At 69.1% G+C, this 113,582-nt stretch carries 100 protein-coding genes, 4 tRNA genes and 1 riboswitch (1 of these 105 cut by a window edge); of the genes, 56 read left to right on the top strand and 48 right to left on the bottom strand.

Annotation, left to right across the window (positions count from 1 at the left end; translation table 11 throughout):
- Positions 1-111: 111 nt before the first annotated feature.
- From ACGFU7_RS09685 to ACGFU7_RS09695, 3 genes are all read right to left on the bottom strand, one after another.
- On the bottom strand, positions 112-1,380 hold the full coding sequence (locus ACGFU7_RS09685) for an MFS transporter (protein ID WP_393693997.1): 1,269 nt from the start codon (positions 1,378-1,380) through the stop codon (positions 112-114).
- A gap of 124 nt (positions 1,381-1,504) precedes the next feature.
- The gene (locus ACGFU7_RS09690; protein ID WP_393693999.1) at positions 1,505-2,587 is read right to left on the bottom strand and encodes an inositol-3-phosphate synthase; all 1,083 of its coding nucleotides are present in this window, start codon (positions 2,585-2,587) and stop codon (positions 1,505-1,507) included.
- A 61-nt stretch (positions 2,588-2,648) separates the two neighbouring features.
- Positions 2,649-3,356, bottom strand: coding sequence for a helix-turn-helix transcriptional regulator (locus tag ACGFU7_RS09695; protein WP_393694001.1), 708 nt, complete (start codon positions 3,354-3,356; stop codon positions 2,649-2,651).
- A 389-nt stretch (positions 3,357-3,745) separates the two neighbouring features.
- On the opposite strand from ACGFU7_RS09695, the gene ACGFU7_RS09700 reads away from it, so the two are divergent.
- Both ACGFU7_RS09700 and ACGFU7_RS09705 read left to right on the top strand, forming a co-directional pair.
- Positions 3,746-6,424, top strand: a complete 2,679-nt coding sequence (locus ACGFU7_RS09700) for a transglycosylase domain-containing protein (protein ID WP_393694003.1) — start codon at positions 3,746-3,748, stop codon at positions 6,422-6,424.
- 120 nt (positions 6,425-6,544) lie between these two features.
- The gene (locus tag ACGFU7_RS09705; RefSeq protein ID WP_393694005.1) at positions 6,545-8,038 is read left to right on the top strand and encodes a glycosyltransferase family 87 protein; all 1,494 of its coding nucleotides are present in this window, start codon (positions 6,545-6,547) and stop codon (positions 8,036-8,038) included.
- A gap of 50 nt (positions 8,039-8,088) precedes the next feature.
- On the opposite strand, the gene ACGFU7_RS09710 is transcribed toward ACGFU7_RS09705, so the two are convergent.
- The 3 genes from ACGFU7_RS09710 to ACGFU7_RS09720 all read right to left on the bottom strand — a co-directional run bounded on the left by ACGFU7_RS09710 (position 8,089) and on the right by ACGFU7_RS09720 (position 10,955).
- Positions 8,089-9,120 (bottom strand): alanine racemase, encoded by a 1,032-nt coding sequence (locus tag ACGFU7_RS09710; protein ID WP_393694007.1) that lies wholly within the window; start codon positions 9,118-9,120, stop codon positions 8,089-8,091.
- Between the two features lie 162 nt (positions 9,121-9,282).
- The gene (locus ACGFU7_RS09715; RefSeq protein WP_393694008.1) at positions 9,283-10,401 is read right to left on the bottom strand and encodes a lipid II:glycine glycyltransferase FemX; all 1,119 of its coding nucleotides are present in this window, start codon (positions 10,399-10,401) and stop codon (positions 9,283-9,285) included.
- Positions 10,402-10,640: 239 nt separating this feature from the next.
- Positions 10,641-10,955, bottom strand: a complete 315-nt coding sequence (locus ACGFU7_RS09720) for a hypothetical protein (RefSeq protein WP_393694010.1) — start codon at positions 10,953-10,955, stop codon at positions 10,641-10,643.
- A gap of 279 nt (positions 10,956-11,234) precedes the next feature.
- Between ACGFU7_RS09720 and rpsF the strand changes: the two genes are divergently transcribed.
- The 4 genes from rpsF to rplI all read left to right on the top strand — a co-directional run bounded on the left by rpsF (position 11,235) and on the right by rplI (position 12,968).
- Entirely contained in the window at positions 11,235-11,525 is a 291-nt protein-coding gene (gene rpsF, locus ACGFU7_RS09725; protein WP_030930552.1) for a 30S ribosomal protein S6, read from the top strand.
- A gap of 74 nt (positions 11,526-11,599) precedes the next feature.
- Positions 11,600-12,223: a single-stranded DNA-binding protein gene (locus tag ACGFU7_RS09730; protein ID WP_352264000.1), complete on the top strand. Its 624-nt coding sequence runs from the start codon at positions 11,600-11,602 to the stop codon at positions 12,221-12,223.
- 43 nt (positions 12,224-12,266) lie between these two features.
- The gene (gene rpsR, locus ACGFU7_RS09735; protein WP_003967857.1) at positions 12,267-12,503 is read left to right on the top strand and encodes a 30S ribosomal protein S18; all 237 of its coding nucleotides are present in this window, start codon (positions 12,267-12,269) and stop codon (positions 12,501-12,503) included.
- An 18-nt stretch (positions 12,504-12,521) separates the two neighbouring features.
- Positions 12,522-12,968, top strand: coding sequence for a 50S ribosomal protein L9 (rplI, locus tag ACGFU7_RS09740; protein WP_093895069.1), 447 nt, complete (start codon positions 12,522-12,524; stop codon positions 12,966-12,968).
- Between the two features lie 105 nt (positions 12,969-13,073).
- Here rplI and ACGFU7_RS09745 read toward each other — a convergent pair whose 3' ends face one another.
- Positions 13,074-14,411 carry an MATE family efflux transporter gene (locus ACGFU7_RS09745; protein WP_393694013.1) on the bottom strand — a complete coding sequence of 446 codons (1,338 nt, stop codon included), beginning with the start codon at positions 14,409-14,411 and terminating at the stop codon, positions 13,074-13,076.
- 459 nt (positions 14,412-14,870) lie between these two features.
- On the opposite strand from ACGFU7_RS09745, the gene dnaB reads away from it, so the two are divergent.
- The 5 genes from dnaB (at position 14,871) to ACGFU7_RS09770 (ending at position 19,535) form a co-directional block, all read left to right on the top strand.
- Positions 14,871-16,349, top strand: coding sequence for a replicative DNA helicase (dnaB, locus tag ACGFU7_RS09750; protein ID WP_114245536.1), 1,479 nt, complete (start codon positions 14,871-14,873; stop codon positions 16,347-16,349).
- 523 nt (positions 16,350-16,872) lie between these two features.
- The gene (locus tag ACGFU7_RS09755) at positions 16,873-17,283 is read left to right on the top strand and encodes a VOC family protein (RefSeq protein WP_393694015.1); all 411 of its coding nucleotides are present in this window, start codon (positions 16,873-16,875) and stop codon (positions 17,281-17,283) included.
- Positions 17,284-17,633: 350 nt separating this feature from the next.
- Entirely contained in the window at positions 17,634-18,098 is a 465-nt protein-coding gene (locus ACGFU7_RS09760) for a helix-turn-helix transcriptional regulator (protein ID WP_393694265.1), read from the top strand.
- A 5-nt stretch (positions 18,099-18,103) separates the two neighbouring features.
- Entirely contained in the window at positions 18,104-18,730 is a 627-nt protein-coding gene (locus tag ACGFU7_RS09765) for a glyoxalase (protein ID WP_393694017.1), read from the top strand.
- A 565-nt stretch (positions 18,731-19,295) separates the two neighbouring features.
- Positions 19,296-19,535: a hypothetical protein gene (locus ACGFU7_RS09770; protein WP_393694019.1), complete on the top strand. Its 240-nt coding sequence runs from the start codon at positions 19,296-19,298 to the stop codon at positions 19,533-19,535.
- Between the two features lie 241 nt (positions 19,536-19,776).
- Here ACGFU7_RS09770 and ACGFU7_RS09775 read toward each other — a convergent pair whose 3' ends face one another.
- Complete coding sequence (locus tag ACGFU7_RS09775) at positions 19,777-20,376, bottom strand: TetR/AcrR family transcriptional regulator (RefSeq protein WP_393694021.1); 600 nt, start codon at positions 20,374-20,376, stop codon at positions 19,777-19,779.
- A 125-nt stretch (positions 20,377-20,501) separates the two neighbouring features.
- Between ACGFU7_RS09775 and ACGFU7_RS09780 the strand changes: the two genes are divergently transcribed.
- Together ACGFU7_RS09780 and ACGFU7_RS09785 are read left to right on the top strand one after the other, a co-directional pair.
- The gene (locus tag ACGFU7_RS09780) at positions 20,502-21,086 is read left to right on the top strand and encodes a dihydrofolate reductase family protein (protein WP_393694023.1); all 585 of its coding nucleotides are present in this window, start codon (positions 20,502-20,504) and stop codon (positions 21,084-21,086) included.
- Between the two features lie 88 nt (positions 21,087-21,174).
- Entirely contained in the window at positions 21,175-22,557 is a 1,383-nt protein-coding gene (locus tag ACGFU7_RS09785) for a serine hydrolase domain-containing protein (RefSeq protein ID WP_393694025.1), read from the top strand.
- A 38-nt stretch (positions 22,558-22,595) separates the two neighbouring features.
- Here the strand turns inward: ACGFU7_RS09785 and ACGFU7_RS09790 are convergent, their stop codons facing one another.
- From ACGFU7_RS09790 to ACGFU7_RS09800, 3 genes are all read right to left on the bottom strand, one after another.
- Positions 22,596-23,759: a winged helix DNA-binding domain-containing protein gene (locus tag ACGFU7_RS09790; protein ID WP_393694027.1), complete on the bottom strand. Its 1,164-nt coding sequence runs from the start codon at positions 23,757-23,759 to the stop codon at positions 22,596-22,598.
- A gap of 28 nt (positions 23,760-23,787) precedes the next feature.
- The gene (locus tag ACGFU7_RS09795; protein ID WP_393694028.1) at positions 23,788-24,240 is read right to left on the bottom strand and encodes a GNAT family N-acetyltransferase; all 453 of its coding nucleotides are present in this window, start codon (positions 24,238-24,240) and stop codon (positions 23,788-23,790) included.
- Positions 24,241-24,324: 84 nt separating this feature from the next.
- Positions 24,325-24,792 (bottom strand): MarR family winged helix-turn-helix transcriptional regulator, encoded by a 468-nt coding sequence (locus tag ACGFU7_RS09800; RefSeq protein WP_393694030.1) that lies wholly within the window; start codon positions 24,790-24,792, stop codon positions 24,325-24,327.
- Positions 24,793-24,933: 141 nt separating this feature from the next.
- On the opposite strand from ACGFU7_RS09800, the gene ACGFU7_RS09805 reads away from it, so the two are divergent.
- Both ACGFU7_RS09805 and ACGFU7_RS09810 read left to right on the top strand, forming a co-directional pair.
- Entirely contained in the window at positions 24,934-26,145 is a 1,212-nt protein-coding gene (locus tag ACGFU7_RS09805) for an MFS transporter (protein WP_393694032.1), read from the top strand.
- 58 nt (positions 26,146-26,203) lie between these two features.
- On the top strand, positions 26,204-26,629 hold the full coding sequence (locus ACGFU7_RS09810; protein ID WP_393694033.1) for a heme-binding protein: 426 nt from the start codon (positions 26,204-26,206) through the stop codon (positions 26,627-26,629).
- A gap of 43 nt (positions 26,630-26,672) precedes the next feature.
- On the opposite strand, the gene ACGFU7_RS09815 is transcribed toward ACGFU7_RS09810, so the two are convergent.
- Both ACGFU7_RS09815 and ACGFU7_RS09820 read right to left on the bottom strand, forming a co-directional pair.
- Complete coding sequence (locus ACGFU7_RS09815; RefSeq protein WP_393694035.1) at positions 26,673-27,542, bottom strand: GNAT family N-acetyltransferase; 870 nt, start codon at positions 27,540-27,542, stop codon at positions 26,673-26,675.
- Positions 27,543-27,547: 5 nt separating this feature from the next.
- A complete protein-coding gene (locus ACGFU7_RS09820; RefSeq protein ID WP_393694267.1) occupies positions 27,548-28,075 on the bottom strand; it encodes a DUF2269 domain-containing protein in 528 nt (175 codons plus the stop codon).
- A gap of 376 nt (positions 28,076-28,451) precedes the next feature.
- Between ACGFU7_RS09820 and ACGFU7_RS09825 the strand changes: the two genes are divergently transcribed.
- Complete coding sequence (locus tag ACGFU7_RS09825) at positions 28,452-29,630, top strand: globin domain-containing protein (protein ID WP_393694037.1); 1,179 nt, start codon at positions 28,452-28,454, stop codon at positions 29,628-29,630.
- Positions 29,631-29,676: 46 nt separating this feature from the next.
- On the opposite strand, the gene ACGFU7_RS09830 is transcribed toward ACGFU7_RS09825, so the two are convergent.
- The 4 genes from ACGFU7_RS09830 to ACGFU7_RS09845 form a co-directional block, all read right to left on the bottom strand.
- Positions 29,677-30,156 (bottom strand): NUDIX domain-containing protein, encoded by a 480-nt coding sequence (locus ACGFU7_RS09830; RefSeq protein WP_393694039.1) that lies wholly within the window; start codon positions 30,154-30,156, stop codon positions 29,677-29,679.
- Between the two features lie 63 nt (positions 30,157-30,219).
- A complete protein-coding gene (locus ACGFU7_RS09835) occupies positions 30,220-31,116 on the bottom strand; it encodes a LysR family transcriptional regulator (RefSeq protein ID WP_393694041.1) in 897 nt (298 codons plus the stop codon).
- 193 nt (positions 31,117-31,309) lie between these two features.
- The gene (locus tag ACGFU7_RS09840) at positions 31,310-32,440 is read right to left on the bottom strand and encodes a cystathionine gamma-lyase (protein ID WP_393694043.1); all 1,131 of its coding nucleotides are present in this window, start codon (positions 32,438-32,440) and stop codon (positions 31,310-31,312) included.
- A 67-nt stretch (positions 32,441-32,507) separates the two neighbouring features.
- On the bottom strand, positions 32,508-32,885 hold the full coding sequence (locus tag ACGFU7_RS09845; protein WP_393694045.1) for a phage holin family protein: 378 nt from the start codon (positions 32,883-32,885) through the stop codon (positions 32,508-32,510).
- A 68-nt stretch (positions 32,886-32,953) separates the two neighbouring features.
- On the opposite strand from ACGFU7_RS09845, the gene ACGFU7_RS09850 reads away from it, so the two are divergent.
- From ACGFU7_RS09850 to ACGFU7_RS09865, 4 genes are all read left to right on the top strand, one after another.
- On the top strand, positions 32,954-33,271 hold the full coding sequence (locus ACGFU7_RS09850; RefSeq protein WP_114245560.1) for a cupin domain-containing protein: 318 nt from the start codon (positions 32,954-32,956) through the stop codon (positions 33,269-33,271).
- A 164-nt stretch (positions 33,272-33,435) separates the two neighbouring features.
- Positions 33,436-33,648 carry a DUF5326 family protein gene (locus ACGFU7_RS09855; protein WP_093895169.1) on the top strand — a complete coding sequence of 71 codons (213 nt, stop codon included), beginning with the start codon at positions 33,436-33,438 and terminating at the stop codon, positions 33,646-33,648.
- 243 nt (positions 33,649-33,891) lie between these two features.
- The gene (locus tag ACGFU7_RS09860; protein WP_393694047.1) at positions 33,892-34,662 is read left to right on the top strand and encodes an IclR family transcriptional regulator; all 771 of its coding nucleotides are present in this window, start codon (positions 33,892-33,894) and stop codon (positions 34,660-34,662) included.
- 101 nt (positions 34,663-34,763) lie between these two features.
- Positions 34,764-35,201, top strand: coding sequence for an SsgA family sporulation/cell division regulator (locus tag ACGFU7_RS09865; protein WP_093895105.1), 438 nt, complete (start codon positions 34,764-34,766; stop codon positions 35,199-35,201).
- Between the two features lie 80 nt (positions 35,202-35,281).
- Here ACGFU7_RS09865 and ACGFU7_RS09870 read toward each other — a convergent pair whose 3' ends face one another.
- Positions 35,282-36,631: a YibE/F family protein gene (locus ACGFU7_RS09870; RefSeq protein ID WP_393694049.1), complete on the bottom strand. Its 1,350-nt coding sequence runs from the start codon at positions 36,629-36,631 to the stop codon at positions 35,282-35,284.
- 31 nt (positions 36,632-36,662) lie between these two features.
- Positions 36,663-36,796, top strand: a riboswitch (TPP riboswitch).
- On the opposite strand from ACGFU7_RS09870, the gene thiC reads away from it, so the two are divergent.
- The 3 genes from thiC to ACGFU7_RS09885 all read left to right on the top strand — a co-directional run bounded on the left by thiC (position 36,789) and on the right by ACGFU7_RS09885 (position 40,733).
- The gene (thiC, locus tag ACGFU7_RS09875) at positions 36,789-38,588 is read left to right on the top strand and encodes a phosphomethylpyrimidine synthase ThiC (RefSeq protein ID WP_393694051.1); all 1,800 of its coding nucleotides are present in this window, start codon (positions 36,789-36,791) and stop codon (positions 38,586-38,588) included. Its footprint overlaps the riboswitch before it by 8 nt.
- A 279-nt stretch (positions 38,589-38,867) precedes the next feature.
- Complete coding sequence (locus ACGFU7_RS09880; RefSeq protein WP_393694053.1) at positions 38,868-40,559, top strand: DUF885 domain-containing protein; 1,692 nt, start codon at positions 38,868-38,870, stop codon at positions 40,557-40,559.
- A gap of 18 nt (positions 40,560-40,577) precedes the next feature.
- Entirely contained in the window at positions 40,578-40,733 is a 156-nt protein-coding gene (locus ACGFU7_RS09885; protein WP_393694286.1) for a hypothetical protein, read from the top strand.
- A 93-nt stretch (positions 40,734-40,826) separates the two neighbouring features.
- Here ACGFU7_RS09885 and ACGFU7_RS09890 read toward each other — a convergent pair whose 3' ends face one another.
- The 3 genes from ACGFU7_RS09890 to ACGFU7_RS09900 all read right to left on the bottom strand — a co-directional run bounded on the left by ACGFU7_RS09890 (position 40,827) and on the right by ACGFU7_RS09900 (position 44,184).
- On the bottom strand, positions 40,827-41,657 hold the full coding sequence (locus ACGFU7_RS09890) for a hypothetical protein (RefSeq protein WP_393694055.1): 831 nt from the start codon (positions 41,655-41,657) through the stop codon (positions 40,827-40,829).
- Positions 41,658-41,839: 182 nt separating this feature from the next.
- Positions 41,840-42,913, bottom strand: coding sequence for a metallophosphoesterase (locus ACGFU7_RS09895; protein ID WP_393694269.1), 1,074 nt, complete (start codon positions 42,911-42,913; stop codon positions 41,840-41,842).
- A 158-nt stretch (positions 42,914-43,071) separates the two neighbouring features.
- Positions 43,072-44,184 carry a LacI family DNA-binding transcriptional regulator gene (locus ACGFU7_RS09900; RefSeq protein ID WP_351076280.1) on the bottom strand — a complete coding sequence of 371 codons (1,113 nt, stop codon included), beginning with the start codon at positions 44,182-44,184 and terminating at the stop codon, positions 43,072-43,074.
- Positions 44,185-44,554: 370 nt separating this feature from the next.
- On the opposite strand from ACGFU7_RS09900, the gene hisC reads away from it, so the two are divergent.
- The 5 genes from hisC (at position 44,555) to ACGFU7_RS09925 (ending at position 53,861) form a co-directional block, all read left to right on the top strand.
- On the top strand, positions 44,555-45,634 hold the full coding sequence (gene hisC / locus ACGFU7_RS09905; protein WP_393694057.1) for a histidinol-phosphate transaminase: 1,080 nt from the start codon (positions 44,555-44,557) through the stop codon (positions 45,632-45,634).
- Positions 45,635-45,966: 332 nt separating this feature from the next.
- Positions 45,967-47,478, top strand: coding sequence for a cytochrome ubiquinol oxidase subunit I (locus ACGFU7_RS09910; protein WP_393694059.1), 1,512 nt, complete (start codon positions 45,967-45,969; stop codon positions 47,476-47,478).
- 18 nt (positions 47,479-47,496) lie between these two features.
- The gene (cydB, locus tag ACGFU7_RS09915; RefSeq protein WP_393694060.1) at positions 47,497-48,498 is read left to right on the top strand and encodes a cytochrome d ubiquinol oxidase subunit II; all 1,002 of its coding nucleotides are present in this window, start codon (positions 47,497-47,499) and stop codon (positions 48,496-48,498) included.
- A gap of 79 nt (positions 48,499-48,577) precedes the next feature.
- Positions 48,578-52,096 (top strand): thiol reductant ABC exporter subunit CydD, encoded by a 3,519-nt coding sequence (gene cydD / locus ACGFU7_RS09920; protein ID WP_393694062.1) that lies wholly within the window; start codon positions 48,578-48,580, stop codon positions 52,094-52,096.
- A 58-nt stretch (positions 52,097-52,154) separates the two neighbouring features.
- Positions 52,155-53,861, top strand: a complete 1,707-nt coding sequence (locus ACGFU7_RS09925) for a GAF domain-containing sensor histidine kinase (RefSeq protein ID WP_393694063.1) — start codon at positions 52,155-52,157, stop codon at positions 53,859-53,861.
- Positions 53,862-53,918: 57 nt separating this feature from the next.
- Here ACGFU7_RS09925 and ACGFU7_RS09930 read toward each other — a convergent pair whose 3' ends face one another.
- The 6 genes from ACGFU7_RS09930 to ACGFU7_RS09955 form a co-directional block, all read right to left on the bottom strand.
- Positions 53,919-54,785: a Cof-type HAD-IIB family hydrolase gene (locus ACGFU7_RS09930; protein WP_393694065.1), complete on the bottom strand. Its 867-nt coding sequence runs from the start codon at positions 54,783-54,785 to the stop codon at positions 53,919-53,921.
- Positions 54,786-54,950: 165 nt separating this feature from the next.
- Positions 54,951-55,862 (bottom strand): LLM class flavin-dependent oxidoreductase, encoded by a 912-nt coding sequence (locus tag ACGFU7_RS09935; RefSeq protein ID WP_393694066.1) that lies wholly within the window; start codon positions 55,860-55,862, stop codon positions 54,951-54,953.
- A gap of 80 nt (positions 55,863-55,942) precedes the next feature.
- Positions 55,943-56,485 (bottom strand): RNA 2'-phosphotransferase, encoded by a 543-nt coding sequence (locus ACGFU7_RS09940; protein ID WP_393694068.1) that lies wholly within the window; start codon positions 56,483-56,485, stop codon positions 55,943-55,945.
- A 165-nt stretch (positions 56,486-56,650) separates the two neighbouring features.
- The gene (locus ACGFU7_RS09945) at positions 56,651-57,628 is read right to left on the bottom strand and encodes a MerR family transcriptional regulator (RefSeq protein ID WP_393694069.1); all 978 of its coding nucleotides are present in this window, start codon (positions 57,626-57,628) and stop codon (positions 56,651-56,653) included.
- A complete protein-coding gene (locus tag ACGFU7_RS09950) occupies positions 57,625-59,406 on the bottom strand; it encodes an SDR family oxidoreductase (protein WP_393694070.1) in 1,782 nt (593 codons plus the stop codon). Before ACGFU7_RS09950 ends, ACGFU7_RS09945 begins: the two co-directional genes overlap by 4 nt.
- Positions 59,403-60,254, bottom strand: a complete 852-nt coding sequence (locus tag ACGFU7_RS09955) for a M24 family metallopeptidase (protein WP_393694072.1) — start codon at positions 60,252-60,254, stop codon at positions 59,403-59,405. Before ACGFU7_RS09955 ends, ACGFU7_RS09950 begins: the two co-directional genes overlap by 4 nt.
- 290 nt (positions 60,255-60,544) lie before the next feature.
- On the opposite strand from ACGFU7_RS09955, the gene ACGFU7_RS09960 reads away from it, so the two are divergent.
- The 6 genes from ACGFU7_RS09960 to ACGFU7_RS09985 all read left to right on the top strand — a co-directional run bounded on the left by ACGFU7_RS09960 (position 60,545) and on the right by ACGFU7_RS09985 (position 65,505).
- The gene (locus tag ACGFU7_RS09960) at positions 60,545-61,534 is read left to right on the top strand and encodes an ABC transporter ATP-binding protein (RefSeq protein WP_393694271.1); all 990 of its coding nucleotides are present in this window, start codon (positions 60,545-60,547) and stop codon (positions 61,532-61,534) included.
- Positions 61,524-62,432: an ABC transporter permease gene (locus ACGFU7_RS09965; RefSeq protein WP_393694074.1), complete on the top strand. Its 909-nt coding sequence runs from the start codon at positions 61,524-61,526 to the stop codon at positions 62,430-62,432. Before ACGFU7_RS09960 ends, ACGFU7_RS09965 begins: the two co-directional genes overlap by 11 nt.
- Entirely contained in the window at positions 62,429-63,340 is a 912-nt protein-coding gene (locus ACGFU7_RS09970) for an ABC transporter ATP-binding protein (RefSeq protein WP_393694076.1), read from the top strand. Before ACGFU7_RS09965 ends, ACGFU7_RS09970 begins: the two co-directional genes overlap by 4 nt.
- A gap of 30 nt (positions 63,341-63,370) precedes the next feature.
- Positions 63,371-64,090: an ABC transporter permease gene (locus ACGFU7_RS09975; protein WP_393694078.1), complete on the top strand. Its 720-nt coding sequence runs from the start codon at positions 63,371-63,373 to the stop codon at positions 64,088-64,090.
- A gap of 322 nt (positions 64,091-64,412) precedes the next feature.
- On the top strand, positions 64,413-65,108 hold the full coding sequence (locus ACGFU7_RS09980; protein WP_393694079.1) for a hypothetical protein: 696 nt from the start codon (positions 64,413-64,415) through the stop codon (positions 65,106-65,108).
- Between the two features lie 309 nt (positions 65,109-65,417).
- A tRNA-Ser gene (locus tag ACGFU7_RS09985) sits at positions 65,418-65,505 on the top strand.
- Positions 65,506-65,587: 82 nt separating this feature from the next.
- Here ACGFU7_RS09985 and ACGFU7_RS09990 read toward each other — a convergent pair.
- The 9 genes from ACGFU7_RS09990 to ACGFU7_RS10030 form a co-directional block, all read right to left on the bottom strand.
- The gene (locus ACGFU7_RS09990) at positions 65,588-66,385 is read right to left on the bottom strand and encodes an HAD family hydrolase (RefSeq protein WP_393694081.1); all 798 of its coding nucleotides are present in this window, start codon (positions 66,383-66,385) and stop codon (positions 65,588-65,590) included.
- Complete coding sequence (gene serS, locus ACGFU7_RS09995; RefSeq protein WP_393694083.1) at positions 66,382-67,659, bottom strand: serine--tRNA ligase; 1,278 nt, start codon at positions 67,657-67,659, stop codon at positions 66,382-66,384. Before serS ends, ACGFU7_RS09990 begins: the two co-directional genes overlap by 4 nt.
- Positions 67,660-68,341: 682 nt before the next feature.
- The gene (gene pheA, locus ACGFU7_RS10000) at positions 68,342-69,277 is read right to left on the bottom strand and encodes a prephenate dehydratase (RefSeq protein WP_393694085.1); all 936 of its coding nucleotides are present in this window, start codon (positions 69,275-69,277) and stop codon (positions 68,342-68,344) included.
- Between the two features lie 27 nt (positions 69,278-69,304).
- Positions 69,305-70,618: an iron uptake transporter deferrochelatase/peroxidase subunit gene (gene efeB, locus ACGFU7_RS10005; protein ID WP_393694087.1), complete on the bottom strand. Its 1,314-nt coding sequence runs from the start codon at positions 70,616-70,618 to the stop codon at positions 69,305-69,307.
- Between the two features lie 8 nt (positions 70,619-70,626).
- Positions 70,627-72,570: a copper resistance CopC/CopD family protein gene (locus ACGFU7_RS10010; protein WP_393694089.1), complete on the bottom strand. Its 1,944-nt coding sequence runs from the start codon at positions 72,568-72,570 to the stop codon at positions 70,627-70,629.
- A gap of 14 nt (positions 72,571-72,584) precedes the next feature.
- The gene (locus ACGFU7_RS10015) at positions 72,585-73,034 is read right to left on the bottom strand and encodes a copper chaperone PCu(A)C (RefSeq protein WP_393694091.1); all 450 of its coding nucleotides are present in this window, start codon (positions 73,032-73,034) and stop codon (positions 72,585-72,587) included.
- Complete coding sequence (locus ACGFU7_RS10020; protein WP_393694093.1) at positions 73,031-73,684, bottom strand: SCO family protein; 654 nt, start codon at positions 73,682-73,684, stop codon at positions 73,031-73,033. Before ACGFU7_RS10020 ends, ACGFU7_RS10015 begins: the two co-directional genes overlap by 4 nt.
- Before the next feature lie 46 nt (positions 73,685-73,730).
- On the bottom strand, positions 73,731-74,477 hold the full coding sequence (locus ACGFU7_RS10025; protein ID WP_393694095.1) for a YcnI family protein: 747 nt from the start codon (positions 74,475-74,477) through the stop codon (positions 73,731-73,733).
- Positions 74,478-74,625: 148 nt separating this feature from the next.
- On the bottom strand, positions 74,626-75,429 hold the full coding sequence (locus ACGFU7_RS10030; RefSeq protein ID WP_393694097.1) for a hypothetical protein: 804 nt from the start codon (positions 75,427-75,429) through the stop codon (positions 74,626-74,628).
- Between the two features lie 260 nt (positions 75,430-75,689).
- On the opposite strand from ACGFU7_RS10030, the gene ACGFU7_RS10035 reads away from it, so the two are divergent.
- A complete protein-coding gene (locus tag ACGFU7_RS10035; protein ID WP_393694098.1) occupies positions 75,690-76,217 on the top strand; it encodes an ATP-binding protein in 528 nt (175 codons plus the stop codon).
- Positions 76,218-76,273: 56 nt separating this feature from the next.
- On the opposite strand, the gene ACGFU7_RS10040 is transcribed toward ACGFU7_RS10035, so the two are convergent.
- Together ACGFU7_RS10040 and ACGFU7_RS10045 are read right to left on the bottom strand one after the other, a co-directional pair.
- Positions 76,274-77,737 (bottom strand): aminopeptidase P family protein, encoded by a 1,464-nt coding sequence (locus tag ACGFU7_RS10040; protein WP_393694100.1) that lies wholly within the window; start codon positions 77,735-77,737, stop codon positions 76,274-76,276.
- 135 nt (positions 77,738-77,872) lie between these two features.
- Complete coding sequence (locus ACGFU7_RS10045; protein ID WP_393694102.1) at positions 77,873-79,201, bottom strand: PP2C family protein-serine/threonine phosphatase; 1,329 nt, start codon at positions 79,199-79,201, stop codon at positions 77,873-77,875.
- A gap of 664 nt (positions 79,202-79,865) precedes the next feature.
- Between ACGFU7_RS10045 and ACGFU7_RS10050 the strand changes: the two genes are divergently transcribed.
- Positions 79,866-80,588, top strand: coding sequence for a bifunctional DNA primase/polymerase (locus tag ACGFU7_RS10050; RefSeq protein WP_393694104.1), 723 nt, complete (start codon positions 79,866-79,868; stop codon positions 80,586-80,588).
- 834 nt (positions 80,589-81,422) lie between these two features.
- On the opposite strand, the gene ACGFU7_RS10055 is transcribed toward ACGFU7_RS10050, so the two are convergent.
- From ACGFU7_RS10055 to ACGFU7_RS10065, 3 genes are all read right to left on the bottom strand, one after another.
- Positions 81,423-82,388, bottom strand: coding sequence for a DUF5926 family protein (locus ACGFU7_RS10055; protein WP_393694106.1), 966 nt, complete (start codon positions 82,386-82,388; stop codon positions 81,423-81,425).
- Positions 82,389-82,584: 196 nt separating this feature from the next.
- Positions 82,585-83,199, bottom strand: a complete 615-nt coding sequence (locus ACGFU7_RS10060) for an ATP-binding protein (protein WP_393694108.1) — start codon at positions 83,197-83,199, stop codon at positions 82,585-82,587.
- A 53-nt stretch (positions 83,200-83,252) separates the two neighbouring features.
- Positions 83,253-84,062, bottom strand: coding sequence for a glycerophosphodiester phosphodiesterase (locus tag ACGFU7_RS10065; RefSeq protein ID WP_393694110.1), 810 nt, complete (start codon positions 84,060-84,062; stop codon positions 83,253-83,255).
- A 287-nt stretch (positions 84,063-84,349) separates the two neighbouring features.
- Here ACGFU7_RS10065 and ACGFU7_RS10070 point away from each other — a divergent pair, with 287 nt between their 5' ends.
- Positions 84,350-85,858: a S1C family serine protease gene (locus ACGFU7_RS10070; protein ID WP_393694112.1), complete on the top strand. Its 1,509-nt coding sequence runs from the start codon at positions 84,350-84,352 to the stop codon at positions 85,856-85,858.
- A gap of 50 nt (positions 85,859-85,908) precedes the next feature.
- A tRNA-Ser gene (locus tag ACGFU7_RS10075) sits at positions 85,909-85,995 on the top strand.
- Positions 85,996-86,106: 111 nt separating this feature from the next.
- Here ACGFU7_RS10075 and ACGFU7_RS10080 read toward each other — a convergent pair.
- A complete protein-coding gene (locus tag ACGFU7_RS10080) occupies positions 86,107-86,967 on the bottom strand; it encodes a bifunctional DNA primase/polymerase (RefSeq protein ID WP_393694114.1) in 861 nt (286 codons plus the stop codon).
- A gap of 327 nt (positions 86,968-87,294) precedes the next feature.
- Between ACGFU7_RS10080 and ACGFU7_RS10085 the strand changes: the two genes are divergently transcribed.
- The 8 genes from ACGFU7_RS10085 (at position 87,295) to ACGFU7_RS10120 (ending at position 95,159) form a co-directional block, all read left to right on the top strand.
- Positions 87,295-87,606 (top strand): hypothetical protein, encoded by a 312-nt coding sequence (locus tag ACGFU7_RS10085; RefSeq protein ID WP_393694117.1) that lies wholly within the window; start codon positions 87,295-87,297, stop codon positions 87,604-87,606.
- A gap of 204 nt (positions 87,607-87,810) precedes the next feature.
- A complete protein-coding gene (locus tag ACGFU7_RS10090; protein ID WP_393694119.1) occupies positions 87,811-88,986 on the top strand; it encodes an acyl-CoA dehydrogenase family protein in 1,176 nt (391 codons plus the stop codon).
- A complete protein-coding gene (locus tag ACGFU7_RS10095; protein WP_393694121.1) occupies positions 88,983-89,933 on the top strand; it encodes a bifunctional MaoC family dehydratase N-terminal/OB-fold nucleic acid binding domain-containing protein in 951 nt (316 codons plus the stop codon). The genes ACGFU7_RS10090 and ACGFU7_RS10095 overlap by 4 nt, the downstream gene beginning before the upstream one ends.
- A 1-nt stretch (position 89,934) precedes the next feature.
- A complete protein-coding gene (locus ACGFU7_RS10100) occupies positions 89,935-90,999 on the top strand; it encodes an acyl-CoA dehydrogenase family protein (RefSeq protein ID WP_393694123.1) in 1,065 nt (354 codons plus the stop codon).
- Positions 90,996-91,391 carry a MaoC family dehydratase gene (locus tag ACGFU7_RS10105; RefSeq protein WP_393694125.1) on the top strand — a complete coding sequence of 132 codons (396 nt, stop codon included), beginning with the start codon at positions 90,996-90,998 and terminating at the stop codon, positions 91,389-91,391. The genes ACGFU7_RS10100 and ACGFU7_RS10105 overlap by 4 nt, the downstream gene beginning before the upstream one ends.
- Positions 91,388-92,554 carry a lipid-transfer protein gene (locus tag ACGFU7_RS10110; protein ID WP_393694127.1) on the top strand — a complete coding sequence of 389 codons (1,167 nt, stop codon included), beginning with the start codon at positions 91,388-91,390 and terminating at the stop codon, positions 92,552-92,554. The genes ACGFU7_RS10105 and ACGFU7_RS10110 overlap by 4 nt, the downstream gene beginning before the upstream one ends.
- Before the next feature lie 187 nt (positions 92,555-92,741).
- Positions 92,742-93,365, top strand: coding sequence for a SigE family RNA polymerase sigma factor (locus ACGFU7_RS10115; RefSeq protein WP_393694129.1), 624 nt, complete (start codon positions 92,742-92,744; stop codon positions 93,363-93,365).
- Between the two features lie 144 nt (positions 93,366-93,509).
- Entirely contained in the window at positions 93,510-95,159 is a 1,650-nt protein-coding gene (locus tag ACGFU7_RS10120) for a long-chain fatty acid--CoA ligase (RefSeq protein ID WP_393694131.1), read from the top strand.
- Positions 95,160-95,244: 85 nt separating this feature from the next.
- On the opposite strand, the gene ACGFU7_RS10125 is transcribed toward ACGFU7_RS10120, so the two are convergent.
- Both ACGFU7_RS10125 and ACGFU7_RS10130 read right to left on the bottom strand, forming a co-directional pair.
- Positions 95,245-99,303 (bottom strand): PAS domain-containing protein, encoded by a 4,059-nt coding sequence (locus tag ACGFU7_RS10125; protein WP_393694133.1) that lies wholly within the window; start codon positions 99,301-99,303, stop codon positions 95,245-95,247.
- Between the two features lie 227 nt (positions 99,304-99,530).
- Positions 99,531-99,983 carry an SSI family serine proteinase inhibitor gene (locus ACGFU7_RS10130; RefSeq protein ID WP_393694135.1) on the bottom strand — a complete coding sequence of 151 codons (453 nt, stop codon included), beginning with the start codon at positions 99,981-99,983 and terminating at the stop codon, positions 99,531-99,533.
- Between the two features lie 218 nt (positions 99,984-100,201).
- Between ACGFU7_RS10130 and ACGFU7_RS10135 the strand changes: the two genes are divergently transcribed.
- The 8 genes from ACGFU7_RS10135 to ACGFU7_RS10170 all read left to right on the top strand — a co-directional run bounded on the left by ACGFU7_RS10135 (position 100,202) and on the right by ACGFU7_RS10170 (position 108,409).
- Positions 100,202-100,292 (top strand) — tRNA-Ser (locus ACGFU7_RS10135).
- A 226-nt stretch (positions 100,293-100,518) separates the two neighbouring features.
- Positions 100,519-100,591, top strand: a tRNA-Arg gene (locus tag ACGFU7_RS10140).
- 79 nt (positions 100,592-100,670) lie between these two features.
- Complete coding sequence (locus tag ACGFU7_RS10145) at positions 100,671-101,552, top strand: DUF2797 domain-containing protein (RefSeq protein ID WP_393694137.1); 882 nt, start codon at positions 100,671-100,673, stop codon at positions 101,550-101,552.
- A 34-nt stretch (positions 101,553-101,586) separates the two neighbouring features.
- On the top strand, positions 101,587-102,474 hold the full coding sequence (locus tag ACGFU7_RS10150; RefSeq protein WP_393694139.1) for an amidohydrolase family protein: 888 nt from the start codon (positions 101,587-101,589) through the stop codon (positions 102,472-102,474).
- 110 nt (positions 102,475-102,584) lie between these two features.
- Positions 102,585-103,322, top strand: a complete 738-nt coding sequence (locus ACGFU7_RS10155) for a response regulator transcription factor (RefSeq protein WP_393694141.1) — start codon at positions 102,585-102,587, stop codon at positions 103,320-103,322.
- A gap of 16 nt (positions 103,323-103,338) precedes the next feature.
- Complete coding sequence (locus ACGFU7_RS10160; RefSeq protein ID WP_393694143.1) at positions 103,339-104,886, top strand: ATP-binding protein; 1,548 nt, start codon at positions 103,339-103,341, stop codon at positions 104,884-104,886.
- 26 nt (positions 104,887-104,912) lie between these two features.
- Complete coding sequence (locus tag ACGFU7_RS10165; protein WP_393694145.1) at positions 104,913-106,226, top strand: glycosyltransferase; 1,314 nt, start codon at positions 104,913-104,915, stop codon at positions 106,224-106,226.
- A complete protein-coding gene (locus ACGFU7_RS10170) occupies positions 106,223-108,409 on the top strand; it encodes an ArnT family glycosyltransferase (protein ID WP_393694147.1) in 2,187 nt (728 codons plus the stop codon). The genes ACGFU7_RS10165 and ACGFU7_RS10170 overlap by 4 nt, the downstream gene beginning before the upstream one ends.
- Positions 108,410-108,413: 4 nt before the next feature.
- On the opposite strand, the gene ACGFU7_RS10175 is transcribed toward ACGFU7_RS10170, so the two are convergent.
- Positions 108,414-109,268 (bottom strand): endonuclease/exonuclease/phosphatase family protein, encoded by an 855-nt coding sequence (locus ACGFU7_RS10175; RefSeq protein WP_393694149.1) that lies wholly within the window; start codon positions 109,266-109,268, stop codon positions 108,414-108,416.
- A gap of 128 nt (positions 109,269-109,396) precedes the next feature.
- Between ACGFU7_RS10175 and ACGFU7_RS10180 the strand changes: the two genes are divergently transcribed.
- On the top strand, positions 109,397-110,926 hold the full coding sequence (locus ACGFU7_RS10180; RefSeq protein ID WP_393694151.1) for an MFS transporter: 1,530 nt from the start codon (positions 109,397-109,399) through the stop codon (positions 110,924-110,926).
- 94 nt (positions 110,927-111,020) lie between these two features.
- Complete coding sequence (locus tag ACGFU7_RS10185) at positions 111,021-111,779, top strand: TetR/AcrR family transcriptional regulator (protein WP_393694153.1); 759 nt, start codon at positions 111,021-111,023, stop codon at positions 111,777-111,779.
- A 24-nt stretch (positions 111,780-111,803) separates the two neighbouring features.
- Here the strand turns inward: ACGFU7_RS10185 and ACGFU7_RS10190 are convergent, their stop codons facing one another.
- The 3 genes in view from ACGFU7_RS10190 to ACGFU7_RS10200 are tightly spaced (at most 9 nt apart) and all read right to left on the bottom strand, a layout consistent with a single transcriptional unit that may run on beyond the window.
- Positions 111,804-112,766, bottom strand: a complete 963-nt coding sequence (locus ACGFU7_RS10190; protein WP_393694155.1) for an NAD(P)-dependent oxidoreductase — start codon at positions 112,764-112,766, stop codon at positions 111,804-111,806.
- A gap of 7 nt (positions 112,767-112,773) precedes the next feature.
- Positions 112,774-113,244, bottom strand: coding sequence for a PPOX class F420-dependent oxidoreductase (locus tag ACGFU7_RS10195; RefSeq protein WP_393694157.1), 471 nt, complete (start codon positions 113,242-113,244; stop codon positions 112,774-112,776).
- A gap of 9 nt (positions 113,245-113,253) precedes the next feature.
- Positions 113,254-113,582, bottom strand: partial view of a YceI family protein gene (locus ACGFU7_RS10200; protein WP_393694159.1) — the end only. It continues 487 nt past the right edge of the window; the window shows 329 of its 816 coding nt (coding positions 488-816); its start codon lies beyond the right edge, outside the window; it ends in the stop codon at positions 113,254-113,256.

The raw sequence follows: 113,582 nt of genomic DNA on the forward strand, positions 1-113,582 counted from the left end.
CGGGGGGTCGCCGGGGTTGTGTTTATTGTTCACCTAAAACCCCCCCCACGACCCGATACGGAGAGGGGCGCTGTTTCACGTGAAACAGCGCCCCTCTCCGTATCGCGCACGCTAGAGCGCTTTGTCGGTGCGGCTCCACCGGAACAGCAGTACGGCGATGACCGCATAGAGCACGGCTACCCCGATCACCACCACGAACGACTGCCCGTCAGGGGGCAGCATCAGGGCGGAGAGTGCGGCAGCGCTCACGAACGCCACGTTGAACAGCACGTCGTAGAGCGAGAAGACCCGGCCGCGGAAGGCATCGTCCACCGAGGTCTGCACCACCGTGTCCGTTGCGATCTTTGCCCCCTGGGTGACGAGTCCGAGGATGAACGCCGCGACGAGTATCGGTACGGGGATGAACCACAGCCCCAGCGCGGGTTCGAGGACGGCGGCCGCCGCCGCGCACACGGCCATCCAGCGGAACCGGCCGAGTCGCCCCACCGCCCAAGGCGTCACCACGGCCGCCGCGAAGAACCCCGCACCGGAGATCGCCACGGCCAGTCCCAGGAGGGCCAGGCCTTCGGATTCGCTGTCGGACCAGGCGTACCGGCACAGCATCAGCACCATCACGGTCAGCGCCCCGTAGCAGAAGCGGATCACGGTCATGGCGGCCAGCGCCCGGGTCGCCTGCTTCCGCTCCGCCAGATGGCGCAGCCCGTCGGCGAGCCCCCGTGCGGTGACGGCCAGAGCCTCCCTCAACCGGATACGGCGCCCGTCCTGATCCGGTCCGAGGAGCCCGGCGGCAAGGCTCAGAGATGCCAGCGCCGAAGCGAGGTAGAGAGCCGCGCCCAGCAGCACCACCGCCGCATCGGAGTCGGCGAGTACCAGCCGCACGATGAAGGCGAGGCCGCCGCCGGCCGTGGCGGCGAGCGTGCCCGCGGTCGGTGAGAGCGAGTTCGCCAGCACCAGCCGGTCCCTGTCGACGACACGCGGCAGCGCGGCCGAGAGCCCGGCCAGCACAAAGCGGTTGACCGCGGTGACGCACAGCGCCGAGGCGTAGAAGAGCCAGTCGGGTGCGGAGCCGAGGATCAGGAGTGCGGTGCAGCAGGCGAGTGCGGCGCGCAGCAGATTGCCGTACAGAAAGACCTGACGGCGCGGCCAGCGGTCCAGCAGGACGCCGGCAAAGGGGCCGATGAGCGAGTACGGCAGCAGGAGCACGGCCATTGCGGAGGCGATGGCCCCCGCCGACGCCTGTTTCTCCGGGGAGAAGACGACGTGAGCCGCCAGCGCCACCTGGTAGACCCCGTCGGCCGACTGGGAGAGGAGTCGTACGGCGAGCAGACGACGGAAGTTCCGAAGGCGCAGAAGTACGCGCAGATCACCTACGACGGGCATGTGATCAAGGGTCACATACGTTGAGGGTCCCTGGGCGGATTACCCAGGGACCCTCAACGGTGCGGAAAGGGAGGAGCGTTGCTGCTCATCACCGAACCGCGCCGACGCACCGTTTCCGGTCGCGTCAGTTGGCGACCTCGCCCCTGATGAACTTCTCGACGTTCTCGCGGGCCTCGTCGTCGAAGTACTGGACCGGCGGGGACTTCATGAAGTACGAGGACGCGGAGAGGATCGGGCCACCGATGCCGCGGTCCATGGCGATCTTCGCGGCGCGGACGGCGTCGATGATGACACCGGCGGAGTTCGGGGAGTCCCAGACCTCGAGCTTGTACTCCAGGTTCAGCGGAACGTCACCGAAGGCGCGGCCCTCGAGGCGCACGTACGCCCACTTGCGGTCGTCCAGCCAGGCCACGTAGTCCGACGGACCGATGTGGACGTTGTCCGCACCGAGCTCGCGGTCACGGATCTGGGAGGTGACGGCCTGCGTCTTGGAGATCTTCTTGGACTCCAGGCGCTCACGCTCGAGCATGTTCTTGAAGTCCATGTTGCCGCCGACGTTCAGCTGCATCGTGCGGTCCAGGATGACACCCCGGTCCTCGAAGAGCTTCGCCATCACGCGGTGCGTGATGGTGGCGCCGACCTGCGACTTGATGTCGTCGCCGACGATCGGGACACCGGCCTCGGTGAACTTGTCCGCCCACTCCTTGGTGCCGGCGATGAAGACCGGGAGAGCGTTGACGAACGCGACCTTGGCGTCGATGGCGCACTGCGCGTAGAACTTCGCAGCGACCTCGGATCCGACCGGCAGGTAGCAGACGAGGACGTCGACCTTGCGGTCCTTGAGGATCTGGACGATGTCGACCGGGGCCTCGGTGGACTCCTCGATGGTCTGGCGGTAGTACTTGCCCAGGCCGTCGTGGGTGTGGCCGCGCTGGACGGTCACGCCGGTGTTGGGAACGTCGGCGATCTTGATGGTGTTGTTCTCGCTCGCACCGATGGCGTCCGCGAGGTCGAGGCCGACCTTCTTCGCGTCGACGTCGAAGGCGGCGACGAACTCGACGTCCCGCACGTGGTAGTCGCCGAACTGGACGTGCATCAGACCGGGCACCTTGCCGGCCGGATCGGCGTCCTTGTAGTACTCGACGCCCTGGACCAGCGAGGCGGCGCAGTTGCCCACGCCGACGATGGCTACGCGAACCGAACCCATTCCGGTTGCTCCCTGTGTGTAATGGATGTTCCCGATGAAGCCCCGCGGATCTGCGGGGGCCTCACTTTGAGGTGTCGTCGGACGGATCCGGCGGGGTGTTACCCCGGTGCCGGGGCAGGCCGTCCGTCTCTCCTGTGGTGTTCTGCTGAGCTTCGCTCCTGGGCGAGGATCGTCGCTGATCCCGTCCCGACCGCTCGCTCTCGATGAGCTCGTTCAGCCAGCGCACTTCGCGCTCCACGGACTCCATGCCGTGTCGCTGCAGCTCAAGTGTGTAGTCGTCGAGGCGCTCGCGGGTGCGGGCCAGAGAGGCCCGCATCTTTTCCAGGCGCTCCTCCAGCCGGCTGCGCCGGCCTTCCAGCACGCGCATCCGCACCTCGTGCTCCGTCTGCCCGAAGAAGGCGAAACGGGCTGCGAAGTGCTCGTCCTCCCAGGAATCGGGGCCGGTGTGCGAGAGCAGCTCCTCGAAGTGCTCCTTACCTTCTGCCGTCAGCCGGTAGACGATCTTGGCGCGGCGCCCGGCCAGTGAGGAGGCGGGGGCGACTGCACGGCCGGCAGCAGGCGGAAGGTCGGCCGGGGAGTTTCCCGGCTCCTCGATCAACCAGCCGTTGGCGACCAGCGTCTTGAGGCAGGGGTAGAGGGTGCCGTAGCTGAAGGCGCGGAAGATCCCCAACGAGGTGTTGAGGCGTTTGCGCAGCTCGTACCCGTGCATCGGGGATTCGCGGAGCAGGCCGAGAACGGCGAATTCAAGGATGCCTGAGCGTCTGCTCAATTTCGCCTCCTCCTTCTCCGAGTGCTCCTGCGGGGCCCTGTGCCGAGCTGATGTACCGAGCCGATGTATCGACTCGATACATCAGCACGATAGATCGGTCGTCGCGCTTCGACAAGAGGGGGCATCGTGAACGGCGTCACATCGTGAATTCGTAGGAACCGACTTGCGTTGTTTGGGGTGAAGTTCGGCCCTAGGAGGGTTTTGACCGTGCGTAGTCTGTGCGGCATGCAGACCACCGGGAACCGTGAGACGCCTGTGCGCGTCAGTCTTCGCGGACTAGCCGGATGCACTGCGGATGAGCCTGTCGCAGGGCTGGTCCGTAATTCGGGGGGACCGGATCTCAACTGCCGCTTCCAGGCGTTCTCGCCTGCCCGAGGAGTAGTCGTTCCATGAGCGAGCACCGTCGCAAAACGCCGCAACCGCAAGGTGGTGGGCGCGCAGCGGCCAGACGAGCCGCCCAGCAGTCCTCAGGACGCCGCGCCGCTCCGTCACGCGGAGTAACTTCCGAGTCACCTTCCGGTTCGCATGGCGGGGATACCCCGTACGGCGGACGCGCCGAGGCCAGACGAGCTGCCCAGCGCGGCGGCGGGAGCCATGGCGGGGGCGGTGGTCGTCGTCGCGGTGGTGGTGGCGACAGCGGACACGAGGGCCCGGGAAGGGGGCGTGGCCGCGGTAGTCAGCGTCCTGTCAAGAAGCGCTTCATCGACTACCCGCGCGCAGGGAAGTACGGCGTGCGGCGCTGGGTGCCGTCGTGGAAGCTGGTCTCCAGCCTCTGTATCGGCTTCCTCGGCCTGCTCATGGGCGTTGCCGGCCTCGCGTACGCGATGGTTTCTGAGCCCCAGGTGAAAGACACCGCGAAAGCGCAGAACAACGTCTACTTCTGGGACGACAACACGCAGATGGTCGCCACCGGCGGTGAGGTCAACCGTCAGATCATCGGCTACGAGCAGATCCCCGCAGCCATGCGGAATGCCGTCATCTCGGCTGAGAACAAGTCCTTCGAGCACGACAGGGGCATCGACCCCATGGGCATCGCCCGTGCTCTGTACAACATGGCCAGTGGCGGCGAGACCCAGGGTGGCTCGACGATCACCCAGCAGTACGTGAAGAACTCTCGTCTGTCTCAGGAGCAGACCCTGAGCCGGAAGTTCGAGGAACTCTTCATCACGCTCAAGGTCGCCAACAAGATGGACAAGAAAAAGATCATCACCGACTACCTCAACATCTCGTACTACGGGCGAGGTGCCTCGGGGATCCAGGCGGCGGCCCGTACGTATTACGGCAAGGACGCCAAGGAGCTGAACCCGAGCGAGTGCGCGTTCCTGGCAACGCTGCTCAAGGGGGCGACCTACTACGACCCGGCGGGCGCCCCCGAGTACGACAAAGCGCAGGCCACCGCGGCGAAGAACACCGCACGGGCCGAGAAGCGCTGGAAGTGGATCCTCGACGAAGAGGTGAAGGACAAACGCCTCTCGCCCACGGAGCGCGCCAAGTACACCAAGTTCCCGACGCCCGATACGCCGAAGAAGAACGCCCAGCTGGGCGGTCAGACCGGCTACCTGGTCGACCTCGCCAAGTCGTACGCCGTCAACAACGTCAAGGGCATGACGGTGGACAAGCTCGCCCAGGGCGGCTACGAGATCCACACCACCTTCAACGAGAAGAAGGTCAAAGAGCTCAACGCCGCGGTCAAGAAGGTCTACGACAACAAGATCGATTCGAAGAAACGTCCTGGGACGGACACCCACGTCCAGTTCGGCGGCGGGTCGGTGGATCCCGCGACCGGTGCCATCGTGGCGATCTACGGCGGTCAGGACGCGACCAAGCACTACACCAACAACGCCGACCCCACGGGTGCGCAGGTCGGTTCGACCTTCAAACCGTTCGTGCTGGCGGCAGCGATGGAGTACGGCAAGCGAGACCCCTCGCTCGGGGCGGACCAGGATCTGTCGCAGCGCGAGAAGGTCTCGCCGCTGAGCATCTACAACGCCGACGACAAGCTGAAGATCAAGAATTACGACGGTCAGATCTGGACCGACGAGAACGGCAAGGAGTGGCTGCAGACCAACGACGGCCATGAGTCGAGGGGCAACATCACCCTTCGCGAGGCGATGCAGTGGTCCGCCAACTCCCCGTACGTTCAGCTCGGCATGGACGTCGGCACCGACAAGGTGAAGGACGTCGCCATAGCTGCCGGTCTCAAGGACGACGAGAACATGGCGGATTCGCATGTGCCGTCGTTCTCCATCGGTACGTCGTCGCCCAGTGCGATCCGTATGGCCGGTGCGTACGCGACCTTCGCCGCCAGCGGCCAGCAGCGCGAGCCCTACTCGGTCACCGAGGTGAAGCACGAGGGCAAATCTGTCTACCGGCACAAGGATGTCACCAAGCGTGCCTTCGGTACCGACATCGCCGACAACGTCACCGACGTCCTGAAGAACGTCGTCGAGAAGGGAACCGGTACCCCCGCGCAGCTCCCCGGCCGCGACGTGGCGGGCAAGACGGGTACGACGGACGACAACAAGTCGGCCTGGTTCGTCGGCTACACCCCGCAGCTGTCGACGGCCATCAGCATGTACCGGATGGACGACGACGCGAATAACAAGCACCGCAAGTTCGAGAAGATGTTCGGTACGGGTGGCGAGGAAAAGATCCACGGTGCCTCGTTCCCGGCCCAGATCTGGCACGACTACATGGCGGAGGCGATGCAGGGTAAGCCGGTCCTGACATTCCCGACGCCGGAGCCGATCGGCGAGAAGGTCTACGGTGGCGGCGCGCAGAGCCCCAAGCCGTCGCCCACCGCGGTGGAGTCGCCTTCGCCGTCCGCATCGGCGACCGAGTCGCCCTCGATGAGCCCGTCCCCGCCCGTGCCCGGCCCCAGCGACAGCTGCAGCGCATGGGACTGGAACTGCCAGAACGACAACGGCGGGACCAACAGCGGTGCTGCGAACGGCGGAGCCGACGGTGGCCCCAGCACCAACCCGTCGACGACCCCCTCACCACCGGGCGGAAGCAACGGCAACGGCAACGGCGCGAACGGCGGATTCGTCGGGGGCCCGGCCGGTTAACGACGCTCCGGCCGGGTGGAACGGCGATCCGGCCGACCGGACCTGTTCATGAGGGCCGCCGCACCACACGGTGCGGCGGCCCTCGTCGTTTCCACAGTCCCGTACGGCAGGATGAGCGGCATGCCAAGCGCAGAAGACACGAGTGTGCACCAGGAACGGACCGTCGTACGGCCCACGCACCAGGACGAGATCGCCGAGGCAGGCAGCGAGCTGATCGGCGGTCGGTCGGGGCGCTGGACACGGCTCGGCAGCACGGCGCTCACGCCCGTGGGCGTCATCGCGCTGGTGGCCCTCGGGATGTTCGCGCTGGGCATGGTGCAGAAGCTGCCCTGCTACAACTGGGCGTGGTTCAGAGGCGCCGGTTCGCAGTACACGCACGCCTGCTACTCGGACATTCCGCATCTCTTTACCGGACGCGGTTTCTCCGACGGTCTCATGCCGTACTTCGACCGGCTGCCCGGTGACATGCAGTACCTGGAGTACCCCGTTCTGACAGGCGCGTTCATGCAGATCGCGTCCTGGCTGACACCGGGCGGATCCATTCAGCACCGCGAGCAGATGTACTGGATGGTCAACGCGGGCATGCTGATGATCTGCGCCGTGATCATCGCTGTCTGTGTCGCCCGCACGCACCGGCGCCGCCCCTGGGACGGGCTGCTGGTCGCACTCGCGCCGGCCTTCACGCTCACCGCGACGATCAACTGGGACCTGCTGGCCGTCGCGCTGACGGCCGCGGCGATGCTCATGTGGTCCCGGGGTCGGGTGCTGGCGTTCGGCGTCCTCATCGGGCTTGCCACGGCCGCCAAGCTGTATCCCGTGTTCCTGCTGGGGCCGGTCTTCGTACTGTGCTGGCGGGCGGGAAAATTGCGGGAGTTCGGCTTGGCGACGCTCGGGACGGCGGTGTCCTGGCTGGTGGTGAACCTGCCGGTGATGGTCTTCGCACCCGAGGGGTGGAAGAAGTTCTACACATTCAGCGAGGAACGGGGCATCGACTTCGGCTCCTTCTGGCTGATCATCACACAGCGCACCGGAAAGACCTTCGAGGTCGCGACCGTCAACACCGTCTCGACCCTGGTGACGATCCTGCTGTGCGCAGCCATCGGTGCGCTGACGCTCACGGCGCCGCGCAGGCCGCGCTTCGCGCAGCTGGCCTTTCTCGTCGTCGCCGCGTTCATCCTCGTCAACAAGGTCTATTCGCCGCAGTACGTGCTGTGGCTGATCCCCCTGGCCGCCCTGGCCAGGCCGCGCTGGCGCGACTTCCTGATCTGGCAGACGTGCGAGGTCATGTACTTCCTGGGCATCTGGATGTACCTCGCGTACACGACGAGCGGAAACAAGCACCAGGGGCTGCCCACGGAGGGGTATCAGCTGGCGATCACCCTGCATCTGCTGGGCACGCTGTACCTCTGCGCCGTTGTCGTACGGGACATCCTCATGCCGGAGCGGGACGTCGTACGACGCGACGGGTCGGACGATCCGTCCGGCGGGGTGCTGGACGGGGCCGGGGACGTATTCGTGCTGGGGCGGGCGGCGCATCCGCCGCGGCATGCCGTGCCCTCCGTCGAAGGACCGCGGGTGGAATGGGGCGCGGCGCACGGACCGGCCACCGACTGAGACGGGTCTCTCCGGGGGCCGGAGCTCCCGGAGAGTGTCCCGGCGCTTTCCTACCGGTCGACGAGGCGGTCGAACTGGGTGGTCGTGTGGCGCAGATGGGCCACCAGCTCGTCGCCGACCTTCGGCTCCTGCGCGTCCGAGGGGACGAACAGGATCGACACCTGCATGTGCGGAGGTTCGGCGAACCAGCGCTGCTTGCCGGCCCAGACGAACGGTGACAGGTTGCGGTTGACGGTGGCCAGGCCCGCACGGGCGACGCCCTTGGCACGCGGCATCACACCGTGCAGGGCCTTCGGGGCCTCCAGGCCCACACCGTGCGACGTACCGCCGGCGACGACCACCAGCCAGCCGTCCGATGCGGCCTTCTGCTGGCGGTAACCGAAACGGTCACCCTTGACGACACGCGTGACGTCCAGAACGGCGCCCCGGTACTCAGTCGCCTCATGGTCGCCGAGCCACAGCCGGGTACCGATGCGGGCGCGGAAACGGGTCTGCGGGAACTGCTGCTGGAGCCGGCCCAGCTCCTCGGCGCGCAGATGGCTGACGAACATGGTGTGCAGCGGCAGCCGGGCCGCGCGCAGCCGGTCCATCCAGCCGATGACTTCCTCGACCGCGTCCGAGCCGTCCGTGCGGTCCAGCGGCAGGTGCAGGGCGAAACCTTCGAGGCGTACGTCCTCGATGGCGGCGTGCAGCTGCCCGAGCTCCTCCTCCTTGACACCGTGGCGCTTCATCGAGCTCATGCACTCGATGACGACCCGTGCGCCCACCAGGGCGTGCACGCCGTCCACGGAGGAGACCGACCGGATGACACGGTCGGGCAGCGGCACCGGCTCCTCGCCCCGGCGGAACGGGGTGAGGACCAGCAGATCGCCGCTGAACCAGTCCTTGATGCGGGCCGCCTCATAGGTGGTGCCGACGGCGAGTATGTCGGAGCCGAAGCGGATGGCCTCGTCTGCGAGCCGCTCGTGACCGAAGCCGTATCCGTTGCCCTTGCAGACCGGGACAAGGCCGGGGAACTGGTCGAGGACGGATTTCTGGTGCGCCCGCCAGCGCGCGGTGTCGACGTAGAGGGAGAGCGCCATGGCCGGTCCGGAACCTTTCTGGTGGCTGCGGTGTATCGGAGGTGTGCGGAGCTTGTTGGACTGCCGTTCGCAGAACCCGTTGAAGGGTCTGTCGAAGTGTCTATCGGCTCGAAGTCCCCATTGAAACGAATGAATCCGGTTTCGTCAGCGGGACGACGCGTATCAGCGGCGCGACATATAGATGTCGAGTGCCTTGTGCAGCAGCTTGTTGAGCGGGAAGTCCCACTCGCCGATGTACTCGACGGCTTCGCCGCCGGTACCGACCTTGAACTGGATCAGACCGAAGAGGTGGTCCGTCTCGTCGAGCGAGTCGCTGATACCGCGCAGGTCGTAGACGGTTGCGCCCATCGCGTACGAGTCGCGCAGCATGCGCCACTGCATCGCGTTCGAGGGCCGGACCTCACGCCCGATGTTGTCGGACGCGCCGTACGAGTACCAGACGTGGCCGCCGACGACGAGCATCGTCGCCGCGGACAGGTTCACGCCGTTGTGCCGCGCGAAATAGAGCCGCATGCGGTTGGGGTCCTCGGAGTTGAGCACCGTCCACATGCGCTGGAAATACGAGAGCGGGCGCGGCCGGAAGTGGTCGCGGACTGCGGTGATCTCGTACAGCCGCTGCCATTCGGCGAGGTCCTCGTAACTGCCCTGGACGACCTCGACGCCGGCCTTCTCGGCCTTCTTGATGTTGCGTCGCCACAGCTGGTTGAAGCCCTTGAGGACATCTTCGAGCGACCGGTTGGCCAGCGGGACCTGGAAGACGTAGCGCGGCTGTACGTCACCGAACCCGGCGCCGCCGTCCTCGCCCTGCTGCCAGCCCATCTTCCGCAGCCGGTCCGCGACTTCGAAGGCGCGCGGCTCGATGTGGGTGGCCTCGACATCGCGCAGGCGCTTCACATCGGGGTTCTGGATACCGGACTTGATGGCGGCCGCGTCCCAGCGGCGGATGACTACAGGTGGGCCCATCTTCACGGAGAAAGCGCCCTGCTGCTTGAGATGCGCCAGCATCGGCTGCAGCCAGTCGTCCAGGTTCGGGGCGTGCCAGTTGATGACCGGGCCCTCGGGAAGGTACGCGAGGTACCGCTTGATCTTGGGCAGCTGGCGGTACAGCACCAGACCGGCACCGACCAACTCGCCGCTCTTGTCGAACCATCCCAGGTTCTCCGAGCGCCATTCGGTCTTCACATCAGCCCACGCCGGGACCTGGCAGTGACTCGCCGCAGGCAGGTTCTGGATGTACGCCAGATGCTGCTCTCGGCTGATGGTCCTCAGGGTCAGGCTCATGCGGGGCGCTCCTCGGCAGGTGTGTCCCCATCGGTCAGGGGCTCCGGCTCTCGCGCCGAAGCCTACTGTGACCGGGGAGCGCCCCGTCTGGCCCTATGGGACCTTGCCGGTCCGTCCCGCCGGGACCCGGATGGCCCCGTCCTTGCACGGGGAGCGGCGCAAGGACCTTGTACGGGGCCCTCGCGCCGGGTCCGTGTGTCCGGCTGTGTCTGGTTGTGTCTCGTTGCGTCTGTCTCGAATCAGCCCACCACGCCGCCGAAGAGGCCGCCGTGGGCCATGCCCAGGAAGAACCCGATGGCGGCTGCGCCCATGCCGATGATCAGCGGGAATCTCTCGCGCGTGGTCACCGAGACGTACTGCCCGTACGCAGCCGTGAGGATCCCGAGGAGTCCGGCCCACGAACTGATCAGATGCAGGCTGTGGAACATCGCCGTCACGAAGGCGAGCACACCGAGAACCAGGGTCACCACCACCAGGGTTTCCTGGAGTGGATGGGTCTTGCCGTCCGTGGCGAGAAGTGAAACGGGAGGACGGGGTCGTATTGCCTGTGCCATGGAGTACCTCCTGGCCGAAAGGCGGCGCATCGTGGCGCCGCTCACACCCGATGTGTACAGATTGCGTCTCCTGAGCACCGGATTTCAACCGGAAGCCGGTGTGCGGGTACTCTGTAACGTCTGCACCGGTGTCTGCCCAGGCCAGCACGGCAGCCCCCTCCCGACGGAGGGCGTTGTCAGTGGCGGCTGTTTTACTCGGAGACACTGTTGCTTTACGCATCACGACCCTCCTGCCACGGAACGACCGTGGCCGCTGAGTCCAAAGGAGGTGGGTTCCACATGCGTCACTACGAGGTGATGGTCATCCTCGACCCCGATCTTGAGGAGCGCGCTGTCTCCCCGCTGATCGAGAACTTCCTCTCCGTCGTCCGTGAGGGCAACGGAAAGGTTGAGAAGGTCGACACCTGGGGCCGTCGTCGTCTCGCTTACGAGATCAAGAAGAAGCCCGAGGGCATCTACTCGGTCATCGATCTGCAGGCCGAGCCTGCGATCGTCAAGGAGCTCGACCGCCAGATGAACCTGAACGAGTCGGTCCTCCGGACCAAGGTCCTCCGTCCCGAGATCCACTGAGCATCTAGCTCAGTGGTCATCGGGTTCGAGTAGCAGCAAGCAGCCAGAAGCAATCCCCGCCGAGAGGTTCACCCATGGCAGGCGAGACCGTCATCACGGTCGTCGGCAATCTCGTCGACGACCCCGAGCTGCGCTTCACCCCGTCCGGTGCGGCGGTCGCGAAGTTCCGTGTCGCGTCCACTCCCCGCATCTTCGACCGGCAGACCAATGAGTGGAAGGACGGCGAAGGCCTGTTCCTCACCTGCTCGGTCTGGCGGCAGGCGGCGGAGAACGTCGCCGAGTCGCTCCAGCGAGGCATGCGCGTTGTCGTGCAGGGCCGGCTGAAGCAGCGGTCGTACGAAGACCGCGAGGGCGTCAAGCGCACGGTCTACGAGCTGGACGTCGAGGAAGTCGGCCCCAGCCTCAAGAGCGCCACGGCCAAGGTCACCAAGACCACCGGTCGCGGTGGTCAGGGCGGCCAGGGTGGATACGGCGGCGGCCAGCAGGGCGGCGGCAACTGGGGCGGCGGTCCCGGTGGCGGTGGCCAGCAGGGTGGCGGCGGCGCTCCCGCCGACGACCCGTGGGCCACGAGCGCGCCTGCAGGCGGCCAGCAGGGCGGGGGCCAGCAGGGCGGCGGAGGCGGTTGGGGCGGAAGCTCCGGCGGTTCCGGCGGCTCCGGCGGTTCCGGCGGCGGCTACTCGGACGAGCCTCCCTTCTAGGGCAGCTCGTACCCCCACTTCTTGATCACACAGGAGAAACACCATGGCGAAGCCGCCTGTGCGCAAGCCTAAGAAGAAGGTCTGCGCGTTCTGCAAGGACAAGACCCAGTACGTGGACTACAAGGACACGAACATGCTGCGGAAGTTCATTTCCGACCGCGGCAAGATCCGTGCCCGCCGCGTGACCGGCAACTGCACGCAGCACCAGCGTGACGTCGCCACGGCAGTCAAGAACAGCCGTGAGATGGCGCTGCTGCCCTACACGTCCACCGCGCGATAAGGGAAGGGTGACCGAATCATGAAGATCATCCTCACCCACGAGGTCTCCGGCCTCGGTGCTGCGGGCGACGTCGTCGACGTCAAGGACGGGTACGCCCGTAACTACCTGGTTCCGCGTGGCTTTGCCATCCGCTGGACCAAGGGCGGCGAGAAGGACGTGGCGCAGATCCGCCGCGCCCGCAAGATCCACGAGATCGCCACGATCGAGCAGGCCAACGAGATCAAGACCAAGCTCGAGGCTGTGAAGGTCCGTCTGGCCGTTCGCTCCGGCGACGCCGGCCGTCTCTTCGGCTCCGTGACCCCGGCCGACATCGCCTCGGCGATCAAGGCTGCCGGTGGCCCCGACGTCGACAAGCGTCGCGTCGAGCTCGGCTCGCCGATCAAGACGCTCGGCGGACACCAGGTGTCCGTGCGTCTGCACCCTGAGGTCGCTGCGAAGCTCGGCATCGAGGTCGTTGCTGCCTAAGGGCACAGCTCACCAGAGCAGGTGAAGGGCCGTACCCCACGGGGTACGGCCCTTTGCTGTTTCACGTGAAACGGGCGGCGGCCTCAGCTGGCGGCGGCCGGTGGCTCAGCGGGTGGCTCCGGTGACGATCCACTTGCCCGATCGGGTGCGCAGCCAGAGCGTCACCATGCGGACGGTCATCATCAGGGCCATCGCCCACCACAGCGCGGTCAGGCCGCCGCCGAATGCCGGCACCAGCAGGGCGACCGGAGCGAATACCGCCAGAGTGACGAGCATGGCCCAGGCCAGATACCGCCCGTCTCCGGCACCCATCAGAACTCCGTCCAGGACGAAGACCACGCCGGCGACCGGCTGGGACAGTGCCACCACCAGCAGCGCCGGGATCAGAGTGTTCTGAACGGACTGGTCGTCGGTGAACAGGGGCACGAACAGTGGCCGGGCAAGGACGATCAGTGCCCCGAACACCACCCCGGAAGCGATGCCCCACTGGACCATGCGGCGGCATGCTTCGCGTGCGCCCCTGGCGTCATCGGCTCCCAGGTAGCGGCCGATGATGGCCTGCCCTGCGATGGCGATGGCGTCGAGGGCAAAGGCCATCAGGCTCCAGAGGGAGAGGATGATCTGGTGCGCGGCGATCTCGGTGTCGCCGAGGCGGGCGGCGACGGCTGTGGCGATCATCAGGACGGCACGGAGCGACAGCGTACGGACCAGCAGCGGAACACCTGCCTGAGCGCTGGCCCTGATGCCTGCGACGTCGGGCCGCAGCGAGGCGCCGTGCCGACGTGCCCCCCGTACCACCACGATCAGATAGGCGGCGGCCATGGCGATCTGTGCGATCACAGTGCCCCAGGCCGATCCGGCGATGCCGAGTCCGGCGCCGTAGACGAGTCCTGCATTGAGGGCTCCGTTGGCCGTGAAGCCTCCGATGGCGACATAGAGCGGAGTTCGGGTGTCCTGCAGGCCACGGAGTACGCCGGTCGCGGCCATCACCACGAGCATGGCCGGGATGCCGAGGCTGGAGATCCTCAGATACGTGATGGCGTAGGGGGCTGCGGTGTCGGAGGCACCGAAGACGTCCACGAGCCAGGGCGCTGTGGGGAGCGCGATGGCGATGACGAAGATGCCGAGCAGGATGGCCAGCCAGATGCCGTCCATGCCCTGCCGGATCGCGGAGGCCAGATCGCCCGCTCCGACCCGCCGCGCCACTGCCGCTGTGGTGGCGTACGCGAGAAAGACGAAAATGCTGACGGAGGTGGTCAGCAGGGCTGCGGCGACGGCCAGGCCGGCCAGTTGCGGTGTGCCGAGATGGCCGACGATGGCACTGTCGACCATCACGAAGAGCGGCTCGGCGACGAGCGCGCCGAAGGCAGGGACGGCGAGCGAGATGATCTCGCGGTCGTGCCGTCGACGACTGGGCGGCAGGGGTGCCGAGGCCTGGATCATGGGGGTCAATCTAATCTTCCACAGGTAATGGATGCAATGCCTAGGGAGTCCTTACATTCGCTACGGTCCGGCGTTCTCCCGTGCACTGTTTGTCGTGATCATGTGCTGACTCGGAAAGTTTTTCTCCCCCACAGCCCGTGGATGGAGAAAGTCCAGGTCAGGCCGTTGGTCGTGAGGGTGCTATGAGTTTGTCCACAGTGCTGTCCCCCGCTCCGTGCACAGGTTATGTGGAGTTCTCCACAGCATCTGGTCCGTCGTCCACATGCCCTGTGGATAACCAGATTGGCTGACGGTGCTGAGCGGCCTACCGTGGACCGGCGCCCGCACCCCGTTCCGGCCCTGGAACCCCGCAGAACTCGACGTGCCGGAACCGGAGTCGGGCGTCTTGTTTGTCGGTGCTGTGCCGTAAGAAAGAGTGGCACGGCGAGGTCCGCGGAGCGGACGGGAGGAGGTGGCCCGGTGAGCATTCCCGAGCCTTTGGACGACCCCTGGGCCGACACCGGTCCCAGCGACCGTCTGCCCGTTTCCCGCCAGCGCCGCGGCGAAGGCCGGGACCGCGGCGAGCAGCACGAACGCGGCAGGGAGAGCGGCGGATGGGAGGGCGGTTCCCCCGGTTTCGAGCGGGTGCCGCCCCAGGACCTCGATGCCGAGCAGTCGGTCCTCGGTGGCATGCTCCTGTCCAAGGACGCCATCGCCGACGTCGTGGAGATCATCAAGGGACACGACTTCTACCGTCCCGCCCACGAGACCGTCTACCAGGCGATCCTCGACCTCTACGCCAAGGGCGAGCCGGCCGACCCGATCACGGTGGCGGCCGAGCTGGTCAAGCGCGGCGAGATCACCAAGGTGGGCGGAGCTCCGTATCTGCACACCCTCGTACAGTCAGTGCCGACCGCGGCCAATGCTTCGTACTACGCGGAGATCGTCCACGAACGGGCGGTTCTCAGGCGGCTGGTCGAAGCCGGGACGAAGATCACGCAGATGGGATACGCGGCCGACGGCGATGTCGACGACATCGTGAACTCCGCGCAGGCCGAGATCTACGCCGTCACCGAGCAGCGCACCAGCGAGGACTACCTGCCGCTCGGCGACATCATGGAGGGCGCTCTCGACGAGATCGAGGCGATCGGTTCGCGCAGCGGCGAGATGACCGGGGTGCCGACCGGCTTCACCGACCTCGACGCCCTGACGAACGGCCTGCACCCGGGCCAGATGGTCGTCATCGCGGCCCGTCCGGCCATGGGTAAGTCCACGCTGGCGCTGGACTTCGCACGGGCCTGTTCGATCAAGAGCAACCTGCCCAGCGTGATCTTCTCCCTCGAAATGGGGCGCAACGAGATCGCGATGCGACTGCTCTCGGCCGAGGCACGGGTGGCGCTGCACCACATGCGTTCCGGCACCATGACCGACGAGGACTGGACGCGGCTGGCCCGCCGGATGCCGGATGTCTCGGCCGCCCCCCTTTACATCGACGACTCCCCGAATCTCTCCATGATGGAGATCCGGGCGAAGTGCCGTCGCCTCAAGCAGCGCAACGACCTCAAGCTCGTGGTCATCGACTATCTGCAGCTGATGCAGTCCGGCGGCTCGAAGCGTGCCGAGAGCCGCCAGCAGGAGGTCTCGGACATGTCCCGAAACCTCAAGCTGCTCGCGAAGGAGCTGCAGCTCCCGGTCATCGCGCTCTCCCAGCTGAACCGTGGCCCCGAACAGCGCACGGACAAGAAGCCGATGGTCTCCGACCTGCGTGAATCCGGATCCATCGAGCAGGACGCCGACATGGTGATCCTGCTCCACCGCGAGGACGCGTACGAGAAGGAGTCCCCCCGCGCCGGCGAGGCCGACCTGATCGTCGCCAAGCACCGTAACGGCCCGACGGCGACGATCACCGTGGCCTTCCAGGGCCACTACTCGCGCTTCGTGGACATGGCACAGACCTGAGCGGGCGGTTTGGAGGGTCTCAAATCCAGCTTCATAAACTCAGGGTCAGCTGCATATGGATTGCATCTTGCAGCCGTCGTGAGACGCGCAGGTGTCCTGTCGCATCCCTTGCTCGAACGCGCTGAACGCGGCCGGCCCATGAAACCCCACGCCCTTCGGCGAACGGATCGCTGCCGCTGCGAGAAATCGTCGAGGTATTGAAGTCGGCGGCTCGCTGGTGCCGGCGAACGAATCACATGGAATCGTCCAGCCGCTGGAGGCCGGGAGGCTACGGCCCGGGAGCGGGTGGAGCGCAGAGCGCACCCGGGAGCAGAACGCGGAGCTGAACCGGCGGCTGGTGGCTGAGGAGGAGGCCCTGTCCCGGCTTGTGACCACCTGGGAGACGGATGAGGAAGATCCTGGGCGACGCGGCGCCAGGCGGTGCGCGCGACGGGCGGGATGCGACCGAGTGTGGTGAAACAGGTGGCCAGATCGATCAGGAATCGAGAAGCCGGGTCACGGAGCCGCACATAGCCTGATCTTCATGGACATCACTATTCACACGAGCTTCCTCCCGCATGACGACCCGGACGCGTCCCTGGCTTTCTACCGCGACGCCCTCGGCTTCGAGGTCCGCAGCGACGTCGGACAGGGCAAGATGCGCTGGATCACGGTCGGCCCCGTCGGCCAGCCCGGCACGTCCATCCTCCTGGCGCCGCCGGCCGCCGATCCCGGGGTCACCGAGGACGAGCGCCGCACCATCGCCGAGATGATGGCCAAGGGCACCTACGGCTGGATCCTGCTGGCCACCCGGGACCTCGACGACACTTTCGAGAAGGTGCAGGCCGGCGACGCCGAGGTCGTCCAGGAGCCGACCGAGCAGCCGTACGGCATCCGCGACTGTGCCTTCCGCGATCCCGCGGGCAACCTGGTCCGCATCCAGGAGCTTCGCTGAGCCGTCCGGTCATCGATTCGGCCATGACGGCCGGCGTCGCGACCACCTGCGAAGAATGCGGCGGCCAGTGCTTCGAGGCCGCTGCCCTCAACCACCCCTTCGGCGGCCGCACCGTCGCAGAGGTGCTCGCGATGTCGGCCTCCGAGGCCGAGGCGCGCACGTCGGCCGCCCACAAGGGCGGCGTCTACATCCTCGCCGAGCCGACCACCGGCCTCCATCCCGCCGCCACCGGGCAACTGCTCGGCCGGCTCGTCGACTCCGGCAAGCCGGTCATCGCCATCGAGCACCTCGCCGCCTACCTCGGCATGCAACCCAGGTGCTCGCGGACATCGATGAAAAGGAGTTCTCTCATGTGTCACCCCTCGTGGGGGCGCGCACGCACCGCGGCGCAGCGCCTGAGCGACCTTGCGCGACTGCGCCGTGTCCGCGACCGGATCGACCGGGAGTACGCGCAGCCGCTGAACGTCGAGGCGCTCGCCCGCGGCGTGAACATGTCCGCCGGGCACCTCAGCCGCCAGTTCCGGCTGGCCTACGGCGAGTCGCCGTACGCGTACCTGATGACGCGTCGCATCGAGCGCGCGACGGCGCTGCTGCGTCGTGGCGACCTCAGCGTCACCGAGGTCTGCTTCGCGGTCGGCTGCTCATCGCTGGGCACCTTCAGCACCCGCTTCACCGAGCTGGTCGGCATGCCGCCCAGCGCCTACCGGCGCCGCGCAACGGGCGCTGCGGCGGGGATGCCGCCGTGTGTGGCAAAACAGGTGACAAGACCGGTCAGGAATCAAGAAGCGCCGGTCGCCGAGCCGCAACTAGCGTGATGGCCATGGCATCCATCGAATCCGTCACCCTCGACGTGGCCGACCCCACGGCCGCCAACCGCTTCTACACCGCCGCCTTCGGTTTGGACACGCAGATACGACTGCGGGCCTCGGAGGCACCCACAACCGGCTTCCGTGGGTTCACGCTGGCGCTCACGGTGTCCCAGCCGGCCACCGTCAACAGCCTCATCGACGCCGCCCTCGACGCCGGTGCCACGCCGCTGAAGCCTGCCTCGAAGTCGCTGTGGGGCTACGGCGGTGTCGTACGAGCCCCGGACGGGACGATCTGGAAGGTCGCGACCTCGGCGAAGAAGGACACCGGCCCGGCCACCCGGCAGATCGACGAGATCGTGCTCCTGCTGGGAGTCGCGGACGTGGTCGCGAGCAAGACGTTCTACGTCGGCCAAGGCCTTGCCGTGGCGAAGAGCTTCGGCCGCATGTACGTCGAGTTCGCTGCTGGGTCGAGTCCCGTCAAGCTGGCGCTGTACAGGCGCCGTGCCCTTGCCAAGGACGTCGGCGTCTCTCCCGACGGCACCGGATCGCACCGGCTCATGATCGGCGGCGATGCCGGGCCTTTCACCGACCCGGACGGGTTCGCATGGGAGGCCGCTTCGCTGGCGCCCACGCCCTGATATGTCACTGCTGTCTGCCCTGCCTGGTCGCCGATCACGAGACAGCCGCCGGGCTCGGGGAGGTGCCGGGTGCCGAGCTGATGCGCCCGTCTTGGACGACCACCATCGTCACTCGGACCGAGTGCACCGCGCGCCTCGCCGGCCATGGGGTTCGAGTACTGTCGCCGCCGAGCGGGATACGTATATACGTACCGTTTCGTGGTCCACAGGGCCCACGAGAGGGCGGTGTGCGCGAGCCATCAGGACGCTGGAAGCCGCGGTGTCCGCGAAGCCCGCGGTCCCGGTGAACCGACCGATGACCGACGGAGCCAGTCCCCTGTAGGAAGGGCTCTCCACGGTGACTGGAGGAAGCATGACGGGCGCGCCGCCGCGTGGGCTTGAGGAGAGGCTGCGGGACACTCGCGCGAAACTGGGGAGCGACGTCGATCTCTGGGTCGCGACGTCGGGCTCTTCGGGCGGCGTCCACCGCATCCCGTTCTCGTACCTCTAGGACGGGACCGCGTTCCTCATCATCTCGACGCCGCGCGCCTCGGTCACCGGCCGCAACCTGCTGGCGGACGACCGGGTGCGACTCAGCCTCGGGCCGACCCGCGTCGTCGTCGACGGCACCGCCGAGCCGGTGGACATCGCCGACCTCGCCCCTTGGACGGGCGACGCGTTCGCGACCAAGACCGGTTTCGACCCGCGTGAGCTCGACGAGCCCTACCAGTACTTCCTGATCCGGCCGCGGCGCATCCATGCCTGGCGTGAGGCGAACGAGCTGCGGGGACGCGTCCTCATGCGCGACGGCCGCTGGCTCGGCTGACCGCCGCAGTTGCGCGGGGTGAGCCTGCTGTCTCCCCAACTCCAGGTCCAGCCGGCTACACCGTCCGATCAGGCCGGATCCACCGAGTCGGCCGCCAAGAGCAGCGGTTACCGACGATCTCCAAGATCTCCAGCGTCTGCCTTTCCGGCCGACCCCTGCCGGACACGCGGCTCTCGACGCCCTGACCGCCATCGAGGTCCCGAGGAGTCTCTCCGGTCCTGGACAACTGGTCCGGGGCGGTTCAGGACGGCGGAACGACGCGCGTGACCACCGTATCCACCAGCCGGTTCAAGGTGGCTTCGGCCCGGAGGTCGCCCTCGGGGCCGGTGAGAATGCCGGGCAGTGTGAAGTGCTCCAGCAGCAGGCCTGTCATGGCCAGGTAGAGCACCACGAAGGCGTCCTCGTCGCCCGGCAGGCCCGCCTCCTGGTGGAACCGGGCGCTCTCGTCGAAGTTGGCGCGGACGGTCTGCGTCAGCCGGCTGCGGAGCGCCGGTCGACGAGTGGCCTCCAGGCGGAGCTCCAGCATGGCGAGGTAGCCGGTGCGGTCGTCCTCCATGCGCTGCACCAGCCATCGCATCAGGTCGGCGACCAGCTCGCGCGAGGGCGTCGGGCGCATGGCCTCCTCGACCTTGGCAGGATCCGGTGTCATCCGGACGGTGATACGGGCGGCCGCCTGCATGAACAGGTCGTCGCGGTTGGCGAAGTAGTTGGACGAGGTGCCCACCGGGACGCCGGCGCGTGCATCGACGGCGCGGAACGTGAGCCCTCGCGCGCCCTCGTCCGCCAATACTTCGATGGCGGCATCGACGAGCGCTGTTCTGCGCTCCGGGTTCCTGGCCATGCGTATGCCCTCCTTGATCTTCTTCTTCGGCCCTTTCGCGGAAAGGGATTGCGCAACCACTACACATGAAGCACTCTAGTTGAAGTGGTTGTGGCTCGGATACGCCGCAACGGAACGGGGATCCTGTGCGCAAACTGACCTACTTCATCGCCTGCTCCATCGACGGTTTCATCGGAGACCCGAGCGGAGACGCGTCGTCCATGCATCAGTTCGTGAACGAGGAGTTCCTTGAGTTTCTGAAAACGCAGTACCCGGAGACGGTGTCGACCGAGGGCCGCAAGTTGCTCGGCTTTCACGACGTCGAGAACCAGCGGTTCGACACCGTGATCCAGGGACGGGGCAGTTACCAACTGGCGTTGGACGTCAACATCACCAGCCCGTATGCCCAGTTGCGCGAGCTCGTGGCTTCGCGGACCCTTGAGGAGTCACCCGACCCGAACGTAGAGCTCGTCTCCGACGACGTGGTCGCACGGGTCCGGGAGCTCAAGGCGGAGGACAGCGAGCTCGGGATCTGGCTCTGCGGTGGCTCCCAGCTCGCCGGAGAGCTGATCGACGAGATCGACGAGCTGGTGATCAAGACGTATCCGCTGGTCTACGGCTCGGGCATGCCGATGTTCGGATCGGATTTCGCGGCGGCCGTGTTCGCGCTGGACTCGGTTTGTGTCTTCGACAACGGCGTCCTGGTCAGGACCTACAGCCGGACGCGCTGACCGGGCGGCCGGTGGCGACGGCGGGGTGTGGTCCAGGTGCTGTGAAATGGGTTCGCCACACCTTGGGGTCTGCGGGTAGTTGTTGAGCATGACCTCCCCATCTGAACAGTTGCTCCCTGGCACGCAGCGCGCTCTGCTGCACCGCATCGCCACCGCACAGTCGGAAGGCCGGGCGCCCTCGCTCGTCGCCGCGGTACAGAGGCAGGGGCGGACCGTCTGGAGCGGCTCCCGCAGCTGCGTGGACGGCCACGCCCCCGACGCCGACACCCAGTTCAGGATCGGCTCGATCACCAAGACGTTCACCGCAGTGCTGGTCCTGCGGCTGCGCGACGAGGGACTTCTGGATCTGGACGACCCGCTGGAGAAGCATCTGCCCGGCACGGGCGTCGGTGGAGTCACTGTCCATCAACTCCTGGGCCACAGCGCGGGACTGGGCGCCGAGTCACCCGCACCCTGGTGGGAGAGGACCCCGGGCGCACTGCGGCCCGAGCTTGCCGATGTACTCGGCGAGCAGGCGCGGATGCATACTCCGGGCCGCCGTCACCACTACTCGAACCCGGGCTACACACTGCTGGGCGCGCTGGTGGAGAAGGTGCGCGGGGCGAGCTGGGCGGAGGTGCTTCAACGCGAGATCCTGGAACCGCTGGGCATGCACCGCACGGGTTCCCAGCCGCGGGCACCGCACGCAGGCGGCTGGGCCGTGCATCCCTGGGCCGATGTCATGCTGCCCGAACCGACCGAGGATCTCGGGCTGATGGCCCCGGCCGGCCAGCTCTGGTCCACCACCGGCGATCTCCTCCGCTTCGCGGCCTTTCTCGCCGAGGGGGACGACCGGGTGCTCTGTGCCGCCTCCGTGGAGCAGATGCGTGAACCGTCCGCGCCGACCGAGTCCGGTGACTGGGAGTCCAATTACGGCCTGGGTCTTCAGCTCGTACGGAGGGACGGCCGCACGCTCTTCGGGCACACAGGCTCGCTGCCCGGCTTCCTGGCCGCGCTGTGGTTCAGCGTCGAGGACGATGTGGCGGCCGTCGTTCTCACCAACACCACGTCGGGGCTGATGGTCGGTGGTGTTGCCGCAGACCTCGTGAAGATTGTCGCCGAGGCCGAGCCCCGCATTCCGGAGCCCTGGCGCCCACTGCCCGAAGCGGACGCGGAGCTGCTCGCGCTGACCGGTCCCTGGTACTGGGGCACGAACACGAACATCCTGCGACTGACCTCGGACGGCGGGCTGGAGCTCCAGCCCCTGCGAGGCATCGGCCGCGGCTCCCGATTCACCGCACAACCCGACGGCACCTGGATCGGTCTCAATGGCTATTACGCGGGGGAGACGCTGCGTATCGTCCGGAACAGCGACGGCAGCGTGAACCATCTCGATCTGGGTTCGTTCGTCTTCACACGGGAGCCGTACGACGCCACGGCGGCCGTTCCCGGCGGTGTGGACGAGGGCGGTTGGCGGGGCCTCGGAGTCTGAGCGCCATGTTTCACGTGAAACGGGAGGGGGCGGCCGGCTCAGGCCGTCAACTCCCGTTCCAGTGGGGTGCGGAAGCGTGGAGTGATCCGTGCCTGGCCCACCCATTGCGACAGCTGAAATGCTTCCGCCTCGATCGCGGCGGTGGCATCCCGGCCGATGTCGGACAGCAGCCGCCAGACTGTCTCACCATCGGCCCGCTGTGCCCAACCGCCCACGATCTCGCCGTTCCACCACACGGTCGGGCCGATATTGCCGGACCGGTCGAAGAGCGCCTTCCGATGCCCAGCAGGGAGGTGGAAGCTGCGATCGGCCCAGCCCATCGCGCTGGGATCGAGTGCCGGAAGCAACGCGGCCCAGGGTTCCAGGGCCGGTTCCGGCTCCAGGTCCTCCGGCAGGACCCATCCCACGTCGCCGTCGTCGAGCCGGACCTCCTCGGCTCCGACGGCTGCCAGTGCCTTGCGGACCGGGCCCAGCGCCCAGCCCGTCCACCACTTGAGATCGGCCTCGGTCGCCGGGCCGTACGAGCGGAGCCAGCGCCGGGCCAGCTCCGCCTGCGCCTGTGTGGGGTCCTCGATCGGCCAGGGCTCGGATGTGGTCCAGCGGAACTGGCTGGAGACCCAGGAACCACGTGGCCGGTCCCGGCGGATGCGCCCTTCGGCTGCCAGGATCCGGATCACACGGGAGGCGACGCCCTGCACTCCCTCGTACTTCTTGCCGGGAAAGACTGTGATCTTGGTACGCAGGGCAGCCACGGCGGCAGAGAGCTCGCTGCCGGTGACGGGTCCACGGGCCGCCAGGGCGGCAAGGGTCTTCTGTTCGGTGTCGGCGAGCCAGCGCTCGTCCAGCCCATTGCCGTCGTCTGCCAAGTGCTTGAGGAACGTGCGGCGTTCCTTGGCGGCCACGGCCCGGGCGTTCGACGCGTCGACGTACGGGGCGAGTTCCTGCGATACGGCGAAGAGGGTGTTGCGCATGGAGAGTTGTCGGACCAGAGAGACGTCTTCGTAGAGAGCCCGCTCCACCGCGGCGACGCTTGCCTCGGACATCCGGGCGCAGACAGAAAGGAAGACGGTGGCGGCGTCGGTGGCGTGCAGAGCGACGACCGCATCGGCCACGGACACCGGGGACACGGTCTGTACGGACGGGGCCAGCAGATGTCGCCGACCGAGCCTGATCCTGCGCTGTTCGTCACTGATGTGGTGCACAGACAACTCCTCGGACTCCGGACTGCGATCAGAGCGCGAGCTTGAAGCCCACGTGGCTGGCGGTGAAACCGAGCCGCTCGTAGAAGCGATGAGCATCGGTCCGGGTCGCATCGGACGTCAACTGGACCAACTGGCAGTCCTGGCGCCGTGATTCGTCCACGGCCCATTCGATCAGCTGGGTGCCGAGGCCGCTGCCGCGCTCGTCGGCGTGGATACGGACGCCTTCGATGACCGAGCGGGTCGAGCCGCGCCGGGAGAGCCCGGGGATCACTGTCAGCTGCAGGGTTCCGACGACGCGGCCCTCGCGTACGGCGACGACCAGGTGCTGGTTCGGGTCGTCCGCCAGCCGCCGGAATGCGACGCGGTACGGGGTGAGGTCGTCCGGCGACTCACGCTGTGCACCCAGCGGATCGTCCGCGAGCATGGCCACCATCGCGGGGACGTCGGCGAGGGCCGCGGGGCGTATTTCCAGATCACTCATGATCGGCAGACTACGCAGATCACGCGGACGGCGCGGGGATTCATCCGGCCTGCTCCGGGGAACTCACAGCGGCTGCGCGGCGGCTCACGCGACCTGTACGGGGGCCTTCAGCTCTTCGACCGCCCTGACGAGCGGGGCCAGCTCGGGATTCTTGGCGGCTTCGTCGAGTGCGGCGCGCAGCGCGGTGTCATTGGTCGGCCGGGCCTCGGCGAGCAGGGTGAGGCCGGCCTCGGTGACATCGGTGTAGATGCCGCGGCGATCGGTGTCGCAGAGATACCGGGTCAACAGTCCGCGGTCCTCGAGGCGGGTGACCAGGCGGGTGGTGGCGCTCTGGCTGAGCACGACGGCGTCCGCGACCTGCTTCATCTGAAGGTGGCCGCCGGGGCCGTTGTGCTGCCTGCTCAGGACGTCGAGCAGGGAGTATTCCCGCACGCTGAGCCCGTGCCCGGTCTGCAGCGCCCGCTCGATACGGGCCTCGATCTTCCCGTGGAGCAAGGAGAGGGCGCACCAGCCCTGGGAGAGGGCGGTCAGTGCGGGGTCTGTGGCTGTCATGGGGTCTCTCCTCCGTCTCGGAGCTGCTTGCGTCCAGGATAGGCGACGTCCGCAATAGCCCGCGCTTGCAATTAGCCAGCGTCTGCAATTATTGTGGACGCTCGTAAGGCGCAGACGCAATCTTCAGGGAAGGTGAAACCCATGCCGCTCGCGCTTCTCGCCCTCGCCATTGGGGCTTTCGGTATCGGAACCACCGAGTTCGTGATCATGGGGCTGCTCCCCGAGGTTGCTGCGGACTTCCAGGTCTCGATCCCGACCGCAGGATTCCTTGTCACGGGGTACGCCCTCGGTGTCGTCCTCGGTGCTCCGCTGATGACGGTCCTCGGCACCCGGGTCACCCGTAAGCGCATGCTCATGCTGCTGATGGGGCTGTTCATCGTGGGCAACGTCGTCTCCGCCGTCGCCCCGGTCTTCGGCGTGATGCTCGCCGGCCGCGTGATCGCCTCGCTCGCCCACGGTGCCTTCTTCGGCATCGGATCGGTCGTGGCGGCCGATCTGGTCGCCCCGCAGAAGAAGGCCGGCGCGATCGCCATGATGTTCACGGGCCTCACCGTCGCCAATGTCGTCGGTGTACCGCTGGGCACCTACATCGGACAGAGCGTCGGCTGGCGGACCACATTCTTCGTCGTCGCCGCGCTCGGTGTCATCGGCCTTCTCGGTGTGGCCAGGCTCGTCCCCGAACAGCCCCGGCCCGAGGGCGTACGGCTCCGCCACGAGCTGGCAGCGTTCCGCAATGTGCAGGTGCTGCTCGCCATGGCGATGACCGTGCTGGGCTTCGGCGGAGTCTTCGCCGCGATCACCTACATCACCCCGATGATGACCGAGATCGCCGGATACTCCGCGTCCTCCGTCACCTGGCTGCTGGTCCTCTTCGGGCTGGGCATGGTGGGCGGCAACCTGCTCGGCGGCAAGTTCGCCGACCGCCATCTGATGCCGATGCTGTACGTGTCGCTGGGCGCCCTCGCCGTGGTCCTGTCCCTGTTCACCCTGACCGCCCACAACAAGATCGCAGCGGCCGTCACCATCGTGCTGATCGGGGGACTGGGCTTCGCCACCGTGCCGCCGCTGCAGAAGCGGGTGCTCGACCAGGCAGCCGGTGCCCCGACCCTCGCCTCCGCCGTCAACATCGGTGCCTTCAACCTCGGCAACGCGCTGTCGGCATGGCTCGGTGGCATCGTCATCGCAGCCGGCCTCGGCTACACCGCACCCAACTGGGTCGGCGCCGCTCTGGCCGCCTCCGCCCTGGTCCTCGCGGTCGTCTCCAGCGTTCTGGAACGTCGCACGGTTTCCCGGGGCCGACTCGTCGCCGAGCACAGCCCTGAACCGGTCGCGATCCCCGCAGCCCAGCGCTGACCCCCTTCACACCACCCCCTTCAAACACAGCACCACATCGCACCAAGGAGTCATCCCCATGAGCACCACCACTGTCGCTGTCGCCCCGCTGACCACCCCGGACGCCGAAGCGCTCATCGAGGCGGCCCGCGGCTCCGCCGAAGCCGCTGGTGTCGCCGTTGCCGTCACGATCCTCGACGCGGGCGGCCACCTGCTGGCCTTCCGACGGGACGACCGGGCCGTTCTCATTGCGGGCGAGACCAGCACCCGCAAGGCGTACACGGCCCTTCAGCTCAACGCCCCCACCGCAGACCTCGTCGACGCGGTCCAGCCGGGCGGCCTCTTCCACACCCTCCCGACCGCCCTCGACCGGCCGCTGCTCTTCATCGCCGGTGGTGTCCCGGTCCACCGCGACGGCCGGCTCATCGGCGCCATCGGCGTCGGCGGAGGTGCTCCCGACCAGGACCACGGCTTCGCGACGGCTGCCGTGAAGGCTCTCGCCTGACGCTCGTACCGCCCACGGTCGGTGTCAGTTCAAGCCGCGTGAGTCAGCCCGTCGCTACGGTCAGCGGAGCGTAGCGACGGGTCCAGTCGCCCGGCAGGTCCGAGGTCCTGTAAGTCATCACCGTGGTTCCGGAGCCGGATTGCAGACCGCACTCCTTGAACCAGTCGAGCAGCTCTGCATGGCGCGCGTCGATGTCCGCGCGCAACGGTAGATCCGTCGCCTCTGCGAGCGAGGCGACGAGTGCCTGAGCCGTGGCGGTGTCGGGCGCGATCAGCGGGCCGACCACATGCGTATGAGCGCTCGGCCAGGTCGCTGCGTAACCGACGAGCGTTCCGTCGTCCTCCGCGACCCGGATGTGGTCGGCGTACGCGGGCAGCCGGGCGAGGATATGCGTCCGGTCGGAGCCGAAGACATCCGAGTCCAGCCGGACCATGGCCTGCAGGTCCTCCGCCGTGGCCGGGCGGACCGTCACGGCGGAGGACCTGTTGCCGGTCGGCCGGAAGAACCCGGTGACCCGCTCGACGCGGCCCACGGCCGCGAAGCCGAACTGTTCGTAGAGCGGTTGTCCCGCGGATGTCGCGTACAGGCTGAGGGGTGTGTCCCCGGCCTCGTCGATCACGTGGCGCATCACGTGGCGGGCGACCCCCTGTCGTGCATATCGCTCGGCGACGAGCATCATGCCGATGGCAGCCAGTCGCGGGCCGTAGGAAGTCACCACACAAGCGGCCATCAGGCCTTTGCCTCCGGGATCGTCCATGCCATAGCCGGTTCCTGCGGCGAGGAGCAGACCCCATCTGTGCTCATCGCGTGGCCATCCACGGTCCTCGCAGAGATCGGCGCAGGCGACCAGGTCACCCAGAGTGAGACGCCGGACAGGCAATTCGGCGAGCGGACGGGGCAGTGGGGTGGGCATGGAGGTCAGGCTGTCCGACGCGGCGATCGCTCGTCCACTCCTTTACCGGCTCCGGCCAAGATGCGCAGCCGTCGGCCGCGCCGGGTCAACCCCCAGGGCTTCAGCACCGATACCGCGGTGATGAACAGGTACGTTGCCGTCGCCACCGATGGAGCGACCACCAGGTTGATATCGACAGAGCCGTGCGTCGCCGCCTCGTTGATGCCGGGGCGCAACGAGAAGATCGACAGTGCCGCGGTGATCAGGGTGAGCCAGAACTTTGTCCAGACCCACCGATGCCTGGCCAGCCCCCAAGGTGTACCGAGAGCCAGGACGAGGCCGCTGAGCAGGGAGAGCAGGGCGACCGGGACGACCAGCCAGTCTCCGAAGATCTTCATGGCGCGGGTGGCGGCCTGCGCGGTGGCGGGGTCGCCGGTGAGAAAGGCCGTGATTCCGAGCGTCAGCAGTCCGACGGTCAGTCCCAGCCAGCTCACGGATACCGCGACATGCGCGACGAGGAGGCTGCGACGAGCAAAGCGTTTGAGTGGTTTCACGTGAAACACGGTGCCGGGAATGGAGTAATCGGGCGTCTGACAGCGGGAGTAACCGCGCGTACTCGCCTCGGCGTACAGCGCGCACTCCTCTGCGGCCTTCCCTGCCAGGTGAGTTGGCGCATGCTCCTCTGCGGCCTTCTTGGCGAGGTCGGCGGCTTGGCCATGGGGCAAAGGAGCATAACGGGAAAACCGGTTCGGATACCCGGACTTCCCGCTATTTGTCCGGTCTGTGTTCTGGCGAGGCATGCTGGGGCGAGGGACCGCGGCCACGAGCCGGCCGGCGACCGCAAGCAGGACCCGACTACGCCCGCAGGCAAGGGCCGCGGGCCGTGCGGGTGCGTAAGGCGACCAGAAGACCTTCGAGGCGAGGCACAGCATGGATGCTCCGGCCACCGGGTGGACGGAAGACGGAACGGACAGATCTCCCGACGCGACCCTGATCCACCGCACCCTGACCGAGATCTCGCCCGTCGCGGATCAGGCAACCTCGTACTTCTATGCCCTGCTCTTCATCCGGCACCCCGATCTGCGTGCTCTGTTCCCGGTCGCGATGGATGTCCAGCGCGATCGTCTTCTCCGCGCGATCCTCACCGCGGCCGACCGGCTGGACGACCCTCATGCACTGGCCGGGTATCTCGGCGGACTGGGCCGGGGACACCGCAAGTACGGCACATTGCCCGCGCACTATCCCGCGGTGGGTGAGGCGCTCCTCGGCGCGCTGAGCCGCTACGCGACCACCACCTGGGACGCGGAGACCGAGGCGGCGTGGGTCCGTGCCTACACCGCGATATCGCAGATCATGATCGATGCGGCCGCCGAGGACGAGCAGCGGGCTCCCGCCTGGTGGCATGCCGAGGTCGTCTCCCACGACCTCAGGACCCGCGACATAGCGATCCTCACGGTCCGTCCCGACCCGGCCTACCCCTTCCTCGCAGGCCAGTACACGGCGATGGAGACTCCGTGGTGGCCCCGGAACTGGCGGCACTATTCCTTCGCCTCGGCGCCCCGCCCCGACGGTCTTCTCACCTTCCACATCAAGGCGGTCCCGGCCGGCTGGGTCTCCAACGCCCTGGTGCACCGGGCCGGGCCCGGCGACATTCTGCGCCTCGGCCCGCCCACGGGCTCGATGACGGTCGACCACTCCACCCACACCGGTCTGCTCTGCCTGGGCGGCGGCACGGGCATCGCGCCCATCAAGGCGCTCGTCGAGGACGTGGTGGAGCACGGCGACCGGCGTCCTGTGGAGGTCTTCTACGGGGCACGCAGTGATCATGATCTGTACGACATCGACACGATGATGCGGCTCCAGCAGACCTATCCGTGGCTCGCGGTGCGGCCGGTGGTCTCCACCGGCACGGGAACGGAGGGCGGTCTGAAGGGGCTGTTGCCCGAGGCCGTGCGCCAGTGCGGCCCGTGGGACGAGTACGACGCCTATCTCTCGGGCCCGCCCGGCATGATCCGCAGCAGCGTGGATGTGCTCAGGGGCATCGGCATGCCGGCCGAGCGCATCCGGCACGACTCCGTCGAGGAACTGGCGACCACCGGTCCCACCTGACCCGGGGAGCGGCGGCGTCAGCCCTGATCCAGGGAGCGGCGGCCTGTCAGCCGAGGTCGGGCGCGTGCATCGCCCTTACGCCCTCGATATTGCCGTCCAGATAGTGCCGCAGCGACAGCGGTACGAGATGAACGGCAGCGATCCCCATCCGGCTGAACGGCACCCGTACGATGTCGTACTCCCCGCAGGGGTCCTCGATCTCGGGGCCGTGGCGCCGGGACGGGTCCATCGACTCCAGCCGGCAGACGAAGAAGTGCTGGACTTTGACACCCTTCACTCCGCCGCCCTCGATGTGCTCCACGGTGTCGACGAAGCAGGGGACCACATCGGTGATCTTGGCGCCGAGCTCCTCGTCCACCTCGCGGTGCAGGGCGTCGACGACGGTTGCGTCCTCGGGCTCGACCCCACCACCGGGCGTGAGCCAGTACGGATCCACCCCGGGCTTGGTGCGCTTGATGAGGACGAGGTCGTTGCCGTCGAGGAGGATGGCGCGTGCGGTGCGCTTGACCACAGGACGTTCGGTCATGGCAAGAGAGTGGCCCACGGAACCGGTTCTGAAACACCTGACCCGCGCCGGACCGTCCTGCGCTCACCAGTCCACGGCAGCGCGCAGGAGCCACTCGTGCGCCCGCGCGATGTGCGGCAGTGCGAGCGTGCCGGTCCGCACGGCCAGGAAATAGGTGCGCAGCGGAGGCACGGGAGGATCGAGGAGCGCCACCACCTCGCCCCGTTCCAGCGCCCCCTCGCACAGATAGCGCGGCAGTACGGCGAGCCCGGCGCCCGCCGCCGTGCACTCCAGGACCGCCCGGAGATCCGGCGCGATGACGGCTCCCGCAGCGGCGGGCCGGCTGTCGAAGACGGCCGCCCAGTAGCGGGAGACGAGCGGCAGGCTCTCGTGCACCTCCACGACCGGCAGCTGGTCCAACACCACGGGCCCCTTGTGCCGCAAGGTCCCGGGCCCGAGGCGCCCGGCCCAGCGCGGCGCGGCGATCAGTACATGTTCTTCGTCGCAGAGCGGAGTCGCGGTGAGCAGTCCACCACGCGGACGGGCCGTCGCAATGGCCAGATCATGATGTCCGGCGGCCAGCCCCTCCAGCGCTTCCTCCGCGGCGGTGAAGAACGAACTGCGCAGAGCCAGGCCCTGGGCGATGAGAGGGGTGAGCGCCGGCAGGGCACGCATCGACGTGAACTCGGGTGGCCCGGCCAGATGCAGTGTCCGTACGCCGGACTCCTCGTCGAGCTCGGTCTCCGCGATCTCGATCAGCGCGTCCAGATGGGGCGCCGCCCGGTGCGCGAGTTCGTCGCCGATGGTCGTCGGGGTCACGCCGCGGGCCCTGCGCAGGAAGAGCGGGCGGCCCAGCTGCCGCTCCAGGGTGCGGATCTGCGAGGTGACCGCGGGCTGGGAGAGGCCGAGCAGGGCAGCAGCTCTGGTGAAGGAGCCGGCCCGGTGCACCGTGACGAATGTGCGCAGCAGGGCCAGGTCCATGTCCTGCCCCCTCTCACCCTCGCGACGCTTCGGACCCGTACAACTATAAATATGTCGATAGGTCGCTGTCGCTACTGTGATTGGACACTGACGGAGAGTCAATTAGCCTTGTTCAGGCGGTTCTTCACGTGTGGAACCGGGGCGGTCCGAGCCACGAGGGGGGAGGCTCGGACCGTCCGTACCACCGGTCGGCTCAGCTCTCGCCCAGCGCTGCGTCCAGTGCCCGTTCCACGTCGGCCACCAGGTCGTCCGGGCTCTCCGCGCCGACCGAGAAGCGGATGAAGCCCTCCGGTACGGCGTCACCGCCCCAGCGTGCCCGCCGCTCGGCGGTGGAGCGCACGCCACCGAAACTCGTCGCGTCGTCGACCAGCCGCAGCTCGGTCAGAAAGCGCTCGGCCCGCTCGCGGTCGGGCAGTACGAACGACACCACGGAGCCGAAGCGCCGCATCTGCCGCACGGCGTTCGGATACGAAGGGTCGGTGGGCAGGCCGGGGTACCGCAGCCCGGTCACCTCCTGGCGCTTGCCCAGTGCCTCGGCCAGGGTCAGGGCGGTGGCGCACTGCCGGTCGATCCGCAGCTCCAGCGTGGCCAGCGAACGGTGCGCGAGCCAGGCCTCCATCGGTCCCGGAATCGCGCCGACGACCTTGCGCCAGCGTCGTACACCCGCTGCCAGCTCGGGATCGCGGCAGGTCACATGGCCGAGCAGGATGTCTCCGTGCCCGGTCATGCCCTTGGTGTCACTGGCCACCGAGAAGTCGGCCCCGAGTTCCAGCGGGCGCTGGCCGAGCGGTGTGGCGAGGGTGTTGTCGACGGCCACCAGAGTGCCGGCCGCGTGTGCGGCATCGACGAGCCGGCGTACGTCGCAGACATCGAGCCCCGGATTGGACGGGGTCTCGATCCACAGCAGCTTGGCGCCTTCGAGGACCGCCAGCTGGGCATCGCCGCCGGTCGGCGCGGTCCGCACCTCGACGCCGTACGCCTCCAGCTGCTCACGCACCAGCGGCAGCGCCTGATATCCGTCGTCGGGCAGCACGACCACATCGCCGGTGCGCGCCTGGGACAGCAGCACGGCCGAGATCGCCGCCATTCCGGAGGCGAAGACGGTGGTCTCGACCGGCTCCCCCGGCGCCTCCAGCTCGCCGATGGCGCGTTCCAGATGTGTCCAGGTCGGATTGGTGTCCCGGCCGTAGGTGTACGGACCGGTCGGTTCACCGGAGAGATGGAAGTGCGCGGCGAATACCGGCCCGGGCAGGGTGGGTTCGAACTGCTCCGGTTCGGGCAGCCCGGCCCGTACCGCCCGGGTTCCGTCACCCATGGTGCTCATACCGCTTCCTCGTTTCTCTCCCCGGTGTGCCACCGGTCCGACCTGCACTGTTTCAGTAGGTGTCGGGTCAGTCCTCGTCGGGCAGGACTACGTTCAGCGCCCACGACACGATCGAGATGATCAGACCGCCGAGCACGGCGGTCCAGAAGCCGTCGACATGGAAGCTCAGGTTGAACTGACCGGCCAGCCAGGAGGTCAGCATCAGCATGAGCGCGTTGACCACCAGGGTGATCAGCCCCAGCGTGAGGATGAAGAGCGGCAGGGTGAGCAGCTGCACTATTGGCTTGACCACAAAATTCACCAGGCCGAAGAGCAGGGCGACCACGATCAGCGTGAGTACCTTGCGCCCGGTGCTGCCGCCGCTCAGCGTGATGTCCTGGAGCAGCCAGATGGCCACGGCCAGCGCACCTGCGTTGGCGATCGTCTTGACTACGAAATTCTTCATGTGTCTGATCGTGGCAGACATGATCGGTGGCGAACACCGGCAGGACAGAGGCAAGGGGCGGACGGGCCATGAAGGCATTCAGACTGGACGAACTGGAAGCGGAACGGGCCGCCAACGACGGCGCGTATCTGCAGTTCGTGAAGGAACGGAACATGTCCGTCGGCCTGTACGCACTGGATGCCGGCGAACTCGACCCCCAGCAGCCGCACAAGGAGGACGAGGTCTACTTCATCGTCAGCGGCCGCGCCTCGATCACGGTCGGCATGGAAACCACGCAGGTGGGCAGAGGAAGCGTGGTGTACGTACCCGCCGGTGTGGCCCACAAGTTCCACCACATCACCGAGGACCTGCGGGTCATGGTGGTCTTCTCCCCGCCGGAGAGCTGAGCCGCTCCTGCAAAGGACCGGGCTCCGGTCTCAGGGATCCCTAGGGGGTCGATCAGGGAACTTCAAGGGCTGCGGAACCCCCGCCGGCCCCCTCCGCGCCTCTAGCATCGAAGCATCGGAGTATCGGAACAGGAACTCACAGAGACGAGGCAAGGACGATGGCCGTGCGGGAGATATTCGCGGGGATGCCCTGGTGGGTGAAGTGGATCGCGGTGCCGGTCATCGCGATCGTCGTGTTCGGCGGTCTGATCGCCAGCGTGGTCGGGTTCGTGATCGGTCTGCTCTTCAAGGTTCTGGTCTTCGTGATCCTGGTCGGCGGGCTCGTGTTCGTCGTACGCAAGTTCATGTCGTCCTCCTCCTCGCGCAGCGACTGGTAGGACGATCGGAAGCCGGCCGGGTGATTAGCCCAGCTGAGCTAAGTGCAAGACGAAACGACACCCCTTGTGGATGCGGCCGATATGGTGGCAGTCCGCTGCCACCACCTGGGAATTAACTGTCCGTCACCACCCTGACCAGTGGTTTATACGGCGTTCGGTCTCCGGACCCCAGTCATGCGGCGGTCTGTGGGGGCGGCCCCCACAGGCGGGCTGACCGCCCGTCACCATGCCTGGGGGTGACCGTTGACCACGGCATCGAGCACTGCTGTCCCGACGCTGATCGGTTCGGTCCAGCGAGCGCTGAGGCTGCTGGAGGCTGTGGGCGCCCATCGAGACGGGGCGCCCGCGAAACAGCTGGCCAGGGAAGCGGGCCTGCCCCTTCCCACTGCCTACCATCTGCTGCGCACCCTGACCCATGAGGGCTATCTGCGCCGGGAGAACGGCGTGTTCCTCTTCGGGACCGCCGCTGAGCGCCTGGTCGGCGAGGGATCGCTGCAGAACCGTCGCAGCAGAATGACCGAGTCGCTGAGCCGCTGGCGCGACACCATCGGCGCACCGGTGTACTGCGCCGTCTACCGCGAGGGCGAAATCGAACTCATCGCGGTCGCGGACAACCCCGCCACACCCGCGGTGGACGAGTGGGCATCCTTCCGGGAGACCGGGCACGCCCATGCGATCGGCCAGTGTCTGCTGAGCCAGCTCGACGAGAAGGCCCGCGAGGACCATCTCGACCGGCACCCTGTGCGGCCGCTGACCCGCTACTCGGTGAGGGACCGCCCGGCGTTTCTTGAACGATTGCGGTCGTTGGAACGAATGGAACCTGTCATCGAGCGACAGGAGTACGCCTTGGGGACGGTCTGCGCAGCCATCCCGATCACGGCCGGATTCACCGCTGCCGCGATGGCGATTTCGGTACCCCTGGAACAGGAGGACCGGTTGCTCCCCGCAGTCGAACAACTACGTGGCGAAGTTGCCAACCTCTTGCGTTCGTTCGTGTTCTCTATCAGTATCTGAAAAATCACTCCTTGTGATCTGCTATCGCGTGCACCACGATGGCGTCAATAGGGCCATGGGGGATCATTCCTGGCCAGATTCATCTACTGCGGGGTTGAACGATGCGCGAGTCGGTTCAAGCTGAGGTCATGATGAGCTTCCTCGTCTCCGAGGAGCTCTCTTTCCGGATCCCGGTGGAGCTCCGGTACGAAGTGTGCGATCCGTATGCGATCCGGATGACCTTCCATCTGCCCGGCGACGCCCCCGTCACCTGGGCATTCGGCCGTGAGCTGCTGCTCGACGGCCTCAACAGCCCCAGCGGCGACGGCGATGTGCACATCGGGCCCACGGAGCCCGAGGGGCTGTCCGACGTACATATCCGACTTCAGGTAGGCACGGACCGCGCCCTCTTCAGGGCCGGGACGGCACCACTTGTTGCCTTTCTCGACCGGACGGACAAACTCGTGCCGCTCGGGCAGGAGTGCACGCTGGGTGACTTCGAGGGCAATCTGGAAGAGGCCCTGGGCCGGATTCTCGCCGAGGAACAGAACGCCGGCTGAATCGCACGGCGCCGCCGGCCGGCCCGCCGGTCGAACGCAACACCTGCCGAATGGGTGAATCGCTCTCCGTAAGGAGGCGTTCAAGGCTTCGTCCTGCGACGACGGCCTTTCCCGGTCCGTACAGGTGCCGAAGCTCCGGCTTCCGCGCCGACCCCTGTGCGGTCCGCGGAGACGACCAGCGCAGCGAGCACCGTCGTCACCGGCACCGAGGCGACCAGTCCGATCGAACCGACCAGCGTTCGTACGATCTCCTCCGCCACCAGCTCGCTGTTGGCCACCGTCCCCACGCTGCTCTGGGCGATCGAGAACAGCAGAAGCAACGGCAGTGCGGCGCCCGCGTAGGCGAGCACCAGCGTATTGACGACCGAGGCGATGTGGTCGCGCCCGATCCTGATCCCTGCCCGGTAGAGCCCGCGGGCACCCATCGTCGGGTTCGCCTGGTGCAACTCCCAGACCGCCGATGTCTGGGTGACCGTCACATCGTCGAGCACCCCGAGCGAACCGATGATGACACCGGCCAGCAGCAGACCGCTCATGTCGATGTGCGGGTACAGGCCGTGGATGAGGCCGGTGCTGTCGTCGGTGTTGCCGGTCAGGCTCGCCCAGCCGATGAAGAGCGATCCGAGCAGCCCGATCAGCAGCAGTGAGATCAGTGTGCCGATCACCGCGACCGAGGTGCGGGCGGTCAGACCGTGGCACATGTAGAGCGCGATCAGCATGATGGCACTGGCCCCGACCACCGCGACGAGCAGTGGATTCGAGCCCTGGAGGATGGCCGGGAGGATGAACAGGGTCAGCACGGCGAACGACACGACGAGCGCGACCAGTGCCAACACCCCGCGCATCCTGCCCACCGCGATCACGACCAGGGCGAAGATCCCGGCCAGCAGCGTCATCGGGAACTTCCGGTTCACATCCGTCACCGAGTACTGCAGATCATGGGGCGCGTCGGGCGCGTACGCCACGACCACGCCCTGCCCCTCGTGCAGCTGACGCGGTGCGTCCGGCTGGACGATCTCGACGAAGGTCCGGCCCTTGTCGTGACCGGTCGTCACCTCGACGGTGGCCTTCTCGCACAGCCCGGACCCGCTCCCCGACGGCGGGGTGGTCTCGCCGCTGATGGGTGCCTGGGCGGCGTTCACGTCCTTGCAGTCCACCTTGTCGACATTCACCACCGTTCCCTGCTGGGTCTGCCGGTCGAAGCCGACACCGGTCCGCTCGTGCGGGGGCGCGCCGCCCGGCCAGAGGACCACCAGGCCGACGACGACCGCGGTGGCGAACGGGATCAGCACGGCCGCGATGACCTTGCGCAGATGTTTGGAGACGGGCGCGGCAGGACCGTGGCTGTGCGAGTGGCCGTGCGGTTCGGAGTCGATGCGGGGGGACGTCACCGGCCGATCATCGCAAGAAGAGAAGGGCCCTCTGTTCATTACGCGGGACAGGGCGCTAGCGTGGAGGAACCTTTGCACACGCGGGAGCTCGGAGCACCGGGCTGAGAGGGCGCTGATATCCGTACATCCGTACGGGAGAGGCTGCGCCGACCGCCGAACCTGTTACCGGGTAATGCCGGCGTAGGGAGTAGGTCTCATGACCACATCGGACGCACGCACGCCTGCCTCGAACCAGAGCGACGAGGCCGGGAAGTCCATCGGCTGGCACAAGGGGTACGTCCAGGGCTCACGCCCGGACCTCCGGGTGCCGGTCCGTCAGGTGCACCTCACCAACGGCGAGGACGTGACGCTGTACGACACGTCGGGGCCGTACACCGATCCCGCCACAGAGACCGATGTCCGTCGCGGGCTCGCACCGCTGCGGGAGAACTGGATCATCGCGCGCGGCGACACCGAGGAGTACCCGGGGCGCCCCGCCCGCCCCGAGGACGACGGGCTCAAGCACACCTCGCCGCGTGGCGGACTGCGCAACCTCGACGCCGTCTTCCCCGGCCGCCCCCGACTGCCCCGCCGCAGCCGGGACGGGCAGCCGGTGACCCAGCTCGCGTACGCCCGCCGGGGCGAGATCACCCCGGAGATGGAGTACGTGGCGATCCGGGAGAACGTCGAACCCGAGGTGGTGCGCGAGGAGATCGCCGCGGGCCGGGCCGTGCTGCCGGCCAACGTCAACCACCCCGAGATCGAGCCGATGATCATCGGCAAGCGGTTCCTGGTGAAGGTCAATGCCAACATCGGCAACTCCGCGGTGACGTCCTCCATCGAGGAGGAGGTGGAGAAGATGACATGGGCGACGCGCTGGGGCGCCGACACGGTCATGGACCTTTCCACCGGCCGCAACATTCACACCACCCGTGAGTGGGTTCTGCGCAACTCCCCCGTGCCGATCGGCACCGTTCCCCTCTACCAGGCACTCGAAAAGGTCGACGGCCGGGCCGAGGAGCTGACCTGGGAGATCTACAAGGACACCGTCATCGAGCAGGCCGAACAGGGCGTCGACTACATGACGGTCCACGCCGGCGTGCGCCTGCCGTACGTCCCGCTGACCGCCCGCCGCAAGACCGGCATCGTCTCCCGCGGCGGCTCGATCATGGCGGCGTGGTGCCTCGCGCACCACAAGGAGTCGTTCCTGTACGAGCACTTTGAGGAGCTCTGCGAGATCCTCGCCACGTACGACGTGACGTACTCGCTGGGCGACGGGCTGCGCCCCGGCTCGATCGCCGACGCCAACGACGAGGCCCAGTTCGCCGAACTGCGCACGCTCGGTGAGCTGAACACCATCGCCAAGCGGTTCGGTGTCCAGACCATGATCGAGGGCCCGGGCCATGTACCGATGCACAAGATCAAGGAGAACATCGACCTCCAGCAGGAGATCTGCGAGGAGGCGCCGTTCTACACGCTCGGCCCGCTGACCACCGATGTCGCCCCGGCATACGACCACATCACCTCGGGCATCGGCGCGGCGATGATCGCCTGGTGGGGCACGGCGATGCTCTGTTACGTCACGCCCAAGGAGCACCTCGGCCTGCCCAACCGGGACGATGTGAAGACCGGCGTCATCACGTACAAGATCGCGGCCCATGCGGCGGACCTCGCCAAGGGGCATCCGGGGGCGCAGGACTGGGACGACGCGCTCTCCGACGCCCGTTTCGAATTCCGCTGGGAGGACCAGTTCAATCTGGCTCTCGACCCGGTCACGGCACGGGAGTTCCACGACGAGACGCTGCCGGCCGAGCCGGCGAAGACGGCGCACTTCTGCTCGATGTGCGGCCCGAAGTTCTGCTCGATGAAGATCTCCCAGAAGATCCGCGACGAGCACGGCGACGGGGCCACGGCTGTCGACACCGAGTTCGACGCGGAGGCGCTGGCCGGCATGGCGGAGAAGTCCGAGGAGTTCGCCGCCCGGGGCAACCGGGTGTACCTCCCGCTGGCGGACTGACACCTGCACGCACAAGCGCTGTTCCGGGTGGGCGGAAAGAGCCATCCGGAACAGCGCTTCGACGTGCCGGGCTAGCTTTCTGCCGGAGCCGCTCGACTTCGCCCGGCCGGTTGCCTTGGGGTTCCGGGCTGTGGTTGTCCGCGTCCTGGGCGCCCAGGTCTGTTCAGTGACCCCGTGACGGATTGCTGAACGAAGCGCCTGTCGGCTGGATTGGATGAGAAAACGACTGGTTTCACTGAGAACGGACAGCCAAGTCCGACGGCACGTCAGGATGCCCATATGGCAAATGAATCGATCACCCCGCGCAGCATTGCCGACAGCCACCTCGACCAGGTGGCCGCACATAACCCGATGACCTCCGCATGGCTGGGCCTGAACCCGGGCGATGACCGGCAACCGGACCTCTCGCCGGACGGCTTCGAGGCCCACGCCGAGTTCGCCCGCCGCAGTCTCGCCGCACTCGACGCCGCCCCTGTATCGGACGACCCCGCTGAACAGGCCTGCGCCCAACTGTTGCGGGAACGCCTCACCGCCGAGCTCGCGATGCACGACACCGGCGAGAACTTCCGACAACTGCGCACCGTGGGCGCGCACGTTGACCAGGTGCGGACGATCTTCACCTTCATGCCCACCACCACCGACGAGGACTGGGCGGCGGTGGCCGGACGGCTGCGCAACCTCCCCGGCGCGCTGGACGGTTATCGGGCCACCCTCACCGAGGGGATCTCCCGCGGCCTGCTCGCTGCTCCCCGGCAGGCCGCCGGGGTGATCGGCCAGCTCGCCGACTGGACCGGGGAGGCCGCCGGACAGCGCGCGGGCAGCGGCGCGGGCTGGTTCGCCGACTTCGTCGCGGACGGCACCGACCGGCTGCGCCCCGAGCTGGACGCCGCCGCCCGCCAGGCCACTACCGCCGTCTCCGAGTTCCGCGACTGGCTGCGCGACACCTACGTCCCCGCCACGGCGGACACCCCGGACGTCGTCGGCCGAGAGCGCTACCTGCACGCCGCCCGCTACAACACCGGTGCCGAGCTCGATCTGGACGAGGCCTATGCCTGGGCCTGGGACGAGTTCCACCGGACGCTCGCCGAGATGCGCGTCGAAGCCGAGCGCGTCCTGCCCGGCTCCACCCTCCTTGAGGCCATGCACCACCTGGACGAGCACGGCCACGCGGTCAAGGGCGAGGAGGCCGTCCGCGACTGGTTGCAGCAGCTGATGGACGAGGCGATCACCGCCCTCGACGGCAGCCACTTCGACCTCTCCGGCCCGATCCGCAAGGTCGAGTCCCGGATTGCGCCCGCGGGCAGCGCCTCCGGGCCCTACTACCAGGGCCCGAGCCTCGACTTCAGCCGCCCCGGACGCACCTACCTGCCCACCCTCGGCCAGGACACCTTTCCGACCTGGCAGCTCGTCAGCATCTGGTACCACGAGGGCGTCCCCGGCCACCATCTCCAGCTCGCCCAGTGGGTCGTGGTTGCCGACCGGCTCAGCCGCTACCAGGTCACCGAGGGCATGGTCAGCGCCAACATCGAGGGCTGGGCCCTGTATGCCGAGCGCTTCATGGACGATGTGGGCTTCTTCTCCGAACCCGCGCGCCGCCTCGGCTTCCTGGATGGGCAGATGCTGCGCACCATACGGGTGATCATCGACATCGGTATGCATCTCGAACTCGCCATCCCCGCCGACTCGGGTTTCCACCCTGGCGAGCGCTGGACCCCGGCGCTCGCCACGGAGTTCATGGCCACCTACAACGGCAGCCCGGCTGCCCGCCGCAACGGCGAGATCGACCGCTACCTCGGCTGGCCCGGCCAGGCCATCGGCTACAAGCTCGGCGAACGCGCCTGGCTCCAGGGCCGCGCGGCCGCGAAGCGCCGCCATGGTGCCGCCTTCGACCTCAAGGCCTGGCACATGAAGGCGCTCTCCCAGGGCTCGTTCGGGCTCGACGACCTGGTTGGCAATCTCGCGGCGCTGTAGACCCGGAAACGTCCTGCCGTGCTGGTTCTGTTGACGTACTGCTCGATGAAGATCTCCCAGGACATCCGTCGTGAACACGGCGGTTCCCAGGCGGAGATCGACGCGGGCATGGCGGAGAAGTCCAAGGAGTTCGCGGTGGCCGGCAACCGGGTCTATCTGCCGATCGCGGACTGACGCAGGACGTGCACGACGGGACGCCGTCCCGAGAAGCTCTGACCTCTCGGGACGGCGTCCCGTCGTCGGTACCGGCCCGGTGCCCGGACCCGGTCAGTCCAGTTCGTGCTCGGGGCCGCCGAAGTCGGGGCTGGTGAAGTCCGGGCTGGTGAATGTCGGGCGGGGGCCCGCCGCCGGGCCGTCGTCCGGGCTGGTGAAGTCCGGCCGGCTGTAGCCGATCTTCGGGATGCGGTTCGCCGAGCGATGCGGTGTGCGCGACGCGCGGCCGGCGCCGGGGTCGGCGAGCGCGTCCCGCAGGAACGGCAGGATGCCGCGCTCCAGCAGTGCGTGGCGCCATGCCTCTCTGGCGCGCGCCACATCCTCCGGCAACTCGGTCTCGGCATCCTCGGCGGCCTGCGACGTCGACCCGTTGCGCAGTGCGGTGATGAGCAGTCCGACGGCGGCGGCCAGGATGGCGGCGGCCATGACCGCAGCGAAGAACCAGCCCGCGGCGACCATGGTGGAGGCGAAGGACGGTGGCGGATTGAGCAGCCTCAGCAGATAGCCGGACAGCAGGAATATGAACGCGGCGGTGCCGGCCAGCACAGGCGCCAGGACCGTGACGACGGCTCCTATGCCGGCGCCTGACTGGTTCGGACCGTCGGTGCCGGAGCCGGAGCCGGGGCCCGAATCCTGGCCCGCCCCTTCGGCCGGTCCGCGCAGCTCTTCGCGGGCCTTCACATAGTGGTCGTACTCGGTGGCGGCCGTCGCGGTGATCAGCGCCGTGGCGTCCAGCGCCATGGTGCGCAACTGCACGGCGTTGAGCCGCTCGCCGACCGCGGCCAGATCCGGTCGTTCATGGGCGTGACGCAGTGCGTCGTCGAGGATCCGCTCGTACTCGGGGCGGTCCTCGGTCAGCAGGTGCGGAGCGCTGTTCATGTGCATCCCCCGATGCTCCGTAGGGCCTGAGTGCCCGCTTGGACCGGGCAGTTGGGCGGAAACGGAGGAGAGCCTGCTACTGATACGCCGATGGTAGAGCGCCCACGGCACGGGGTGACAGGGGGTTTCCGGAAATAGGCCCAGCGGTCGGCGTGGTCAGGTCGTGGATGCGTCTTCCCAGAAGAACGTCAGCCATGCAGAGGCAGTTGGACGACCAGTAGCTTTCCGGCCATGGTCACTCCGCCGTCCATGGCGATGGCGAGCCCGTCCGCGTACACGTGCGGGCCTTCGACCACGGGGCCGGAACCGTCCTCGCCGTCCTCCGAGCCGACCTCGCCCAGAAGGTACGGAATGGGGCTGTGGCCATGGACGACACGCTGCCCGCCGTAGGCCGACATCAGCTCCCGGACGGCCTGCGGCCCCGCCTCGTCGCGGAAGGCGAACCGCTTGGTGAGCTTCCGGAAGAGGTCCCAGCACTCATCGGCGTCGTTACGCGTGAGAATGGCGTGCACGGTGTCGTTGACGTCCTCGATGGTGGCGCCGTAGTCGAGGTACGCCGTCGTGTCGGAGTGCATCAGCAGATGCCCGTCCTCCTCGACGATCGCGTCGAGCCGGGACATCCACTGGAGGTGGACGTCCTGAAGCCGCTCCATGTCGTTCTTCTGGCCGCCGTTGAGCAGCCAGGCGGCCTGGAAAGTGGCGGTGCCCGCGCCGGAGTTCACCGGGGTGTCGCCGAACCGCTTGGCGCCGATGAGCAGCAGTTCGTGATTGCCCATCAGGGCCTTGCAGTAGCCGCCGGCGGCCGCGGCCTCGGCGGAGAGGCGCATCACGAGGTCGATGACGCCGACGCCGTCGGGGCCCCGGTCGGTGAAGTCGCCGAGGAACCAGAGCCGGGCATTGCCCGCGGACCAGTTGCCCTCGGCGTCGATGAGGCCCTGTTCGGCGAGGGCGGCGTGGAGTTCGTCCAGATAGCCGTGGACATCGCCGACGACGTACAGCGGTCCGAGTCCCGGCTCCGGGACGGGCCCCGGGTCGGGGACGGCCCGCACCTGGACGGTGTCACCGCGGTTGATCACGGGAAGGTCGCGCGCGGTGGGTGTGTACCCCTCCGGCAGCTCGTCTCCCAGAACGGCATTGCCCGGGTGCGGCGGTGAAGGCGGCACCGGGGCCTGCGCATAGGGCGGTACGCGGAAGTCACGCAACGTCGCAGTCCGCACCACGGGTTCCTGACCGGCCCCCTGTGTCATCGACCCCTCCACCACCGTCGCGCCGCCGTACACCTGACGGGCCCTGCTGGTCGGGGCGGTCCGCGGTGTCGTGCGCCCATCATAGGAATGCGGATCGTGCTGTGTGACGCACCAGGGGTGGTGAATCCGGGCGCACATCAGGTTCACCGGCCGTTTGGTCCGAAATCGCCCGATCAATCCCCGGCGGGGGAGCGCGGTGCGCTGACCGTGGTGCGGGGCGGACGGCGTTGCGAGGACGTCCGGACGATGAGCTCTGTCGGTATGACCTGCTCCACCGGTCCGTCGTGATCCACGCCTTCGATGGCGTCGATCAGGAGCTGGACGACCGCCGTGCCGATTCTGCGCGGCTTGAGCGAGAGCGTGGTGATGGGGGGTTCGGTCGTCGCATACACGGTGGACTCGCTGCAGCAGACCAGCAGCAGGTCCTCGGGGACACGCAGACCGTACCTGCGGGCGGCCGCCAGCAGATCGGTGCCATTGGGGTCGAAGAGCCCGTAGACGGCGTCGGGCCGGTCCGGGCGGGCGAGCAGCCGGTCGGCGGCGACCGCACCCGCGCACGGGTCGTGGGCGGGGTAGGACTCGTACACCGGGTCCTGTCCCACGCGCTCGCACCAATGGAGGTACGCGGTGGTGGAGAGGCGGGTGTAGGTGTCGGTGGTGGTGCCGGTGAGCAGGCCGATGCGTCGGGCCCCGGCGGCGGCGAGATGGTCGAGGAGGTCGAGCACGGCGGCCCGGTGGTCGTTGTCGACCCAGGCGGTGACCGGAAGGGTTCCGGCCGGCCGTCCGTCCGAGACGACGGGCAGCCCCTGGCGCACGAGCTCCGTGACGACCGGGTCCTGGTCGGAGGGGTCGATCACGACGGTGCCGTCGAGAGCGACGTTCGACCAGACGTCGTGGCGTGAGGTGGCGGGCAGGATGACGAGGGCGTAGCCGCGGGCGAGCGCGGCGGAGGTGGCCGCTCTGGCCATCTCGGCGAAATAGGCGAATTCGGTGAAGGTGAAGGGTTCGTCCCCGTAGGTCGTCACGGTCAGGCCGATGAGGCCGGACTTGCCGGTACGGAGGGTTCGGGCCGCGGCGGAAGGGCGGTAGCCCAGGCGCTCTGCGACCTCGCGGACATGGCGGCGGGTGGCGTCCGGGAGCCTGCCCTTGCCGTTGAGCGCGTCGGAGACGGTCGTGATGGAGACCCCGGCGGCGGCGGCCACATCCCGGATTCCCGCTCGTCCTTGCCGGCCGCCGCGCCGGGGTGTCTCCGTCCGGCTCACCTGGTGCTTCCCTGCTGCTGTCATGGCGAGCCGATAGTAGGGCTCGGACGGGAGGTTGGCCTGGTCGCATATTCACTCGTTGACAGGCACGTTTCTGCATGATCATCGAGCGTCAAATGCCTTGCAAAACAAGGGCTTTGGCGGGATCGGCCGTAGTGTGTCATGCATCGAACCCGATGGGCCTACTAAATGGTCGATGTCTCGAAGAGGTCTCATCTCACCTCTTCGAGGGACGCGCGCCACGGAGTGAACCACCGGCGCACGTCGAGGAGGCAAGCGCTCCCCCCATTCCCGGTCGCACCGGACGATTGGACGCTCCAGCCATTCGCAGCAGCGCCCAATCCTCATAAGGTGAGCAGTATTGATGTGTACAGATGGTCGAGGAGGACCTGCGGTGAGCGAGACGAGCCCCAAGCTGCGCGCCGAGCTGGACGGCGTTCCCGCCTATGTACCGGGCAAGCCGGCTGCCGGCGGCGGACCGGTTGCGTTCAAGCTGTCCTCCAACGAGAACCCGTATCCGCCGTTGCCCGGGGTGATGGAGTCCGCCCTGGCCGCGGCTGCGAACTTCAACCGCTACCCGGACATGGCCTGCACCGGTCTGATGAACGAGCTGGCCGACCGATTCGGTGTGCCCGTCTCGCACCTCGCCACCGGAACCGGCTCGGTCGGTGTGGCGCAGCAGCTGCTCCAGGCCACCTCGGGCCCGGGCGACGAGGTCATCTACGCCTGGCGCTCCTTCGAGGCGTACCCGATCATCACGCAGGTCAGCGGTGCGACCTCGGTGAAGGTTCCGCTGACCGACGGTGACGTGCACGACCTCGACGCGATGGCGGACGCGATCACGGACCGCACCCGGATGATCTTCGTCTGCAACCCGAACAACCCGACCGGCACCGTGGTGCGCCGGGCCGAGCTGGAGCGGTTCCTGGACCGGGTGCCGGGCGATGTCCTGGTGGTGCTCGACGAGGCGTACCGGGAGTTCATCCGCGACGTCGAGGTGCCGGACGGCATCGAGATCTACCGGGAGCGGCCCAATGTGGCGGTGCTGCGGACGTTCTCCAAGGCGTACGGCCTGGCCGGTCTGCGGGTCGGTTTCGCCGTGGCCCACGAGCCGGTGGCGGCCGCGTTGCGCAAGACGGCGGTGCCCTTCGGGGTCAGCCAGCTCGCGCAGGATGCGGCGGTCGCCTCGCTGCGTGCCGAGGACGAACTCCTGGGGAGGGTCGGCTCCTTGGTGTGCGAGCGCAACCGGGTGCAGCGGGCGCTGGCGGACCAGGGGTGGACCGTGCCGGATTCCCAGGCGAACTTCGTCTGGCTGCGGCTCGGGGACCGTACCGCCGACTTCGCCGCGGCGTGTGAGCGGGCCGGTGTGGTGGTCAGGCCGTTCGCGGGCGAGGGTGTGCGGGTCTCGATCGGGGAGGACGAGGCGAACGACCTGTTCCTGAAGGTGACGGAGTCGTACCGCAAGGAGCTGTAGAGCGGCGCAGGCCGCCTGCGCATACCGGAAGGCTCAGGGCCCCGTACCTCGTTCGCCGAGGTGCGGGGCCTTCGCGTTCGAAGTCTGGGCGGGGCCTTCGCGTTCGTGGCCTGAGAAGTGCATGGAACGTGGCGTTCCCGGGTGTCTGCTTCGGGGGGATTGATCGGAACATCCCAAGAGGGGTACCCCGCCCGAACGTCCCGAAAGTCCGTGCGCCATAATTGCTTGTGAATGTGAACGCGTTCACAAGCGTGTCCTGTTTCCTCCCGTGATCAGTCGGATTTAAAGGGCAAACTGCCGCTGTGACTGCGGCGACGTAAGGAGAAGACGACGTGGAGCTAGCTCTGGCGCCGGAAACCCTGGCGCGATGGCAGTTCGGTATCACCACCGTCTACCACTTCCTGTTCGTCCCACTGACGATCTCTCTCGCCGCGCTCACCGCCGGCCTGCAGACCGCCTGGGTGCGGACGAACAAGGAGAAGTACCTCAGAGCGACGAAGTTCTGGGGCAAGCTCTTCCTGATCAACATCGCCATGGGCGTTGTCACCGGCATCGTCCAGGAGTTCCAGTTCGGTATGAACTGGTCCGACTACTCGCGGTTCGTCGGCGACGTCTTCGGTGCCCCGCTCGCGTTCGAGGCATTGATCGCCTTCTTCTTCGAGTCCACGTTCATCGGGCTGTGGATCTTCGGCTGGGACAAGCTGCCGAAGAAGATCCACCTCGCCTGCATCTGGATGGTCTCCATCGGTACCGTCCTGTCCGCGTACTTCATCCTGGCTGCCAACTCCTGGATGCAGCACCCGGTCGGCTACCGGATCAACAAGGAGCGCGGCCGGGCCGAGCTCACCGACTTCTGGCATGTGCTCACCCAGAACACCGCGCTCGCCCAGTTCTTCCACACCATCACCGCCGCCTTCCTGGTCGGAGGCGCGTTCATGGTCGGCATCGCCGCCTTCCATCTGGCGCGCAAGAAGCACATCCCGGTGATGCGGACCTCGCTGCGGCTCGGACTGGTCACCGTGGTCATCGCCGGACTTCTCACCGCCATCAGCGGTGACCAGCTCGGCAAGGTCATGTTCAAGCAGCAGCCGATGAAGATGGCCGCCGCCGAGGCACTCTGGGAGGGGCAGGACTCGGCACCCTTCTCGATCTTCGCGGTCGGTGATGTGGCCAAGGGACACAACACCGTGGAGATCTCCGTCCCGGGGATACTGTCCTTCCTCGCGGACGACGACTTCACCTCGTACGTCCCCGGCATCAACGACATCAACAAGGCCGAGCAGGAGAAGTTCGGCCCCGGCGACTACCGGCCCAACATCCCGGTCGCGTTCTGGAGTTTCCGCTGGATGATCGGCTTCGGGATGGCGTCCTTCGCCCTCGGCATCCTCGGACTGTGGCTGACACGAAGGAAGTTCATGCTGCCGCCGGGGATGCGGACCGGTGAGGACGAAGTGCCCCATCTGGTTCTCTTCAAGAACAAGGCCCTCAGCCCGAAGCTCGCCAAGTGCTACTGGATCGTCGCGCTCTGGACGCTGCTCTTCCCGCTGATCGCCAACTCCTGGGGCTGGATCTTCACCGAGATGGGCCGTCAGCCCTGGGTCGTCTACGGCGTGCTCCAGACCCGCAACGCGGTCTCCCCCGGCACCTCGCAGGGCGAGGTGCTCACCTCGATGATCGGTTTCACCCTGCTCTACGCCGCGCTCGCGGTGATCGAGGTCAAGCTGCTCGTGAAGTACATCAAGGCCGGACCGCCGGAGCTCACGGAGGCCGACCTCAACCCGCCCACCAAGATCGGCGGCGACGACCACGAAGACGCCGACCGGCCGATGGCCTTCTCCTACTGAGAGCAGAGGAGCTGAGAGATGGAACTCCACGACGTCTGGTTCGTACTCATCGCCGTCCTCTGGACCGGCTACTTCTTCCTGGAGGGATTCGACTTCGGGATCGGTGTCCTCACCAAGCTGCTGGCCCGCGACCGCAAGGAACGACGGGTTCTGATCAATACGATCGGGCCCGTCTGGGACGGCAACGAGGTGTGGCTGCTCAGCGCGGGCGGTGCGACCTTCGCCGCCTTCCCCGAGTGGTACGCCACCCTGTTCTCCGGCTTCTATCTGCCGCTGCTGATCATTCTGGTCTGCCTGATCGTGCGGGGCGTCGCCTTCGAGTACCGGTCGAAGCGGCCCGAGGAGAAGTGGCAGACCAACTGGGAGCACGCGATCTTCTGGACCTCGCTGATCCCGGCCCTGCTCTGGGGCGTGGCCTTCGGGAACATCGTGCGCGGCGTGAAGATCGACGCGGACATGGAGTACGTGGGCACCTTCTGGGACCTGCTCAATCCGTACGCCGTCCTCGGCGGACTGGTCACGCTCACCCTCTTCACCTTCCACGGTGCCGTGTTCGCGGGGCTCAAGACCGTCGGGGACATCCGGGAGCGGGCGCGCAAGCTGGCGCTGAAGCTCGGGCCGCTCACCGCGGTGCTCGCACTCGGCTTCCTGATCTGGACCCAGATCGACAATGGCGACGGCTGGAGCCTGCTGGCGATGATCATCGCGGTGGTGGCGCTGGTCGGTGCGATCGGCGCGATCGCGGCGGGACGTGAGGGCTGGTCGTTCGCGCTCTCCGGCGTGACCATCGTGGCCGCGGTCGCGATGCTCTTCCTGACGCTCTTCCCGAACGTCATGCCGTCCTCGCTGAACGACGCCTGGAGCCTCACGGTCACCAACGCCTCGTCCACGCCGTACACGCTGAAGATCATGACTTGGTGTGCGGGGATCGCCACCCCGGTCGTCCTGATCTACCAGGGCTGGACGTACTGGGTGTTCCGTAAGCGCATCGGTACGCAGCACATCGCCGAAGTGCACTGAACACACCCGGGGCCTGTCCGACTCCGATCCGCCGGACAGGCCCTGGTCCGCCGACCGAGCTCACCGGGAGCTGTTTCACGTGAAACCGATCGACCCGCGCCTGCTCCGCTACGCCCGCGCCACCCGCCTCTTCCTGGCAGCCGTGGTGGCACTCGGAGTTGTCGGGGCGGCGCTGGTCATCGCCCAGGCCATGCTCATCGCCGAAGTGGTGGTGGGCGGGTTCGGGGACGGACTGACCGTCTCCGAACTGCGAACCCCGCTGATCCTGCTCGCGGCCGTCGCACTCGGCCGGGCGCTTGTCTCCTGGCTGACCGAACTGGCCGCGCACCGGGCCAGCGCGGCGGTCAAGTCCGAACTCCGTGGCCGGCTGCTGGAGCGGGCCGCGGCGCTCGGGCCCGGCTGGCTGAGCGGCCAGCGCACCGGCTCCCTGGTGGCGCTCGCCACCCGAGGGGTCGACGCGCTCGACGACTACTTCGCGCGCTATCTGCCGCAGCTCGGACTCGCGGTGGTCGTCCCGGTGGCGGTCCTTGCCCGGATCGTCACCGAGGACTGGGTCTCGGCAGCGATCATCGTGGTCACGCTGCCGCTCATCCCGCTATTCATGATCCTGATCGGCTGGGCCACCCAGTCGCGGATGGACCGCCAGTGGCGGCTGCTGTCCCGGCTCTCCGGGCACTTCCTCGACGTGGTCGCCGGACTGCCGACGCTGAAGGTCTTCGGCCGGGCCAAGGCACAGGCCGAATCCATCCGCACCATCACCTCGCAGTACCGGCGGGCCACGCTGCGCACGCTGCGTATCGCGTTCCTGTCGTCCTTCGCCCTGGAGCTTCTGGCGACCCTGTCGGTGGCTCTCGTCGCCGTCACCATCGGCATGAGGCTCGTGCACGGCGAACTCGACCTCTACACCGGCCTGGTGGTGCTGATCCTGGCGCCCGAGGCCTATCTGCCGATCCGCCAGGTCGGCGCGCAGTACCACGCGGCCGCCGAGGGGCTCTCGGCCGCGGAGGAGATCTTCTCGGTCCTGGAGACCGAGCCCCGGCCGGGCGGCAAGGCGGACACTCCGGAGTCGCTGCGGCTGGAGTTGGAAGGGGTGACCGTACGGCACGAGGGCCGTACCGAACCTTCGCTGGACGGAGCCTCGCTGGTGGTGGACGAGGGGGAGACCGTTGCCCTGGTCGGCCCGAGCGGCGTCGGGAAGTCCACCCTGCTCGATGTGGTGCTGGGATTCACGGCACCCGACGAGGGGCGGGTACGGATCGGTGGCGCCGATCTGGCGACGCTGGCGCCCGAGCGCTGGCGGGAACGGATCGCCTGGGTGCCGCAGCGCCCGTATCTCTTCGCGGGCACGATCGCGGAGAACGTACGGCTGGCCCGGCCGGACGCGGACGACGGCGCGGTGACGGCGGCGTTGCGGGACGCGGGGGCATACGACTTCGTGGCGGAACTGCCGGACGGCGCGGGGACGCTCCTCGGAGAGGACGGTGCGGGCCTCTCCGCCGGTCAGCGCCAGCGCCTCGCACTCGCGCGGGCCTTCCTCGCCGACCGGCCGCTGCTGCTGCTCGACGAGCCGACCGCGAGCCTGGACGGCGAGACGGAAGCGGGCATTGTCGAGGCGGTACGGAGGCTGGCGGCGGGGCGGACCGTGCTGCTGGTCGTGCACCGCCCGGCGCTGCTCTCGGTGGCCGACCGGGTGGTGACACTGGAACCGGGCGTGACAGTTCGGCCGGAGAGGCCCGAGTCGTCCGCCTCGGTGCCGCGACCCACGAGCGCTGCCGCCGACAGGAGTGACGCGGTGCCGGAGCCCGGGGTGCTGCGGGACACCGCGGCCCGCTCCGGGCAGGTCCTGGCCCGGGTCAGGGAGGCCGCAGGGGCACAGCGCGGACAGCTGGCACTCGCACTGCTGCTGGGAAGCCTCGCCCTGGGCTCGGCCGTCGGACTCATGGCCGTCTCCGGCTGGCTGATCTCCCGCGCCGCCGAGCAGCCCCCGGTGCTCTATCTGATGGTCGCCGTGACCGCGACCCGCGCCTTCGGTCTCGGCCGGGCCGTCTTCCGCTACGCCGAGCGCCTGGTGTCGCACGACGCCGTGCTCAAGATGCTCGCCGAGCTGCGCGTCGCGGTCTACCGAGGGCTGGAACGCATCGCACCGGCCGGTCTGCGCCGGACCCGGCGCGGGGACCTGCTCTCCCGGCTCGTCGCCGATGTCGACGCCCTGCAGGACTACTGGCTGCGCTGGCTGCTGCCCGCCGGGACCGCCGTCGTTGTGGGCGCGGCGACCGCCGGATTCATCGGCTGGCTGCTGCCGGCGGCAGGCATCGTGCTGGCCGCCGGACTGCTGCTGGCCGGAGCGGGAGTGCCGTTGGTCAGCGGCGCCTGCTCCCGCCACGCGGAACGCCAACTGGCCCCCGCACGTGCCGATCTGGCCACCCGGATCACGGACCTGCTCGGCGGGACCGCCGAACTGACCGTCGCGGGCGCCCTGCCCGCCCGGTCGGAGCGGACTCGGGAGGCCGACGGCGTCCTGACTCGCATCGCCGCCCGTGCGGCCACCGCCACCGCACTCGGCGGCGGTCTCATCGCTCTGATCGGCGGCCTCACCGTCGTCGCCACCGCACTTGTTGCCCTCCCCGCCGTGCACGACGGGCGGCTTGCGGGCGTGGAGCTCGCGGTGGTGGTACTCACGCCGCTGGCCGCCTTCGAGGCCGTGACCGGTCTGCCGGTTGCCGTGCAGTACCGGCAGCGGGTCAAGCGGAGTGCGGAGCGGGTGTACGAGGTGCTGGACGCTCCGCTGCCGGTGCGCGAACCAGGCAGCCCGGCCGGGACACCCGGATCGCCCTTCCCGCTGGAGGTGCGGGGGCTGTCGGCGCGGTACGCGGGAGCCGAGCGGGACGCCCTGGACTCCGTCGACCTGAGGCTGACGGCCGGCCGGCGTATCGCCGTCGTCGGGCCCTCCGGCTCCGGGAAGACGACCCTCGCGCAGGTCCTGCTCCGCTTCTTGGATGCACGGGCGGGGACGTACCGGATCGGTGGTGTCGAGGCCTGTGCGCTGGAGGGGGACACGGTCCGGCAGTTCGTCGGGCTGTGCGCCCAGGACGCCCATATCTTCGACAGTTCCATCCGGGAGAACCTGCGGCTGGCCCGTACCGGTGCGACGGACGAGGAACTGCGGGCCGCCCTCGACCGGGCACGGCTGCTCGACTGGGCCGAGGCGCTGCCCGACGGGATCGACACCCTCGTCGGAGAACACGGCGCACGCCTCTCCGGCGGCCAGCGCCAGCGCCTCGCCCTGGCCCGGGCGATCCTCGCCGACTTTCCCGTACTCGTTCTGGATGAGCCCGCGGAACATCTCGACCTGGCGACCGCGGACGCCCTGACCGCAGATCTGCTGGCCGCCACCCGGGGGCGTACGACGGTACTGATCACCCACCGCCTCCAAGGGCTCGAAGCCGTCGACGAGGTGGTGGTACTCGATGCCGGCCGGGTTGTGCAGCGCGGGACGTACGCCGGTCTCGCCGCCGAGGAGGGCCCGTTGCGCCGGATGCTGGAGCGCGAGCGGGAGACCGTGCGGGTGCCCGAAGAAGCCGTGGGCGTACGGGCATGAGCGGGGGCGGCGCAATAGCCGACTTTCCTCACCAATAGGGACTAACTAGTCTCGGGTTATGCCAGAGCAGGACCCGAAGGACCCACTCGAAGCCGCGACACAGGCGACCCGCAGCCTGCAGGGCCTGTCCACCGAACTCACCGCCCGTGTACCGCAGCTGCTGGAAGCCATGCGTTCCGTCGGCACGGGCCTCGAACTGCACTCCACCCTCGACCGGATCTGCGAGACGGCGGCGGAACTCGCCCACTCCCGCTACGCCGCCATCGGCGTCGTCGACGAGGAGGGAGCGGGGCTCTCCGATTTCGTCACGTACGGAGTTCCGGACGAGGTGGCGCACGAGATCGGCCGCCGCCCCGACGGGCACCGGGGGCTGCTCGGCGCACTGATCCATGACCCGGTACCGGTGAAACTCGCAGATCTGACAGCCGATCCGAGGTTCGCCGGATTCCCGCCCGGCCATCCCCTGATGCGGAGCTTCCTCGGCGTTCCGATCCGCGTACAGGGAGAGATCTTCGGAAATCTCTATCTGGCCGAGAAGGACGACGGGGGCGAGTTCAACGACTACGACCTGCACATGGTGCGGGTGCTCGCCACGGAGGCCGGGATCGCCATCGGTAACGCCCGGCTGTACGAGGCGGCACGCCAGCGCGAGCGGTGGATCGACGGCTCGGTGGCCGTGACCACCGCCCTGCTGTCCGGCGGGGACGCCGATGACGCGCTCTCCGTCGTCGCCGAGCAGGCCCGCCATCTCGCCGCGTCCGCCGCCGGGATCGTGCTGCTGCCGGCCGAGGAGGGCGGCCTGGAGATCGTCGCCGTCTCCGCGGACAACCCCTCCGCCCAGCTGGGGGTGATCATCGGGCCGGAGAGCCCGGTGGTGGCGAAGCTGCTGGGCGGCGAGGCGGTCTTCGTGGACGACTCGGCCACCGATCCCCGCATGGTCACCACGCTGGCCCACCGGTTCGGCCCCAGCATGCTGCTGCCCCTGCACAGCGGTGGACGGGTGCTGGGCGCGCTCGCCACCCCTCGCGCCCGGGGCGAGAGGCCGTTCACGGAGACGGAACGGACCCTCGCCACCCAGTTCGCCTCGCAGGCCGCACTCGCGCTGATGATGGCCGAGGCACAGCGGGACCGGGAGCGGCTCGCGGTGTACGAGGACCGTGACCGGATCGCCCGCGATCTGCACGACCTGGTCATCCAGCGGCTGTTCGCCACCGGAATGATGCTGGAGAGTGCCCAGCGCCGGTCGGTCGTGCCCGAGGTGCAGACCGGTGTCGGCCGGGCGGTCGACGAGCTGGACGTGACCATCCAGGAGATCCGTACCGCGATCTTCGCGTTGCAGCAGGAGCCGGCCGAAGCGCCGTCCGGGCTGCGCACCCGCGTCCTGCGCGAGATCAACATGGCGGCGGTCCCGCTGGGCTTCAAGCCCTCGCACCGCTTCCTCGGCCCGGTCGACTCGCTGGTCGGCGAGCTGACCGGCAAAAACCTGATCGCGGCGCTGCGGGAGGCGCTGTCCAATGCCTTCCGGCATGCCGAGGCGTCATTGATCGACGTGGTCGTCGATGCGACCGTCACGCTGCCCGACGGGAGGGACGCGGTGCGGCTGTCGGTGGCCGACGACGGGGTGGGCATCCCGTCGGGCGGCCGGCGCAGCGGGCTGCGGAACCTGGCGCGACGGGCGGAATCCCTCGGCGGTGCGAGCTGGTTCGGACCCGGCATCGGGGAGGACGGGGGCGGCACGACGGTGGTGTGGGAGGCGCCGATCTGAGGGCGGTCGGGCGATCAGGGGCCCGGCGGGGGCGGGGGGCGCTGCCGGGCGCGGGCCTCAGCGTGCCGCGTCGGACGTCCGGCGCTCGGCGAGGATCCGCTCGATGACGACCGCGACGCCGTCGTCGCCGTTGGTGGCGGTCCGGCCGGACGCGGCGGCGAGTGCGGCCGGGTGGGCGTTGCCCATCGCGTACGACGTGCCCGCCCAGGTCAGCATCTCCACGTCGTTGGGCATGTCGCCGAAGGCGACGACCTCGGCGGGCGAGATGCCGCGCTCGGCGCAGCACAGCGCCAGGGTGCTGGCCTTGGAGACTCCGGGGCCGCTGACTTCCAGCAGGGCCGTGGGGCTGGACCGGGTGAACGAGGCCCGGTCGCCGGCTGCCGTACGGGCCAGGGCGAGGAAGTCGTCCGGGGCCAGTTCGGCGTGGTGGGCGAGGAGCTTCAGCACGGGGGCGCCGGTGCCCGGCGTCTCCTCGTGGAGCAGCTTCTCGGCGATGGCGACGGTGGCACCCGGGGCCAGGTGGAAGGGCGGGTAGGCCGGTTCGTAGTGGATGCCGGTGGTCAGTTCGACGGCGAAGGAAGTGCCGGGGGCGGCGGCGCGCAGTGTGTGCACGACGTCGAGGGCGATGTCGCGCTCCAGCGGGCGGACCTTGACCAGTTTGCCGTCCGCGTGCAGATCCGCGACCGCGGCGCCGTTCGCACAGATCGCCAGGCCGTGGCCGTGGACATGGTCGCTGACGACATCCATCCAGCGGGCCGGGCGTCCGGTGACGAAGAAGACCTCGATACCGGCCTCCTCGGCGGCGGCGAGCGCGGCGACCGTACGGTCCGAGACGGTCTTGTCGTCGCGCAGCAGGGTGCCGTCCAGGTCGGTGGCGATCAGCCGGGGAGCGGCAGGCGAAGGCGAGTCGATAGCTGAGGTCACACGCCCATTCTCGCGTACGAAGGCGCACGGGCGTGCAGAGGGGCGCACATATGAGGATGTGCGCCCCTGACCGGGGGACATGCCTGGCACATATGCCAGAGCCCAGTCGCCGTGCCGGGCCGATCGGCGGCCGTGGTGGTCCGGCCGGCGGCCGCGCTGGGTCTGTCAGCGGCCGAGCTGGGCCAGGCCCTCGGTGGCGATGCGCTCGAAGACCTTCTCGTCCGCCGCGAAGTCGGAGTCCGGGATCGGCCAGTGAATGACGATCTCCGTGAAGCCCAGTGCGAAGTGGGTGCCCGCGAAATCCACGAAGGCGTCGAAGGATTGCAGCGGGCGGTCCGGCGTGAAACCGGTGAGAAGGATCTTGTCCAGCTCGGCAGCGTCCCGGCCGATGGACTCGCAGGCCGCGCCCAGCTTGGTGAGCTGCCCACGGATGGCCTCCACGGACTGCTCCGGGGTGCCCGCTTCGTACAGCTTCGGGTCTCCCGTGGTGACCCAGGCCTGGCCGTACTGCGCGGCGAGCTTCATTCCGCGGGGCCCGGTGGCGGCCACTGCGAACGGCAGCCGGGGCCGCTGCACACAGCCGGGGATGTTCCGGGCCTCGTTCGCCGCGTAGAACCGGCCTTCGTGCGTCACCGAGGGCTCGCGCAGCAGCTGGTCGAGCAGCGGTACGAACTCATCGAAGTGGTCGGCCCGTTCGCGCGGCGTCCACGGCTCCTCGTCGCTTCGGCGCAGCGTCGTGGCATCGAAACCGTTGCCGCCCGCGCCGATGCCGAGGGTGACGCGTCCGTCGGAGACGTCGTCGAGCGTGATGAGGTCCTTGGCGAGCGTGACCGGATGCCGGAAGTTGGGGGAGGTGACGAGGGTGCCCAGACGCAGCCGCTGGGTGGCGGCGGCTGCGGCGGTGAGGGTCGGTACCGCGCCGAACCACGGCCCGTCGCGGAAGGTCCGCCAGGCCAGGTGGTCGTAGGTGTAGGCGGCGTGGAACCCCAGTTCCTCGGCGCGCTGCCAGACCTTTTGGCCCTCGCTCCAACGGTGGATCGGCAGAATCACAGTGCTCAGACGCATGGCTACGACCATACGGGTCGGAACCGGTGGAGCCCGCCTTCGTGGAAGCGCACCGGCCCTCGGCGGGACCGGTCGTTGGATCACTCGCGGGATCAGTCGCGCAAACGCAGGAACGCGGGCGGTACGGCAGCGGTGAGCCAGACTCCGTTGGCGCTGACGTAGAAGGTGTGGCCCGCGCGGTGCATCGCGGCCGCGTCCACCGACAGGACGACGGGGCGGCCGCGCCGGGCGCCGACCCTGGTCGCCGTCTCGCGGTCGGGCGAGAGGTGGACGTGCGTGCGGTTCATGGGGCGCAGGCCCTCGCTGCGGATCGCGTCCAGCGCGCGGCCCACCGTGCCGTGATAGAGGTACGCGGGCGGCTCGGCCGGCGGGAGAGCGAGATCGACCGGGACGGTGTGGCCCTGGCTCGCACGAATGCGGCCGTCCTCGACTGCGAAGCGCTGCTTGTCGTTGGCGGCGACGACATGGTCGAGCTCGGCCCGGGTGATGGGGAAGTTGTTGCGGGCCGTGGCGCGCAGCAGTTCGTCGATCGTCACCCAGCCGTTGGCGTCGAGCGTGATTCCGATCCGCTCCGGCTGGTGCCGCAGGTGTTTCGAGAGGTACTTGGACACCTTGACGGTGCGTCTTTCGTCCATCCCGTCAGAGTGCCCGCGGCGGTCGCTCACTCGCATCCGGATTTCACCTCGATTCACTACAGCAATTTTATTCGCTGTAGCAATTTTCGTCCACAGGTTTGATCCACAGCCAACTTGAGTTATCCACAGGGTAATTGGTGATTCTGTGGATAAGTCATCGAAGAATCAACCGCTTTGGGTAATCTGCGTTGCTTCATTGGTAGATGAGACAAGTGCATCCAATGTCCTTGACTGCACCTCGCGTTCTGCCGCTGCTGCGACGAAGGCGGACACGTTCTCGGGACCAACCAGCCGTTGTACGGAGCGGATTGTCTCCGATGGCAGATCGATCTGGTGCGTCGCAGGTATCGAGGTCTCCGAGGTGAGCGGGGTGTCAGTGCCGAGATGGTGCTGCAGATGACGGGTGGCGAACGTCCGCATCGCACGCGCCAGTTCGGCGTCCACCGTCTGCTGGGCGAGCGGACGCAGCCTGCGCACCATGGCGGCCGCTTCTGCCGCGTCCGAGTCCGTCGGCGGGCGGTGACCGAGATAGCGCGCGAAGACATGTTCGGTGGTGAATTCAAGGAAGCGTGAGGCGATCTGCTCGACCTGGCCGCGAAGTTCCCTGAGATGGCCAGAGATTGCACCGAGTGGCACGCCTGCCGCGTACAACTCCACTGCCACAGCCAGCTCTTGAGGGCTCGGAACCAGGAACTCGTCGTCCCGTCCCGGGATGCGTTCGAGTACGCCGAGGTCCACCGCCTCGGCGACCGCCTCATCGTCCGGGCTGCCGCCGAACCTGGTGTTCAGCTCCGCCCGGGTTATCCGGTCGGCCTGCTCGTCCGTCCAGGGGCCGTGCACCTCGGCGACGAGCCCGAGCACCCCGCCCAGACCGCGGCCTGTGTCCCAGGCATCCAGGAGTTCCTTGATGCTGGCCAGGGTGTAGCCGCGATCCAGCAGATCGGCGATCTGCCGGAGCCGGGCGAGGTGGGTGTCCCGGTACACATTGGCCCGGCCGCGCCGTTCCGGCGTCGGCAGCAGGCCGCGGTCCTGGTAGGCGCGGATCGTACGGACCGTGGCGCCGCTCGCATGCGCCAGGTCCTCGATCCGGTACTCGGCGGCGGACCGGCCGGCCACCGCCGACGGCTGCCCGGGGCCGCTCACAGCGGCGGCTTCAGCCGGGCGATCCCGCGCAGCGCACCGGGGCTGAACCGGGACAGGAGCCGGGCGCCGCGGGCCTCCGGTGTCACCGGAACGACGGCCTGGTTGCGCACCACCGCTTTGAGGATCGCGTCGGCGACCTTCTCCGGCGGATAGTTGCGCAGCCCGTACAACCGGCTGGTCCGCCTCTGCAGACGTTTTTCCTCCGCCGCGTCGGCGCCCGCGAAGTGCGTCGTCGCGGTGATGTTCGTGTTGACGATGCCGGGGCAGATCGCGCTGACCCCGATCGACCGGTCGGCGAGCTCGGCCCGCAGGCACTCGCTGAGCATCAGCACGGCTGCCTTGGAGGTGCTGTATGCGGGCAGTGCCCGGGAGGGCTGATAGGCGGCGGCGGAAGCCGTGTTGACGATATGGCCGCCCTGGCCGCGTTCGGCCATCTGCTTGCCGAAGATCCGGCAGCCGTGGATGACACCCCACAGATTGACGTCGAGGACATTCTTCCAGTCCTCGCTCGTGGTCTCCAGGAAGGAGCCGGACAGGCCGATCCCTGCGTTGTTGACCAGGACGTCGACGATGCCGTACTCGGTGGCGACCTTCTCGGCGAGCTTCTCCATCGCCTGTTCGTCGCTGACGTCGACCGCTTCGCCCCAGGCTGCCGGAGAGCCGATCAGCCGGGCCATCTCCGCTGTCCTGGCCGCCCCCTCCGCGTCCCGGTCCACGGCCACCACCCGGGCGCCCGCCTCGGCGAAGGCGAAAGCGGTGGCTCGCCCGATGCCGCCTGCCGCGCCCGTCACAAGGACAAGCTGTCCGCCGAACCGGTCCGCGTACGCCCCGGTCGGCGCGGTGTCCTGCACCGGCCGGCCGTCCTCCTGTGCCGCCTCGTTGGCTGCGACGAACTCACTGATCCAGGAGGCGAGCTGGTCCGGCCTGGTGCGCGGCACCCAGTGCTTGCCCGGCAGGGAGCGGCGCACCAACTGCGGAGCCCACAGCTCCAGCTGGTCGTACAGCTTCTCCGACAGGAAGATGTCACCGGTCGGCGTGATCAACTGGACCGGTACATGCGCATAGGCATCGGTACGCGGTCTGCGCAGCCGGGCCCGGACGTTGTCGCGGTAGAGCCAGGCGCCGTGCGCCGCATCGTCGGGCAGGGAGGGCGTCGGATAGTCGCCCGCGGGCACCTTCTCCAGTCGCTGGAGAATCCGCGGCCACTGCTTGCCGAGCGGACCGCGCCAGGCGAGCTCGGGCAGGACCGGCGTATGCAGCATGTAGACGTACCAGGACTTGGCGCCCTGGCCGAGCAGCTGGCCGACCCGGCTCGGGGTGGGCCGGGTCATCCGCTGTTTGATCCAGTGCCCGAAGTGGTCCAGGGAAGGCCCGGACATCGAGGTGAACGAGGCGATCCGGCCCTCGGTCCGCTTGACCGTGACGAACTCCCAGGATTGGACCGACCCCCAGTCGTGCCCGACCAGATGCACCGGCCGGTCCGGGCTCACCGCATCGGCGACGGCCAGGAAGTCATCGGTGAGCTTCTCCAGGGTGAAGCCGCCACGCAGCGGTGCGGGCGCTGTGGACCGGCCGTGCCCGCGTACGTCGTACAGCACGACGTGCCACTGGTCGGCCAGCTGCCTGGCCACGTCCGTCCAGACTTCCTTGCTGTCCGGGTAGCCGTGCACGAGGACGATCGTCGGCCGTGCCTCGTCGCCCAACTCGGCGACACACAGCTCGATTCCGCCTGTACGCACCCGGCGCTCGCGCGCTCCCGGCAGGCTCTGCAGACTCATGCCGCCACCCTCTCTTCGGCCCAGCGCCGCACATGCGGCAGGTCGTCGTCCAGCCAGAAGGCGCTCTGTTCAGGGTCCTTGGAGTCGGTGACCACCAGGATCTCCTCGAACTTGGCGCCCGTACCCCGGAATCCGAGGTGGGGTTCGACCGCCCACAGCCCGGGCTGCGGCGGATGGTCGGAGAAGCGGTAGGGACTCCACAGCGGCGACCAGCCGTCCCGGTGTCCGTGCAGGGCGTCACTCATCAGCCCCTTGAGCGACTGGGCGCCGAAGCCGAACACATGCGGGGACCAGCGGTGCTCGGCAACGCGGTCGACCTTGTGGGCGATGACGCCGAAGGGGTACGCGCGATGTCTGTTGGCGTACCCCTGCTTGATCATCAGGCGTTCGACGTCCTCGTAGATCTCGCGCAGCGAACGCCGTTCCCGCACCTCGCGCAGAATCAGCTCGCGGTGGACTTCCAGATCGGCCAGGAGCCTGTCGTGCAGGGGATTGAGTCCGAGACAGCCGGAATAGCCGATGTCCGCCGTGAAGCCCTTGTACACCGGGGCCATGTCGAGGATGAACGGCATTCCCGGCTCCAGCCTCCGGTTGGTCGGGAAGAACTGCAGGGGCACCTTGAAGCCGGCGAACGCCGTGCGGTCTCCGAACCAGGCGAAGGGGAGGTGGAACCAGTCCCGCACCCCACGCTCGCGCAGCCAGTCGCGCTGCATGCGGGCGGCCTCGCGCTCGGTCACCCCCGGCGTGAGCCGGGCGGCGACGGCCTCGGCGCAGTCGTACGCGAGACGTTGTACTTCTCTGAACCCCCGCAGCTCCGGGGCCTGTTCGTCCTTCACTGCCGAGGTCATGCCACCGTCCGTTCCCTGCCGTGTGCGGTACGTGCCCGTAACGTGACACTGATGAATGTGACAATGTCCGGCGACTACGTCAAGAGGTGTGCGGAGACCTGTGGACAACTCGGGGAAGCCCTTCCCTCGACCTCCGGACTCCTCCTCTGTGGTGGCCCCCTACGGGTCCGTACGTCTGGAGTCTGATGCGGATCCAGCCGCTTGGGCTGACGACCGGTGTGGTCCGCGCCACTATCGTCGAAGACGTGACTGTGATCGCGACCGAAAGCCTGAGCAAGCGGTTCCCCCGGGTGACCGCGCTTGACCGGCTCTCCTTGGACATCGGGCCCGGTGTGACCGGCCTGGTGGGTTCCAACGGAGCCGGCAAGTCCACATTGATCAAGATCCTGCTGGGTCTGTCCCCCGCCACCGAAGGCCGGGCCGCGGTGCTCGGGCTCGACGTCGCCACCCATGGCGCCGCCATCCGGGAACGGGTCGGCTACATGCCGGAGCACGACTGTCTGCCGCCGGACGTCTCGGCCACGGAGTTCGTCGTCCACATGGCGCGGATGTCCGGACTGCCGCCGACGGCAGCGCGCGAGCGCACCGCCGACACGCTGCGCCACGTCGGTCTGTACGAGGAGCGCTACCGCCCCATCGGTGGCTACTCGACCGGCATGAAGCAGCGCGTGAAACTGGCCCAGGCACTGGTCCACGACCCGCAGCTGGTCCTGCTCGACGAGCCGACGAACGGCCTCGACCCGGTCGGCCGCGACGAGATGCTCGGGCTGATCCGCCGCGTGCACACGGACTTCGGCATCTCGGTGCTGGTCACCTCGCACCTCCTGGGTGAGCTGGAACGTACCTGCGACCATGTCGTCGTCATCGATGGCGGCACACTCCTGCGCTCCAGCTCCACCAGCGACTTCACGCAGACCACCACGACCCTCGCGGTCGAGGTCACCGACAGCGATACCCACCCGGACGGCACCGACGCACTGCGTCAGGCCCTCACCCGGGCCGGCGTCAAGCTCATGGGCCATGACGGTCTCGACGGGCAGGGGCTGCCCGGCGCGGGCCACATCCTGCTGATCGAGGCGACCGGCGAGGAGACGTACGACATCGTGCGCGACAGCGTCGCCGGGCTCGGGCTCGGGCTCGTACGGATGGAGCAGCGGCGCCACCACATCGCCGAGGTCTTCCGTACCGAAGAGGCACCGCAGGCCGCAGCCGTGGCGCAGACCGTGTCCGCGGCCGTCGGGGCCGTACAGCAGAAGGGGAGCGGTCGTGATGAGCACTGAGACCGGGGCCGTGAGCGGGAGCGAGACCTCCCGGATCCACAACATCGGGTACCGCTCCTACGACGGCATGCGGCTGGGCCGCGGCTATGCGCGGCGCTCGCTCTACTCCCAGTCCCTGCGGGGTTCCTTCGGACTGGGGCGTTCCGCCAAGTCCAAGGTGCTGCCGATGCTGCTCTTCGGTGTGATGTGCATGATCGCGGCGATCATCGTCGCGGTCGCCATCGCCACCCCGGGGGCCACGGCACTGCCGGTCAAGTACACGGCGTTCGCGATCTATCTGCAGGCCGTCATCGGCCTCTTCCTTGCCGCGCAGGCACCGCAGTCGGTCTCCCGCGACCTGCGCTTCAAGAGCGTGCCGCTGTACTTCTCACGGCCGATCGAGCGGATCGACTACGTCGTCGCGAAGCTGGCGGCCATGGCGTCCGCGCTCTTCATCCTCACCGGGGCGCCGCTCGTCATCCTCTATGCGGGCGCGCTGCTCGGGAAGTTCGATTTCGCCGAGCAGACCAAGGGGTTCGGACAGGGGCTGGTGTCGGTGGCGCTGCTCTCCGTGCTCTTCGCCGGACTGGGCCTGGTGATGGCCGCGCTGACACCGCGCCGCGGTTTCGGTGTCGCCGCGGTGATCGCCGTACTGACCATCTCCTACGGAGCGGTCTCCACGGTCCAGGCCATTGCCTGGCAGACGGGTTCGGCGGGGGCCATCGAGTGGCTGGGGCTCTTCTCCCCCATCACACTGATCGGCGGTGTACAGACCGCGTTCCTCGGGGCCGATTCGGCCTTCCCCGGAGGGGAAGGCCCGGGGGCGGGGGCCGGCGTGGTCTATCTGATCGTTGTTCTCGCGCTCGTCGCCGGCTCGTTCGCCGTACTGATGCGCCGCTACCGGAGGGTCGGGCTGTGACCACCATCGAGATCGACCACACCTCGCGCTGGTTCGGCAATGTGGTCGCCGTCAACGACGTGAGCATGACGGTGGGCCCGGGCGTCACCGGACTGCTCGGCCCCAACGGTGCGGGAAAGTCCACGCTGATCAACATGATGGCCGGCTTCCTCGCCCCGTCGACCGGCACGGTCACGCTCGACGGCCGGCCGATCTGGCGCAATGAAGCGGTGTACAAGGAGATCGGGATCGTGCCGGAACGGGAAGGGATGTACGACTTCCTGACCGGCCGCGAGTTCGTCGTCGCCAATGCGGAGCTGCAGGGACTCGACGAGGCGGCGGCGCAGAAGGCGCTGGCCACGGTCGAGATGGAGTACGCGCAGGACCGCAAGATCTCGACGTACAGCAAGGGCATGCGCCAGCGCGTGAAGATGGCGTCCGCCCTGGTCCACGAACCGTCGGTGCTGCTGCTCGACGAGCCGTTCAACGGGATGGACCCGCGCCAGCGGATGCAGCTGATGGCGCTGCTGCGACGGATGGGAGCGGAGGGCCGTACCGTGCTCTTCTCCTCCCACATCCTCGAAGAGGTCGAACAACTCGCCTCGCACATCGAGGTGATCGTGGCGGGACGGCACGCGGCGTCCGGTGACTTCCGGAAGATCCGCCGGCTGATGACGGACCGCCCGCACCGCTATCTCGTACGCTCCAGCGACGACCGCGCCCTCGCTGCCGCGCTCATTGCCGACCCGTCGACGGCCGGTATCGAGGTGGACCTGGGCGAACAGGCCCTGCGTATCCAGGCGGTCGACTTCGGACGCTTCACCGAGTTGCTGCCGAAGGTCGCACGTGAGCACGGAATTCGCCTTCTGACCGTTTCGCCGTCCGACGAGTCCCTTGAATCGGTCTTTTCCTATCTCGTAGCGGCCTGAGTAGTGGCCTGAAAGGAGCTGTGAAGCGTCATGTACGACCCCACAGTCGCCCGGCTCACCTACCGGGCCCTGCTCGGCCGACGCCGGGCCGCCATCCTCTTCGTCCTGCCGGCACTGCTGGTGATCATCGCCGTGGCGGTACGGACGTTCGCCGGGGCCGATGACCAGGTCGCCTCGGATGTGCTGGGCGGCTTCGCCCTCGCCACGATGGTGCCGCTGATCGGTGTGATCGCCGGAACCGGAGCCATCGGCCCCGAGATCGACGACGGATCGATCGTCTATCTGCTGGCCAAGCCGGTGAAGCGGCCGACGATCATCGCCACCAAGCTGATCGTGGCCATCGCCGTCACGATGGTCTTCTCCGCACTGCCCACGCTGATCGCGGGGCTGATCCTCAACGGCAACGGCCAGCAGATCGCGGTGGCTTACACCATCGCGGCACTGGTCGCCTCGATCGCGTACAGCGCGCTGTTCCTGCTGCTGGGCACCGTCAGCCGGCACGCGGTCGTCTTCGGCCTCGTCTACGCGTTGGTGTGGGAGGCCTTGTTCGGCACCCTGGTGCCGGGGGCACGCACACTCAGCGTTCAGCAGTGGTCCCTCGCGGTCGCCGAGAAGGTCGGCGGGGCGGGCGCGATCACCTCCGATGTCGGGCTGCCGGTCGCGACGGTCCTGCTGGTGGCGGTCACGGTGGTGGCGACCTGGTACGCGGGGCAGAAGCTGCGCACGCTGAAGCTCGCCGGCGAGGAGTGACCGGGGGGTTTCCTCCGGACATCTCTGCCCTGCTCCGTTTCTGATCACTCCGATCTCCGTCAACCCTCGCCTCTTGGGCGGGGGTTGACGCATTTCGGACGGTCTTACGCGTAACTGTACGGTTATCGGTTCGTTGTGCAGGATGCGTGGAGGCAACTGGAATCCGTGGCGTCGTAGCTTTCGTGAATCAGGGATTGCCGATGCCGGTGAGGTAGTACCCGCCGGGTCGGTCATTGAGTGAGTGGCAACCGTGAGCGTCCTCCGCCCCTCAAGCCCGGGACAGGGCTGTCCATCGTCGGTTTCACGATCGGAAGGCATGTCCATGCCCACGGAAGTTGCCCTGCTCGAATCACGTGCGCTGCGCGTCGAGCAGATGGGGCGCGTCGATGTCCTCGAAAAGGTCAAGAGCCTTGTCATGCTCCCGGACGGAATTCACCTTCGCACAGAGGAGGTGGCTCGTTACTTCGAAGTATCCACAACCGCCGTCAGGAGGCTCACCGACCGCCATCAGAACGAGCTCGTGGAGAACGGGATGCGAGTGCTGCGCGGCGCTGAGCTGCGCTCCTTCCATAGCGACATGCTGTCGCTATGGGCGGGTGAGGTGCCGGAAAGTTATCCACAGGCGGCGACCCAGCTCAGGATCTACACCCGCAGGACCGTGCTCAACGTCGCGATGCTTCTTCGCGACAGCGACATCGCCCGATGCGTCCGTACGTATCTGCTCGACGCCGAGCAGGACCTGCGCGCCGGATACGCCTCGCTCGAACACCGCGTCACCCGGGTCGAGAGCTGCCTCGCCGGAGTGGGCAGCGCGCTTCAGGAGCTCGGGCCCGTCCTCAACAGGATGTCGCACCGGCTCGACAGCCTCGACCGGAGGCTGGACGTCACACATCAGGTCGTCGGCGCCATGAGCGTGCGGCTGGGCCTCCTGTCCGAGGACATCGTCCGCATCGACGGCAGGATGGATGATCTCGCCCGCCATCTGAAGGATCTGAGCCGCCGCAACAAGCAGCGCTGATCCGAAGGCTGTTCGCGGCCTTTCGGCGTTGCCCGGAAAATGGGTGGCACCGAAAGGCCGTCCCGAGCACAGTAGTTGGTACAGCACCTGCCGAAGTCGGTGCAGCACGCCCCGACAACAACAGCCGCACGCCGACATGCACGCCACCGGCCGGGAGAGGAGCGCGACGATGACCGAGAGTCCGAGTCCGTCGAGTTCCCAGCAGGGCGGGCCCGAGCCGGCGCCGGAGTAGTCACCGACGACTCCGCCGTGCCGATCGGAGCAGGACGCCCGGGGCGGCCGGTCTGCGCATCGCGCGGCCGCCCTCCCGGAGGATTGGCCGAGTGGTAAGGCAGCGGCTTGCTAAGCCGTCGTCGGGGCTGTGAACCCCGCGCGCGTTCGATCCGCGCATCCTCCGCAGCAGCAGCGTCGGGTACCGGTACGGCCGGAGCAGTTGTTCCCGCCCGCCCGCCCGCCCGCCCGTACCCGTACCCGTACGACTAGAGCAGCCGCTCCAGCACCACAGCGATGCCGTCGTCCTCGTTGGATGCGGTGATCTCCTGGGCCACGGCCTTCAGATCCTCATGCGCATTGGCCATCGCCACACCCCGCTGCGCCCAGGCGAACATCGGGATGTCGTTCGGCATGTCGCCGAAGGCCAGAGTGTCCGCGGCCTTCAGACCCAGCCGACGCGCGGCCAGCGAGAGTCCGGTCGCCTTGCTCAGCCCCAGCGGCAGGATCTCCACCACACCGGGACCGGCCATGACCACGTCCACCAGGTTGCCCACGGCCGATCGCGCGGCCTTCGCCAGTGCGTCGTCGTCGAGATCGGGATGCTGGATGTAGACCTTGTTCAGAGGGGCCGACCACAACTCGGCCGGGTCCTTGGCGAAGACAGCCGGAAGCGGCCCTTCCTGTACGCGGTAGCCGGGGCCGACCAGCACTTCGCCGTCGAGCCCGTCACGGCTCGCCGCCAGCGCCAGCGGGCCGACCTCCGCCTCGACCTTGGACAGCGCGAGACCGGCGAGCTGCCGGTCCAGCGTCAGCGAGGTCAGCAGCTTGCGCTCGCCCGCGTGGTAGACCTGCGCGCCCTGGCCGCAGACCGCGAGCCCCTCGTAGCCCAGGTCGTCCAGGATGTGCCGGGTCCACGGGACCGAGCGGCCGGTGACGATGATGTGCGCGGCACCGGCCGCGGTGACCGCGACCAGTGCCTCACGGGTGCGCTCGGAGACCGTGTCGTCGTTACGCAGCAGCGTGCCGTCGAGATCGGTCGCGACGAGCTTGTACGGAAAGGTCACTTGGCGACCGGCTCCAGAACCTCGCGCCCGCCCAGATACGGACGGAGCACCTCGGGCACCCGTACGGAGCCGTCGGCCAGCTGGTGGTTCTCCAGGATCGCCACGATCGTGCGCGGTACGGCGCACAGCGTGCCGTTCAGCGTGGCCAGCGGCTGGACCTTCTTGCCGTCGCGCATCCGGACGGACAGGCGGCGCGCCTGGAAACCGTTGCAGTTCGAAGCGGACGTCAGCTCGCGGTACTTGCCCTGCGTCGGGATCCACGCCTCGCAGTCGAACTTCCGGGAGGCCGAGGACCCCAGATCGCCGCTGGCGACATCGATCACCTGGAAGGGCAGCTCAAGAGCGGTGAGCCACTGCTTCTCCCAGTCCAGGAGCCTGCGGTGCTCTGCCTCGGCGTCCGCCGGGTCGACGTACGAGAACATCTCGACCTTGTCGAACTGGTGGACGCGGAAGATGCCCCGGGTGTCCTTGCCGTACGTACCGGCCTCGCGGCGGAAGCACGGCGAGAAGCCCGCGTACCGCAGCGGCAGCTTGTCGGCCTCGATGATCTCGTCCATGTGGTACGCGGCGAGCGGGACCTCGGAGGTGCCGACCAGGTAGAAGTCGTCCTTCTCCAGGTGGTACACGTTCTCCGCGGCCTGGCCGAGGAAGCCGGTGCCCTCCATGGCGCGCGGGCGGACCAGAGCAGGCGTCAGCATCGGGACGAAGCCGGCCTCGGTGGCCTGTGCGATCGCCGCGTTGACCAGGGCGAGCTCCAACAGCGCGCCGACACCCGTCAGGTAGTAGAAGCGCGAACCGGAGACCTTGGCGCCACGCTCCATGTCGATGGCGCCGAGCTTCTCGCCGAGCTCCAGGTGGTCCTTGGGCTCGAAGCCCTCGGCCCCGAAGTCACGGATCGTGCCGTGCGTCTCCAGGATGACGAAGTCCTCCTCGCCACCGACCGGCACGTCCTCGTGAACGATGTTGCCGAGCTGGAGCATCAGGCTCTTGGCCTGGGCGTCGGCCTCGTCCTGTGCCGCGTCGGCCGCCTTGACGTCGGCCTTCAGCTGCTCGGCCTTCTTGAGGAGCTCGGCGCGCTCCTCGGGCGAAGCCTTGGGGATGAGTTTGCCGAGCGACTTCTGCTCGGAGCGGAGTTCGTCGAAGCGGACGCCGGACGACCTGCGCCGCTCGTCGGCGGAGAGAAGGGCGTCGACAAGCGCGACGTCCTCTCCACGGGCGCGCTGGGAGGCGCGAACACGGTCGGGGTCCTCACGGAGCAGGCGAAGGTCAATCACCCCTCCAGGCTACCGGTGTGCGCTTCTCCAGCTCGAACCGATATTGCCAAGCGTGTCACTTTGCCCGAATTGCCCGAATTAGTAATGCTGGAAGGTATTACGTGGCCGGAGTTGATCTCGACCGTCAATAAAAAGAGTTTATTCCCCTAAATGGGGCAGAAGGTATCGACCGTCTTGACGTATCCCCCTTGCCTGGAAGGGGAGTTGGGCGTCACTTGTCCACAGGTATTGGCGCTTCTCAAGGTTATCCACAGGCTGTGAGGAAGATCTGTGGACACCGGAAGGGATCATTCCGAAAGCTGCGTGGGGGCTCATGGATTCCCCGCTCAAACCCACTTCAGACGCTCGTTCGGGTGGGAATTCACCGTCCTAATGAGTTGATCAATGGAATTGAGGTGACACGGGGCAACTCGGCCGACCCTGTCGACCTGTGGATGTATCTGAGTCGACTGGAGCGATATGTCGACCATGTCGTATTGGGGTGTCGACTTGTCCCCAGGTCGAGAACTACCCCTGTGGATAACTCTGTGGATGATGAAAAGCGGTAGATAGCACCGGTGGTTCAGGCGTGCCGACAACCGGGCGCACCGGCTCCCGGGACCGTCAGCCCCGAACCGCCGTCAGCCCGGGGACGGTCAGCCCGGGGACGGTCAGCCCCGGGACCGTCAATCCCGAACCGCAGTCAGCCCCGGCCGTCCAGATTCCGGGCCAGCCAGTCGGAGGCCTCCGTGAACTCCGCGTCCGACGTCCCCGCCCGCAGCGGCCGTACGTCCTGCAACGCCACCCCGGCCCGCGGGTACGACCCGAGGAACCGCACCTTCGGGCAGATCCGCTTCAGCCCCATCAACGCCTCGCCGACCCGGCGGTCCGCGATGTGCCCCTCGGCGTCCACCGCGAAGCAGTAGTTCCCGATGCCGGCCCCCGTCGGCCGCGACTGGATCAGCATCAGGTTCACCCCGCGCACCGCGAACTCCTGGAGCAGTTCGAGCAGCGCACCGGGGTGGTCCTCGCCCATCCAGATGACCACCGACGTCTTGTCCGCACCTGTCGGCGCCGCCGGCCGGGCCGGGCGGCCCACCAGGACGAAGCGGGTCTGCGCGTTCACCGCGTCATGGATATCGGTCACCAGCGGTTCGAGGCCGTAGGTCGCCGCCGCGAACTCACCGGCGAAGGCGGCGTCGTACCGTCCCTCCTGCACCAGCCGGGCACCGTCGGCGTTGGAGGCCGCCGACTCCCATACGACGTCCGGGAGATGGGCGGCCATCCAGTTGCGCACCTGCGGCTGTGCGGCCGGATGCGCGGTGACCGACTTGATGTCGGACAGCTTGGTACCGGGCCGCACCAGCAGGGCGAAGGTGATGGAGAGCAGCACCTCGCGGTAGATCATCAGCGGTTCGCCGGTGGTCAGCTCGTCGAGCGTCGCGGTGATGCCGCCCTCGACGGAGTTCTCGATCGGTACGAGCGCTGCCGCGGCGGCGCCGCTGCGCACCGCGTCCAGAGCCACCGGTACGGAGACCATCGGGACGAGTTCGCGGGTGGCGGCTTCCGGGAGCGTACGGAGGGCGACCTCGGTGAAGGTGCCTTCAGGGCCGAGATATGCGTAGCGCGTGGCGGACATACCGTCACCCTAATGTGCCTCGGTCCCTCAGGACTCCAGTAGCCGCTGACCCACGTATTCGCCGTCCTCCGCACCGCCCGGCACCGCGAACAGGCCGCTGGCCTCGTGCCGGATGAACGGCGACAGGGCATCGCCTCGGTCCAGCTTGCGCTGCACCGGGACGAACCCCCGCAGCGGATCCGCCTGCCAGCAGATGAACAGCAGCCCGGCGTCGGGAGTGCCGTCCGCCGAGATGCCGTCGTGGTACGAGAAGGGGCGCCGCATCAGGGCCGCGCCGCTGTTCCTCTCGGGGGAGGAGATCCGGGCATGGGCGTTGTCCGGGATCAGGAGCTTGCCGTCGGGGCCTGCCTTGTCGAGGTCCATCGTGGTGGTCTCGGTGCCGCCGCTCAGCGGAGCGCCGTCCTTCTTGCGGCGCCCTATGACCTGCTCCTGCCGTTCCACCGGGAGCTTCTCCCAGTCGTCGAGCAGCATCCTGATCCGCCGTACCACCGCATACGAGCCGCCTGCCAGCCAGTCGTACTTCGCATCTGTTCCGGCCGGGACGAAGATGCGCCGGTCGAAGTCGCTCTCGCCGGGCTTCGGGTTACCGGTGCCGTCTATCTGGCCCATCAGATTGCGGGCGGTCATCGGCTGCGCGGTGGCGCCGGGGCTGCGGTTGAAGCCGTTCATCTGCCAGCGGACCCTGGCGGCCGGGGCGGCCTCCTTCTGCACGGCACGCAGCGCGTGGAAGGCGACGAGTGCGTCGTCGGCGCCGATCTGTACCCAGAGGTCACCGTTGGAGCGCTTGGCGTCGATGTGGTCGGAGGAGAACGGCGGCAGCGGGTCGAGCCCCGGTGGCCGGTGGCCGACCAGGCCGGTGCGCTCGAAGAAGGTGCGGCCGAAGCCGAACGTGATGGTCAGTGAGGACGGTCCGGCATCCAGCGAGATCCCGGTGTCATGGGCCGCACCGTCCGCCGTGCCGCTGTCGGCGGGTTCGCCGGCCATCAGGCGCCTGGCCACGGTCGACCATCGGCGCATCAGCGCAGCTGCTTCCTTCCGTCCTGCGCCGGGCGTCAGATCGAAGGCGACGAGATGGCCGCGGGCCTGAAGCGGAGTGGTGATCCCCGGTTGATGTTTCCCGTGAAACATCACCTGGGTGGAGCCGACCGCGGTCAGAGCGGCCGGTTCGTCGGGCCGGGTCGCTGCATAGCCGGTCGCGCCGCCCGCCGTACCCAGTACCAGTCCGGTCGCACCGGCCGCGCCCGCGCTGCCGAGCAGCCGCCGCCGGGAGATGGCGCCGCTGCCAGGGGTTCTGTCGTCCCCGCTGCCTGCGGAGGTTTTCCTGTTGCTGTTTCCGCTCACGATCCTGCTCAGCCGATCTTCACGTTCTTGTCGATGGTTGTCTGATCGATGTCCGACGTACGTACGGTCACCGCGACCTTCCAGTTGCCCGCCATCGGGATCTGGACGTTGTTCGCGGTCCAGTGACCCTCGGTGAGCCGGACAGGGACGACGGGGAGCGGGCCGATGTCCTTGGACTCCAGAGTGAAGGCGAGCTTCAGTTCGGGGATGTCCATGGCCTTGCCGTCGATGCTGTCGATCCAGATGTGGAGTTCATTGGCGCCGGTACGGGCGGGGTCGATGTCCATCCGCACCGTTCCCTTGCCGTTCTTGCCGCCGGTGTCGAAGGGCAGCGTCAGATTGACCGGGCCTTCGGCCGCGGGGGCGGTTGCCGCGGTGGAGGTGCGGGCCGCTTCTTCCTCGGTACGTCCCGGCTCGGTCGAGGTCAGTACGGTCGTCACGGCCAGCAGCGCCACGGCGACTCCGACTTCCGCCAGCACCGATCGGCGGAGCCCGGACCGGTCGGGGTCGGCATCGCGGATCCGCTTCTTCTCGGCGGTGGCCACGGCGGCCCTCTGCCGGGCGAGCTGGGCCGCCCGCGCTGGGCCCTCGGCCAAGGACGCCGGTGCGGCTGAGGCGGCCTCCTCAGCCTCGGCCTCGGCCCCGGCCTCCTCTCCCTCCGCGTCGGTTCCGTTCGTGACCAGCCGTGCGGTCCAGCGACGTGAGATCCAGGCGATCCCGACCAGGACGGCAACGAGCCCCACCTTTACGAGCAGCAGTTGCCCGTACCCGGTGCCGGTGAGCGCGGACCAGGTGCCGACCTGGCGCCAGGACTGGTAGAGCCCGGTGGCGGTGAGCACGAGCACGCTGCCGAACGCGATACGTGAGAAGCGCCGTACGGCCGTGGTTCCGATGTCCGGCGTCCGGTACAGCGCGACCAGCAGGGCCGTCAGCCCGCCCAGCCAGGTGGCGACGGCCAGCAGGTGGAGCACGTCGACCGGCATGGCGATGCCCGGCTGGATCCCGGTCGAGGCGTGTTCGGCGAGCGCCCAGGTCCCGGCGATCCCGGCGGCGATCACCGTGCCGCCGATGGCCAGTCCGAAGGTGAGGTCCTTCTTCTCGCGCTCGTCCTCGCGCTTCGCGTACGCCCCGAACAGTACGGCGATGAAGAGTGCGGAGGCGCCGAGCAGCAGCAGCCGGGATACGAGTGCCGCCCCGGGCTTGGTGTCGAGCACGGCCTTCAGACCGTCGAGGTCGAAGGCGTCCGCGAGCTTCCCGGAGCCGGTGTAGGGGTTGCGCAGGAGCAGCATGGCCAGGGTGGCCGCGGTGAGGGTCATCCAGCCGCGTACGACCAGGCGTTGCAGCGGGCGTGCCCCCGCCCCGCGCTGCCAGCAGGCCAGTACGAAGGCGGCGCCGCCGGCCAGCAGGATGAAACCGGCGTACGCGGCGTAGCGCGCGATGCCGTAGAGGGTGCCGACGAGGCCGCCGCCGGCCTGGTCCGTCGGGAGGGCGACGGTGGTCTTGGAGGGGGCTCCGACGGAGAAGGTGAAGGCGCCCGAGACGGGGTGGCTGTCCGCGGAGACGGCCTGCCAGGCGACGGTGTACGTACCGTCGGGCAGCCCGGTGTGCAGTGAGACGCCGTACTTCACGGTGGAGCCGCTCTGCAGATCACGCGGTGCGGCGGCGGTGTCGGCGCGCTTGCCGGCCGGGTCCAGGACCCTGATGGAGTCGTCGCCCATGGCGACCTGTTCGGAAAAGGTGAGCGTGACCTCCTTGGGAGCGGTGTCGACCACCGCCCCGTCCTGCGGATCGCTCCCGGTGAGCGCGGCATGCGCGGACGCGGGGCCCGCGCCGCCCAGCAGCAGGCCGAGCACCATGCCGACAAGGGCGGCCAGGAGTGCGGCCGCGGCGAGTGGCCGGCGCAGCGCGGGAGTGGACGGGGACGGTCCGAAGTGCGGGGCGGTGGCTGTCATGGTGAGTCAGTCCCTCACTGCTTCTTCGGGTTGTGGGTGGTCTCCTTCACGGGAAGGTCGACCTTTATCGGGTCGGCCTTCTCGAAGTGCAGCTCCACGGACACCTTCTCGCCCTGCTTGGGCTGCTGCTTGAGCTTCATGAACATGATGTGGCTGCCGCCGCGTTCCAGATCCAGCTCGCCGCCCGCGGGTACCTCGAAGGACGTCACCATGCGCATCGTCTGGTTCTTCGTCTCGTGGATCGTGACGTCGTCCGAGAGGGGGCTGGTGACCGAGGTGAGGCGGTCGGACGTGCCGCCGCTGTTCTTCACGACGAGGAATCCGGCTGCCATGTCGCTGACGGGCTGAGGCATGAACGCGCCGGTCACCTTCAGCTCGGGCTTGCTGCCCGAGGACGAGCACCCCGCCAGCGTCAGCCCGGTGGTGAGGGCGATGACGCCGGCGAGGGTGGTGCGGCGGTTCACGGAGTCTCCCCCTTGACGATCTTGGGGAGGTCCTTGGCGTAGTCGTCGGGCGAGGTGTCCTCGCTGTACACGAGGTACCCCTTGTCGGTCTTCGGGGAGAACGCGATGACCTGGGAGCCGTGCATCGAGACGACCGTGCCGTCCTTCTCCTTCTTCGGGGCGTCGATGCCGATGCCGATCTGGCGTGCGCCCGCCTGGATGGTCGGGAAGTCGCCGGTGAGGCCGATGAAGGAGGCGTCCTGGGCCTTGAGCCAACTGCCCAGTGAGGCCGGGGTGTCCCGCTCGGGGTCGGTGGTCACGAAGACGACCTGGAGCTTGTCCTGCTCGGCCTTGGGGAGGGACTTCTTGGCGATGGCGATGTTGCTCATGATGAGCGGGCAGACGTCGGGGCAGTTGGTGTAGCCGAAGTAGATCAGCGTCGGCTTGCCCTTGGTCTGCTCACGGAGGTCGTACTTCTTGCCGTGGGTGTCGGTGAGGACGAGGTCGGGCTTGGTGAACGGCTGGTCGAGGACCGTCGCGGCCTTGGTCTTGGCCTGGACCGACACATCGGCGACGGGCTTCTTGGCGCCGTCGTCGCTGCTGCCGCAGGCGGACAGGGTGAGCGCGGCCGCGGCGGCGAACGCCGCGGCCAGCACAGTTTTCTTACGCATGAAGCACTGATTCCTGGTGGGTCGGTGGAACTGGTGGGGCTGTGGGTCAGGCGGTGCGGCGGCGGCCTGCGAGGACGCCGAAGGCCACCCCTGCGGCGCCGATGACGATGCCGACGATGCCGAGGACGCGGGCGGTGGTGTCGCTGGAGGACTCGTCCGACGCGGCTGTCGTCTGCTTGTCCGCGGCCTTCGCGGAGGCGTCGGCGCTGCCCTTGTCATCGGCGGCCGCACCGTGCTCGTCGGTGGTCGCCGCGGTCAGCTTGAGGACCGGTGCCGGGCTCTCGGGCTCGGCGGCACCGTCCTTCTGCTCCTCGATCCAGCGGACGACTTCCTTGTCGTCGTACGTCTGGATGGCCTTGAACACCAGTTGGTCGGTGTCCTCGGGGAGCTGGCCGATGGAGAGCGGGAACTGCTGGAAGCTGCCCGGGCGGATACCGAGGTCGTTCTTGTCGCCCTTGGCCGTCCAGGTCACCTTGGAGACGGCCTCGTTGATCTTCTGGCCGTGCATCTCGAGCGGCTTGGCCAGCTTGCTCTTGGTGACCTCGATGTCCCAGCCGGGTACGGCCTGCGGCATGACGGAGGCCAGCGGGTGGTCGGTCGGGAAGTTGACCTCGACCTTGGTCGTCGAGGCGTCGTCGCGCTCGTTGGGGACCTTGAAGTTGACGGTGGCGTAACCGCCCTTGGCGGCCTCGCCCTGCGGCTGCACGCTGACGTGTGCGGAGGCCGTCCCGGCGAGGATCAGCACGGTGGACGCGGCGATGCCGCCGGCGAGGGCGATGCGGGAAACGTTCATGACAGGGAACACTCCAGGGAAGCACGAAGGAAAGGTGGTCCGGCGCGCGGGTGCGCGACGGCATCGCGACACCTCTTCCCCACGTGCGGCATGCGTGCGCCGACTCGCATGGCCCAAAGGGATCCATCATCGAGTGGAGGGTGTCGCGTCAGGCTGCGAGTGCGTATACGGGTGGCGGCCCGCGCCTGATCACCATGTGCTGCAACGGATCCCCGGTGGCGGGGGCCGGGGCGTCGACTGCGGTACGCAGGGCGCGCGGCCCGGTCGCCGGGCCCCCGGGAAGTCCGGCGTGCAGGGCGTTCACGAGCGCGAGCGCGGCGCGCAGCGCACGCAACCGGGCCCCGGCCGCGACCTGCTGGGCGCCGTGCGCGGAGAGCCGGGCCAGCCGGAACAGGGCGATCTCGCCGCGCCGCAGCAGCCAGCCGGTGGCCACGGCGGCCAGCAGATGGCCGAGCAGCATGGGCAGGCTGGGCAGCAGACCGGCGAGGCCTGCCGGGTCCGGGCCGGATGCGGAGACCATGTGCTGGTGGCTGCCGGCCGCCACCGACGCCGGGTCGATGCCCGCGGTGGTGACGATGCGGTGCGCTTCGGCGGCGTTCAACTGCGCCGGTCCCATGCCGCACACGAGGCTTGCCGCGAACCGGATCAGTGAGTCGTCGCCCGTCGCGGTGTCCGTCGAGGGGGCGTGCGTACCCACGCCGAAGAGGGTGTGCAGGGCGATCTGTCCGCCGGCCAGTGCGGCGGCGATGGACGGCAGTGAGCGCTCGCGTCCGGCGAGCGGTGCCGCCACCGCGAAGATCCCCAGGAATCCGGCGAGCAGGGTCCACCAGGGGACGGCTGCGCAGGAAGCCAGGGAGTGGCCTGCCGCGGACAGCGCGACACAGACCGCGGTGAACACCGCGGCCCTCAGGAGCCGCAGACCGGCTCCGGCGCGTGCGACAGGCATAGACATGGCGGGGCCATCATCGCACCGCGCCCCGGGCCTCCGTACGGCAGGTCCGGAAGGTCACCTTCCGTCCGATTGGATGCGGGCCGGGGCCGCTGTGACCGGGTTTGGACACCGGTCGGGGACATCGGCCGGGTCTGGCATACACGGATGTACGGAGTGCTGGTATCCGCCGAATGAGCGGTCTCACATCCGGTCTGTGCTTACGAACGGTCCTGCGCGGCAATACGTATCGGTATGTCGAGCCGCAGCCAGGAGGCTGGAGCATGAGCATCTGGTGGTCCCTCCATTTGCGGCGCGAGGCTGCGAGCGTTCCGCTCGCCCGTCGTTTCCTGCTGGGCGCGATGGAGACCGCGGGTGTGGATCCGGAGATCTCCTTCGACCTTTCGGTCGCGCTCAGCGAGGCCTGTGCCAACGCCGTTGAGCACGGCGGCGACCACAGGGTCCCGGGGGAGCAGAGCGCGGGCCGGGATCCGTGGGATGTCTGGGACGAGCTATCCGGGACGGCCTGCGGGCAGTACCGGGTCACCGCTTATCTGGACGGCGAGAAGTGCCGTATCGAAGTCGCCGATTCGGGGCCCGGTTTCCCCGCCAGGCGCACGCTGCGCACTTCCGCTCAGCAGCACGATCCCCAGCAGTACCCGCCGCTCGGCGCGGAGGACGGCCGGGGGCTCTGTCTGATCGAGCAGCTCGCCGATCATGTCCACTTCGGCAACCGTCCCGGCCGTGGCGCCTTGGTGAGTTTCGACAAGGTCCTGAAATGGCGGAAGGGCGCCCTGCTCATGGTGTCCTGAGCGGGGCGCCCTTCGGCGCGTGGAGGTCCGTCGCCGGACCTGCCGGACGTTCCGAATCAGCCCTTGAGCTGAGCCATCCACGCCTCGACCTCGTCGGCCCGGCGCGGCAGCTTGTCGGAGAGGTTCCGGTTGCCGTCCTCGGTGACGAGGATGTCGTCCTCGATCCGGACGCCGATGCCCCGGTACTCCTCGGGGACGGTCAGGTCGTCGGTCTGGAAGTACAGACCGGGCTCGACCGTGAGGCAGACGCCGGGCTCAAGCGTTCCGTTGACGTACGTCTCGGTGCGCGCGGCGGCGCAGTCGTGGACGTCCATGCCGAGCATGTGGCCGGTGCCGTGCAGCGTCCAGCGGCGCTGGAGGCCCAGCTCCAGGACCTTGTCCACGGACAGGTCGCCCAGCAGGCCCCACTCGACGAGCTTCTCGGTGAGCACGCGCTGTGCGGCGTCGTGGAAGTCGCGGTAGTCGGCACCGGGCTTGACGGCCGCGATGCCCGCTTCCTGGGCCTCGTACACGGCGTCGTAGATCTTCCGCTGCAGCGGCGTGAACGTGCCGTTGATCGGAAGGGTGCGCGTCACGTCGGCGGTGTAGAGGTCATTGGTCTCCACACCGGCGTCGAGCAGCAGCAGCTCGCCGGAGCGCACCGCGCCGTCGTTGCGCACCCAGTGCAGGGTGGTGGCGTGCGGGCCGGCCGCGCAGATCGAGCCGTAGCCGATGTCGTTGCCCTCGATGCGGGCGCGCAGGAAGAAGGTGCCCTCGATGTAGCGCTCGCTCGTCGCCTCGGCCTTGTCGAGGACCTTGACGACGTCCTCGAATCCGCGTGCGGTGGCGTCGCAGGCCTTCTGCAGTTCGGCGATCTCGAAGGCGTCCTTGACCAGCCGGGCCTCGGAGAGGAAGACGCGCAGCTCCTCGTCGCGCTCCGCGGTGACCTTGTCGGTCAGCGCGGCCTCGATGCCGGCGTCGTGGCCGCGGACGTTACGGACCGGGCCGGTGGCCTCGACCAACGCGGCCGGGAGCTCGCGCACGTCCTTCGCCGGGATGCCCAGCAGCTGCTCGGCCTCGGCGAGGGAGTGGCGGCGGCCGACCCACAGCTCGCCCTGGCCGTCGAGCCAGAACTCGCCGTTCTCGCGGTTGGAGCGCGGCAGCAGGTGGATGGTCGCCTCGTGCCCGTCCTGGGTCGGCTCCAGTACGAGGACGCCGTCCTGGGTCTGGTCGCCGGTGAGGTACGCGTACTCGGTGGAGGCGCGGAAGGCGTACTCGGTGTCATTGGAGCGGGTCTTCAGCTTGCCCGCGGGGATGACCAGACGCTCACCGGGGAAACGCGCGGAGAGCGCGGCGCGGCGCGCGGCGGTGTGCTCGGCCTGGGCGATCGGTTCGAGGCCGTGCAGTTCCGTATCGGCCCAACCGGACTTCATGTTCGCGGCGAGTTCATCGGAGACGCCCGGGTACAGGCCGTTCTTCCGCTGCTTGACCGTCTCTTCTTCTTCGGTCTCCGGGTTCTCCGGGGTGAGCTCCTCAGCCACGACTTGTCTCTCCTTGATACGACACTGGACCCCGTCCATCGTACGGGCGTACGGAAGGGGGCACAGGGCCGGAAGACCTGTTACACAGCTTGGCCGGGGCGGACTGCACAACTCGGTCGGGGCGCGCCGGCCGGCTCAGTCGAAGCGCGCGGCCAGAATGACCACGTCCTCCGTGCTGTCGCCGTGGTCGAGCCCGTCCGGAAGCATGGTCCGCAGCACGTGGTCGGCAACGGACCCGGCGTTGTCACGCAGCGCCTTCGGCACGCGCGCCGCCGCCGAGTGGAGCCGTGCGAACGCCCGGTCCATCGAGTCGCCGGTGCGGCGCAGCAGCCCGTCGGTGTAGAGGAGTACGGTCTCGCCGGGCGCGGGGGTGATCTCCACGCTGGGCGCCTCCCAGCAGGCGAGCATGCCCAGCGGTGCGGAGATCGAGGTCTCGATGAACTCGGTGCGCCGGTCTCCGATCACGAGCGGCGGGGTGTGGCCGGCGCCGGCCAGCAGGATCTTGCGGCGGGCGGGTTCGCAGTAGGCGAACAGGGCGGTCGCGGAACGGGCGGGCTCGGTCAGCCGCAGCAGCAGTTCCAGATCCGAGAGCACGGCGACCGGATCCTCGCCCTCCATCACCGCGTACGCCCGCAGGCCGGCACGCAGCCGGCCCATGGCGGCCAGGGCGCTCGGCCCGGAGCCGTTCACCGAGCCCACGGCGAGACCGAGCGCACCTTCCGGCAGGGCCAGCGCGTCGTACCAGTCGCCGCCGCCCTGCGGTGCCGTGCGATGGCGTGCGGCCAGCTGTACGCCGGTGACCCGGGGCAGCCGGCTGGGCAGCAGCTCTTCCGTGACGGTGGCGACATCGGCCCTGGCCCGCTCCAGCTCCAGCAGCCTGGCCAGATGCTCGCCGGCGTGTCCGGCGTAGAGGCCGACGAGATGGCGCTGGCGTTCCACTGGTTCGGCGGGTTCGTCGTACAGCCAGACGGCGGCACCGAGCCTGCCGGTCGCCTCGGCGGTGAGCGGCAGGGCGTAGCTGGCGGCGTATCCGAGCCGGGCGGCGACCTCGCGGCGGCGGGGGTCCAGGCTGGTGTCGCCGAGCAGATCAGGGGTGGTCTGCGCTCCCTCGGCGTCCGGGAGTCCTTCCAGGATCCGGCCGTAGGAGGTGGCACTGCGCGGCACCGTCTCGATGTGTCCGAGCTCGGCATGGGCGAGTCCGAGGCCGATGGTGCTCACCGGGCCGCGGCGGTCGGACGGTTCGAAGACGACCAGACCGCGGCGGGCACCGACCAGGGCGGCTCCGGCGTCCAGCAGTTCGTGCAGCGCGTCGTTGAGCGTGCTGGTTCTGGCCAGTCGCTCGGTGAGCTCGTGCAGCGTGGTGAGGTCGGAGACCCAGCCGGCCAGCCGGTCCTGGATGAACGCTCCGGGGACGGCCGGTACTTCGGACAGAGAACCGGCAGTGTGCGCTGAAACAGGAACCATGGGATCGATTCCAGCCACTTTCGGCAGGTGCGGGGCGCTCATGGCAGTCGGCTTTCCAACCGGTGCGTTTCGTCGAATAGCATCGCAAACCCCCATGTCATTCTGCGCCGCTATCAGTGCATCCACATGTACACGTAGCATCCACATGTACACGCACAAGTAAGGCCATGTCCAGCATTGTCCCTGCGGGATTTGTGGTGTCCAAGTGACTCATAAGTTGGCCAAAAAATGCACCCTATGGCGGCTATTTGCGGTCGACTGGGTGTGCTCGACAGGGGGTGTTCTCGGGGTGAAGTCCCAGAGGGAGCGTCATTTCGGGCATGCTGGGTACGTAATCGATGATGACCAGGGGCAGTTCTGATCGCCCCGGAACCTGGCAGTGGGCCCGGGCGTCCTCTCTTGTGACGGCCACGCCCCCACCCCCGAGTGGCGGGGTTTGCACCTTGGGACGGCAGGCGCGATACGTGCGCTGCTCCTCGCCATGCTTGTGTCCGGACCCGTCTCGCTCCTGTTCGACCCGGCTCAGCGCATGCTCGGTACCGACGATGCACCCGTACCGCAGATTTGAAGAGCATGTACGCACAGTGAAGTGATGAACGCGTGTGGTGACGCACGCGTGATGTGATGTGGACCCTCGGCGTTCAACGGAAAGGAACGAGCGCTCATGCGCGAGATCCTCGGAAGGCGACGCAGGCTCCGGCTCCGGCGCAGGGTGAGGCCCGCCCAACTGGACGCGGTCCTGACCTGTGCCACCGCATGGCAGTGGCCCGTGCTCCCCGGAGTGGGACTGGGGGCGGCCGGTGGTCGCGGTGACCGTGACCGTGGCTGTGCCTGTCCCGATCCCGAGTGCGTCGTACCCGGCGCACACCCCTTCGATCCCGGTCTCCTCGCGGCGACCACCGACGAGCGCATGGTGCGCTGGTGGTGGGCCAACCGGCCCACCGCTCCGATCGTGCTGGCCACCGGCGGCAGCGCCCCGTGCGCGCTGAGCCTGCCGGCCGTGGCCGCCGCCCGGGCGCTGGCCGAGCTGGACCGGATGGGCACGCGGCTCGGCCCCGTGGTGGCGACGCCGACCCGGTGGTCGCTGCTGGTCGCCCCGTACACCCTCGAACGGCTCGGCGAGCTGCTGCACGCCAAGGACCGGGTTCCCAGCTCGCTGCGTTTCCATGGCGAGGGCGGCTATCTCGTCCTTCCGCCGTCCGAGGTGGGGACGGGGCAGGTGCGCTGGGAACGGGCTCCTTCCCCGGGCTCCCGGCTGCGCTCGGACAGAGGAGAGCCCCTCCCCGGATCCGCCTCGCCGTGGCTGCCGGATGTGGGGGCGGTACTCGACGCACTGGTCGAGGCGAGCAACAGCGCACCGGACGGCGGCAGTCGGCTCGCCTACTGACGGCGGTCGGCGGGTGCGCCGCGTCCCCTGAGGGCGCGGGATCAGTGGTCGGCTCACTCATTCGGACGTGAGCCGACCTGAGTTCCCGGAGTAAAAGGGCGTGCGGCGCCGGAGTGTGCGTATTCCGCCCATATCTCCGGCGGACCGTCAGGAATTCGGGCGAAGCCGACAGGTATCGACGGATGTCGAGGGGTGATGCCGCGTGATCGGTATCACGGGTGTGACGGCGTTCACGGCTCCGGTTCCGCTCTCGTCTTCCCCCGTCCCTCTCCGGCCGCTCCATCGGCCCCGGCCTCATGCCGGTCAATGCAAAGTCTGCCGCTGCAAAGTGCGTCGGCGGAGGACTTTCTGATGGATCTTCCAAAACCCCCTCGAAGATGTATTCGAATATCTCTAGAGGGGTATTCGTAAAGGAGTTCCGGCTTCCCGCTTCTGTCCGAGATCGGTCGCTCCGGCGGAACATGTGCGGTGCGTCGGGCGGAGGGGGCTCTGCTGCCGAGGGCGACCCGCCGTCAATCCGGGCTCTGTCGCGCCGGGTTGGCGACGGTGCGCAGGTGCTGGGCTGTCGGGGCCCGCTGCGGAGGTGGGGGCCGGGCTGCACCGGCGAGGGGTTCGTGCGCGGGCTCGTGCGCCGCATCGCGCGCTGTGCGCCGTACCCGGAAATGAGAATGCCCGATCGCTGGCGACGGGGGATGCACCAGCGACCGGGCTTCTAGAACGGTAACAAGAGATCTGCCGTTCGCAAATTCGATCTCGCGTATTAGGACATCGATTTACCTGCGAGCGCGGCGAGTTGTGACACGCATCACCGAACGGACCCCGGGGTCGTCACTGTCAGCTGAGCGTCACTTGGCGGTTGGTGAGCCCGCCACGGGCCCGCCGCTCCTCGGCGGTGAGCGGCGCGTCCGAGGCGAGCGCCGCGGTCAGCCGCTCCGCGAGCTCGGCCGCGGGCTTCTCGCACTCCGCGGCCCCCATGGCACTCGGCAGATCCCAGACCGGGACCATCAGCCCATGCGCCCGGAAGGAGCCGACCAGCCGCGTTCCCTCGCCCAGCGAGGAGGTGCCGGCGGCGTGCAGCCGGGCGAGCGCGTCGAGAAGCTGCTCCTCGGGGTGCGGCATGACCCAGCGCAGGTGGTTCTTCTCCGGGGTCTCGCACCAGTACGCGGCGTCCACGCCGGAGAGCAGCGTCGTCGGGATCGCCGCCTCGTTCGCGCGCTCCAGGGACGCGGACACCTCGGGCGTGGCGTTCTCCGCGTCCGGAACCCAGAACTCGAATCCGGAGTGGACCACGGGTTCGAACGCCGCGCCGGGGTCGAGTACGTCCTGCAGTCGCGGACCGTCGGCCGGTGCGCGCCGGGCGGCCACGGGCGAACCGGGCTCGGCGTCCAGCGCCCGCTGCAGCGTGTCCGCGAGGTCACGGCTGAGGTCGCCGGACGGGGTGTCGTTCTGCAGGGCGAGCAGCACCGAGCCGTCGTCGCGGCGGAGCGCCGGCCATGCCATCGGCAGGACGGTCGCGAGCGTCACTGAGGGCACACCCTCGGGCAGCCCGTTCTTCAGCGTCAGCTCGACCGTGGCGGCGGGCACCAGCTCGCGCAGCGCGACCCAGTCGCACTCGCCGGCCAGGCCCTCGAAGGGACGGTGGACGAGCTCGGTCACCGCCTGGGCGGCGGCGCGGCCGTGACACGCCTTGTAGCGGCGGCCCGAACCGCACGGGCAGGGCTCGCGAGCCCCGACCACCGGGATTTCGCCGTCCTTGAGCTGCTGCTTCCCGGCCTTGGTCTGAGGGCGCTTCTTGGCCATGGTGGGCTTTCTCCCGATTGCGACAGTGCGGTCTGGGCCGCGAGCCTAGCGGCCCGTGTCGCGTCCGGGACACACCCGCCTGCGCGCCCGGCGGTACGGGAGTGCGGAACGCCCGCGCGTACGCCTGTCCATCGATACGTGTGCCGGCACGGGCGCTCGTGCCGCCGCCGCAGACATCCGCACCCGTGCGGGAACGTCAGCCCACGTCGTCGAAGGCGTCTGCGAAGCCCAGCCCTTCGAGCCCTGACACGCCCGGGACACCCTGTGCTCCGGACACCCGCCCGTGCCCCTCGCTGACGAGGACCCAGACGGTGACCTCGCCGGACGAGCTGTCGCGTACACCCCACTTCTCGGCGAGTGCGCTGATGATGTTGAGCCCGCGGCCGCCGCGCGCCGTCACCGACGGTGTGGCCGGAATCGGTCGGGTCGGACCGCCTCCGTCCGTCACTTCGACGGTCAGTCCGCCTGTTCTGTCCACGCGCCATGCTGCGCGGATGTCGCCGTCACCCACATCTGTGTGTCGCCCCAGCGGCCTGCCGTGCCGACAGGCATTGCTGAGTAGTTCGGAAAGGATCAATACAGCATCGTCGACGACCGAATCCGGCACCCCGTAGCTGCGCAGTTGCTCGCGCATCCGGTGCCGCGCCTGACCCACGCCCGCAGGGCCATGGGGTACGGCCATGCTCGACGACGTGGGCACTTCCTGTGCCACCACCAACGCCACCCCCGAGACCTCCTTTGCCCCACGCCACGGAGTGGATGCCCTCCTGGACTGGACCGGAAACCGGCCAATCGCTTGCCAGTGACGCACTCGTAACGATCGAATACGGTTCGAATGCGCCGGTGTACTCCGTGTAACTGATGTTAAGAGCGTCCCAGTTGTGACAGAACCTGTTTCGGGCGGTTCGTGATGATGGCCTCGACGCCGAGATCGATGCAGAGTTCGACGTCCTCCGGTTCGTTGACCGTCCAGACGTGCGCGCGATGGCCCGCACGGTGCAGGCGCTCGATGTAGCCGGGGTGACTGCGTACGATCCGCATCCCCGGACCGGCGATCCGCGCCCCGGCCGGCAGCCGCCCGTCACGCAGGCGCGGCGAGACGAACTGCATCAGATAGACGGTGGGCAGAGTGGGGGACGCGGCTTGGATGCGGTGCAGGGAGCGTGCCGAGAAGCTCATGATCCGTACAGGTGAGGGGCCGTCGGCCGGCGGGACGTCGAGTTCGAAGCGCTTCAGGAGATGCAGCAGCCGCTCCTCGACCTGGCCCGCCCAGCGGGTGGGGTGCTTGGTCTCGATGGCCAGCTGGAGGGGGCGCCCGGCGGCTCGTGTCTCGGTGACCAGTTCGAGCAGTCGCTCCAGCGTGAGTACGGAGGTGAGCTCGCCCGGCACCGGATCCCAGTCCGGGGACTCCGACTCCTCGCGGTCCTTCCAGGAGCCGAAATCGAGGGCCGCGAGCTCGGAGAGCTCCAGCGCGGAGACGGCGCCGCGGCCGTTGGAGGTGCGGTTCACCCGGCGGTCGTGTACGCAGACGAGGTGGCCGTCGGCAGTGAGCCGCACATCGCACTCCAGCGCGTCGGCGCCGTCCTCGATCGCCTTCCGGTATGCGGCCAGGGTGTGCTCGGGAGCGTCGTCGGACGCGCCCCGGTGGGCAATGACCTGGATGGGTCGGTGCATGGATTGCTGCCGTGCGTGGGTCACTGCGTCATGGTGTCACCGAGAAGCGAATGCCGTGTACAGCTTGCGCCGCGGTTGTCCGTACCTTGCGTCACGGTTGTCCGCACCTTGCGCCGCGGCTGCGGGCGCCTCGTGCCGGGAGTCCGTTTTGCCGGATATAAAGATTGGTGTGCGGATGCACAGGTCCTGCTTACAGTGGCCTGACGTGCCTTGGGAAAAGCTGTCCCGGGACACGTACACAGCGGATCTCTTGCCGAACATGATGTGGAACCGAGGAGTAAAGAGCTGTGAGCACAGAGAACGAGGGCAACGAGGGCACTGCGGCCGAGGCCGTTCCGTCCGCACCTCCAGTGCCGGCCGATGCTCCTCAGGGGTCACCTGAGAGCACGCCCGCGTCCACGCCCGCCCCGGCGTACCCGCAGGCGCCGGACGCGGCGGCCGCGCAGCAGTCGGCCCAAGCTCAGCAGCCGTTCCCTCCGACGGAGGAACCGGCCACCGCGACCACCCCCATGGCTTCCGTGCCGGGTACGCCTCCCCCCGGTCTCCAGTCGGCCGCCGAAGCCAACTGGCCTCCGCCCCCTCCCGCCGTCCCCGCGTACGCGCACCACGGCGCGGACGGCGGCGGCGCAGGTCCGGTCTGGGGCGCCCCGGCCCAGCTCCACTCCCCCGAAGGCCCGCGCAAGCGGGGCGTGGGCGGCCTGGTGGCCGCGGTGGCAGCGGCGGCGCTGATCGCGGGCGGTGTCGGCGGCGCCCTCGGCTACTGGGCGGCCGACCGGAACGACAGCTCCAACGGCTCGACCACAGTCGCGGCGTCGGCCAACCCGCAGGACCTCAAGCGCGATCCCGGCACGGTCGCGGGTGTGGCGGCCAAGGCGCTGCCGAGCGTGGTCACCATCGATGCGCAGGGCGGTGACGGCGAGGGCGGTACGGGCACCGGCTTCGTGTACGACAAGGAAGGCCACATCCTCACGAACAACCACGTGGTGGCATCTGCGGCGGACAGCGGCCAGCTCACGGCGACGTTCTCCAACGGCAAGAAGTACGACGCCGAGGTGGTCGGCCGGGCGCAGGGTTACGACGTCGCCGTGCTGAAGCTGAAGAACCCGCCGTCGGGGCTCGCCCCGCTGACCCTCGGCAACTCGGACCAGGTCGCGGTCGGTGATTCGACGATCGCCATCGGCGCCCCGTTCGGTCTGTCCAACACGGTGACCACGGGCATCATCAGTGCCAAGAACCGCCCGGTCGCCTCCGGCGACGGTTCCGGCGGCAGCAACTCGTACATGAGCGCCCTGCAGACCGACGCCTCGATCAACCCGGGCAACTCCGGCGGCCCGCTGCTCGATGCGCGCGGCGCGGTCATCGGCATCAACTCGGCCATCCAGTCGACCGGCAGCAGTGTCGGTCAGACCCAGGCGGGCTCCATCGGCCTCGGTTTCGCCATCCCGATCAACCAGGCGGCGAACGTCGCCCAGCAGCTGATCAAGACCGGCCAGCCGGTCTACCCGGTGATCGGCGCCACGGTCACGATGGACGAACGGACCGGCGGTGCTGTCATCTCCGACCAGGGTGCGGGCGGTACGGCAGCCGTGGCGAAGGGCGGCCCCGCTGCCGAGGCAGGCCTCAAGGCGGGCGATGTCATCACGAAGTTCAACGACACCGTGATCGACAGCGGTCCGACCCTGATCGGCGAGATCTGGACCCACAAGCCCGGCGATCGGGTGACACTGACCTACAAGCGCGACGGCAAGACGGCAACGGCCGAAGTCACCCTGGGGGAGCGTAAGGGCGACAGCTGACCGGCTAGGCTGTCCTCGCGTCGACCTCGGTCCATGGACCGATGACGCGGGGTGGGTTGCCCGAGCGGCCTAAGGGAACGGTCTTGAAAACCGTCGTGGCAGCGATGTCACCGTGGGTTCAAATCCCACACCCACCGCACCTCGGCCGATGAGGCCGGTTGAGAAGGGGTGTCCGGAGCTTCCGGGCGCCCCTTCTCCGTTTTTCCATGCGATTCGCGAGACCGTTTCGATCGAGGGTCCTTGATCCGTCAGCCCGTGGTGAGGCGGGCCGCCGAGGCGATGGTGGCGCGGGCCTCGCGTTCGGTGAGGCCGGTGCGGACGGCGGCGTGGGTGAGGGCGTCCGCCAGGGCGTCGCCGAAGCCGTGTTCGTAGGCGCGGCAGGCTGCCCAGAAGAGCCGTGTGTTGCGCTGGCCCTCGTGTGCCGCGAGGACGAACCGGACCAGTCCCCGGCCCTGGTCGGGCCGGGGCGTGGGGTGGTGAGGGCGTGCGGGAGGTGTGAGCAGGCAGAGGAGTGCGCGGGGGCAGCGGGCCGGCGGGAGGTGGGCCGTCCCCGGGGCGAGCCGGTAGGTGCCACGGGCGGTGACCGAGCCGGGGCCCACCAGGTAGCCGCCGGCGCCGCGGATGTCGATGCCGGGGGCGAGGCGGCTCGCGGAGTTCGGTACGGGAACGCCGGGCGGGCCGGTCAGCCAGATGTGGCGGCCGCCGCTGGGGGTGAGGACCGCGACGGTCGGCGGGATCGTGAACAGGTGGTGCAGGGCCAGCTGTTGGAGGGAGACGGCGGAGTCGTTGCGACCGGTGGTGTCGATGTCCAGGTCGATGCCGATGAGGTGGTGCGGGGGCCGGCCGCAGGCGATGCCGTAGCCGGTGGCCCAGGGGGCGGCGGCGAAGAGGGCGCGTACGGCGGCGGGGTCGGTGGTGGCGTCGTGGACGCCGTGTCCGGGAAGGCCGCAGGCGCCCCGGCAGATGACCGGCCGGTCTTCGTTCCGGTGCGGAGAGGGCAGGGCGGGGAGCTTGCCGGCGGAGAGCGGGATGACGGGGAGCCCGCGCTCGGCGGCGGAGAGTGCGTGCGCGAGGGCCAGGGTGGCGGTCTGCCGGTCGGTGATGGCCATGAGTTTATTTTCGTACGAATGTTCGAAGAAGGGAAGAGGGGTGAGGAGTCTGTGGGTTGGGTGCCGGAACGCTTCTTCTCTTGGGGTGTACGGGATCGGGCGGCCCGGAGGCGGCGGCAGGGGGCGTAGGAGGGGTGCGAGCTGGGGCTTCGAGGGTGCGAGAGTGTTTATCGGGTGTTCCTCATGCTTGCGGGGGAATCGGATCGCATGGGTGGTTCGCCGGGAAATCGGTGGGCAACTTTGGTCTCGCGACGTCGTGACCAACGCCGGGGCGGTCGGCCAACTGCCTCGGGACAAGCCGTACTTCCGGTTTCTGGAGGAATTGACATGGCAAGCATCCGTACCGCTCGTGCCCTCGCCGCTGTTGCAGCTCTGCCCCTCGCCGCCGTGCTCTTCAGCGGCGTGGCCCAGGCCGACAACGGCTCGTTCGCGAACGACGGATCGAACGCGGCCGTCGCGACGGTCGTCGGCAGCGGCGTCGGTGGCAACAACTCCGGTAATTCGTCCACTTCACAGCAGCAGGCCGTCGGATCCGGAGCCTCGAACCAGAGCAACTCCGCGCAGGTGAACCGTTCGGCGTTCACCGCGATCCACCAGCACAACGAGAACGTCGCGGTGAACTTCACCAATCTCTGGTGAGCCGGGGCCGGTCATGGGCCGGTCGGGGGGTCGGGCCACGGCTGGTTGAACAGCGGTCTGTGCAAGGGCGCTTCGGTGTCCTTGCGCAGGCCGCTTCGCGTTGTCCGGTGGCCGCCTCGGGCGTCTCCGACCTTGACAGCGGCACATATCTGACGGACAGTCAGAAACCCTGATCCGTACGCCCGTGTCCGGGAGGCAGCCGCCGTGCACCTCGCCCAGACGGAGCGTCAGCAACAGCTGCGCGCCGAACTCCGTACGTACTTTCGCAAGGTGATGCCCGCGAGGGACTCAAGGACGGGGCCCGGGGTCGAGGACCCGGCCGAGCAGCGACGGCTGCTGCGCCGGATCGGCGCGGACGGGATGCTCGGACTCGGCTGGCCCGTCCAGTACGGCGGCCAGGGCCGCGGCCCCGACGAGCAGTTCGTCTTCTTCGACGAGGCCTACCGGGCAGGGGCGCCCGTCTCGATGGTCACCCTCAATACCGTCGGGCCGACGCTGATGAAATACGGGACCGAGGAGCAGAAGGCGTACTTCCTGCCCAGGATCCTCAGCGGCGACCTCGTCTTCGCCATCGGCTACAGCGAGCCGGAGGCCGGTACGGACCTCGCCGCGCTGCGCACCAGGGCCGTGCGGGACGGCGACTCCTGGGTGATCGACGGACAGAAGATCTTCACCAGCAATGCGCAGAACGCCGACTGGATCTGGCTCGCCTGCCGCACGGACCCGGATGCGCCCAAGCATGAGGGCATCTCGATCATTCTGGTCCCGACGGACGCCCCGGGGTTCGCCTGGACGCCGATCGAGACCGTGGGCGGGCTGACCACGACGTCCACCTACTACGACGCGATACGGGTGCCCGCCACCCGACTGGTCGGTGCGGAGAACGGCGGCTGGGGGCTGATCACCAACCAGCTGAACCATGAACGGGTGGCTCTCGCCGCCATCGGAATGCAGGCCGAGGACTTCTACGAGGCGGCACTCACCTTCGCTCGCACCCCCGACCCGGTGACCGGCCGGCGTCCGGTGGACGAGCCATGGGTGCGGACCCGACTGGCCGAGGCGTACGCCCGGCTGGCGGCGACGCGCCTGCTCAACTGGCGGCTGGTGGGGGATGTCGGCGCGGGTTCGCTGGCCCCGGGCGAGGCGAGCGGCGTGAAGTTCGTGGGAACCGAGAGCGCCGTCGAGGTGTATCGGATCTGCCAGGAAATCACGGGCGAGGCCGGGATGATCCGGGCCGGTTCGCCCGGCTCCTTCGGCGACGGGGAGCTGGAGCGGATGAACAGGGCGGCGCAGATCAACACCTTTGGGGGCGGAGTGAGCGAGGTGCAGCGGGAGATCGTCGCGACCATGCGGCTCGGCATGAAGAGGGGCAAGCGGTGACGGGCGCGCGGGAGGAGCGCGAAGAGCGCGACGAGTTGTACGGGCGGCTCAAGGAGTTCGAGGGGCGGGCCGCCGCGACCGCGGGTGTCGGAAAGGACCTCGTCAACGAGCCGATGATCAGGCACTGGTGCGAGGCGATGGGGGACACCAACCCCGCCTACACGGGGCCGGAGGCGATCGCTCCGCCGACGATGCTGCAGGCGTGGACGATGGGCGGCCTGTCGGGACACACCGACCGCTCCCAGGCGTACGAGGAGCTGTTCGGCCTGCTCGACGGCGCGGGGTACACCTCGGTGGTCGCGACCGACTGCGAGCAGGAGTATCTGCGCCCGCTGCGGCCCGGCGACCGGATCACGTTCGACGCGGTGATCGAGTCGGTCTCGGAGCGCAAGACGACCAAGCTGGGGACGGGCTACTTCGTGACGACGCGGATGGACGTCCGCGCGGAGGGGGAGCCCGCCGGGACGCACCGCTTCCGGATCCTCAAGTACACACCGGCAGCGGCGAAGCGCGCGTCGCCACGCGGCGGCCGGAGTCTGCGTCCGAGGCCGGTGATCAACCGGGACAACGCCGGGTTCTGGCAGGGCGTCGCCGAGCACAAACTGCTGATCCAGCGGTGCGGCGCGTGCGCGACGCTGCGCTTCCCCTGGCTGCCCGGCTGCAACGCGTGCGGCTGCCAGGAGTGGGACACGGTCGAGGCGGGCGGCGAAGGCACCGTCTTCAGTTACGTGGTGATGCATCACCCGCCCTTCCCCGCCTTCAGCACCTCCGGGGAGGGCGAGCCGTACGCGGTGGCGCTGATAGAGCTGGCGGAGGGCGTGCGGATGGTCGGCAATGTGGTCGGCGTGCCGTACGACAAGGTGCGGACGGGAATGCCGGTGCGGCTGGAATTCCTCCGTACGGACCCGGAGTTGGAGCTTCCGGTCTTCCGGGGAGGCGAGGGCTGACATGGACTTCGCACCCACCGAGGAGCAGGCCGCGGCGCAGGGGCTGGCGGCGCGGATCTTCGGGGATCTGTCGACGCACGAGCGCCTGGCCGGGGCCGGCACGGGGACGGACGCCGAGCTGTGGAAGGAGCTCTGCGCGGCCGGACTGACCGCAGCCGTCGAGGAGATCGGGCTGCTGGGCCTGGTGCTCCTGCTTGAGGAGCAGGGCCGGACGACGGCGCAGGTGCCGTTCGCGGCGAGCTGTGTGTATGGGCTGCTCGCCGTCGCCGGGCACGGCACGGACGAGCAGCAAGAGCGACTGCTGCCTCCGCTGCGGGACGGCACGGCTGTCGCCACCGGGGCGTTCCCGGCACGCGGTGGGATACGGGCGGACGGCGAGGGGCGGCTGAGCGGCAGCGTGCCGTACGTGCCGTGGCTGCGGGACGCGGACCTCGTCCTCGTCGCGGACTCGGACCGGGGGCTGTGGTTCGTACGGACCGCTGATCCGGGTGTCGCGACGGAGCCGGTGCAGACCACGGCGCCGTGGTCTGCGGCGCGGCTTGTCCTGGACCGCGTGACCGGGGAGCGGCTCGGGGGTGACGGGGAGTCCGGGGAGCGGCTCGGGGGCGTCGGGGCGTACGAGGCGGTGCTGGCCGCGAGCCGGACCGCGTTCGCCGGGCTGCAGGCCGGGGTGTGCGCCGGTTCGCTGGCCCGGGCCGTCGCCCACACGAACACCCGGGAGCAGTTCGGGCGCCCGCTCTCCACCAAACAGGCGGTGCTGTTGCGCGCCGCCGACGCCCATATGGACACCGAGGCGATACGGGTCACCGCGTACGAGGCGGCCTGGCGGTACGACACGGGGCTGCCGTGCGGGCCACAGGCGCTGACCGCCGCCTGGTGGGCGTCGGAGGCCGGAAAGCGGGTGGTGCACGCCGGACAGCATCTGCACGGCGGAACGGGCGCGGACCTCGACCATCCCGTACACCGCCACTTCCTCTGGGGCCGTCAGCTCGACGCCTATCTGGGATGCGGCAGCGAAGTACTGCAGGAGCTCGGCCAGTCGCTGGTGAAGGAGGTACCGGAGTGAAGGTCGGTGAGGAGCTGGCGCCGCTGGAGATCGCGGTGACCCGCACTCTGATCGTGGCGGGCGCCATCGCCTCCCGCGACTACCAGGACGTGCACCATGACGCGGAACTCGCCCGGGAGAAGGGCTCCCCGGACATCTTCATGAACATCCTGACGACCAACGGCCTGGTCGGCAGGTACGTCACCGACCGCTTCGGCCCGTCGGCCGTGCTCCGCAAGGTCGCCATCAGGCTGGGCGCGCCCAACTATCCCGGGGACACCATGGTCCTGAGCGGCACGGTCACCGCCCTCGGGGACGACGGGACGGCCGAGGTGTCGGTCGTCGGAGCCAACGGTCTCGGCAGGCACGTCACCGGCACGGTGACCGTCAGCGTTGCGGAGGGGGCGGCATGAGCGTGCGCAGGGCCGACTCGCTCGGCGGCAGGGCGGCGGTCGTGGGGATCGGCGCGACCGAGTTCTCCAAGGACTCCGGGCGCAGCGAACTCAAACTGGCCGTCGAGGCGGTGCGGGCCGCCCTCGACGACGCCGGGCTGACGCCCGCCGATGTCGACGGCCTGGTCACCTTCACCATGGACACCAGCCCCGAGATCACCGTCGCCCAGGCGGCCGGTATCGGTGAGCTGTCGTTCTTCTCCCGCATCCACTACGGAGGCGGGGCGGCCTGCGCCACCGTCCAGCAGGCGGCCCTGGCCGTGGCGAGCGGGGTGGCCGACGTCGTGGTCTGCTACCGCGCGTTCAACGAGCGTTCCGGGCGCAGGTTCGGCTCCGGGGTGCAGCAGCGGGAGCCCACCGCGGAGGGCACGGCGCTCGGCTGGAACCTCCCCTTCGGGCTGCTCACGCCGGCCTCCTGGGTCGCCATGGCCGCCCAGCGCTATCTGCACACCTACGGGCTGACGCCGGACGTCTTCGGCCATGTCGCGGTCACCGACCGGCGCCATGCCGCCCGGAACCCCGCGGCGTACTTCTACGGGAAGCCGATCACCCTGGCCGACCATGCCGCGTCGCGATGGATCGTCGAACCCCTGCGGCTGCTCGACTGCTGTCAGGAGACCGACGGCGGCCAGGCGATCGTCGTCACCAGCGCGGAGCGGGCCCGGGATCTGCCGCAGCCGCCCGCCGTGATCGTCGCCGCCGCCCAGGGGGCCGGGCGGGGCCAGGAGCAGATGACCAGTTTCTACCGCGACGATCTGACGGGCCTGCCGGAGATGGGGGTGGTCGCCCGGCAGCTCTGGCGGAACTCCGGCCTCTCCCCCTCCGACATCGATGTGGGCATCCTCTACGACCACTTCACACCGTTCGTCCTGATGCAGTTGGAGGAGTTCGGCTTCTGCGCACCGGGCGAGGCCGCCGGATTCGTCGCGGCCGACGCGCTGCCCCTGAACACGCACGGCGGCCAGCTGGGGGAGGCGTATCTGCACGGGATGAACGGCATCGCGGAGGCGGTCCGGCAGATCCGGGGCTCGTCGGTGAACCAGCTGTCCGGGGCGGCCAGGGCCCTCGTCACGGCAGGCACCGGCGTACCCACCTCGGGACTGATCCTGGGCTCGGACGACTGAGTGCGGACGACTGAGTGCGGGCGGCTGGGCTCGGACGACTGAGGGCATCGGGGGCGACCCTGATCCCTGATGACGGCGACTCCACCTACAGGAGGTGGAACAGGCCCCACCCCTACACCCTGAGGCGGACGCGGTTTCGGGACCTGGGGCCGATCCCCGGGGCGGCGCCCGCTTCTAGCGTGGAGCCATGACCACGCCAGTCTGCACGGGCACCTCCGGGGGAGCTGCCATCACCGGACACGTCCCGCACGGCTCGTACGCCGCGCGCACTCCGTATGCCGCGCGCACTCCGTACGCCTCGCGGGCTTCGTACGCTCCGTATCCGTCGTTCTCCTCGTTCGTACGGGCACGGGGGCCCGTACTGCTGCGTGCCGCGCGCTCGCTCACCGCGAACCCGAGCGATGCCGAGGATCTGCTGCAGACCGCGCTCACCAAGACGTATGTCGCCTGGGAACGGATCGAGGACCACCGGGCGCTGGACGGCTATGTCCGCCGGGCACTGCTGAACACCCGGACCTCGCAGTGGCGCAAGCGCAAGGTCGACGAGTTCGCCTGCGACGAACTGCCGGAGCAGGAGGCATCAGGGGCCCCCGACCCGGCCGAGCACCAGTCGCTGCGCGATGCGATGTGGCGTGCGGTGCTGAAGCTTCCGGACCGGCAGCGGGCGATGGTGGTCCTGCGGTACTACGAGGATCTGAGCGAGGCCCAGACGGCCGAGGTGCTCGGGGTGTCGGTCGGCACCGTGAAGAGCGCGGTGTCGCGGGCGCTCGGCAAGCTCAGGGAGGACCCGGAGCTGGCTCCGGTGCGGTGAAACCCCGGGTGGCGGCAGCATCCCGGGCGCCTGATTTTGCCGAACGGCACCGATTCGTACTCCCGGGACTAGTGACATACCGCCTGGTATGTGCGCAGAATCAGCGGAACCCTACTGCCGCGTAGCGCCCACCGGGAGGACGCCGTGCTGAGCACGATGCAGGACGTACCGCTGACTGTCACCCGCATCCTGACCCATGGGATGACGATCCACGGGAAGTCCCAGGTCACGACCTGGACCGGCGAGCCCGAGCCGCAGCGACGGAGCTTTGCCGAGATCGGCCGGCGGGCCACGCAGCTCGCGAACGCGCTGCGCGACGAGCTCGGTGTCGACGGTGACCAGCGGGTGAGCACCCTCATGTGGAACAACGCCGAGCACGTCGAGGCGTATCTCGCGATCCCTTCGATGGGCGCGGTCCTCCACACGCTCAACCTCCGGCTCCCCGCCGAGCAGCTGATCTGGATCGTCAAGCACGCCGACGACAAGGTCGTCATCGTCAACGGCTCCCTGCTGCCGCTGCTCGCGCCGCTCCTCCCCCATCTGACGTCGATCGAGCATGTGATCGTCACGGGGCCGGGCGACCGTTCCGTCCTCGACGGCGCGGCGCCGAGGGTGCACGAGTACGAGGAGCTGATCGCCGGCCGCCCGACCGGCTACGACTGGCCCGAGCTCGACGAACGCCAGGCCGCCGCCATGTGCTACACCTCCGGCACCACCGGTGACCCCAAGGGCGTCGTCTACTCCCACCGCTCCGTCTACCTGCACTCCATGCAGGTCAACATGTCCGAGTCGATGGGCCTGACCGACAAGGACACCACGCTGGTGGTCGTCCCCCAGTTCCATGTGAACGCATGGGGTCTGCCGCACGCCACGTTCATGTCCGGCGTCAACATGCTCATGCCGGACCGGTTCCTGCAGCCCGCCCCGCTCGCCGACATGATCGAGCGCGAGAAGCCGACCCATGCCGCCGCCGTCCCCACCATCTGGCAGGGACTGCTCGCCGAGGTCGCCGCCAACCCGCGCGACCTCACCTCCATGGCCCGCGTCACCATCGGCGGCGCCGCCTGTCCGCCTTCCCTCATGGAGGCGTACGACAAGCTCGGCGTCCGCCTCTGCCACGCCTGGGGCATGACGGAGACCTCGCCGCTCGGCACCATGGCTAACCCGCCCGCCGGGCTGACCGAGGAGCAGGAGTGGCCCTACCGCGTCACCCAGGGCCGCTTCCCGGCCGGCGTCGAGGCGCGCCTGGTCGGCCCCGGCGGCGAGCACCTGCCGTGGGACAACGAGTCGGCCGGTGAGCTGGAGGTGCGCGGCCCCTGGATCGCCGGTGCCTACTACGGGGGCGCGGACGGCGAGGCCCTGCGCCCCGAGGACAAGTTCAGCGAGGACGGCTGGCTGAAGACCGGTGACGTCGGCGTGATCAGCGACGACGGCTTCCTCACCCTCACCGACCGGGCCAAGGACGTCATCAAGTCCGGCGGCGAATGGATTTCGAGCGTTACGTTGGAGAACGTCCTCATGGCGCACCCGGACGTGGCCGAGGCGGCGGTCGTCGCCGTCCCGGACGAGAAGTGGGGCGAGCGCCCGCTCGCGACCGTCGTCCTCAAGGACGGTGCCACCACCGAGTACGAGGTGCTGAAGAACTTCCTCGCCGAGTCCGGCATCGCCAAGTGGCAACTGCCGGAGCGCTGGACGATCATTCCGGCGGTGCCGAAGACGAGCGTCGGCAAGTTCGACAAGAAGGTGATCCGCAAGCAGTACGCCCAGGGCGAGCTGGACATCACCCGGCTCTGACCGGCCGTGGAGCAGGACGAGGGCGGTACGGGATCTCCCGTACCGCCCTCGTCGTCATCTGCGGCCACCCACGCGCAGACCGGTCTCAGTTCGTGCCGATCTTCGCGAGCAGGTCGACGATGCGCGACTGCACCTCGTCGCTGGTGGAGCGCTCGGCCAGGAAGAGGACGGTCTCGCCCGAGCTGAGCTTCGGCAGCTCGGACCCGGTCATGTCGGCGGAGGTGTAGACGACCAGCGGGGTCCGGTTCAACTGGCCGTTGGCGCGCAGCCAGTCGACGATCCCGGCCCGGCGGCGGCGTACCTGCATCAGGTCCATCACCACCAGGTTGGGCCGCATCCGGGTGGCGAGCGCCACCGCCTCGTTGTCGGTGGAGGCCCGCGCGACCTGCATGCCGCGGCGCTCCAGCGTCTCCGTCAGCGCCAGCGCGATCTCCTCGTGCTCCTCGATCAACAGCACCCGCGACGGATGCTGTTCGCTGTCGCGCGGGGCGAGCGCCTTGAGGAGCACGGCCGGGTCGGCACCGTACGCGGCATCCCGCGAGGCCTGCCCCAGACCGGCCGTCACCAGCACCGGGACCTCGGCCGCCACCGCCGCCTGACGCAGCGACTGCAGCGCCTTGCGGGTGATGGGGCCGGTGAGCGGGTCGACGAAGAGCGCGGCGGGGAACGCCGCGATCTGGGCGTCGACCTCCTCGCGCGAGTGCACGACCACCGGTCGGTAGCCGCGGTCGCTCAGCGCCTGCTGGGTGGAGACATCGGGTGCGGGCCAGACGAGCAGCCGACGCGGGTTGTCCAGCGGCTCCGGGGGCAGCTCGTCGTCGACCGGCTGCGGCGACGGACGGTTGGAGACCTCGACCGCGCCACCCGGACCGTCCAGCGGCTCCGGCCCCTCGGCGCCCTCGTCGGGTGCCCCTATGGCGTACGCGCGTCCTTCGGCCTCCGGAGCGGAGAGCAGCTGCCCCGAACCCGGGCCCTGGCCCTGCGCGGCGCCGGGCTGGGACGGTGCGGACTGCGGGGTGCGCTCACCCTCCGGCGGGGCGGCGAGCTTACGGCGCCGTCCGGCACCGCCGAGCGTCTGGTTCTGCTGGTGCGCGATGTGCTGGGCGAACGGCACACCCTGCCCGAGCGTCCGCACGCTGAACGCGCGTCCCTGCGTCGAGTCCGACGAGCCGCCGGGCATCGGAGCCTCCGCGGGCAGCGGCTGCCTGCGCGCGTCCGCTACGGGCGCGATGCTCCGCGGACGGCTCTCCGCGATGCCGGTGTCGTCGGCGGTGCCTGCGACGGCTGTGGTGCCGGTGGTGTGCGTGGTGTGTCCGGCTGCGGGCCATTCCGGATCGCCGCCGGACCGGCTGCCGGACCGATCGACGTCCTGATCGACGTCCTGATCGCCGGGGTGGCTGCCGACCCGGTCGTCGGCCTGCTCGCCGGGGGCGGTCAGCGCGGCCAGGCCCTGCCCCGAGGTGCCGTTCTCCGCCCAGCCGCCGGACTGCACGGGCTGCTGCTCCGCGGGCTGACCGGCCGGACCGGCCTGCTGGGGAGCGTCGGTGTGACGGGCCCGGCGCCGCCCGGTCGCTGCGGGGTGCGCCTGGGGCGGTGTCTGGTCGTCGCCCGGCGCGATGCGTACGGCGTCGTGGCGTCCGGGCAGCGAGGCATCCGCGTCGGGGTCCGTGGACGGGGTCCGGTCGGCCTCCGCGGGCGGGAGTGCGAACGCGGTACGGGGCCCGGTCGGCTCGGCCTGAGCGGAACGCTCCTGCGCGGCCGACAACGTCCGCCGCGCCCGCCGCCCGGTCGGCTGAGGCGCCGCCGGCCTGTCACCGGCCTGCGAGAGGCCCTCGGCAGCGGAAGCGGAGGGGGAAGCCGGCAGGGCCAGCTGGTTCTCGCCGCCCTGGCGCGTCCGCTGTCCACCCGCGGGCACCGGCATCGGTGCCTCGGCGGGAACGCCCTGCGGCGGCACGGTCTGCCCGCGCTGCGGACGGCCACTGCCACCCTGAGCGCCCTCGGCCGCCGTCACCACCGCCCCCTCGGACGGTGCCGAGGCAGCGGGCAACGCCAACGCCTGCCCGGGCCCCTGCTGCTCGACAGCAGTCCCGGGCCCAGGCCTCTGCCGCCCCTGCCCCTGCCCCTGCTCGGGCAACTGGGACAGCTGAGCGGGAAGTGAATGCCGATCACCGGTCTCGGCCGGACTCGGCCGCCCACGCCTGCGCCCCGACCCCTCGCTCTGCTGGGCCGGAACGATCTCGTGCGGGCTGTGCGCGCTCTGCACGCCCTGCGTCTCCTGCGAGCTCTGCGCCGCGGGCTCACGCCGCGCCCGTCGCCGACCCGTCGGCTCGGCTGCCGCGGTGTCGCCGTCCCCGGCCCCCGCCCCGGAACCGCCCACAGGGCTCTCCAGGAACGCATCCGTGGACGCCCGTCGCGCCCGCCGCCGGCCGCCGCCCGTCGCGCTCTGACCGGCCATCGGCTCCGGCTCCGGCTCCTGTCCGGGCTCCGGTTCGGGGGCCGGTGGCATCACCGTTCCCGAGCCCGCACCCAACGGCACTTCGAGCACATACGCGCTGCCGCTCATCCCCGGCATCTCGTGCGTCTGGAGCACGCCGCCGTGCGCCTGTACGATCCCGCGCACGATCGGCTCGTGCACCGGGTCTCCCCCGGCGAACGGTCCGCGCACCTCGATCCGTACGACCTCACCGCGCTGCGCCGCCGCGACGACGACCGTCGAGTCGATGTAGCCACCGCCCGGCACCACGCGCGCCTTGCCGGTCGAGTCGACCCCGGCGACATCCGCGACCAGATGAGCGAGCGCGGTCACCAGCCGGGCCGCGTCCACCTCGGCCTCGATCGGCGGCGCGTGCACCGCGAACTGGGCGCGCCCGGGACCGATCAGTTCCACGGCCGCGTCGATACCGGCCGTCACGACCGAGTCGAGCAGCACGTTCGCCTTGGACAGCTCCTCCGAACCGGCGTCCAGGCGCTGGTAGCCGAGCACATTGTCGACGAGCGTCGTCATCCGGGCGTAGCCCGCGGCCAGGTGGTGCAGGATCTGGTTGGCCTCCGGCCACAGCTGGCCGGCCGGGTCGGCGGCGAGCGTGGAGAGTTCGCCGCGCAGCTCCTCCAGGGGCCCGCGCAGCGACTCGCCGAGTACGGCGGTGAGCTGGGCGTGCCGGGCGGTCAGCGCCGCCAGCTGTTCGGCCTGCGTTTCCAGTTCGGCCGTGTACCGCTCGGCCCGGTCGGCCAGCTCCGTGCTGTGCCGTTCCGTCAGTCCGGTGACCTCCGCGGTGTGGCCTGCGGTCAGTTCGGCGACCTCGGCCCTGTGCTGCTCGCTGAGCTCCTCGTACGGCCTGCGGTCGGTGAACGTCATGACCGCACCGACCAGCTGGTCCCCGTCCCGGACCGGCGCGGTGGTCAGGTCGACCGGCACCTGCGCACCGCTCTTGGACCACAGGACCTGACCGCGCACCCGATGCTTGCGCCCGGACTTGAGCGTGTCGGCGAGCGGCGAGTCCTCGTACGGGAACGGCTCGCCCTCCGCCCGCGAGTGCAGGATCAGCGGATGCAGCTCCTGGCCGCCCAGGTCGCTGGCGCGGAAGCCGAGGATCTGTGCGGCGGCGGGGTTGACCAGGACGACCCGGCCGTCCGTGTCCGTGCCGACGACGCCCTCGGCCGCGGCCCGCAGGATCATCTCGGTCTGCCGCTGCGAACGGGCCAGTTCGGCCTCGGTGTCGACGGTGCCCGACAGATCCCGTACGACGAGCATCAGCAGCTCGTCACCCGTGTAGCTGCCGCTGTAAGTGCTCTGGAAGTCGTTGTACGCGGCCTGCCCGTCCTCCAGGCTGGCGCTGGTGACCTCGACCGGGTACTCGTTGCCGTCGGTCCGCCGTGCGGTCATCCGCGTCGGCTTCGTACGGCCGCGGTCGTCGGCGGCCTCGGGCCGGCGCATCGACCCCGGAATCAGCTTGGAGTCGAACTCCGGCAGCAGATCGAGGAGCCCGCGCCCGACGAGCGCGGTGCCCGGCGTCTCGAACATTTCCAGCGCGATGGTGTTGGCGTTGACGACCGTGCCGTTGCAATTGACGAGCAGCAGCCCGTCAGGGAGTGCATCGAGTATGGCTGCGAGGCGAGCAGTGCCTCGGGATGGCCTGCTGCTCACGACGACGCTTCCTCCCTGATTACCGCACCTTGCCGACAGCGGGCCCCATCTTGCCCCTCGGGCCGCAGGCTGTCACGGAAGGAGTCTAAAGGCAGGCGAGGGGCGTGGGGCGGCAGATGAGGGGGAGCTCTCACCAAGGTTCTGTGCATACGGTGTACGACTCCAGCCCATCACGTGTCGTTCGATATGCCCCGGACAGGGATCTGGACAGGGATGTGGCCCCCTGCTCAGCGGACGTTGGGGAGCACCGGCCGCAGACCGTTCCAGCGCGAGATCGCGCAGCCGTTGGTCCGGTCGAAGGCCGTGTCGATGCTCCTTCCTCGCCAGGTCCCGGTGACCCGGGCGGTGGCCGGACCCCCGAACTGCTGGGTGCACATCGCGTCCCTGGGCACCGGAGCGAACGGGTCCGCGCCCTCGCCCGCCAGCTCCTCCAGCCGGTCGCAGGCCTGCTGTGCCGCCGGGTGGCTGCCGCGCGTCGGTCCGCACTCCAGCTCGAAGACGCCCTCGGCCGCGGGATCCCCCGTTCCCGAGACCGTCACCGTCAGCCGGGTACGGGCGTCGTCGGCGCGCAGCAGGGGCAGCGGCAGGGGAAGGGGGCTGGTGGCCGCGGTCGCGGCCGGCGCGGCGGCGGACAGCGCGGCGAGAGACGCGACGGCGGTGAGGGCGAGGCGACGCAACATTGCGGGCTCCTGTGCTCGTGCACTTCGACGGGAGGGACGGGAGAGACGGGAGAACGGCACCTCCCACATCACTAACGCTCCGCACGCCACGGCGTTGCGCAACCGCAGGCGCTTTGCCCTCGTGCCCGACTGCCTAGTACCGTAGGCAGCGATTGGTGACGCAGTGCTCAGCTGTGTCATCATCTGCACGCACCACTCGCGCTCGCGCGAGGTGTGCTGGAGGCGTCGCCTAGTCCGGTCTATGGCGCCGCACTGCTAATGCGGTTTGGGTCTTAAAGCCCATCGAGGGTTCAAATCCCTCCGCCTCCGCTTCATCACCGAAGCCCCGTGCCACCGGCACGGGGCTTCGGTCGTATCCGGACCCGGGCAGTCCGGCGCTGTCGGCACGTAGGCCCGACGGCGCGCCCCACAGCACCGCCAAACAGGGTGTTTTCGCAGGTCAGGGGTGGTGTGGCTAAAGGATTTCGCGCTACGGCGCAGGTCATGTAATGTTGTTCCCGCAACGCCGACCAGGCAGAAAAGCCCGGAACGCCAAGCACTCGTAGCTTAACGGATAGAGCATCTGACTACGGATCAGAAGGTTGCAGGTTCGAATCCTGCCGAGTGCACAGTGCCAAGAGGCCCCCGGATTCATCCGGGGGCCTCTTGCTATTCCCTCCACCTGAATCGGAATCCGGGAGTTCGCGCATGGGGTGGCAGTGCACCGGGCTGCGTTGGCCGGACGCGCAGGGGCTGCCCGTGCTGGGGTGGCGGCGGGGCGGGGCCGTACGGGTGAGTGTGCCGGCCTACGGGACGGAGCTCGGGTTCCGGGCCGTGGGGGAGCGATGCTGCATCGGGGCGCGCGGGAATGTGTGTCCGGTGGGGGCCGTGGTGTCGGGGCGGAGCACGGGGGCGCGGTGTCCTGAGTGTGCGCGGCTGGACCGGGCGCACTCGGTGGCCGCCGACACGATTGCCGATGACCCTCGGACGTACCGCGTGTATCTCGCCTGGTTCGGGCCGGGGATGGTGAAGGTCGGGATCACCGCCGAGGAGCGGGAGGCGGCGCGGCTGCGGGAGCAGGGGGCCGTGGTGTTCAGCTGGCTGGGGCGGGGGCCGTTGATGGCTGCGCGGCGGACCGAGGAACTGCTGCGGTCGGTGCTCGGGGTGCCGGACCGGATTCCGTACGCCAGGAAACGGGCCGTGCGCGCGGTGCTGCCGGGGGTGGCGGAGCGGCGTGCCGAGGTGGCGGAGCTCTACGGGAGGGCTGCGGCGCTGGAGGGGGCCGGGTGGCCGGAGTCGCTGGAGCGGTTGCCGTTCGAGGCGGTCGATCATGCCGGGGTGTTCGGTCTTGACGGCGCGGTCGAGGTGGCGTGGGCGGTCACCGAGTTGGTGGACGGGGGCGTGGTCGCGGGGCGGCTGGTGGCGGCGGCCGGGCCCGATCTGCATCTGGAGACGGTGACGGACGGGGTCGTCGTGCTGGATACCCGGCTGATGACCGGGTGGGAGCTGGCGGGCGCCGACGCGCAGGCCGGGGTGGGTGTGCCGGTGGCCGGCATCGGGGGCGGTGGCGTGCAGGGCGGCCTGTTCTGAGATCGTCGGGGCCGGACGGTGAGAGGGGTGCGCAATGAGTGGTGACGCCGACGACGTCGTGCGGTTGTGGGAACGGCTGGGGCTGCCCGGGATCATCGATGTCCATACGCACTTCATGCCGGAGCGGGTGCTCCGCAAGGTCTGGGCGTACTTCGACTCCGCGGGGCCGCTGACCGGGATGGAGTGGCCGATCGAGTACCGGCACGACGAGGACGAACGCCTTGCGCTGCTGCGCTCGTTCGGCGTTCTCCGGTTCACCTCGATGCTCTACCCGCACAAGGCCCGGATGGCGGCCTGGCTGAACAGCTGGGCGGCCGACTTCGCGCGCCGGGTGCCGGAGTGTCTGCACACCGCGACGTTCTTCCCGGAGGAGGGCGTGGAGCGGTACGTGCGCGAGGCTGTGGAGGCGGGGGCGCGGGTCTTCAAGTCGCACCTTCAGGTCGGCGCGTACGACGCCAACGACCCGCTGCTGGAGCCGGTGTGGGGGCTGCTCGCGGAGGCTGGGATTCCGGTGGTGATGCACTGCGGCTCCGGACCGGCGCCCGGCAAGTACACGGGCCCCGAACCGGTGGGCCGGCTGCTGGCCCGGCATCCGCGGCTGCGGCTGATCGTGGCGCACATGGGGATGCCGGAGTACGCGGAGTTCCTGGCGCTCGCGGAGACGTACCCGCAAGTGCGGCTCGATACGACGATGGCGTTCACGGACTTCACGGAGGACTTCACCCCGTTCCCGGTGGCCGAGCGCGGGCGGCTCGCGGCGCTCGGGGACCGGATTCTGCTGGGGACGGACTTCCCGAACATCCCGTATCCGTACGCGCATCAGCTGCATGCGCTGGAACGGCTGGAGCTGGGGGACGACTGGCTGCGCGCGGTCTGTCACGGGAACGCGAGCGCGTTGTTCGCCGTGGACCGGCTGGACTGACCGGACCGGCTGGACCGACGGTTCATGAAGGGCCGCTTCTCCCGGGTTTTCTCAGGGAATTCACAGAGTCGGGAAAGAGCCCTCTCAGAGGAGCCTCACAGGGTTGAGGCATGACGACGACCTCGCCCCAGGGGCGTACCGAACTGCTGAGGGCGGACCGCAGCCCCGTCCGCGTGCTGGTGGTGGACGACGAGGCTCCGCTCGCCGAGCTGCTCTCCATGGCCCTGCGTTACGAGGGCTGGGAGGTCCGCAGCGCCGGGGACGGCGCCGGTGCCGTACGGATGGCGCGCGACTTCCGGCCCGACGCGGTGATCCTCGATGTGATGCTGCCGGACACGGACGGGTTCGCCGTACTCGGCAGACTGCGGCGGGAGCTCTCCGAGGTCCCCGTGCTGTTCCTGACCGCGCGCGACGCGGTGGAGGACCGGATCGCCGGGCTGACGGCGGGCGGCGACGACTACGTCACCAAGCCGTTCAGCCTGGAGGAGGTCGTGGCGCGGCTGCGCGGACTGATCCGGCGGTCCGGTACGGCGGCCGTACGCAGCGAGTCGACGCTCGTCGTCGGCGATCTGATGCTCGACGAGGACAGCCACGAGGTGAGCCGGGGCGAAACGTCCATCCACCTCACGGCGACCGAGTTCGAGCTGCTGCGCTTCCTGATGCGCAATCCGCGGCGGGTGCTGAGCAAGGCGCAGATCCTGGACCGGGTGTGGAACTACGACTTCGGCGGGCAGGCGAACGTCGTCGAGCTGTACATCTCGTATCTGCGCAAGAAGATCGACGCCGGACGGTCGCCGATGATCCACACCCGGCGCGGGGCGGGATATCTCATCAAGCCCGGTGAATAGGCGCATGAGTGGACGCATGAGCCGGCGGCGGGGGCCGTGGACGCTGCGGACCAGGCTCGTGGTCTCGGCGGTGACGCTGATCGCCGTGGTCGCCGCGGTCATCGGCTCGGTCACCACCATCGCCTTCCGCAGCTATATGTACGGCAAGCTCGACGACCAGCTGCACTCCATCGCCATGCGGGCCTCGAAGCCGCCCGGTGTCGGCGCGGGACCGATGCCCGGCGGTGCGCCGCAGAGCGACGACCCGCTGGCCTTCGTCGACGCGCGCGGCCTGCCCGTCGGTGCCTTCGGGGCCGTTCTGGTGGACGGTTCGGTCACCGAGTCGAGGGTGGTCCCGGAGAGCTCCACCACGCCGGGGACCGAGGACAGCGGGCAGCCGATGACCGGCGCCCAGCAGAGCGCCCTGGAGGCGGCGGACACCCCTGTCGGCGGCGGGTCGCGAAACATCGACCTGCCCGGGCTCGGATCCAACCGGGTGGAGGCCGTCGCGGGCCCGCACCGGACGACGATCCTCGTCGGCATCCCCGCCGCCGAGGTGCGCTCCGCCCTCACCACCCTGATCCTCGTCGAGGTCTGTGTCACCGGCGCCGGTCTGATCGCGGCCGGTATCGCGGGCGCCGCCATGGTCGGTGTCGCGCTGCGGCCGCTGCGCCGTGTCGCCGCCACCGCGACCCGGGTATCCGAGCTCCCGCTGCACAGCGGTGAGGTGGCCCCCCTGGAGCGGGTTCCGGAGGCCGAGGCCGATCCGCGGACCGAGGTCGGGCAGGTGGGTGCGGCGCTCAACCGGATGCTGGGCCATGTCGGTTCGGCGTTGGAGGTGCGACAGGAGAGCGAGACGCGGGTACGTCAGTTCGTCGCGGACGCCAGCCATGAGCTGCGCACCCCGCTCGCCTCGATCCGTGGATACGCCGAACTGACCCGGCGCGGCCGCGAGGAGACCGGCCCCGACACCCGGCACGCCCTGGGGCGCATCGAGTCCGAGGCGGAGCGGATGACGGGCATGGTGGAGGATCTGCTGTTGCTCGCCCGCCTGGATGCCGGGCGCCCGCTCAGCCACGAGAGCACCGATCTCTCCCCGGTCGTCGTCGACGCGGTGAGCGATGCCCGCGCCGCCGGGCAGGGGGATCACCACTGGCGCCTCGAACTGCCGGACGAGCCCGCGACCGTGTACGGCGATCCGACCCGGCTCCATCAGGTGCTGGTCAATCTGCTGGCGAACGCCCGTACGCACACCCCGCCCGGCACCACTGTCACCGTGCGGGTGCGTGCCACGGCCGGACACCCCTGGGTGACCCTGGAGGTCCAGGACGACGGGCCCGGCATTCCGCCGGAGCTGCTGCCGCATGTCTTCGAACGGTTCGCGCGCGGTGATGCCTCGCGCTCCCGCCACGCGGGTTCCACCGGGCTCGGGCTCGCCATCGTGCAGGCCGTCGTCGCCGCGCACGGCGGCCGGGTGGCGGTGTCCTCGGTCCCGGGACGCACGGTGTTCGCGGTCCATCTGCCCGCGGTGCCTCCGGTCCTGCCGCACTCACAGCAGGGGGACAGGCTCAGCACATCGGCGTGACAGCGGGGTTGGCGAGTGTCGATGGCATGCGAACCGACACTCCTTGGAGCACCCTGCCGGCCCGGGACCACCTCCTCGCCGGAGCGGTCGATGCGGCAGGTGCACCCGTACTCGATGTGGTGATCCCCGTCTACAACGAGGAGAAGGACCTCGAACCGTGTGTGCTGCGCCTGCACGACCATCTGGCGCGCACCTTCCCGTACGCCTTCCGGATCACCGTCGCGGACAACGCGAGCACCGACCGGACACCGCAGGTCGCGGCCCGGCTCGCGGCGGCGCTGCCCCGGGTGCGTTCGTACCGGCTGGAGGAGAAGGGCCGTGGGCGGGCGCTGCGCACCGTCTGGTCGCACTCGGACGCCCCGGTCCTGGCGTACATGGACGTCGATCTCTCCACCGACCTCAACGCGCTGCTGCCGCTGGTCGCACCGCTGATCTCGGGCCACTCGGACCTGGCGATCGGCTCGCGGCTGGCGCGCAGCTCGCGGGTGGTGCGCGGATCGAAGCGGGAGTTCATCTCGCGCGCCTACAACCTCATTCTCCGCTCGTCGCTGGCCGCCCGGTTCAGCGATGCGCAGTGCGGGTTCAAGGCCATCCGGCGTGAGGTCGCGCAGCGGCTGCTGCCGATGGTCGAGGACACGGGGTGGTTCTTCGACACCGAGATGCTGGTGCTCGCCGAGCGCGCCGGGCTGCGTATCCACGAGGTGCCGGTCGACTGGGTCGACGATCCCGACTCCACCGTCCACATCGTGCGGACCGCGACCGAGGACCTGAAAGGCGTGTGGCGGGTGGGGCGGGCGCTGGTGGTCGGCGCACTGCCGCTGGACCGGCTGGCCCGGCCCTTCGGGGACGATCCGCGCGACCGCGCTCTGAGCGGGGTGCCGCGCGGCCTGGCCCGGCAGCTCGTCGGGTTCTGTGTCGTCGGCACGCTCTCCACGCTGTTCTATCTCGCTCTGTACTCGCTCTTCCGGCTGGGCGTCGGCCCGCAGATCGCCAACGGCGGCGCGCTGCTGGTGTCGGCCGTCGCCAATACGGCAGCCAACCGGAGGCTCACCTTCGGAGTACGCGGCCGGGGCGGAGCCGTACGCCAGCAGGCGCAGGGCCTGGTCGTCTTCGCCATCGGTCTCGCGCTGACCAGCGGCTCGCTGGCCGCACTGGGAGCGGCGTCCGGATCGCCGTCGCACGGCACGGAACTCGCCGTACTGATCGCGGCCAACCTCGCGGCGACGGTGCTGCGGTTCCTGCTCTTCCGCGCCTGGGTCTTCCCTGAGCGGGCCGCTGCGGCTCCCGCCTCGGCCGGGCGCGCCGATGACACTCACCACGAACTGGGGAACGTCCGATGACCACGCTGCATCCCGACCACCTTCCGGCCCCGCCGGATGCGCCGACGCCCCCGCCACCGGCCGCCGGGGCCGGCCACGCGCGCCCGAACAAGCCCCTGGCGCACCGTGTGTGGCGGGGCAGGCCCGAGGACCCGCGCTGGGCGCGGCCCGCCTTCCTGGCCATGCTGCTGGTCATCGCGCTCGCGTACCTGTGGAACCTCAGCGCCTCCGGGTACGCCAACTCCTTCTACTCCGCGGCCGTCCAGGCGGGCAGCCAGAGCTGGAAGGCATTCTTCTTCGGCTCGCTGGACGCGGCCAACGCGATCACGGTCGACAAGCCCCCGGCCACGCTCTGGCCGATGGCCCTGTCCGTGCGGATCTTCGGCCTCGGTTCGTGGGCGGTCCTGGCCCCGCAGGTGCTGATGGGGGTGGCCACGGCCGGGGTGCTGTACGCGGCCGTACGCCGCCGCTTCAACGCCGTCGCCGGACTGATCGCGATGGCGGCGTTCGCGCTCACGCCCGTCACCGCGCTGATGTTCCGCTTCAACAACCCGGACGCGCTGCTGGCGTTGCTGATGACCGTCACCGTCTACTGCGTGCTGCGTGCGATGGAGAACGGCCGGACCAAGTGGCTGGTGTGGGCGGGCGTCGCGGTCGGTTTCGCGTTCCTGTCCAAGACCCTGCAGGCGTTCCTGATCCTGCCGCCGCTGGCCGTGCTGTACGCGGTGTTCGCGCCGGTCTCCGTACGCAAGCGGCTCGGCCAACTCGGCCTCTCGGCGCTCGCGATGGTCGTCGCGGGCGGCTGGTGGGTGGCGATCGTCGAGCTGTGGCCCGCCTCGTCGCGTCCGTACATCGGCGGCTCGCAGAACAACTCCTTCCTGGAGCTGACCTTCGGCTACAACGGCCTCGGCCGGATCAACGGCGACGAGACCGGCAGTGTCGGAGGCGGCGGGGGCGGCGGCGGTGGCCAGTCCGGCGGTCAGTGGGGGGAGACCGGCATCGGCCGGATGTTCAACTCCGAGATCGGCGGCCAGATCTCCTGGCTGCTGCCCGCCGCGCTGATCCTGCTCGTCGCGGGCGTCTGGCTGACGTGGAAGGCCAAGCGGACCGACACCGCCCGTGCGGCGTTCCTCGCCTGGGGCGGCTCGCTGCTGATGACGGCGGTCGTCTTCAGCTTCATGGCCGGCATCTTCCACCAGTACTACACGGTCGCCCTGGCGCCGTACCTCGCGGCGCTCGTCGGTATGGGTGCCACGGTCCTGTGGGAGGAACGGGCCCGGTGGTGGGCCGGCGGGGCGCTCGGCGTCACGGTCGCGGTGACCGCGTTCTGGTCGTACGTCCTGCTGGGGCGGACCCCGGACTATCTGCCGTGGCTGCGCTGGGCCGTTCTCATCGGCGGTCCGGCGGGCGCGGCGGGCCTGCTGCTCGCCGCGCGTCTCGGACGTCGACTGGCGCTCGCAGCGGTGGTGGTGAGCTTCGTTGCGTCGCTGGCGGGTCCGACGGCGTACACCCTCAGCACGCTGAACACCGGGCATCAGGGCTCGATCGTCACGGCCGGCCCGTCCGGCGCCAGCTCCATGGGCGGTCCCGGTGGCGGCCGGGGCGGCCCCGGCGGTGGCGGTGGCATGCGCGGTGGAATGCGGCCTCCCGGCCAGGGCAACCAGCAGGGCGGCGGCATGGGTCAGCCTCCGACGGGCGGCCAGGGCGGCAATCAGCAGAACGGCCGGCAGCCGGGAACCATGCCCGGCACCGGCACCGCACCCGGCACCGGCACCGCACCCGGCGGCATGGGCGAAGGCGGCGCCCCAGGAGGCGGCGGCATGGGCGGTCTCCTCAACGGCTCGTCCGTCAGCGCCACGGCCGAGAAGCTCCTGGAGAAGAACGCCGGCGACTACACCTGGGCCGCCGCAGCCATCGGTTCGCAGAACGCCGCGAGTTACCAACTCGCCACCGGCGACCCGGTGATGGCGATCGGCGGCTTCAACGGCAGTGACCCGTCCCCGACGCTCTCCCAGTTCAAGAAGTACGTCGAGGACGGCAGGATCCACTACTTCATCGCGAGCGGAACGGGCGGAATGGGCGGAGGCGGCGGCAACAGCGGCACCTCGTCACAGATCTCCTCCTGGGTGGAGAAGAACTTCAAGGAGGTCACGGCCGGCAGCGCCACCTTCTACGACCTGACCCGGCCGAAGAGCAGCGAGTAAAGGCTCAGCGCCGCAGCAGCAGATCAGCGACAACCGGGCGGTGGTCCGAGGCAAGCGTCTCGGCCACCGCCGCGTCGCGTACCCGTACGGAATCCTTCGACACCGCCACGTAATCGATCCGCTGCACCGGATCCTGCGCCGGGTATGTCGGCCCGCCGGGCTCGATGTCCGTCAGCTCCTTCCACAGCGGGGCGAGTTCGGGAGCGGCCGGTGCCGCGTTGAAGTCGCCGAGCAGGATCTGCCGCACCTTCTGCCGCCCCGGTGCCTCGTCCTCGGCCATGACCCGGCGGGTGTCGGCGACCTGGGCGGTCCGCACGGACGGGTCGGCGCGGTAGTCGAGATGCGTCACATACACATGCACGGGCAGCCCCTTCACCCGCAGGACCACCTCGCCGAAGCCGGGCGCGGGGGCCGGAACCGGGTTCGGGTCCTGGGTGGAGAGCCGGGTGATCTCGTGGTTCCCGGCGCTCACGATCCGGTACCTGGACAGCACCGCGACCCCGAACTCGCGCCGGGGCGCACCGGGAGTCTCCGGATCGAGGCTGTAGATCGGGGCGAACGAGACCTGCATGTGCAGCCGCTCGGCCAGCTCGGCCGCCAGATCACGCCACTCGCTGCGGGTACCCCAGTGGACGTCGACCTCCTGGAGCCCGATCACATCGGCGTCCAGTGAGCGGATCTCGGCTGCCTGCCGGTCGAGATCGAAGACGTTGTCCATGCCGGCGCCCGCATGGATGTTGTACGTGGCCACGCGCAGCGGCACCGTATGCCCCTGCCCGGCGGCCGATGCGGGCGGCGCGAGGGCGGTGCCCAACAGGCCCGCTGTGATGAGCACTTCCACCGTACGACGCAGTGACATACCACTCCAGTCCTTGTCGGATCAGCGGCGAGCACGGTATCGCGCGGAAATGTGGTGTAAACCGTATGGGGCGAGCTATACGGTGTACATCTTGAACTCGTACACCGTATAAGGAATCAGGAGTCCGCATGACGGCGACCGCCGCCGAGCAGAACCGCCTCTCGCCGCCGAGCCACCCGCAACGCTGGCTGATCCTCGGCGTCATCTGCCTCGCCCAGCTCACCGTGCTGCTCGACAACACCGTGCTCAACGTCGCGATCCCCTCCCTTACCCAGGAGCTGGACGCCTCCACCGCCGATGTGCAGTGGATGATCAACGCCTATTCGCTGGTCCAGTCGGGTCTGCTGCTCACGGCCGGCAGCTCCGCCGACCGCTACGGCCGCAAGAAGATGCTGGTCGCGGGGCTCGCCCTGTTCGGCATCGGTTCGCTGGCGGCCGGACTGGCCCAGTCGTCCTCGCAGCTGATCGCCGCCCGGGCGGGCATGGGCATCGGCGGTGCGCTGCTGATGACGACGACCCTGGCCGTCGTCGTGCAGATCTTCGACGACTCCGAGCGGGTGAAGGCGATCGGCATCTGGTCGACCGTCAGCTCGCTCGGCTTCGCCGTCGGACCGCTGATCGGCGGAGTGATGCTCGACCACTTCTGGTGGGGCGCGATCTTCCTGATCAACATCCCCGTCGCGGTCATCGGCCTGGCCGCCGTCGTGCGGCTCGTCCCGGAGTCCAAGAACCCCAGTGGTGAGCGCCCCGACCTGTTCGGCGCGCTGCTCTCCACCATCGGTATGGCATCCGTCGTGTACGCGATCATCTCCGGCCCGGAGCACGGCTGGACGTCGGGCCGGGTGCTGCTGACCGCCTTCATCGGGGTCGCCGTCCTCGCCGGGTTCGTGCTGTGGGAGCTGCACATCCCGTACCCGATGCTGGACATGCACTTCTTCCGGAACCAGAAGTTCATTGGGGCGGTCGCGGGCGCGATCCTGGTCGCCTTCGGGATGGGCGGCTCGCTCTTCCTGCTCACCCAGCAGCTCCAGTTCGTCCTCGGCTACGGGCCGCTGGAGGCCGGTCTGCGTACGGCTCCGCTGGCGCTGAGCGTCGTCGCGCTCAACCTCACCGGGCTGGGTGCCAGGCTGGTGCCCAAGCTGGGCACGCCCGTCACCATCGCGGCCGGGATGAGCCTGCTGGCCGCGGGCCTCGCCGCGATCGCGCTGCTCGGCGGCAACGGCTACGGCGGCATGCTGCTCGGCCTGGTCGTGATGGGCGCGGGCATCGCGCTCGCCATGCCCGCCATGGCCAACGCGATCATGAGCGCCATTCCGCCGGAGAAGGCGGGCGTGGGCGCCGGGGTCAACGGCACGCTCGCCGAGTTCGGCAACGGTCTGGGCGTCGCCGTCCTCGGCGCGGTGCTCAACTCCCGGTTCGCGGCGCTCGTGCCCGCGGCCGTCGGGGCCGCCTCGCTGCCCGCCGCGCTGGCCTCGGCCACCGACGACGGCGAGCGGGCACGGATCACGGACGCCTTCGCCTCGGGACTGGAGACCAGCCAGCTGGTCGGAGCGGTGGCGGTGCTGGCCGGCGGCCTGCTGGCCGCGGCACTCCTGCGCCGCGCGGAGCGGGCAGAATCTGCTCGGACGGACTCGGCCGGGGCAGCGGCAGCGGCATAGCATCGAGGCGGGGCGCACCGGACCGTACGAATCCGCTTCGTGCGCATGAGTACGCACCCGGTTCGTCCCGCCGGCAAGACGAGGAGAGTGCGCCATGGTGTCCGCGGCCGACCGTGTGAAGAACCCCGCCAGGACCAGTGTGTGGCTGGAGCAGCGGGCACCGTCGCGCACCCGTAAATCGGACCAGCCGGCCGGTCTCGGCCGGGACAGGATCACCGCGGCTACGGTCCGGCTGCTGGACGCGGAGGGCCTCGCCAAGTTCTCCATGCGACGGCTCGCCGCCGAGCTGGACGTCACCGCGATGTCCCTCTACTGGTACGTGGACACCAAGGACGATCTGCTGGAGCTGGCCCTCGACTCGGTCTACAGCGAGATCGCGCCTCCTCGCGAGGACGCGCACTGGCACGAGCGCCTGCGCGAACTGGCCATATCCTACCGGGAATTGCTGGTCCGACATGTCTGGGTGTCGCCGCTCGCCGGTCACTTCCTCAACATGGGCCCGCACTCGATGCTGTTCTCGCACGCCATCCAGGACGTGATCCGGGCGACGGGGCTGCCGCTGCACCAGCAGACGGGCGCGCTCTCCGCGGTCTTCCAGTTCGTGTACGGATTCGGCACCATCGAGGCCCACTTCGTGCAACGCAGCGCGGAGACGGGGGTCAGCCAGGACGAGTTCTTCCAGCAGGCGATGGGCGCCATCCGGAGCCAGCCGCAGCTCAGCCGGATCGTCGAGTCCTCGCAGGACCTGATGGACGCCCGCGGCGGCGACACGGTCGAGGAGATGCGCGACCGGGACTTCACCTTCGCCCTGGACCTGCTGATCGCGGGCATCGAGGCGATGCGGGACCGCTGAGATCCTGCTCGTCCCGTACGTCCCTCAGTACCCGCGCCCCACATCCACGGCCGTTCCCGGCACCCGCCCCTGTGCCATCGCCTCCCAGCACGCGGCGAAGTCGATGACGATGTCCTCGTCCGCCGTGATGCCCGCGGAGTGCGAGGTGATCACCGTACGGGGCAGCTGCCAGCACCGGTCGCCGGGTGCGGCGGGCTCCTCGGGCAGTACGTCGAGCACCGCGCGCCCCACCGCACCGGCGTGCAGCGCGGCCTCCAGCGCCTGCAGGTCCACCGTCGCGCCCCGGCCGACGTTGATGAACGTGGCGTCGTCCATGCCCGCGAACCGGTCCGTCCCGAAGAACCTGTCCGTCGCGGGGGTCAGCGGCAGCGTGGTGACCACCCACCGCGCCTCGGCGAGAGGCTGTGCGTCGTCGTCCGCCCCGACGACCCGGTCGAATCCCGCCACCGCCGTACGCGCCCCGCGCCCGACGCCCACGGTCCGGATGCCGCACCTGCGCAGCAGAGCGGCGACGGCCGAGCCGATGCGGCCGGTCCCGTAGATCACGGCCGTCCGGCCGGCAGCGAGTTCGGAGGGGGTACGGCGCCACTCGGCCCGTGCGTGCTGGGCGGCGAACTCGGGGACGGACTGGCAGTCGGCGAGCACCCAGGCCAGCACGTACTGGGCGATCCGCTCCCCCATGCGGCCCACTGTGCGGGTGAGCAGTGCCCCGGACGGCCACGGTCCGGCGGCCAGCAGGGCGTCCGTACCGGCGTTCACGCTGTGGAACCACACCAGCGACCCGCCCCGCAGCGCGTCCGGCAGCGAGGCCCCGACATAGATGAAGGGTTCCTCCGGCACAGTGCCGGAAGAACCCTGTTCCACGGAGCGGCCGCTGATCCGCTCCAGCTCGCGGACGACGGAGGCGTCCACCGTCGGCGCGGCCAGCAGCCGGGCCCGCGCGAGCAGGCCCGGCGCCGGAACATGTTCCTGTGTCCGAGAGCGCATCCGGCCGTCAGCTGCCGGGCGCCAGGTGGGCGGGGAAGCCGCCGGTGGCGACCGGACCCCAGCGCTCCGGAGTGATCCGGATGATCGACTTCCCCTGCTTCACCATGGCCGCCCGGTACTCGTCCCAGTCCGGGTGCTCACCCGAGATGTTCCGGAAGTACTCGACGAGCGGCTCGACCGAATCCGGTGAGTCGATCACCTCGGCCGAGCCGTCGATCTGCACCCACGGCCCGTTCCAGTCGTCGGACAGGACGATCACGCTGACCCGCTCGTCCCGTTTCGCGTTGCGGGTCTTGGCCCGTTCGGGGTAGGTCGAGACGACGATCCGTCCTGCGTCGTCGACGCCGCAGGCCAGCGGGGAGCCCTGGGGGCGGCCGTCGGACCGGGTGGTCAGCAGGATCGCCCGGTGCCTGGGCCGTACGAAAGCCAGCAACTCGTCGAGTTCCACGGCGGTGTTCGTCGCGATGTCGGGTGCCATGTCCGCAGACTACGACGGCAGGGACTCACCCTGCACGGCCTGGATGTCGAGCTCCACCCGCAGCGTCGTACCGATCGCCGAGATGCCTGCCTGTACCACCTGGTTGTAGTTCATGGCGAAGTCCTCGCGGCGCAGCTCCGCCGTTGCGCTGAAGGCCGCACGCACCCCGCCCCACGGGTCCGGGCCCGTCCCGAGGTAGCTCAGGTTCAGGTCGACCGGGCGCACGACGCCGTGCAGCGACAGCTCGCCGTTGACCAGCCAGCGGTCGGGGCCTGCCGGGGTCAGCCCGTTCGAGCGGTACGTGATCTCCGGGAACCGGTCCGAGTCCAGGAAGTCCG

This window comes from Streptomyces sp. NPDC048473 (assembly GCF_043200155.1).
Classification (GTDB): domain Bacteria; phylum Actinomycetota; class Actinomycetes; order Streptomycetales; family Streptomycetaceae; genus Streptomyces.

What these genes read in the sequence shown, in the direction of transcription:
- ACGFU7_RS09685 (WP_393693997.1), bottom strand. Translation starts at nt 1,380, where the DNA reads ATGCCCGTCGTAGGTGATCTGCGCGTACTTCTGCGCCTTCGGAACTTC.
- ACGFU7_RS09690 (WP_393693999.1), bottom strand. Translation starts at nt 2,587, where the DNA reads ATGGGTTCGGTTCGCGTAGCCATCGTCGGCGTGGGCAACTGCGCCGCC.
- ACGFU7_RS09700 (WP_393694003.1), top strand. Translation starts at nt 3,746, where the DNA reads ATGAGCGAGCACCGTCGCAAAACGCCGCAACCGCAAGGTGGTGGGCGC.
- ACGFU7_RS09705 (WP_393694005.1), top strand. Translation starts at nt 6,545, where the DNA reads ATGCCAAGCGCAGAAGACACGAGTGTGCACCAGGAACGGACCGTCGTA.
- ACGFU7_RS09710 (WP_393694007.1), bottom strand. Translation starts at nt 9,120, where the DNA reads ATGGCGCTCTCCCTCTACGTCGACACCGCGCGCTGGCGGGCGCACCAG.
- ACGFU7_RS09715 (WP_393694008.1), bottom strand. Translation starts at nt 10,401, where the DNA reads ATGAGCCTGACCCTGAGGACCATCAGCCGAGAGCAGCATCTGGCGTAC.
- ACGFU7_RS09720 (WP_393694010.1), bottom strand. Translation starts at nt 10,955, where the DNA reads ATGGCACAGGCAATACGACCCCGTCCTCCCGTTTCACTTCTCGCCACG.
- rpsF (WP_030930552.1), top strand. Translation starts at nt 11,235, where the DNA reads ATGCGTCACTACGAGGTGATGGTCATCCTCGACCCCGATCTTGAGGAG.
- ACGFU7_RS09730 (WP_352264000.1), top strand. Translation starts at nt 11,600, where the DNA reads ATGGCAGGCGAGACCGTCATCACGGTCGTCGGCAATCTCGTCGACGAC.
- rpsR (WP_003967857.1), top strand. Translation starts at nt 12,267, where the DNA reads ATGGCGAAGCCGCCTGTGCGCAAGCCTAAGAAGAAGGTCTGCGCGTTC.
- rplI (WP_093895069.1), top strand. Translation starts at nt 12,522, where the DNA reads ATGAAGATCATCCTCACCCACGAGGTCTCCGGCCTCGGTGCTGCGGGC.
- ACGFU7_RS09745 (WP_393694013.1), bottom strand. Translation starts at nt 14,411, where the DNA reads ATGATCCAGGCCTCGGCACCCCTGCCGCCCAGTCGTCGACGGCACGAC.
- ACGFU7_RS09755 (WP_393694015.1), top strand. Translation starts at nt 16,873, where the DNA reads ATGGACATCACTATTCACACGAGCTTCCTCCCGCATGACGACCCGGAC.
- ACGFU7_RS09760 (WP_393694265.1), top strand. Translation starts at nt 17,634, where the DNA reads ATGTGTCACCCCTCGTGGGGGCGCGCACGCACCGCGGCGCAGCGCCTG.
- ACGFU7_RS09765 (WP_393694017.1), top strand. Translation starts at nt 18,104, where the DNA reads ATGGCATCCATCGAATCCGTCACCCTCGACGTGGCCGACCCCACGGCC.
- ACGFU7_RS09775 (WP_393694021.1), bottom strand. Translation starts at nt 20,376, where the DNA reads ATGGCCAGGAACCCGGAGCGCAGAACAGCGCTCGTCGATGCCGCCATC.
- ACGFU7_RS09785 (WP_393694025.1), top strand. Translation starts at nt 21,175, where the DNA reads ATGACCTCCCCATCTGAACAGTTGCTCCCTGGCACGCAGCGCGCTCTG.
- ACGFU7_RS09795 (WP_393694028.1), bottom strand. Translation starts at nt 24,240, where the DNA reads ATGAGTGATCTGGAAATACGCCCCGCGGCCCTCGCCGACGTCCCCGCG.
- ACGFU7_RS09800 (WP_393694030.1), bottom strand. Translation starts at nt 24,792, where the DNA reads ATGACAGCCACAGACCCCGCACTGACCGCCCTCTCCCAGGGCTGGTGC.
- ACGFU7_RS09805 (WP_393694032.1), top strand. Translation starts at nt 24,934, where the DNA reads ATGCCGCTCGCGCTTCTCGCCCTCGCCATTGGGGCTTTCGGTATCGGA.
- ACGFU7_RS09810 (WP_393694033.1), top strand. Translation starts at nt 26,204, where the DNA reads ATGAGCACCACCACTGTCGCTGTCGCCCCGCTGACCACCCCGGACGCC.
- ACGFU7_RS09815 (WP_393694035.1), bottom strand. Translation starts at nt 27,542, where the DNA reads ATGCCCACCCCACTGCCCCGTCCGCTCGCCGAATTGCCTGTCCGGCGT.
- ACGFU7_RS09825 (WP_393694037.1), top strand. Translation starts at nt 28,452, where the DNA reads ATGGATGCTCCGGCCACCGGGTGGACGGAAGACGGAACGGACAGATCT.
- ACGFU7_RS09830 (WP_393694039.1), bottom strand. Translation starts at nt 30,156, where the DNA reads ATGACCGAACGTCCTGTGGTCAAGCGCACCGCACGCGCCATCCTCCTC.
- ACGFU7_RS09835 (WP_393694041.1), bottom strand. Translation starts at nt 31,116, where the DNA reads ATGGACCTGGCCCTGCTGCGCACATTCGTCACGGTGCACCGGGCCGGC.
- ACGFU7_RS09840 (WP_393694043.1), bottom strand. Translation starts at nt 32,440, where the DNA reads ATGAGCACCATGGGTGACGGAACCCGGGCGGTACGGGCCGGGCTGCCC.
- ACGFU7_RS09845 (WP_393694045.1), bottom strand. Translation starts at nt 32,885, where the DNA reads ATGAAGAATTTCGTAGTCAAGACGATCGCCAACGCAGGTGCGCTGGCC.
- ACGFU7_RS09850 (WP_114245560.1), top strand. Translation starts at nt 32,954, where the DNA reads ATGAAGGCATTCAGACTGGACGAACTGGAAGCGGAACGGGCCGCCAAC.
- ACGFU7_RS09865 (WP_093895105.1), top strand. Translation starts at nt 34,764, where the DNA reads ATGCGCGAGTCGGTTCAAGCTGAGGTCATGATGAGCTTCCTCGTCTCC.
- ACGFU7_RS09870 (WP_393694049.1), bottom strand. Translation starts at nt 36,631, where the DNA reads ATGAACAGAGGGCCCTTCTCTTCTTGCGATGATCGGCCGGTGACGTCC.
- thiC (WP_393694051.1), top strand. Translation starts at nt 36,789, where the DNA reads ATGACCACATCGGACGCACGCACGCCTGCCTCGAACCAGAGCGACGAG.
- ACGFU7_RS09880 (WP_393694053.1), top strand. Translation starts at nt 38,868, where the DNA reads ATGGCAAATGAATCGATCACCCCGCGCAGCATTGCCGACAGCCACCTC.
- ACGFU7_RS09890 (WP_393694055.1), bottom strand. Translation starts at nt 41,657, where the DNA reads ATGCACATGAACAGCGCTCCGCACCTGCTGACCGAGGACCGCCCCGAG.
- ACGFU7_RS09900 (WP_351076280.1), bottom strand. Translation starts at nt 44,184, where the DNA reads ATGACAGCAGCAGGGAAGCACCAGGTGAGCCGGACGGAGACACCCCGG.
- cydB (WP_393694060.1), top strand. Translation starts at nt 47,497, where the DNA reads ATGGAACTCCACGACGTCTGGTTCGTACTCATCGCCGTCCTCTGGACC.
- ACGFU7_RS09925 (WP_393694063.1), top strand. Translation starts at nt 52,155, where the DNA reads ATGCCAGAGCAGGACCCGAAGGACCCACTCGAAGCCGCGACACAGGCG.
- ACGFU7_RS09935 (WP_393694066.1), bottom strand. Translation starts at nt 55,862, where the DNA reads ATGGTCGTAGCCATGCGTCTGAGCACTGTGATTCTGCCGATCCACCGT.
- ACGFU7_RS09940 (WP_393694068.1), bottom strand. Translation starts at nt 56,485, where the DNA reads ATGGACGAAAGACGCACCGTCAAGGTGTCCAAGTACCTCTCGAAACAC.
- ACGFU7_RS09950 (WP_393694070.1), bottom strand. Translation starts at nt 59,406, where the DNA reads ATGAGTCTGCAGAGCCTGCCGGGAGCGCGCGAGCGCCGGGTGCGTACA.
- ACGFU7_RS09955 (WP_393694072.1), bottom strand. Translation starts at nt 60,254, where the DNA reads ATGACCTCGGCAGTGAAGGACGAACAGGCCCCGGAGCTGCGGGGGTTC.
- ACGFU7_RS09965 (WP_393694074.1), top strand. Translation starts at nt 61,524, where the DNA reads ATGAGCACTGAGACCGGGGCCGTGAGCGGGAGCGAGACCTCCCGGATC.
- ACGFU7_RS09975 (WP_393694078.1), top strand. Translation starts at nt 63,371, where the DNA reads ATGTACGACCCCACAGTCGCCCGGCTCACCTACCGGGCCCTGCTCGGC.
- ACGFU7_RS09980 (WP_393694079.1), top strand. Translation starts at nt 64,413, where the DNA reads ATGCCCACGGAAGTTGCCCTGCTCGAATCACGTGCGCTGCGCGTCGAG.
- pheA (WP_393694085.1), bottom strand. Translation starts at nt 69,277, where the DNA reads ATGTCCGCCACGCGCTACGCATATCTCGGCCCTGAAGGCACCTTCACC.
- ACGFU7_RS10010 (WP_393694089.1), bottom strand. Translation starts at nt 72,570, where the DNA reads ATGACAGCCACCGCCCCGCACTTCGGACCGTCCCCGTCCACTCCCGCG.
- ACGFU7_RS10020 (WP_393694093.1), bottom strand. Translation starts at nt 73,684, where the DNA reads ATGCGTAAGAAAACTGTGCTGGCCGCGGCGTTCGCCGCCGCGGCCGCG.
- ACGFU7_RS10025 (WP_393694095.1), bottom strand. Translation starts at nt 74,477, where the DNA reads ATGAACGTTTCCCGCATCGCCCTCGCCGGCGGCATCGCCGCGTCCACC.
- ACGFU7_RS10030 (WP_393694097.1), bottom strand. Translation starts at nt 75,429, where the DNA reads ATGTCTATGCCTGTCGCACGCGCCGGAGCCGGTCTGCGGCTCCTGAGG.
- ACGFU7_RS10035 (WP_393694098.1), top strand. Translation starts at nt 75,690, where the DNA reads ATGAGCATCTGGTGGTCCCTCCATTTGCGGCGCGAGGCTGCGAGCGTT.
- ACGFU7_RS10045 (WP_393694102.1), bottom strand. Translation starts at nt 79,201, where the DNA reads ATGGTTCCTGTTTCAGCGCACACTGCCGGTTCTCTGTCCGAAGTACCG.
- ACGFU7_RS10050 (WP_393694104.1), top strand. Translation starts at nt 79,866, where the DNA reads ATGCGCGAGATCCTCGGAAGGCGACGCAGGCTCCGGCTCCGGCGCAGG.
- ACGFU7_RS10055 (WP_393694106.1), bottom strand. Translation starts at nt 82,388, where the DNA reads ATGGCCAAGAAGCGCCCTCAGACCAAGGCCGGGAAGCAGCAGCTCAAG.
- ACGFU7_RS10065 (WP_393694110.1), bottom strand. Translation starts at nt 84,062, where the DNA reads ATGCACCGACCCATCCAGGTCATTGCCCACCGGGGCGCGTCCGACGAC.
- ACGFU7_RS10080 (WP_393694114.1), bottom strand. Translation starts at nt 86,967, where the DNA reads ATGGCCATCACCGACCGGCAGACCGCCACCCTGGCCCTCGCGCACGCA.
- ACGFU7_RS10085 (WP_393694117.1), top strand. Translation starts at nt 87,295, where the DNA reads ATGGCAAGCATCCGTACCGCTCGTGCCCTCGCCGCTGTTGCAGCTCTG.
- ACGFU7_RS10100 (WP_393694123.1), top strand. Translation starts at nt 89,935, where the DNA reads ATGGACTTCGCACCCACCGAGGAGCAGGCCGCGGCGCAGGGGCTGGCG.
- ACGFU7_RS10110 (WP_393694127.1), top strand. Translation starts at nt 91,388, where the DNA reads ATGAGCGTGCGCAGGGCCGACTCGCTCGGCGGCAGGGCGGCGGTCGTG.
- ACGFU7_RS10115 (WP_393694129.1), top strand. Translation starts at nt 92,742, where the DNA reads ATGACCACGCCAGTCTGCACGGGCACCTCCGGGGGAGCTGCCATCACC.
- ACGFU7_RS10130 (WP_393694135.1), bottom strand. Translation starts at nt 99,983, where the DNA reads ATGTTGCGTCGCCTCGCCCTCACCGCCGTCGCGTCTCTCGCCGCGCTG.
- ACGFU7_RS10145 (WP_393694137.1), top strand. Translation starts at nt 100,671, where the DNA reads ATGGGGTGGCAGTGCACCGGGCTGCGTTGGCCGGACGCGCAGGGGCTG.
- ACGFU7_RS10150 (WP_393694139.1), top strand. Translation starts at nt 101,587, where the DNA reads ATGAGTGGTGACGCCGACGACGTCGTGCGGTTGTGGGAACGGCTGGGG.
- ACGFU7_RS10155 (WP_393694141.1), top strand. Translation starts at nt 102,585, where the DNA reads ATGACGACGACCTCGCCCCAGGGGCGTACCGAACTGCTGAGGGCGGAC.
- ACGFU7_RS10160 (WP_393694143.1), top strand. Translation starts at nt 103,339, where the DNA reads ATGAGCCGGCGGCGGGGGCCGTGGACGCTGCGGACCAGGCTCGTGGTC.
- ACGFU7_RS10165 (WP_393694145.1), top strand. Translation starts at nt 104,913, where the DNA reads ATGCGAACCGACACTCCTTGGAGCACCCTGCCGGCCCGGGACCACCTC.
- ACGFU7_RS10170 (WP_393694147.1), top strand. Translation starts at nt 106,223, where the DNA reads ATGACCACGCTGCATCCCGACCACCTTCCGGCCCCGCCGGATGCGCCG.
- ACGFU7_RS10175 (WP_393694149.1), bottom strand. Translation starts at nt 109,268, where the DNA reads ATGTCACTGCGTCGTACGGTGGAAGTGCTCATCACAGCGGGCCTGTTG.
- ACGFU7_RS10180 (WP_393694151.1), top strand. Translation starts at nt 109,397, where the DNA reads ATGACGGCGACCGCCGCCGAGCAGAACCGCCTCTCGCCGCCGAGCCAC.
- ACGFU7_RS10185 (WP_393694153.1), top strand. Translation starts at nt 111,021, where the DNA reads ATGGTGTCCGCGGCCGACCGTGTGAAGAACCCCGCCAGGACCAGTGTG.
- ACGFU7_RS10190 (WP_393694155.1), bottom strand. Translation starts at nt 112,766, where the DNA reads ATGCGCTCTCGGACACAGGAACATGTTCCGGCGCCGGGCCTGCTCGCG.
- ACGFU7_RS10195 (WP_393694157.1), bottom strand. Translation starts at nt 113,244, where the DNA reads ATGGCACCCGACATCGCGACGAACACCGCCGTGGAACTCGACGAGTTG.